We start from the raw sequence: 96,290 nt of genomic DNA on the forward strand, positions 1-96,290 counted from the left end.
GACACGAGCAAGAACAAGGCGTTCAAGCCCGCGATCCAGGGCGGCTTCGACTACGCCTTCGGCGAGACCGGCTGGTACATCGGCAACTGGAACTCCAGCGTCGACTGGCTGTCGGGCAACAGCATCGAAAGCGACCTTTACGGCGGCTACAAGTTCAAGGGCGCCGGCCTCGACTGGGATGTGGGCGTGCTCAGCTACGTCTACCCCGGCAACAGCAACGGCAACACCACCGAGCTGTATGGCGCCGGAACCTGGGGCCCCCTGACCCTCAAGTACTCGCACACCGTCTCCAATGACTACTTCGGAGCCGCGGGCTACAAGGCGGGCTCGGGCTTCAAGGGCCGCAACACCGGCTACCTGAACCTGGCCTACGCGCAGGAAATCGTTCCCAAGCTGACGCTCAAGGCCTCGGTCGGCTACACGCGCTTCGCCGGCGGCATCAAGGACTTCACCCTGGCGCAGACCGGCGTGGAAATCCCCAACTACGTCGACTACGGCCTCGGCGTCTCCTACGACTTCGGCAGCGGCGTGAGCCTGTACGGCGGCGTGCAGGGCGCCAACAAGAAGAGCTACTTCGGCGATATCAACAAGGCCCGCGCCATCGTCACGCTGACCAAGACCCTCTAGTCATGACCAGGCCCGGCCCCACGCCGGGTCATTCCGTTCCATCTGTAGGAGAAACATCATGAAGCTGGTCACAGCCATCATCAAACCGTTCAAGCTCGACGAAGTGCGCGAAGCGCTCTCGGCGATAGGGGTGCAGGGCATCACCGTGACGGAAGTCAAGGGCTTCGGTCGCCAGAAGGGCCACACCGAGCTGTACCGCGGCGCCGAGTACGTGGTCGACTTCCTGCCGAAGGTCAAGATCGAAGCGGCGGTGGCCGACGAGCTCGTGGAGCGCGTCATCGAAGCCGTGGAAGGCGCGGCCCGCACCGGCAAGATCGGCGACGGCAAGGTGTTCGTCTACGACCTGGAGCAGGTCGTTCGCATCCGTACCGGAGAAACGGGCCGGGACGCCCTCTGACAAGGCACGAAAGAAACACCCAAATGAAAAAACTGATCGTCTCTATCGCGCTCGGCTTGAGCGTGCTGCTTGCCGGCACTGCCGGTCTTGCCCAGACCACCGCGGCGCCCGCAGCTGAAGCATCTGCACCCGCTGCGGCAGCACCTGCCGCGGCGCCCGCCCCTGCCGCGCCCGCGGCGGCGGCACCCGCCGATGCCGCGGCCGCGGCACCGGCCGCAGCCGCAGCACCGGCAGCCGCCGCGCCCTCCTTCAACAAGGGCGACACCGCCTGGATGATGGTTTCCACGCTGCTCGTGATCATGATGACCGTCCCCGGCCTCGCGCTGTTCTACGGCGGCCTGGTCCGCAGCAAGAACATGCTGTCGCTGCTGATGCAGGTGATGGTCACCTTCTCGATGATCGTCGTGCTGTGGATGATCTACGGCTACAGCCTCGCGTTCACCGAGGGCAACGCCTTCGTCGGCGGCTTCGACCGGCTGTTCATGAAGGGCATCTTCGATCCGGCCACCGGCGTGTTCGCCCCGGGCGCGACCTTCAGCAAGGGGGTCTACATTCCCGAGCTGCTGTTCGCCGCCTTCCAGGCCACCTTCGCGGGCATCACCTGCTGCCTGATCGTCGGCGCCTTCGCCGAGCGCATCAAGTTCTCGGCCGTGCTGCTGTTCATGGCGCTGTGGTTCACCTTCAGCTATGCGCCGATCGCGCACATGGTCTGGTTCTGGATGGGCCCGGACGCCTACGCCAGCAAGGACGTGGTCGATGCGATGAATTCCAAGGCCGGTCTCATCTGGCAGTGGGGCGCGCTGGACTTCGCCGGCGGTACCGTGGTGCACATCAACGCCGCCGTCGCGGGCCTGGTCGGTGCCGTCCTGATCGGCAAGCGCATCGGCTATGGCAAGGAATCGTTCACGCCGCACTCGCTGACGCTCACCATGGTCGGCGCCTCGCTGCTGTGGGTCGGCTGGTTCGGCTTCAACGCCGGCTCCGCCCTCGAAGCAGGCACCAGCGCCGTGCTGGCCTTCATGAACACCTTCTCGGCCACTGCTGCCGCCGTGCTCGCATGGTGCATCGGTGAAGCGCTGATGCGCGGCAAGGCCTCGATGCTGGGCGCTGCGTCCGGCGCGGTTGCGGGCCTGGTGGCCATCACCCCGGCCGCCGGCAACGTCGGCCTGATGGGCGCGATCATCGTCGGCTTCATCGCCGGCTTCGCCTGCCTGTGGGGCGTGAACGGTCTCAAGAAGATGCTCGGCGCGGACGACTCGCTCGACGTGTTCGGCGTGCACGGTGTCGGCGGTATCGTCGGCGCGCTGCTGACCGGTGTGTTCAACACGCAATCGCTGGGTGGCCCCGGCCTGGTGGGCGACTGGGTCACGGCCGCCACGATCTCCAACGGGATCGGCGCACAGGTCTGGATCCAGCTCAAGGCCGTGGTGCTGACCATCGTGTGGTCGGGCGTGGTTTCCTTCCTTGCCTACAAGATCACCGACCTGACGATCGGCCTGCGCGTGAGCGAAGAAGAAGAGCGCGAAGGCCTCGACATCTCGTCCCACGGCGAGACCGCCTACAACCGTTGATTCCGGGCGGGCCGCCCCAGCGCGGCCCGCTTCGAAGAAGGAAGAATTTTCAAGCGAGAGTCTCCTCCTGGATGTTCGGCCCGCAGCGCTTCGCGCCAGCGGGCCATTTTTTTGGCCTAATGGGCCCATGTGGACGACTCTTGACGACAGCCTCTGCCAGCTCGGCGAATCGCCGTTCTGGCACCCCCAGGAACGCGCGCTCTACTGGCTGGACATTCCCGGCCGCCTGGTATTGCGCACCCGCGGCGAGATCGGTCAGGCCAGCGTCGAGCGCTGGCACATGCCGTCCGAGCCCGGCTGCATGGCGCCGGCCCGCAGCGGCGGCCTGGTGATCGCGCTGCGCGACGGCATCTACCGCGCCAATGCATGGGGCGGTGAACTCCGGCCCCTCGCGCGCGTCGCCCACGACACGCGCACCATGCGCTTCAACGACGGCAAGTGCGACCCCCTCGGCCGCTTCTGGGGCGGCACGCTCAACGAGGCCAAGGACCGGCCCAACGCGGCGCTTTATTGCCTCGACGCGCGCGGCGGCCAGACGCCGGTGCTCACGCAGATGGCCAATGAAGCCACCACCGCCAACGGCCTGGCCTTCGGGCCCGATGCCCGGACGGTTTACTGGGCCGATACCGCGGCGCACCAGGTGCGCACCTGGGACTGGGCCGCCAGGCCCAACGTCCTGTCGTCCCCTCGCACCTTTCACCAGTTCGACCCCAAGCCCGCGGGCTGGACGCCCGAGTCGCCTGTGCGCTACGAAGGCCGACCCGACGGCGCGACCATCGACGCCGGAGGCTACTACTGGGTGGCGATGTTCGAGGGCGGCCAGTTGCTGCGCTTCGCCCCCACGGGTGAGCAGGTGGCTGCGCTGCCGACGCCTGTCCAGTGTCCGACCATGCCCTGCTTCGGCGGCGACGACCTGCGCACGCTGTTCGTCACGAGTGCGCGGCGGGGCCGGCCGGACTCGGAACTCGAGCAGCGGCCGGCATCGGGCCATGTGTTGTCGGTGCGCGTGGAAACGCCGGGGCTCCCTGTTCATTTCTTCGAGGACTAGCGCCCGCGCGCGCCGCGTCGCCGGACGGGCCCGCCGCGAGCGGTACCATCGCGCGCATGGATTCCGCTCTCAGCCAGATCGTCGAGCGCATACGCGCCTGCGCATCCGCCACCAACGCCGGGTCGCTGCGCATTCGCGGCGGCGGCACCAAGGACTTCTATGGCGAGCCGCCGCGAGGCGAGCCGCTCTCCACCACCGGCCTCACCGGCATCACCAGCTACGAGCCGAGCGAGCTGGTCGTGACGGCGCGCGCCGGCACGCCGCTGGCCGAAATCGAGGCCGTGCTTGCGGCGCAAGGCCAATGCCTGCCTTTCGAGCCGCCGCGCTTCGGGGAGGCCGGCACGGTGGGCGGCATGGTCGCCGCCGGCCTCAGCGGACCGGCGCGGGCGAGCGTGGGCGCGGTGCGTGACTATGTGCTGGGCGCCATGCTGGTGAACGGCCGCGGCGAGGTGCTCAGCTTCGGCGGGCAGGTCATGAAGAACGTCGCGGGCTATGACGTGTCGCGCGTGCTGGCCGGCTCCCTGGGCACGCTGGGCCTCATCGCCGAAGTCAGTCTCAAGGTGCTGCCGCTGGCGCCCTCCGAAGCCACGCTCCGCTTCGAATGCGACCAGGCCGACGCGTTGCGCCTGCTCAACGGCTGGGGCGGCCAGCCGCTGCCGCTGAACGCGAGCCGCTGGGCGGCGGACGGCGCCGGCGGCGCTTTGTGGCTGCGTCTGCGCGGCGCGGTCGCCGCGGTTGCGTCGGCCTGCGCCCATCTCGGCGGCGAGCTGCAAGACGACGCGCGCGCCCGGGCCGAGTGGGAGGCCGCACGCGACTTCCAGCTTCCATGGTTCAGGGATCGAGGCGCGCGCGAGCTGTGGCGCGTGTCGGTGCCGCAGACGGCGCCGGTGCTGGCGCTCGAAGGCTCGCCGCTCGTCGAATGGCACGGCGGACAACGCTGGTACCTGACGCCCCCCGGGCAGGGCGAGCGCGTGCGGGCGGCGGCGCATGCGGCCGGCGGGCACGCCTCGCTCTTCATGCCCGCGGGCGAGGGCGCCGGCAAGATCGGCCGATTCGACGCCCTGAGCCCCCCACTGGAACGCATTCATCGCGCCTTGATGCGCGAGTTCGACCCCCACGCCGTTTTCGATCGCGGCCGTCTCTATCCCCTGAACTGACCCGCTGACAAGAACGCATGCAAACCGAACTCGCTCCCGAATTCCAGGGCACCGCGGACGGCCGCGAGGCCGAAGCGATCCTGCGCAAGTGTGTGCACTGCGGCTTCTGCACCGCCACCTGCCCGACCTACCAGCTGCTGGGTGACGAACTCGACGGTCCGCGCGGGCGCATCTACCTGATCAAGCAGGTGCTCGAGGGCAAGGCGCCGACCCGCAGCACGCAACTGCACCTCGACCGCTGCCTGACCTGCCGCAACTGCGAAAGCACCTGCCCGAGCGGCGTGCAGTACGGCCACCTGGTCGACATCGGCCGCAAGATCGTCGACGCCAAGGTACCGCGCCCGCCGCTGGAAAGCGCGCTGCGCTGGACGCTGAAGGAGGCGCTGCCGTCGCCGTTCTTCGGTCCGGCGATGAAGCTGGGCCAGGCGGTGCGCGGCCTGCTGCCGGCCAAGCTCAAGGCCAAGGTGCCGGCGCCGCAGGCCGCAGGCGCCTGGCCCACCCGAAAGCACGCCCGCAAGATGCTGATGCTGGCCGGTTGCGTGCAGCCATCCATGGCGCCCAACATCAACAGCGCGACGGCGCGCGTGCTCGACGCGGCGGGCATCGAGGCGGTGATCGCGCCCAGCGCGGGCTGCTGCGGCGCGGTCAGGTTCCACCTCAACGACCAGGAGGGTGGCAAGGCCCAGATGCGTGCCAACATCGATGCCTGGTGGCCTCAGGTCGAAGGCGGCGCGGTGGAGGCGATCGTGATGAACGCCTCGGGCTGTGGCGTCACCGTGCGCGAGTACGGCCACATCCTCAGGGAGGACGCGGCCTATGCCGCCAAGGCGCAGCGAATCAGCGCGCTGACGCGGGACCTGAGCGAGCTGCTGCCGGAGATCGTGCCGGCGCTGAAGGCACGCGTCACGGCGCCCGCGGGCGTGGTGGCCTACCACCCGCCTTGCACGCTGCAGCACGGCCAGAAGCTGCGCGGCGGTGTCGAGCAGAACCTGCGCGCGCTCGGCTTCGACGTGCAGGTCGCCGCCAACGAATCCCACCTTTGCTGCGGCTCGGCCGGCACCTATTCGGTTCTGCAGCCGGAGTTGGCCTACCCTTTGCGCGACCGCAAGCTGGGCCACCTGAACCAGCTGCGGCCGACGACGATCGTCTCGGCCAACATCGGTTGCATCACGCACCTGCAAAGCGGCAGCGAGTTGCCCGTGCGGCATTGGGTGGAACTGCTCGACGAGGCCCTCAAGGCGCAACCGGCGGCCTGATCGCGACCTGGACGCACAGGCAAAGGGGCTGCGGTCCGACCCTGCGCCGCGCCGCGGTGCGCCAGGCTTGCCGACTGTTCAATGCTGGAGACAGTCGATGCGCATCCCTTCCCAATCCTTTTTCCGTGCTGCCGCCGTGACCGTGTGCGCCGCCGCCATCCCGTGGATCGCGCAGGCCCAGGGCGCGATGCCGTCCATGAAGAGCCAGGGGGCCGGGCAGTACGTGTGCGGGGGCATCGGCGTGGACGAATCCACCGCCATGCGCGCGGCCATGAAGGAGCATGCGCTGTCGCTGCTCTTCGCCCGCGCCAATGGCGCGTACCTGGCCGATGTTGCCGTGACCGTGAAGGATGCCGGTGGGGCCACGGCGCTCTCGTTGCGCGCCAACGGCCCCGTGTGCCTGATCGACCTGCCCGCGGGGCGCTACACCGTCGAGGCCGGGACCGAGGGCATCACCAAGACGCAGCCCGTCACACTGGGTGGCGGGCCGAAGTCGGCTGACTTCAGGTTCTGACCGCGCGCGACCGGCGGTCTCAGGCTGCCAGCGCGGCTTCGATATCGCGGCTGATGGATTCGGGTGTGTCCATCGGTGCGTAGCGCTTGATCACCTGCCCGTCCTTGCCGACCAGGAACTTGGTGAAGTTCCACTTGATGGCCGTGCTGCCCAGGAAGCCTGGTGCTTCCTTGACGAGCCATTTGTAGAGCGGTGCCGCGCCCGGGCCGTTGACCTCGATCTTCTCCATCATCGGGAAAGTCACGCCGTAGTTCTGGACGCAGAAGGCGCCGATCTCTTCGTTGGTGCCGGGATCCTGGCTGGCGAACTGGTTCGACGGAAAGCCGAGCACCGCGAGTCCTTTGCCGGCGTATTTCTCGTACAGCGCTTCCAGTCCTTCGAACTGTGGCGTGAACCCGCACTTGCTTGCGGTGTTGACGATCAGCAGCACCTTGCCCTTGAACCTGGAAAGCGGCACCGACGCCCCGTCGATCTGCGTGGCTTCGAAGTCATAGACGCTGGTCATTGCAAGTCTTTCAGATTGGAGGAGTTTCCATCATCGCCCCCGCCCCCGCTTCGCGCAAACACCGAGCCCCGGACCCAGAGCTCGTGAACACCGCGGAACCGGCTCCGCCGGGCCGCCGGTGTTGCCCCCGGTGAGGGGGAAGGCGAAGCGACACGAAGTGCGCGCAGCCTGGGGGTGAGCCCAGATCAGTGGTGTTTATCGCTGCGCGCAATAGCCAGGAGGTGCTGGACCTCTTCCGGATACTTGCGCAGGTTGGCGATGTGCCAGCGCTTGATGAGCCACATGAAGCCGGCGACCACGACGCCGAAGGCGGTGATGGCGGAGTACGCCGACAGGCCCAGGCCGGTGCAGGCGCTGTAGAACGCGCCCAGGAACAGGATGCAGGCCTGCTCGTTGAAGTTCTGCACGGCGATCGACCGGCCGGCGCCCATCAGGTTGTGGCCGCGGTGCTGCAGCAACGCGTTCATCGGCACCACCAGGAAGCCGCCCAGGCCGCCCAGCAAAATCAGGAAGGGCACCGCCACCCAGATGTTGTTGATGAAGTTCATGCCGATCACCAGCACGCCCATGCCGATGCCCATCGGAATCACCCGGGTCGCCATGTCGAGCCGCATGCGCACCGACGCCACGATGGCGCCGACGGCCGTGCCGATGGCGACGACCCCGGTCAGCGACGAGGCCTGCGCCGTGTTGTAGCCGAGCGCCAGCGAGGCCCAGGCCAGCACGATGTACTTGAGGTTGCCGCCCGCTCCCCAGAAGAGGGTGGTCGTGGCCAGCGAGATCTGCCCGAGCTTGTCGCGCCAGAGGCGCGAATTGCAGTGCCAGAAATCAGGCAGCAAGGACCACATGTTGCGCAGGAACCCATGCCTCGCGTTGGCGCGCAGCGGACGCATCTCGACACCGGTGGAGGGAATGCGCGTGTTGAACCATGCGGCCAGGATGTAGACCAGGATCAGCGCCGAGATCGCGGCCGCGGGGGGCGTTCTGACGCCGGTGTCGATGAGGGGGAAGTCGAAGGCGAGGAGATGGCTCGACAGCGTGTGGCCGACCAGCTGGCCGCCGAGCACGATGCCCAGGATGATCGACGCGATCGTCAGGCCTTCGATCCAGCCGTTGGCCTTGACCAGCTGCGAAGCCGGCAGCAGTTCGGTCAGGATGCCGTACTTGGCGGGCGAGTAGGCCGCCGCCCCGAGCCCGACGATCGCGTACGCCAGCAGGGGATGCGAGCCGAACAGCATCATCAGGCAGCCGACCACCTTGATCGCGTTGCTGATGAACATCACCTTGCCCTTGGGCAGTGCGTCGGCGAATGCGCCGACCAGGGGCGCCAGCGCCACGTAGAAGATGGTGAAGATCGGCACCAGGGCCGCGCGCTGCCATTCCGGTGCACCGCTGGTTCTCATCAGTTCCACTGCCGCCACGAAGAGCGCGTTGTCGGCCAGCGACGAAAAGAACTGGGCCGACATGATCGTGTAGAAACCGCGCTTCATCGATGGGCTGGCTTGCCAGGGAGTGGGACTGCTGGCGATAGTGGAAGAATGGCCTCCCCGGAAGGCGGCTGCGCGGTTATAGCATGGGGTTGGAATGTCAAAATGACTCGCATGCGCTACTAGACGGTGCGCTTTTGTGTGAGTGTTTTCCGCTTTTGATCAGGTTTCTGCCGTGCCGCGTCCCATCCTCGCCACCATCCATGCCGCCGCGCTGCGCCACAACCTCGACCGCGCGCGCCGCGCGGCGGTCGACTCGCGCGTCTGGGCGGTGGTCAAGGCCAATGCCTACGGACATGGCATCGAGCGCGTGTTCGACGCCTTCCGCGCCGCCGACGGCTTCGCGCTGCTCGACCTGGCCGAAGCCGAACGGGTTCGCGCGCTGGGCTGGCGCGGGCCGGTGCTGCTGCTCGAAGGCGTCTTCGACGCCCGCGACCTGGAACTGTGCTCGCGGCTCGGCCTGTGGCACACGGTGCATTGCGACGCCCAGATCGACATGCTGGCCGCCCACAAGACGCAGGTGCCGCATCGCGTCTTCCTCAAGCTGAATTCGGGCATGAACCGTCTGGGCTTCACGCCGGAGCGCTTTCGCTCCGCCTGGACGCGCCTGAACGCGCTGCCGCAGGTCGACGAGATTTCGCTGATGACGCACTTCAGCGACGCCGACGGCGCCCGCGGCATCGCGCACCAGCTCGAGGTCTTCGAGCGGGCCGCCGAAGGCCTTCCGGGCGAACGCTCCATCGCCAACAGCGCGGCCACGCTGCGCCATGCGAACGCCACGCGGGCCGACTGGGTGCGGCCCGGCATCATGCTTTACGGCAGCGCCCCGGACTTTCCCGAACATGACGCGGCGCATTGGCAGCTGCAGCCGGCCATGACGCTGGCGACGCGGCTGATCGGCGTTCAGACAATCAAGGCGGGCGACACCATCGGCTACGGCTCGAGCTTCACCGCCGACGCGCCGCTGCGCATCGGGGTGGCCGCGGTGGGCTATGCCGACGGCTACCCGCGCCATTGCACGACCGGCACGCCGGTGCTGGTGAATGGCGTGCGCACGCGCATGGTGGGCCGCGTCAGCATGGACATGATCACCGTCGACCTCACGCCGGTACCCGACGCCATCAACGGTAGCGAGGTGACGCTCTGGGGGCGTGCATCGGGCGGCGCGTTGCTGTCGATCGACGAGGTGGCGTGCTCGGGCGGCACCGTCGGCTACGAGCTGATGTGCGCGGTGGCGCCGCGCGTGCCGGTCGTGGTCGACTGAAGGGCCGCGGTCTTGAGGGTCCTCTCTGACTGGCGCTCGGTGCGCCTGTGGGAAACGCAGGTCGAGCGCGACCTTCACCGCAATCACAGCCTGCGCACGCACGGGCTGACGATCGGCACCTTCATGCTGCTGCTGATGTGGGCGGCGTCCTATGCTCAGATGCGCCTGGGCGTGCATTCGTTGGCGGTTCGCTATTTCTTCACGCTGGGCGCGAGCTACGTCGGCTATCTGCTGGTGTTGCGCTGGTGGGCGGCGCGGCTGGTGACGCAGGACACCCGTCTCAATCCCGAGCTGCCGGACCTGGCGGCGGGCGGCTGTCCCAGCACGCCGCTCGGCCTCGATGCGGGCGGTGGCGACCACGGTGCCGGCAGTATCGCGCGCGGAGCGCTCGACCTTGCCGCGGGAGCCGATGAAGGCGCGGTCGTCGCGGTGCCAGTGGTCGCGATCTTCCTGATCGGCGTGGCGATCGTATTCGGCGCCGGGGCGCTGGTGCTGCTCTATTTCGGCTGGGACGCGCTGCTCGCGGTGGCGATCGAGCTTGCGTTCTCGTACGTTTCGGCACGCGCCGCCGTGCGTGTCGCGCGCGCAGGGTGGCTGGCCGCCGCCGTGCGGCTGACCTGGAAGCCGCTGCTCGGCGCGTTGTTCTGCGCGGTGCTGCTGGGCATGGCGCTGGACCATTTCATGCCGCAGGTGGATTCGCTGCCCCAGGCGCTGCGCGTGATGCTCAAGCGCTGAAGGCCTTCAGTAGAGCCCGAGCTGCCGGGTCCGCAGCCGCGCCAGCCCCAGCAGCGCATCGGTGAAGGGCGTGGCCACTCCAGCCAGCTGGCCCAGCTCGCGCACCGCGGTCGTGAGCGCGTCGAGTTCGACCGGACGGCCTGCCTCGACGTCCTGCAGCATGGACGTCTTGAAGGCGCCCAGCTTGCGCGTGACGGCGTGGCGATCCTCGGGGCTGTCGGCGATCGGGATGCCGATGCGCGCGCCGATCTCCTTGGCCTCCAGCATGATGGTCGACACCAGCCCGCGCACCAGGTCGTCCGCCAGGATCTTGTCGGTGGTGCAGCCGGTCAGCGCGCTGATGGGGTTGACCGTCATGTTGCCCCACAGCTTGTACCAGACGTCCTTCTGGATCTGCGGCGACAGGCGCGCCTCGATGCCGGCACGCACCAGCAGCTCGAACAGCGCCTGGGCGCGCGGCGTGGCCTCGCCCGAGGGCTCGCCGATGATGAGGCCGTTGCCGAAGTGGTGGCGCACCACGCCGGGCGCGTCCAGCGAGCAGCTCGCGTGCACCACGCCGCCGATCACGTGCCGCGCCGGGATCGCCTCGGCGATCTTTCCGCCCGGGTCGACCGCCTGGAGCTGCGCCCCCGCCAGGGCGCCGCCGAAGCCGCCCTGGAGAAACCACCACGGGACACCGTTCATGGCGGTGAGCACGATGGTGTCGGGGCCGAGCAGGGGTGCGATCTGCTGCGCCACGGCGGGCAGCGAGGGTGCCTTCACGGCCACCACGATCAGCGCCTGCACCCCCAGGTCCTTCGGGTCGGCGCTGGCATTGACGCGCACCGTCGTGCGCGATTCGCTCTGGGTGTTCACGACCGAGAGGCCGCCGCGCCGCAATGCCTCCAGCGTGGCGCCGCGCGCGACGACGTCGAGCTTGCAACCCGCCTGCGCGAGCCGCACGCCGAGCCAGCCGCCGATCGCGCCGGCCCCGTAAATGCAGACTTTCATCCTTCAGTTCCTGTAGCTGTCGTCGATCTTGTCGACCTGGCGGACCAAGGCGTCGAACACGTCGCGGCCGGCGCCGTGGTCCGGGTTGAATTGGAGGGCGTCGCGCGTGCAGCGGCGCGCAACTTCTTCGGGCACCGGAATGGCGGGGCCCATGGAGAGCGTGGCCATCTGGATCTCGCAGGCGCGCTGCAGCGTCCAGAGAACGGCGAAGGCCTGCGGCAGCGTCCAGCCCCAGGCCAGCAGGCCGTGGTTGCGCAGGATCACGGCCTGCCGGTCGCCGATGCTCTTGAGCAGGCGCGGCCCTTCGTCGGCATGGATGGTGATGCCCTCGAAGTCGTGGTAGGCGACCATGTCGTGGAGCTGCGCGGTGTAGAAGTTGGTCTGTTGCAGGCCGCCCTGCAGGCAGGCCACGGCCACGCCCGCGGTGGTGTGGGTGTGCATCACGCAATGCGCGCCGGGCAGGCTGTCGTGAAGGGCCGCGTGCACCGTGAAGCCGGCGGGGTTCACCGGCCATGTCGACCCGTCGAGCACCTTGCCCTGCAGGTCGATCTTCACCAGGTTGCTCGCCGTGACCTCGCTGTAGTGCAGACCGAAAGGGTTGATCAGGAACTGCTTCTCGCCACCGGTCACGCTGTCGGGCAGGCGCACCGTGATGTGGTTATAGATCATCTCGGTCCAGCCGAGCATCGCGAAGACGCGATAGCACGCGGCGAGTTGCAGGCGTGCCGCGCGCTCGTCGGGGTGGATGGCGGGATGGACTCGCGAGGAATCCGATGCGGCGACCAGGGTGTTCATGGTGGGGATGCCTCCTGACAGGGATGCTTCAAGATTCGTCGCGCCGCCGCGGGCGGCGCGGATGGGTTCATCAATAGGTGCCGCCGGCCGCCACGGCCTTCGCGCCGTCCTTGAAGCGCGCGGCCAGCGCGCTGGTGGTTCGCACCAGCAGGTTGGTGTCCAGGCCGACGGCGACGAACAGGGCGCCCAGTTCAAGGTACTTGCGGGCGAGCGCCTCGTCCGGGGTCAGGATGCCGGCGGCCTTGCCGGCGCGCTGGATGCGCGCGATCGCGTCCTCGATGGCGGCCTGCACCTCGGGGTGGCCGGAGTTGCCGAGGTGGCCGAAGGATGCCGACAGGTCGGCCGGGCCGATGAAGACGCCGTCGACGCCGTCGACTGCCGCGATCGCGTCGAGGTTGGCCAGCGCCTCGCGCGACTCGGCCTGCACCAGCAGGCAGACCCGGTCGTTGGCTTCCCTGGCATAGGCCGTATAGCGGCCCCAACGCGAGGCGCGGGCGCCGCCCATGCCGCGAATGCCGTGCGGCGGATAGCGCATGGCGCGGACGATGGCCTGCGCCTGCTCGGCCGTGTCGACCATCGRCACCAGGATGGTCTGCACGCCGAGGTCGAGGTACTGCTTGATCAGCGCCGTGCCCGCGTCGCCATGGCCGAGCGGCACGCGCGCGATCGCGTTGGCGCCCGGGTAGGCGGCGATCGCCTGCGCCTGCTGCAGCACGCTCTGCAGGCCGTTCGGCGAATGCTCGCCGTCGATCAGCAGCCAGTCGAAGCCGGCGCCGGCGCAGATCTCCGCGCTGTAGGCGTCGGCCAGGCCGAGCCACAGGCCGATCTGGGCACGCTTTTCGGCCAGGGCCTGCTTGAAGGGGTTGAGGGGGGTCTGCATGAGAGGTCCTTTAGACGAAGCGGAAGGAGATCGAACCGAGCGGCCCGTAGTCGGCATGGAAGGTATCACCGGGCAGCGCGGTCGTCGGCCGCGTGAAGGAACCGCCCAGCACGATCTCGCCCGCCTCCAGGCATTCGTCCCAGGGCGCGAGCTTGTTGGCGAGCCAGGCGACGCCGGTGGCGGGATGGTTGAGCACGGCGGCGGCAACGCCCGATTCCTCGATGACGCCGTTCTTGTAGAGCAGGGCGCTGACCCAGCGCAGATCGATCGCGTCGGGCTTCACCGGACGCCCGCCGGTCACGATCCCGGCATTGGCCGCGTTGTCGGCAATGGTGTCGAAGACCTTGCGCATCGCCTTGGTGTGGCGGTCGAACTGCTCGATGCGCGCGTCGATGATCTCGATCGCGGGCACCACGTAGTCGGTGGCGGCCAGGACATCGAAGATTGTCACGTGGGGCCCCTGCAGGCGCTTGCCGAGCACGAAGGCCAGCTCGACCTCGACGCGCGGCGCGATGAAGCGCTTGAAGGGAATGTCGCCGCCCTGCTCGAAGAACATGTCGTCCAGCAGGGTGCCGTAGTCGGGCTCGGTGATCTGGCTGGCCTGCTGCATGGCGCGCGAGGTGAGGCCGATCTTGTGGCCCTTCACCACGCGGCCTTCGGCGAGCTTGGCCTTGACCCACGCGCGCGAGATCGCGTAGCCGTCCTCGACCGTCATCTCGGGAAAGCGCTTGGAGAAATGTTCCAGCTGCACGCGCGATTTCTCGCTCTCGTGCAGGTCGGCGGCAAGCTGCTGGATGATATTTTTGTCGAGCATGGCTATAAGTTGAAGAGCGGATGCAGGTTGCCGTGCTTGCCGTCGTAGACCTGGCCCGCGGCCTCGTCGATCTGCAGCGTGATGCCGATGGGGCGTCGGGCAAGAAGCGGCTCGAAATGGCGCCTCGCGGTCTCGACCAGCGCGTCGCCGACTCGTTTCTTGACGGCGTCGGCGCGCCCCGCGGCCATGCGGACGTTGAGGTAGACGAAGGCGTAGTCGGCCTTGCCGTCCGCCACCGCGTAGTGCGCCGCGGGATAGGCCAGCACGCGCGTGCCTCCGATCGGATACACCGGCTTGCCCGCGTCGTCGCGCTGCGCGAGCATGGTGTCGGCCAGCGAGCGGCACAGCGCCGACATGTCGGTCTCCGGCTCGATGTTGGGCGTGTAGAGAATCACCAGATGCGGCATGCGCAGGCTCCTTGCTTCATCCGACCGACATCGTGGCGGCCGTGCAGGTCACCGCGAAGATCGGAATGGCTTTCATGTGGAAGATCTCGCCCTTGCCGCGCGCGGCCGCGGCCACGGTGATGAAGGTGCGGATTTCGAAGCCGCCCTGGCCGGCTTCGCGGTAGATGGCTTCGTCGTTGTAGGTGGCCGTCGACAGCAGCGCCTCGCGATCGTTGGCGCACCAGCGCTGCATGAAGTCGCGATCCCAGGCTTCGTTGACCTTGCCGGAATCCGGTGTTGCCGGCCAGTGCGATATGCCGCCGGTGCCGATGATCGCGATGCGCTCGGGCGCCTTGTCGCAGGCGCGGCGCAGCGCCTCGCCGAAGGCCCAGGCGCGATGAAGGGGGGTGAGCGGCGGGCCCTGGCAATTGATGTTGACCGGAATGATCTTCGTGTCGAACGCGGGCGTGAGGAAGTGCAGCGGCACGATGATCCCGTGGTCGAACTTCCATTCCTCGGCGTAGGCCACGTCGACGGTCTGCATCACCTCGCGGATCAGGCGCAGCGAGAGCGCGGCGTCGCCGGGGATCTTCGTCTTCTCGATGCCGAGCCACTTCGGGTCCTCGATGGGACCCTCGTAGCTGTCGGCCATGCCGATCGCGTAGGCTGGCATGTTGTTCATGAAGAAGTTGGCGAAGTGCTCGGCGGCGACCACGATCACGGCGTCGGGCCTGGCAGCGCGCAGGGCCTCGCCGAGGCGATGGAACTGCGCGTGGAATTCGTCCTTGACGGCGGGGTCGGCCAGATGCGCGCGGCCGGTGATGCCGGGCGCGTGACTGCACACGCCCGCGAACACGAGGCTCATGAGGATGCCCCTTCCTTCCCACCCCCGACCCTGGCGGAAACACCGAGGAACCGGCTCCGCCGGGCCGCCGGTGTTGCCCCCTGCAAGGGGGAAGGCGAAGCGACACGAAGTGCGCAAAGCCTGGGGGTGAGCTCGTGAACACCGAGGAACCGGCTCCGCCAGGCCGCCGGTGTTGCCCCCTGCAACGGGGAGGGCGAAGCGACACGAAGTGCGCAAAACCTGGGTGTGTGCCTCATATTCCGGCGACTCTTTCTTGCTGGCTTGTGGTCATCGCATAGATGCCCGCGCGCACGGGCCCGTACCTGCGAACGCCCTCGCGCATGGCGGCGATGTAGTCGGCCCACGGCATGCCCAGGAGCGGCGCGAAATGCATCAGCAACTGGCCGTTGCAGCCCAGCACATAGAGCTTGCCGATGTCGCCGGTGTCGATGGCCTCGCGCTCCTCGGCCGTCAGCTCGTAGCCGTCGAGCAGCGCGGCGCGCGCGGCGCCGCCTTCGGCATAGTGCTTCTGCACCTGCGGCTCGCGGTTGAGCGCGAACAGGAATTTCTGCATGGCGTAGAGGCTCATCGGCGGCCTCCTCAGACACCCCAATGGGGGATGTGATGAGAGCCCAGCGACACGGCCACATTCTTGGGTTCGCAGAAGACCTCGTAGCTCCAGGTGCCGCCCTCGCGGCCGGTGCCGGAGGCCTTGGTGCCGCCGAAGGGCTGGCGCAGGTCCCGGACGTTCTGGCTGTTGACGAAGCACATGCCGGCCTCCACCGCGGCGGCGACGCGGTGCGCGCGGCCGACGTTCTCGGTCCACACGTAGCTCGAAAGGCCGTACGGGATGTCGTTGGCGATCCGGATCGCATCGGCCTCGTCCTTGAAGGGGATGAGGCAGGCGACCGGGCCGAAGATCTCGTCCTGCGCGATCTTCATGCGGTTGTCGACGTCGGCGAAAACCGTGGGCGCGACGAAGTTGCCCTTCTTCACGCGCTCCGGCAGCTTCGGCGCCTCGAGGCCGCCGCACAGGAGCGTCGCGCCTTCCCTGGGCCCGAGCTCGATGTAGCTGCGCACCTTGGCGAGATGCGCCTGCGAGATCATCGGGCCGACGATGGTCTTTTCGTCCAGCGGGTCGCCCACCGTGATGCGCCTGGCGCGCTCCACGAATCTGGCAACGAAATCGGCATAGATCGACTGCTGGACCAGGATGCGCGAGCCGGCGGTGCAGCGCTCGCCGTTGTTGCTGAAGATCATGAAGACGGCCGCGTCGAGGGCGCGATTGAGGTCGGCGTCGTCGAAGATCACGAAGGGGCTCTTGCCGCCGAGTTCCATGCTGAACTTCTTCAGCCCGGCGCTCTTGACGATGCGGTTGCCCGTGGCTGTGGAGCCCGTGAACGAGATGGCGCGCACGTCGGGGTGCGCCACCAGCGGCTCGCCCGCGTCCTTGCCGTAGCCGTGCACGAGGTTCAGCACGCCCGGGGGGATGCCGGCTTCGAGCGCGAGTTCGCCCAGCCGCGCGGCCGACAGCGGCGAGAGCTCGCTCATCTTGAGCACCGCCGTGTTCCCGAAGGCGAGGCAGGGCGCGACCTTCCACGTCGCCGTCATGAAGGGCACGTTCCACGGCGAGATCAGCGCGCACACGCCCACCGGATGGAAGAGCGTGTAGTTGAGGTGCGTCTCGGTGGGGTAGGTGTGGCCGTCGACGCGCGTGCACATCTCGGCGAAGTAGTGGAAGTTGTCGGCCGCACGCGGCACGAGCTGCTTGCCGGTCTGCGCGATGACCTGGCCGCAGTCGTCGGTTTCGGTTCGGGCGATTTCCGGCACATGGGCCGCGATGAGATCCCCGAGCTTGCGCATCAACCTGGCGCGCTGCGGCGCGGGCATGGCGGCCCACTTGGGAAAGGCTTCCTTGGCGGCGGCGACGGCAGCGTTGACTTCCGCCTCGCCGCCGGCGGCGACCTCGGCCAGCACCTCCTGCGTGGCCGGGTTGACGGTCTGGAAATAATCGCGGCCGGCCACCGGCTTGCCGTTGATCAGATGGTCGACTCTCATGGTTGTCCTTGAATGGTGTTGACGAGCGCCCCGATGCGCTCGATCTCCGTGACGACCACGTCGCCGGGCTGGCAGTCGACGACGCCGTCGGGCGTGCCCGTGAGGATCAGGTCGCCGGGCGACAGCGTCATGAAGCTGGAGAAATACTCGATCAGGAAGGGCGCATCGAAGATCATGTCCCTCGTGTTGCCCGACTGCGTGAGCTTGCCGTTGACGGTGGTTCGCAGGTCGAGCGCCATCGGGTCGGCAACGTCCTTCGCGTCGACGAGCCACGGGCCGATGGGCGTGCACGTGTCGCGGTTCTTCACGCGCAGGTTGGGGCGGTACCAGTTCTCCAGGTAGTCGCGGATGGCGTAGTCGTTGGCCACGGTGTAGCCGCCGATGAAGTCGTAGGCGTCGTCGCGCCGGACCTTCTTCGCCTGCCTGCCGACCACGAGGACGAGTTCGCATTCGTAGTGCATGAAGCGCACCCCGGCCGGACGGTTCGTGATCTGCCGGTGGCCGGTGAGCGTGCTCTCGCCCTTGACGAAGACCAGCGGCTCCTCGGGCGCCTTGAAGGCCAGTTCCTTCGCATGGTCGGCGTAGTTGAGGCCGAGGGCAAGGATCGTGCGCGGCCGCGGCGTGGGCGCGAAAGGCGGCAGCCAGGAGACGGCGTCGAAGGCGATGAGGCGGCCGTCGGCCAGCTGCAGTCGGCCGTCGCGCTCGGTGGCGTCGTGCGCGGCGCCTTCGAAGAGGATGCGTGCGTGCTTCAAGATTCTTCTCCCACCAGCGTGTTCACCAGCATCTCGAACCCGTCGGCGCTGATCTCGATGCGGTCGCCGGCTTTCGCAAGCGGGCGGCCGGCGCCGCAGCCCAGCATCAGCACGTCGCCGTGTCCGAGCGTCATGAAGGTGCCGACGTCGGCGAGCAACTGCGAGGCGCTGCGCACCAGCTGCGAGAAGTCGAGCGACTGGCGCAGTTGGCCATTGATGTGGACCTGCAGCTTGAACGCCGCCGGATCGCCCACTTCCTGCGCGTCGCTCATCGCCGCGCCGATGCCGAGAAAGCCGTCGAGACACTTGAACTTGACGGGCGGTCGGAAGAAGCTGGCGTGGGGAATCGAGAGGTCGTTCATCAGCACGAAGCCTTCGACGTCGTTCTCGGCGCCGATCACCATCGCGATGGTGGCGCCGACCTCGATCTCGGGCACGAGCCGCGGTACCACGATGTCGCTGCCGTGCGGGCTCCAGGTATTGGCGGTCTTGATATAGAGCACCGGCGCGACGGGCGGCGCGTTGTAGGGCGGCTTGTGCATCTGCGGCGCGAGCGCCTCGAACTCGTCGCGGAAATTCAGAAGCACGCCGTAGACGGTTCCGGCTGGCAGGAAGCTCATGTTTGTTCCAGTGCGATCAGTTCGTCGAGCAGCGAATAGAGCTGGGCGAGCTTGGCCTTGCCGAGCGCCTCCTCCATCCACTCATAGTGCTTCTCGATCGTGGAGGACAGCCGCTTCACGAGCTTGCGGCCTTGCGGGGTGGCTTCGACGACCGTGCTGCGATGGTCGTCGGGATCGCGGCTGCGCTGGATCAGCCCGTCGCGCTCCATGCGCGAGAGCACGCCGGTCAGGCTCGGCCCCAGGATGAAGGCCTCACGGGCAACACGTCCGGTCTCGACCGCGCCGTGTTCGCCGAGCACGCGCAACACGCGCCATTGCTGGTCGGACAAGGCATGCTCGCGCAGGCTGGGCCGGGTGTGCGCCATGACGGATTCCCGCGCCTGCAGCAGCAGTCGAGGCAGATTGCGATGGGTGAATGTCGTGCTCATGCGTGCGGATTGGCGCTGGGATGGACTATTTATTTAATATATTAAATGAACGCCTTGCACCCCTTCCCCGGGATAACCCTTGCATGGGCATGGGGTGCGTCGCGCGGCGTCCCCGCGCAAGCCCGCTGGCGCGGCTGCCTACACTCGAGCCATGGCCAAGGAAAAAACACTCTTCGTTTGCAGCGAATGCGGCGGCACCAGTCCCAAGTGGCTCGGCAAATGCCCGAGTTGCGGTGCCTGGAATACGCTGATCGAGCAGGTCGCGGCGCCGGCGGGCGGCGGCAACAACCGCTTCGACTCGAAATTCGCGGCGCTGGCGGGGTCGGCCGAGCTCGCCACGCTGTCGGAGATCGAGGCGACGGACATCGCGCGCACGCCGACCGGTCTCGACGAGCTCGACCGCGTGCTGGGCGGCGGCATCGTGGACGGCGGTGTCACCCTGATCGGGGGCGACCCCGGCATCGGCAAATCGACGCTGCTGCTGCAGGCGGTCGACGCCCTGCAGCGCGCCGGCCGGAATGCGATCTACGTGACCGGCGAGGAGAGCGGCGCCCAGGTAGCGCTGCGCTCGCGGCGGCTGGGGCTCGACCACTCGCAGGTGCAGGTGCTGGCCGAGATCCAGCTCGAGAAGATCCTGGCGACGCTGGATGCCACCCGGCCGGCCATCGCGGTGATCGACTCGATCCAGACGGTTTATTCCGACCAGCTCACGTCCGCGCCCGGCTCGGTGGCGCAGGTGCGCGAATGCGCGGCGCACCTCACCCGATTCGCCAAGGCGAGCGGCACGGCCATCGTGCTGGTCGGGCATGTCACGAAGGAGGGTGCCCTGGCCGGACCGCGCGTGCTGGAGCACATGGTCGATACGGTGCTGTATTTCGAAGGCGACACGCATTCGAGCTTCCGCCTGGTGCGCGCCATCAAGAATCGCTTCGGCGCCGTCAACGAGATCGGCGTGTTCGCGATGACCGAGCGCGGCCTCAAGGGCGTCGCCAACCCGAGCGCCATCTTCCTCAGCCAGCATGCGGAGCCGGTGCCCGGCAGCGTGGTGCTGGTCACGCTGGAGGGCACGCGGCCGATGCTGGTGGAGATCCAGGCGCTGGTCGACAACGGGGGGCCAAGCCCACGGCGCCTGTCCGTCGGCCTGGACCGCGATCGTCTCGCCATGCTGCTCGCGGTGCTGCACCGGCACGCCGGCGTGGCCTGCATGGACCAGGACGTGTTCGTGAATGCCGTGGGCGGGGTGCGGATCAGCGAGCCCGCCGCCGACCTGGCCGTGATGCTCGCCATCACCTCCAGCCTGCGCGGCAAGCCCCTGCCCAAGGGTTTCATCGCCTTCGGCGAAGTCGGCCTGGCCGGCGAGGTGCGGCCCGCGCCGCGCGGCCAGGAGCGCCTGCGCGAAGCCGCCAAGCTGGGCTTCAGCGTGGCGATCGTCCCGAAGGCCAACGCGCCTCGCAAGGGCACGAAGGAAATCGAAGGCCTGACGATCCACCCGGTGGAGCGTATCGAGGAGGCGCTGGACATCGTGCGGCAGCTCTCGCAGTGACGGCCGTTCTGACGCGGCGACAATCCACGCCATGAATTACGGAAAATTTCTGGTTCCGCTCGCCGGCCTCGTCATGCTCGGCGTGGCTTACCGCTCCTACGGCTGGGCTGGCGTCGCGCTCGTCGGGGGCGCCATCGTCATGTTCCTGCTGATGCATTTCAACCGTGCGCTGCAGGTGCTCAAGCGCGCCGCCGACCGGCCGATCGGCACCGTCGCGAGCGCCGTGATGCTCAACGCCAAGCTCAAGCCCAAGGCAACCCTCCTGCATGTAGTCGCGTTGACGCGCGCGCTGGGCGAGCTGCGTTCGCCGAAGGAGCAGCAGCCCGAGCTCTACCGCTGGACCGACGGCGGCGGTTCCTGGGTCGATGCCACATTCGTGAACGGCAAGCTGACCGAATGGACGCTGGTGCGGCCGGACGCGTCCTCGGAGCAGGAGCCGGCAGTGGCCGACGCGCCGAGCGCCGACGCCGTCAGGCCCGGTTCAGCCGACGCGCTGCGGCCACCGGTCTAGAACGGCGCCGACGCGTCGGCCAGCGCTTCGGCCGCGTCTGGTGTGGTCGCAGGCGCCGCACTGGCGAGCGCGGTGCCCAGCTGCATCTCGCCGCCCAGCGCTTCGAGCAGCTCGGGAACCAGCTGGCCGAGCTCGCCGGTCGCGATCGCGGCATCGGCATCGAAGTTGTCTTCCTTGCCCGAGGCCGGCGCGTCGTCGAGCGTGCCTTCCAGGAACACGATCTTGCGGATCTGCATGCCCTCGGTCAGCTCGAAGGACACCCGGTCGTCCCAGGTCATGGCCAGGCGGGTCGGGCGCTTGCCGTCGGCGATATGCTGGCGCACCTCCTCGATGTCGAGCGGATGCTTGGCGTAGCGCACCACGGCCTTCGATTCGTCCGTGGCCTTGAGTTCGCATTCGCGGTCGATCGTGAAGCCCGCCGGCGGCTCCTGGCTCGACAGCCAGCCCGACATGGCGACGGCCGGCTCGATCTGCGTGTTGATCTGGGCCACGGCGAAACCATCGAGCGCCTTCACGAGGCTGGTGACCACTTCGTCGGCGCGCGCCACGTTGCTTGCATTGACGACGAGCCGGCGCGCCGCCTGGTCGATCCAGACGGCGATGCGCGCATGGCGCGTGAAGGCCAGCGGCAGGAGTTCGTGCGTCACATCTTCCTTGAGCTCCTTCTTTTCCTTCTTGCCGGGCTTGCGGCCGGTCGCGGCCTCGATCTGCGCGGCGCGCTCCTCGACCTTGCGCCGCACCACGGAGGCCGGCAGGGTCTTGGTTTCCACCATGAATTCGAGCAGCCATTGGCCGGTGATCGATTCGACCAGCGGGCCGTGCTCCTGGCCGCGAGGTTCCACCCAGCCGGCTGCCTTTTCCTGCGAGGGCGAGCAGGGGACGAAACGCAGCTTGTCGAGGCCTTGCTCGACCTGGTCCAGCGACTGCGACCACGAAGCTTCGATGCGATAGACGATGACGTTCTTGAATACGGACACTGAAACCCTTTTCTGGCTGGTTGGCAAAGCCGTGCATTGTCGGTGGGCCGCCGGCGGTCGCCGCCGTAAAATCGAAAGCTTTTGCGACATACCCCTCCCCAAGGACAAAGAACATGAGCGCGCTGCCCCCCGCATTGGACGACCGTGACGGCAAGATCTGGATGGACGGTGAACTCGTGGACTGGCGCGACGCCAAGATCCACGTGCTGAGCCACACGCTGCATTACGGTTGCGGCGTCTTCGAGGGCGTGCGCGCCTACAACACGGCCAACGGCACCGCGATCTTCCGCCTGGCCGACCACACCGAGCGACTCTTCAACAGCGCCAAGATCCTGCGCATGAAGATCCCGTTCTCGCCCGAGCAGCTCAACGAGGCACAGAAGCAGGTCGTGCGCGAGAACAAGCTCGAAAGCTGCTACCTGCGCCCGCTGGTGTGGATCGGCTCCGAGAAGTTGGGCGTGAGCCCCAAGGGCAACAGGATTCATGCCATGGTGGCCGCATGGGCCTGGGGCGCCTACCTCGGCGACGAAGGCATGAAGCGCGGTATCCGCGTGAAGACCTCCAGCTACACGCGCCACCATGTCAACATCACGATGACGCAGGCCAAGGCCGTGAGCAACTACAGCAATTCGATCCTGGCCAACATGGAGGCGCTGGACGACGGCTATGACGAGGCCCTGCTGCTCGATGCGAGCGGTTTCGTCTCCGAGGGCGCGGGCGAGAATGTGTTTGTCGTGAAGGGTGGCGTTGTCTACACGCCCGACCTCTCCGCAGGTGCCCTCAACGGCATCACGCGCAACACCATCCTGCACATCTGCAAGGATCTCGGCATCGAGCTGGTTCAGAAGCGCATCACGCGCGACGAGATCTACATCGCCGACGAAGCCTTCTTCACCGGCACCGCGGCCGAGGTCACGCCCATCCGCGAACTCGACCGCGTGGAGATCGGCATCGGATCGCGCGGGCCCGTCACCGAGAAGATCCAGAGCGCCTTCTTCGACATCGTGAATGGCCGCAATCCCAAGTACGCCCACTGGCTCACGAAGGTCTGATCGCCATGTCCACCAACTCCGTGATCGAACTGCTCGCGACCGACCTCAACCATCAAGGCGGTGTGTTCTGCCCGAATCCCAAGGCCGACATGAAGCTGTGGAGCTCGCACCCGAAGGTCTATCTCGACGTGGCGCGCCTCGGCGAAGCCAAGTGCCCGTATTGCGGCACCGTGTATCGGCTCAAGGCCGGCGAAGCTGTCGGGCACAGCCATTGACTCTCCCTGCCGCTGGCCGGCATTCGCGGCCATTGCCGGAGTGATCGTGCGGGTGATGCACTTCGTCACCGGAGGCTTTTCCGGTGCCACGCAGGTGGCCGTCGACCTGTGCCGTGCCGCGCGGCGCACCCAGGACATCGAAGTGCTGCTCGTCCTGCGCCGCAAGCCGAGCACCGATCCCGCGCGAGTCCAAGGCCTGCGCGACGAGGGCCTGGATGTGCGCGTGGTGCCGGGCTGGTCGCATGCGGCGACGATCTGGATGCTGAGTGCCCTGGCGCGGGAATGGCGGCCGGACATCCTGGTGGCCCACGGTTTCAGCGAGCACTTGTGGGGGCGCTATGCCGGCCTGCTGGCGGGCGTGCCGCATCTGGTGCATGTCGAACACAACTCCCGCGAGCGCTACACCCGCTGGCGGCTCGCGCAGGCGCTCTGGCTGGCCCGGCGCACGGCGGCCACTGTCGGCGTGTCGCTCGGCGTTCGAGACCATCTGCTTGCGCTCGGCTTCCCGGCGGAGACCTGCATCGCCATTCCCAATGGCATCGATCTCGCGCGCTTTCCGGCCGTTCCCCCGCACGCGTGGCATGAGCGCGAAAACGCCATCGTGATGACCTCGCGCTTCGGCCGCCAGAAGGACCATGCGACGCTGGTGCGCGCCGTCGCGCTGCTGCGTGAGCGCGGGCTGGTGCCGCAGCTCTCGCTGGCGGGCGGCGGTAAGCAGCGCCTGAGAAAGTCGATCGGCGCGCTGGCGCGTCAACTCGGACTGGCGGAACAGGTGCATTTCCTGGGTCAGGTTCCGGACATCCCCGGGCTGCTGGCGCGGCAGCGGATCTTCGTGCTGTCCACACACTACGAAGGAATGCCGCTGGCGCTGCTGGAGGCCATGGCCGCCGGCTGCGCGTGCATCGGCAGCGATGTGATCGGCGTGCGCGAGGTGCTCTCGCACGGTCGCACCGGCCTGCTGGTGCCCGAAGGCGATGAGCATGCCTTGGCCGCCGCGATCGCCGATCTGATGGAACATCCCGAACGGGCCGAAGCGCTGGGGCGAGCGGCTCGGCAACAGGCGGAGCGCGAGTTCGACCTTTCCCACATGCACGGGCACTACGAAGCCTTGTTTCGCGCGATTGAGGCAAGCCGGCCAGCCGTGCCGGCATAACTCGCGGCAACGTAACATATTGGTCAGCCAGCCGACCTTGTGCTGGCGATACCATCGTCGTTTTGCGCTACGGCGTCTGGCCCTCAATGAATTCTCACGTTCTATCCAAGAATATTCTGGACTTGCCGCGCGTGAGCACCTTGGCTGCGTTTCTCCTTCCTGCGGTCGCACTGGTGCTTCAATCCGGCTATTCGTATGGCGCAGCGCTGCTGTTCATCGCCGCGCTGGTCTCGGTGTACAAGTGGCCGCGCGTGCCGCACGACAACGGCACCTGGCTGCTGGTGGCTTCAATGCTCGCAATGAGCGTCCTGTGGGTCGCATTGGCCGACCCGCAGGAGAGTTCAGGCAGGTGGGATCGGCCTGTCAAGTTCCTCGTGGCCGCCGCATGCCTGCTCTACCTCACGGCCTATCCGCCGCGGCCGCGGGCCATCTACTGGGGCCTCGTCGTGGGCTGCATCGGCGCGGGCGCCGTCGCGATGTGGCAGATCCATGTGGAAGGCGCACCCCGGGCGTCCGGCTTCCCCACCAAGCACACCAATGCCATCCAGTGGGGGAACCTGGCGCTTCTGATGTCCGTGATGATGCTGTTGCAGGCGATCTGCCTTCGCAAGCGTTTCCGCTGGCCGGGCAAGCTGCTCGCCATCGTGGCGGTTCTCAGCGCGCTGAATGCCTCGGTTCTCTCGCAGTCGCGCGGCGGGTGGCTGGCGCTGCTCGTCTCGATGCCGCTGGGCCTGCTGCTGATGTACGGGATCAAGCGCCAGGCGCTCGCGAAGACCGTATTCGGGTTGGCCGCGCTGTTGGCGCTGGTGGGTGCGTTGAACTACAAGATCGTCGCGGAGCGCCTGCACCTCATGGAGGCGGAAGTCCAGGTCTATGACGCGAAGCACGATGCCGAGAGCTCGGTGGGGCAGCGCTTCGAGCACTGGCGCTTTGGGTGGGACATGGTGAGGGAGCGTCCGCTCCTGGGCTGGGGCATGGGAGAGTACATGGCCCAGAAGGCCGCCCGCGTCGCGGCTGGCAAGTATCAGCCTTCCATCCTCGAATACAAGTACGTCCACAACGAAGTGCTGGATGTCCTCGTGAAGAGCGGCGTGGTGGGGCTGATGGCGCTGCTCGCCTTCTACTTCGTCCCGATCTGGCTGTTCTGGCCCACCCGCGCACGCATTGCCGCGTATGCGGACGCGCAGGTTCGTGCGCAATTGCTGGCGCTGCGCCTGTCGGGGCTTGCCGTGCCCGTGCTCTACATCGGCTTCGGCCTGACGCAGGTTTTCTTTGCGCACAACAGCGGGATCATGTTCTATCTGTTCATGATCACGATCCTCTGGGCCGCGCTGCGCGGCGTGGAAAGCGAAAACGATCGCAACGCACTGCCTGGCGTTCTCCCCGGCACCACGGCGAGTCCGTGACCGAGCCAATCGATGGGGCAGGCCTGAGCGACGCACCGTGGCTCAGCGTCCTGATCCCGGTCTACAACGTCGCCGATTTCTTGCAGGAGTGCATCGATTCCGTGATGCAGCAGATCGATGAAGGCGTGGAGGTCCTCGCCCTGGATGACTGCTCCACCGATGATTCGCTGGCGCGACTGCACACGCTGGCGGCGCGCTCGAATGGCCGGTTGCGCGTCCTGCGGCACGCAAGAAACGGTGGCCTCAGTGCGGCCCGCAACACGCTGATCGATGAGGCCTCCGGCACCTATCTGTGGTTCCTGGACTCCGACGACAAGCTGCTCCCCGATGCGATACCTGCACTGCGGCGGATCGTCCGTGGCCATGCGCCTGATCTCGTGCTCTGCGATTTCCGCGCTTGGCGCGAACACACGCGGCTCAAGCATCGGCTGCGCGGCGAACTGCACCGCCGGACCTTCGACGGCCCGGCCGGCAGGCTTGTGCGGGATCGGTGCGCGATCGTCGCCGGCATGCTGCGAACGGGCGAGCTCCACGCTTGGTCGAAGATCGGCCTGCGGGCCTTGTGGGCGAACGACCTGCGCTTTCCACCAGGGCAGTACTTCGAGGATATGGCCACGATGCCGCTGCTCGCGCTGCGGGCGCGGAGTTTCTATTACGCCCCGTATCCCTGGGTTGCCTACCGCCAGCGCGGCGGCAGCATACTGGCCACGATGAGCGAGCAGAAATGCCTCGACCAGTCGCGCGCGCTCGGCGGGCTGGCGCAGGCATTGCGCGCGTCCGGGGAGGGTTGCCGGGAGGATGCGAGCGTGCGCCTGGCCATGGCGCACCAGGGCGCGCGCAACCTGATCGGCGCCATGCGATTTCTGCGTACGCGGGGCAATGCCGATTCAGCCGCTCTCGCCGAGCGGCTGCGGCAGGACTTCCGGGAACTGTCCCCGCTCTCGCCGTGGCAACTCGAGCGGGCCTATCTGTTGCGCGGCTGGTGGCTGCGGTACTTGCGCTTCCACCGCGCCTTCCGGCCGTGGCGGTAATGAAGGACTCGCGCTGGCGCGGCTTCAGGCACCGTGGTGAATTGCAACTCGCCCGCTGGTTGCGTGCCTTCTACGCATTGCGGCGCCGGCAACTGGAGACCGCGCCGGCGCATGAGTTCGTCCCGTACGTCTTCGGCGACGCCGGCCGCAATCCGACAGCCATTCCGCCCGTCATCTGGAGCTACTGGAGCGGCACCACGCCACCGTTGGTGGTGCGGCGCTGCATTGCGCGCTGGCGTGCGCTGCACCCGGACTTCAGCATCCGGGTGCTCGACGACAGCACGCTGCACGCGTACATCCCTGAACTGCCCGCCGGCCTCGCGCTTCAATCACCCCAGAGGCGCGCGGATTGGATCCGCCTCGAACTGCTGCTGCGGTACGGGGGCATATGGCTCGATGCCAGCAGCATCCTCACGCGGCCGCTCGACTGGGTGATAGCGCTCCAGGAGGAGGCGCAGAGCGACTTCATCGGCTACTACCTTTCGCTCTACACAACGGATGCCTCGCGGCCGGTGGTGGAAAACTGGTTCCTGGCCGCACCGCCTGGCAGCCCCTTCATTGCTGACTTGCAGCGCGAGTTCACGAACGAGGTCATCACCCGCAGCGGCGAAGACTACGTGGCACAACTGGAGGCGCTGGGCCTCTTTGCGAAGTTGCGCCAGAACATCGACATGCCCGCCTACCTCGTGATGCATCTCGCCCTGCAACGCCTTCTGCTGAGTGGCGGGCGCTACCGGCTGCATCTGGGTCGGGCGGAGGATGGCCCGTACTACTTCCACGTGCTTGGAGCCTGGCGCCGGACACCCCTGAAGATCCGGCTGTTGTTCTCACTCGTGTGCGGTGCGGTGCCACCATTGATCAAGCTGCGCAGCCCGGACCGAAAGCGCCTCGACGACTATCTGTCGCGCCGCCTCTACCTGCCCGGCAGCATCGCCGGGCGCTATCTTGACCCCGAGGGGAACCCTTGAACATGTCGCGCCGGGACCGCGCTCCGCTGGCCCTGGCGTCGCGACGGCGTCAGCCTACCGGCAGGGTGATGACAAAGCGAGCGCCGCCTCCCGGACGATCCTCGCAGCGCACGCTGCCTCCGTGGCGCTCGCTGATCGATTTGACGAGTGCCAAGCCCAGGCCGACGCCGCCGTTGCGTTCGCTGGCGCCGGGCAGTCGATAGAAGGGCTCGAAGATGCGCTCGCGCAGCGCCGCCGGAACGCCGGGGCCCCGGTCGCTGACCCGGATTTCGGCCTTGCCGGGGCGCGCTCCGAGTTCGAGCGTGATCTCGCCTGCCCCGTAGCGCCGCGCATTCTCCAGCAGGTTGCGGATAGCGCGTCGCAACAGGCGCGGCACGCCGCGCACGGTCAGCGCGGTGCTGTCGCTGTATTCCGCCAGCTCCAGGTCGGCTTCGACGCGCGCGCATTCCTCGGCCGCCAGCCCGGTGAGGTCCACCGCCTCGATGGTGCCCATGTCGGCTTCCTTCGCGTCGAGCCGGCTGGCCAGCAGGATCTCGTCGATCAATTGGTCGAGTTCGCCGATGTTGCGTGCAATCTCCTCGCGTGCGCCGGGGCTCGGATGGTCGCCCATCAGCTCCAGTCTCATGCGGATGCGGGTGAGCGGCGAGCGCAGTTCGTGCGAGGCATTGGCCAGCAGCGACTTGTGCGAGCGAACGAGTTCCTCGATGCGGCCTGCGGCGGCGTTGAAGCGCTTGGACAGGTCGGCGACCTCGTCCTGTCCTTCTGCGGCCACGCGCACCGACAGGTCGCCCTCGCCCCAGCGTTGCACGCCGCGCTGCAGCACCTCGAGCCGCTGGGTCAGCTTGCGCACGATGGGGTAGACGCCCAGCGCGACAGCGACACCGACCAGCGCCACCATCCAGCCCAGCCCGAAAGGCGTGCGCCAGGGTTGCAGCACGGTGCCCGGCGGGCGTTCGCGCGGCGCCACGCGCAGCGTGAGGGCGCGCCCGTCGCTCAGCGTCACATCGAACTCGAGCCCTTGCCCGGGGATGCGCAGGGCGGTGCCCTTGCCGACCGGGTGGTCCTGGTCGTCGAGTACCACGACCTCGCGCGGCACGGGAGCCAGGCGTTCGCGCTCGTTCTCGGCCGCGACGCGCACGATCCAGTTCGCGGTCAGCGTGAGGATGAACACGCCGCCGACCACCGCCAGCCAGATGCGGACGTAGAGGTGCCGGCGATAGAGCTTGAGGAGCATCAGTCTTGCTGCTTGGCGAAGACGTAGCCCACACCGCGCACGGTCAGGATGCGCTTCGGATTCTTGGCGTCGACCTCGATGCCGGCGCGAATGCGGCCCATGTGGACGTCGATCGAGCGGTCGAAGGCTTCCAGCTCGCGGCCGCGCACGGCTTCCATGATCTGGTCGCGGGTCAGCACCCGGCCGGCGCGCTCGGCCATCGTGACCAGCAGGTCGAACTGGTAGGAGGTGAGGTCCGCGACCTCGCCGCCGACGGTGACCGTGCGTGCGTTTCGATCGATTTCGAGCGAGCCGAAGCGCATCACGGTCGTGGCCGTCGCTTCGCCCTGCGTTTCGCCGCGACGTCGCAGCACCGCACGAATGCGGGCCAGCAGTTCACGTGGCTCGAAGGGTTTGGGCAGGTAGTCGTCGGCGCCGATCTCCAGGCCGATGATGCGGTCCATCGGGTCGCCCTTGGCGGTCAGCATCAACACGGACACCTTGGAAAGGCCGTTGGGCAGCGCGCGGATGCGCCTGCAGACGTCCAGCCCGTCGGTGTCGGGCAGCATCAGGTCGAGGATGACCAGATCCGGCGCGCGCTGCTGCAGCTGTTCGATGCCGCTGGCGCCGTCGGCTGCGTGGGTGAAGCCGAAACCCGACTGCGTCAGGTATTCGCCGACCATCTGCGCCAGTCGGGTGTCGTCTTCGATCATCAGGAGTTGGGGGGTGCTCATCTCGATCCTCGACCAGCGATGCTGGCTTTCAAATGCGTAGCGTGTTCCGGCGCCGACAAGCAGGCTTGAACGGTCCGTAAAGTTGGCGTAAACCTCGCAGCCGCTGGTATCCGTCAGGCCGGCTCGAAGAGCATGGGCGCCAGGGTGGCGCCGGCACGCTCCACCGTCATCCTCTCCCCCATCACGATGCGCAGCGCGGCGCCGTCCAGGTCCGGATGCTCCTGGGTGGCGCGTACCAGGATTTCGCCCGCCAGCGCCCGCAACTGATCGACCGAGGCCCGCATCCGTGCCCTGAACGCCTCGTCGTCGAGCCGGTCGTTCAGGCTGCGATTGAGTTCCGCAAACCAGGGCAGAGCCGCCTGGTCGAGCATCACCGCCGGATTGCGCTTGTCGCTCACGCCCGACCAGGCCCGCAGGAATTCCTGCACGGCCACGTTGAGCCGCTGGCAGTGCTGGAGTTCCTCGCGCAGGCTGCCCAGCAGCCCCAGGTCGGTGAGCCGGTGCTGGAAGAAGATCTGCGAGAGCACGCCCCAGTAGTAGGTGTAGTCCCAGATCACCTTCACAGGCAGCACTTGCGGATCGCCGAAGAGCGCATATTGGTCGGTGTAGAGGGCCAGTGTGCTCTCGTAGAACGAGTGGTAGATCTGGTCGTAGAGCTGCGCGCGGGCCTCCAGCGCGTGCCCGGCGCGATCGTGCGCGATGAGGTCCGTGATGTAGGTGTTGCTCATCGCGATGAAATCGCTGCCCGGCGAATAGAACGGGTCCAGAAAGAGCCCCGCTTCGCCGGTCAGGGCCCAGCGATGGCCCGAGAACACCTGCTTGCAGCCGTACGAGAAATTGCGGAAGAAGGCGAAGTCCTGCAGCAGATGGCGCTTGCCGTCGAGTTCGTCGTACAGGCGCGGCTGCCAGGTCCGGAACCACGCCATGGCCTTGTCGAAGCTGTCCATGGTGTCGAGCGGATGCAGGCGCGGGTCGGCCACGATGCCGACCGAATGCGAACCCGATGCCAGCGGGATCAGCCAGACCCAGTAGCCCGCCCCGACCAGGTGATTGGTCGACAGCCAGCGCGCCTGCGGCTCGCAGCGTGCGCGCCACTCGGCGTTGTCGCTCCAGTCGTCGATCGTGATCCGGTCGCCGATGCGGAACCACACGGCGTTGCAGTCGTGCGCATTGGGTTGCGCCAGGCCGAGCTTGCGCTTGAGCATGCTGGCGCGTCCGCAGGCGTCGATCAGCCAGCGGGCGTGGATGACGCGCGTCTCGCCGTCCTGCGTCCACTCGAGACGGTGCGGGCGGTGCGCGTCCTCGGCCAGGTCGATGCGGCGCACCAGCGCGTTGTCGACGAAACGCACGCCGCTGCGCGCGGCCTCCTCGGCCAGGTAGTTCTCGAAGATGCCCCGGTCGATCTGGTAGCTCGGGACCGAGAGGTAGCGGCTCGCGCCGATCTCGGTCACCTGGTCGATGTCGCGCCGGCCTTCGCTGAAGAAGAAGCGGAAGCCGAACTTGCGCAGCTGGGCGCCTTGCATGTGGGGCTTGAGCCCCAGCACCGTGTCGAAATAGTGCGCGCCGATCTCGACGGAGGATTCGCCGACCTTGTGCGTCGCATGCGGCACCGGGTGCGCGCGGCGCTCCAGCACCACGACGTCGATCTCGGGAAGGCGCCGCTTGAGCTGCAGCGCGAGCGTGAGCCCCGCGAGTCCTCCACCCATGATCACGACGTCGTGCTGGCGGAGGATTTCGTTCATGGGGCTCAGCCTTGCGGTTCGAGGCGCAACTGCAGGGACAACTTGCCAGACAGGGGCAGGTTCACGGACTCGGTCTTGCCGCGCGCCAAGGCTTCGAACAGCGGCAGCGCGTCGGCCATTGCGTTGCCGCTGAGCGCATGCGCGGCTGCGGTCTGCGCGGCGTGCGGCGGCATCGGGCCGCTCGCGAGCGCCCATTCGAAGGAGGCCACGGTCCGCTCGGTGGGCGTCGGAGAGACCACGAAGGCGACAGCAAGCAGCTCCCGGCTCGTGGTGACCGAGGAGAGGGCGCCCACCGCCGGCATGTCGTAACCCGTCAGCAGCACCGCGCAGTCGTCGGCGGCGCATTGCGCCGCAGCTTCAAGGAGGCCGGCCGCGAAGCTGCTGTCATAGGCGGACAGTGAATTGCTCGGCGCCATGCAGCCGGTGCCGATCGTCCAGTAGCCCACCGCGGCGTTGTGGACCGAGTTGTGAAACTTGATCGGCGACAGCAGCTTGGGGTCGTTGGCGAGCGTCGTGCACATGTAGTCGTTGATCCCGAGGTCGCCATGCGCCGAGACGAACACGCAGGGCAGGTCCGCTGCGTTGCGGCCCGACGCGGCGATGGCGGCGCCCGCCACTTCGAGCGCCAGGGCCACCGTGTCGGGCGCGCGCCGCCGCTCGGCCGGTGCGAGCAACTGCGGCGACGGGCGCTTGGCCGGGGGATCGACGGGCGCGGCTTCGCCGCGGAACACGGCGCGCGCTGTTTCCCAACCGGGCAGGGTGGGCGCCCAGAAGGCCGGACCCTCGATGTAGAGCCTGGGCGTAGCGTTGTGCGCGCTCATGCGGCGGCTCCCTTGCCGAAGATGAGCGAGCAGTTGTTGCCCCCGAAGCCGAAGGAGTTGCTCAGCACGTGGCGCACGTTGCCGCGCGCGGGCTCGAGCCTGATCTGCGGGCCGCAGTCGGCATCGACCGTGGTTGTATTGACGTTGCCGGGCATCAGGCCCGTCTCGATCGCCAGCAGGCTAATCACGGCTTCGACGATGCCCGCCGCGCCCAGCGTATGGCCGGTGAAGCCCTTGGTCGAACTGGCATGCGTCGACGGGGGGAAGCGCCGGGCCACCATGGCGCCTTCGACTTCGTCGTTCTTCGTGCTGGCGGTTCCGTGCATGTTGATGTAGTCGATGGCGTCTGCCGCCAGGCCGGCACGTGCCAGCGCTTCGTCCAACGCCCTTTCGGCGCCCCGGCCTTCCGGATGCGGCGTGGACATGTGGTGGGCGTCGCTTGCCTCGCCATAGCCCAGCAGTTCGAGGGGGCCGCGGCCGCGCTCCACCAGCGCGAAGCCAGCGGCCTCGCCGAGACTGATGCCGTTGCGGTCGGCGTCGAAGGGGCGGCAGGGCTGCGGTGACACCAGCTCGAGCGAATTGAACCCGAACAGCACGCTTCCGCAGAGCGTATCCACCCCGCCGACCACGGCCGCGTCGACCAGGCCGAGGCGGATCAGGCGCTCCGCCGAGGCGAACACCTTGGCGCTTGACGAACAGGCGGTGGAGATCGTTTCCGCAGGGCCTTCGAGGCCCAGGGCTTCCTGCACGAACATCGCGAGCGAATGCGGCGTATGGACTTTCGGCCGCCGCTGGCTGGCGGGGAAGCTGCCATCGTCCGCGAGCTCGGTATAGGCCGCTTCGGTTTCGCCGATGCTGGAGGTCGAGGTCCCGAGGATCAGGGCGATGCGCGTCGGCCCGTGCCGTTCGCGCGCCGCCGCCACGGCCTCCATGAAGCCGTCGGCCTGCAGGCCAAGCCAGGCCAGCCGGTTGTTGCGGCAGTCCCAGTCGGCAAGCGGCTGCGGCAACCGAAGATCTTCGAGGCCGTCGACACGGCCGATCCAGGTCGGTAGCGGCGTCGGGCCGAAATCGTTGGCGCGCAGGCCGCTTCGCGAGTTCTCGAGCGCTGCGAGGAGTGAGGCATTGCCCACACCGACGGCCGAAGTCGCGGTGAAGGCGCTGATCTTTAGGGGTTGAATGCGGTTGAGCACGGCTGTCACAAATGTGGCGAATTGCGGCAAGAGTACCAGTTCATTACTCCGGCGCGCTATCGGCGGGTATGCCTCGCCGGAGCGGGCCTCAAGGCAGGGTGCTCAGATGCGCCTGGGCGGCGGTGGCGAGGCCCTTGTCGAAGGTGACAAGCGGCGCCCGCAACTCGGCCGCCAGCCAAAGGTAGGCGGCGCGGTCGGACGAGAGCCCGTAGCGTACCGCCAACTCGTACTGCGCCATCAGGTCGACCGGGTGCAATTCGATCTCGTACGCCGCGTAGTCGGCCAAGGCGAGTGCCAGCGATTCCGCGGGCCAGTCCTTGGCGCGCTTGTGCAGCGCGACGGTGACGATCTCATGGTCCAGCAGATAGGGTGCGTGCAAGGTGCGGCCGATGAGTCGAGCCAGCGCGGCATCGCGCGCCGGCTCGTCGAAGAGGACGGCGCCGAGCGCAGTGCCGTCCACCACCATCGGGGGGCGATGCGCGTACCCGGGTGGCGGCTCGGCGGTGAATGGGATGAGAACGCTGCGCTTCATTCGGCATCCCCTTCCGCGCGAAGAATGTCGAGCGCGCCGGGGCCGGAATCGATGGAATCGGGAAACCTGGCGCGGTGTTCGGTGGCGATCTGCTCGATCATCTTGGTGCCGCGCCGAACGGCCGTCCGGCCGTTCACGCCGGTGGCGACCCCGGCAAAGCCCGGCCGGGCCAGCCAGGCTGGCGGGGGAAGCGACTCGGCGGCCGCGCCCTCTGTCTCATTGCGCACGGCATGCTCGATGATGGCCATCAACTCGCCCTGCAGTGAGCGATGGTTTCGAGCGGCGCGCAGTCGCACCCGCTCCGCCAAATCCTCCGGCACGTCCTTGATGGACCAGTTCGCCATGACACCTCCACAATGGTTCTATTATGGCACCATTTTGCCAGGGATTCGACTATTCGGGTGTTCGTCCGTTCTTGGCGGCGAGCCGCGACGCGAACGCAACCAGGAACAGCACAGGTATGCCCAGCGCCGCGGTAGCGATGAAGAAGGTGCCATAGTCATAGGCGTCGACGAACAGGCCCGAATAACCCGCGATGAACTTCGGCAGCAGGAGCATCAGCGAACTGAACAGAGCATATTGCGTGGCGGAGTAGCTGATGTTCGTCAGGCTCGACAGATAAGCGATGAAGGCCGCCGAGGCGATGCCGCCGGCCAGATTGTCGGCCGACACCACGAAGATCAGCCCCCGGAGGTCGTGGCCGCGCGTTGCGAGCCAGGCGAAGAGCAGGTTGCTCGCCGCGCTCAGGACGGCGCCCAGCATCAGCACGCGCATCACGCCAAAGCGCATCGACAGCACGCCGCCGACAAAGGCGCCGACCAGGGTCATGACCACGCCATAGATCTTGCTGACGGTCGCGACCTCGTCCTTGGTGAAGCCCATGTCGACGTAGAAGGGGTTGGCCATGATGCCCATGACGACGTCGCTGATGCGATAGATCGCGATCAGCGACAGGATCAGCACGGCCTGCCATTTGTAGCGGCGGATGAAGTCGGCGAAGGGCTCGATCAACACGCTCTGCAGCCATTCGGCCGTACTCTTCGGCCTGGGCAGGGTGGCGCGCGCCGGCTCGGCCGACAGGAGCACGGTGAGCACGCCGACTGCCATGGACGCCGCCATCACCAGGTAGGCGGCCTTCCAGGCGCCGTTCTGGTAGCCGGTGGCGCCGGCGATCTCGGCCCAGGTCGCGATCCACAGGACGCCGGCGCCGGCCCAGATCATCGCCAGGCGGTAGCCGGTCTGGTAGGCGGCGGCCAGCGCCGCCTGTTTGCGCGTGGCCGCCGATTCGATGCGAAAGGCGTCCAGCGCGATGTCCTGCGTGGCCGAGCCGAAGGCCGTGGCGAGCGCGAAGCCGATGAGCGGCCGCAGGCCGTCGCGTGGGTCGCTGAAGGCCATGCCCGCCAGGCCGGCGATCACCATCAGCTGGGCGAGCAGCAGCCAGCCGCGGCGGCGCCCGAGCAGCGTGGTCAGCGGCGGAATCGGCAATCGGTCCACCAGCGGCGCCCAGGCCCATTTGAAGCCGTACGCGAGTCCGACCCAGCTCAGGTAGCCGATGGTGGTGCGGTCGATCCCCGCTTCGCGCAAACGGAAGCTGAGCGTGCCCAGCACGAGCAGCAGCGGCAGGCCCGCAGAGAAGCCCAGCGCCAGCATGCGCAGCGTCGCGGGTTCGAGATAGACCTTCAGCGCGTCGCGCCAGGGCAGGGAAGGGGGGGCTTCGGCAGCCGGTGGTGCGGACATGAACTAGAGCGTTGAGGGCTTCCTATTATTCACGCAAGCCCTGCGGCCGAGCCGGGCGCCGGCTGGCCGAGTGAATTCCCGGCGCCTTGCGGCGCCACCCGCCCCGGGATGACTTGGCACGCTGCTTGCATCTGATCTTGTACACAAGACAGGATGCTTGAAGATGGTGCATGGAAGTGGACAGCTCGGCAAGGCGGCCCCGCAGGCCTGGATCGCACGGCTCGCCGCGCCGATGCGTGGCGGCGCGAGCGCTGCGCCGGGCCCCTTGGCCGGCCTGAGCTTTGCCGTCAAGGACAACATCGATGCCGCCGGCCTTGCGACCACCGCCGCCTGTCCCGCCTTCTCGCACATGGCCGCCCGCAATGCCCGTGTGGTGCAGCGCTTGCTCGATGCCGGTGCGGTCTTGCTCGGCAAGACCAATCTCGACCAGTTCGCCTGCGGCCTGAACGGCACGCGCTCGCCCTATGGCGCCGTGCCCAACAGCTTCGATTCCCGCTATGTGTCGGGGGGGTCGAGCGCCGGATCGGCCTACGTGGTCGCGACCGGCGAGGCCGACTTTGCGCTGGGCACCGACACCGCCGGCTCCGGGCGCGTGCCGGCGGGGCTCAACAACATCGTGGGCATCAAGCCCACGCGCGGGCTGATCAGCGCCAGCGGCGTGGTGCCGGCGGCGCAGAGCGTCGATTGCGTCTCCATCTTCGCGCGGACCGTCGGCCTGGCCGCGCGTGTGCTGCAAGCGGCGATGGGCTTCGACGCCGAGGACCCCTATGCCCGCAAGCTGACGCTGGCGACGACGCCCTGGGCCAGGGGCTTTCGATTCGGCGTGCCGTCCCCGCTGCGCTTCTTCGGTGACGAGGCCGCGGCCGCGGCCTTCGAAACGGCCATCGGGCAGATGCAGGCCTTGGGCGGTATCCCGGTCGCCGTGGACTATGCGCCGCTCGCGGAGACCGCCGCCTTGCTCTACGACAGTGCGCTGGTCGCGGAGCGCTACGCGGCGGTGCGTGGCTTCTTCGATGCCCACGAAGAGGAGGTCATCGAGCCGGTGCGCAGCATCCTGGCGCAGGGGCGCCGATACAGCGCGGCCGATTTCGTCGATGCCCGCACGAAGCTGCACGCGCTCGGCCAGCGCGCCGCGACGATCTGGCGCGACATCGACCTGCTGCTGGTGCCCACCGCACCCACCCACTACACGATCGAGGCCATGCAGGCCGATCCGGTGGCGCTCAACCGCAACCTCGGCGAATTCACGAACTTCGTGAACCTGCTCGATTACGCGGCGATCGCCGTGCCCGCCAGTCTGCGAGCCGACGGCCTGCCCTTCGGCATCACGCTGATCGGGCCGTGCGGCAGCGACTTCCAGCTCGCCGAACTCGGCCAGCGCTTCCATCACGCCACCGGCCTGACGTTGGGCGCGACCGGCGAGGCGATGCCGCCCGCCGAAGCGCTGCCGGTCATCTCGCAGCCGGCGACGGTCAAGGTAGCGGTCGTCGGCGCCCATCTCTCGGGCATGCCCTTGAACACGCAACTGGTGGAGCGCGGTGCACGGCTGCTGAGCGCGGCAGCAACCGCGCCCGAGTACCGCCTGTACGCACTGCCGGGCACTGTGCCGCCAAAGCCCGGACTGCTGCGCGTGGCGCCGGGCGAGGGGGCGGCGATCGCGGTCGAGGTGTGGGAAATGCCGCTCGTGCACTACGGCAGCTTCGTCGCGCTCATCGCGGCCCCGTTGGGCATCGGCAGTCTCGTGCTGGCCGACGGCAGCAGTGTGCAGGGCTTCATCTGCGAGGCGCTCGCCGTGGCCGGCGCCGAAGACATCACGCACCACGGCGGATGGCGCGCCTACATCGCGTCGCGCCCCGCGGCCCAGGGCTGAGGCGCGCCCCCCACCCATTCAACACCCTCCGGAGAACCCCATGGCCATCGACGACACACCGCTTTCTCCCGCCACGCGACGTTCGCGAAGGCAGGTGCTCCAGGCCGGCGCGGCCGGGCTCGCCGTGCTCGCGTCGCCGGGGCTCGTGCGCGCGCAGACGGCCGCCAAGATCCGCATCGGCTACTGGCCGGTCGCCGCCGGCCTGCCTTTCTTCGCCGCGGTGGATCGGGGCTACTTCAAGGAAGCCGGGCTGGATGTGGAGGCGCTCAAGTTCGCAGGCGCGCAGCAGGTCATGGAGGCCATGCTCTCCGGGCGCTGCGACGGCAGCGCCAACGGTACCGGCTCGGCCAACCTCGCCATTGGCGAGATCGCGCAGCCGGGCCTCTTCAAGATCTTCTGCACCAATCCGAGCAACGCCAGGTTCGTGCTCGACGAGTTCATCGTCGCCAAGGACAGCCCCGTCAGGACAATGGCCGACCTCAAGGGCAAGAAGGTCGCCTCAGGCCCCGGCATCCAGAACGTGACGCTGTGCAAGACCATGCTGGAGCGCGCGGGCGCCACCGGCGCGCAGGTGTCCGAGTTGCCGATCGGCCAGCACGTCGCGTCGCTGGTGGCCGGGCAGGTCGATGCCTGCTACACGCTGGAACCCACCGGCACCGTCGGGCGCATGAACGGCACCACGCGCGTGGTCGAGGCCGGCGTGGTCGCCAGGTACATCCTCGGCGATCCGATGGCCCCCTGGCACGGCGGCGCGGCAAGCCTGACGAGCGAGATGCTCAAGAAGCACCCGGACGAATCCAGGAAGTTCATTGCCGCCTACGCGCGCGGCGTCGAACTGGTTCGCAGCAAGCCAGATGACGCGAGACAGCACATGAAGGGCTACACGGCCATCGAGGGCCCGCTCACTGCCGAGGTCCCGCTGGCGTCGTACATGCTCTACAACGAGTTCAAGCCGAGCGACGTCGCCTATTTCCAGAAGTTCTACGACCTGTTCACCGACAAGGGCATCTTCGAGAAGAAGGTGCCGGTGGACGGCCTGCTCTACAGGGCTTGACCATGGCCGACACGAGCTCGACATCCGCAGCCGCCGCGCCCTGGGCGCCGGCCTCCGCCGCCGCGATCCCGGCCGCCCCGAGGCGGCCGTCGTGGGCCAAGTTCCTGCCCGTCGTCGGACCCCTTGCGCTCTTCATCGTCTGGGACCTCGTGGTGCGCCTCGGCTTCATCAAGCCGATCCTGTTGCCCACGCCGGCCGACACCATCGCCGCGCTCGTCACGGGTCTGGCGGGCGGCCCGCTGTTGCGAGACTTCGCGGTCACGGTGTGGCGCACGCTGGAAGCCTTCGTCATCGCTGCCGCCATCGGCGTGCCGCTGGGCGTCCTGCTGGGCAGCAACGAGAAGGCGTACCGCAGCGTCGAGTTCCTGATCGACTTTTTCCGCTCGACGCCGTCCTCCGCGCTGATCCCCCTCTTCCTGCTGATCTTCGGCGTCTCGGACGTCAACAAGGTCGCCATTGCCGCCTTCGGCGCCCTGCTCATCGTCGTCTTCAACAGCGCCTACGGCGTGATCAACGCGCGTAAGCAGCGGGTGATGGCGGCGCGCGTGATGGGCGCCTCGCGTTGGCAGATCTTCAAGGACGTGCTCGTGTGGGAGAGCCTGCAGCCTTCCTTCGTCGGCCTTCGCTCGGCGGTCTCCATGGCGCTGGTCATCGTGATCGTGGCGGAGATGTTCATCGGCTCCGACAGCGGCCTGGGACATCGCATCATCGATGCGCAGCAGGTGCTCAACGTCAAGAGCATGTACGCCGCCATCATCGCCGCCGGTGCGCTGGGCTATGCGCTCAACATCCTCTTTCTCGTGGCCGAGCGCCGCATCGTGCATTGGAGCGGAAGATGAGAGCCACGGAAACCGTCATCGGCGGGCCGGTCTACGCCGACGTGCCCAAGCCCGCCTTCAAGCCCGGCCCCGCCGGAACGCACATCACGATCCGCGGGCTGACCAAGTACTTCGCGGGCTGGCCGCTGTACGAGAACTTCGATCTCGACATCCCCAAGCACAAGATCGTCTCGGTGTTCGGCCCCAACGGCTGCGGGAAGTCGACGCTCATCAACATGATCGCGGGACTGATCCCGATCGATTCCGGCGAGATCCTCTTCGACGGCAAGTCCCTCAAGGACACCAGGATCGGCTACGTGTTCCAGAATTACCGCGAGGCGATGTTCCCGTGGATGCGCACCATCGACAACATCGCCTACCCGCTCAAGCTCGAGGGACGCTCCAAGGCGGAGGTCGACCGCCGTATGGAAGAGCTCGTCGCTTCCTTCGACGTCAAGTTCGATCTCAGGCGCTATCCCTACGAGCTCTCGGGCGGCCAGCAGCAGACGGCGTCGATCATGCGGGCGCTGGCGCCGAACCCCGAGGTGCTGTTTCTCGACGAGCCTTTCTCGGCGCTCGACTTCGAGATGACGCTCTTCATCCGCGAGAAGCTGCAGGAGGTGTTCATGCGGACCGGCACCACCATGCTGCTGGTGTCGCATGACCTCGAGGAGGCGGTGTACCTGGCCGACCGGGTCCTGCTGCTGACCAAGCGCCCGACCCGCGTGGCCGAGATCCTCGACTATGGCGACGCGCGCCCGCGCACGCTCGACACCCTGAGCACGCCCGGCTTCGTCGGCATGAAGAAGCTGAGCCTGGAGATCTTCCAGCGCGAAGTGCGCCGCTGAAAGGGCCGCCGCCATGACACCCGTCCAGATCGAGAACTATGTCGACGCCGCCTCGGCCGCGCTGGCGCTGCGCCTGGGGCCCGACCATCGTCCCGGCGTGCTGCGCTTCTTCGCCCTGGCGGCGGAGTTCGCGGCCGTGTTGGAGGCCGTGCCGCTCGACGTGCGCAATGAACCCGCGGTGAGCTTCGCGCCCGTAGCGCCGGCGGAGAAGTCCGAATGACGCCCGATGTGTTGCTCCAGCAGGACGCCGCCGCCATGGCGGACGCGGTGCGCAACCAGGCGGTGAGCGCATTGACGCTCGTTCAGGCCAGCCTCGACCGCATCGACGCGACGGATGGCCGCATCAACGCCTTCACCCACGTGATCCGCCAGCGCGCGCTGCGGCGCGCGGCCCAGGTCGACGCCTCACTGGCATCCGACAAGGGCGCGCGCACGCGGGAGTTGCCGCTGCTCGGCGTGCCCTTCGCCGTCAAGAACCTGTTCGACATCGCGGGTGTGCAGACCCTCGCGGGTTCGAAGATCGAGCGCGACAGCACGCCGGCGCGCAGCGACGCGGCGCTGGTCCATCGCCTCGAGGGCGCGGGCGCGGTGCTCGTCGGCGCGCTCAACATGGACGAGTACGCCTACGGCTTCACGACCGAGAACAGCCACGTGGGCGCGACGCACAACCCGCACGACCTCTCGCGCATCGCGGGAGGATCGTCGGGCGGCTCCGGCGCCGCCGTGGCTGCGGGACAGGTGCCGCTCACTCTGGGCTCCGACACCAACGGGTCGATCCGCGTCCCGGCCTCCCTGTGCGGGGTCTTCGGCCTCAAGCCCACATTCGGCCGCCTGCCGCGCACCGGCAGCTACCCCTTCGTATCGAGCCTCGATCACCTGGGCCCCTTCGCGCGCTCGGTGCGCGATCTCGCGCTGGCCTACGATGCGATGCAGGGTCCCGAGGGCATGGGCCCGCATGATCCCGGCTGTGCGCAGCGCGCGGTCGAGCCCACGCTGCCCACGCTCTCGCACGGCCTGCAGGGGCTTCGCATCGGCGTGCTCGGCGGCTGGTTCCGTGAACGCGTGCAGCCCGAAGCGCTCAACGCCGTCGACACGGTGGCGCAGGCGCTGGGTGCGACCCAGACCTTCGAACTGCCGATGGTCGAGGCGGGGCGCGCCGCGGCCTTCCTCATCACCAATTCGGAAGGCGGCGCGCTGCATCTGCCCGACTTGCGCACCCGCGCGCACGATTTCGAGCCGCTCTCGCGCGACCGCTTCCTGGCCGGCACGCTGCTGCCCGCCGCGTGGATCGCGCGCGCGCAGCGCGTGCGCCGGCTGTACGCCGAGCAGGTGGCGCGGCTCTTCGATCGCTTCGACATCCTGCTGGCCGCGGCCACGCCCTGCGCGGCGACACCCATCGGCGCCGAATGGTTCGAACTCAACGGCGAGCGCCTGCCGGTGCGGCCCAACATGGGCCTGCTGACCCAGCCGATTTCCTGCATCGGCCTGCCGGTGTGTGCCGTGCCGATCTGGGGCGCGCATGCCTGCCTGCCGATCGGCGTGCAGGTCATCGCCGCGCCATGGCGCGAAGACCTGGTGCTGCGCGTCGCCGCGGCGCTGGAAACCGCCGGCGTGGCGCAGGCGCCGGTCGCCAGGCTTTGACGAAAGAAGAACCGATGACGCCCGCGATCAACATTCCCGAAGTGCTTGCCGAAGTGACGGCCGCGTGCGCGCGTTATGAAGACGCGCTCGTCCACAACAAGGTCGAGGTGCTCGACGAGTTGTTCTGGGACAGCCCGCACACCCTGCGCTACGGCGCGACCGAGAACCTCTACGGTTACGAGGAGATCCGGGCCTTCCGCGCCGCCCGGCCTTCGCAGGGCCTGGCGCGCGAGGTCCTGCAAAGCGTCATCACCACCTATGGCCGGGACTTCGCTACCGCCAATATCGAATTCCGGCGCGAGGCAAGCACAAGGACGGGGCGCCAGAGCCAGACATGGATGCGCACCGCACAAGGCTGGCGCGTCGTTGCGGCGCACGTCAGCCTGCTGGGCTGAATTCAGCCATGGTCGCCTTGGTACGGTTTATGCACACCACCTTGTATTCAAGAAGGTACCCGCGTTTTTCTCTTTCATCACCTTTCGGAGCATCCGCATGAGCCAGATCAATCGTCGCGATTCCCTCAAGTCTCTCGCAGCCCTCGGCGCCGCCGGCACTCTGGGAGGATGGAGCGCTCTCGCCCGCGCGCAGACGCCCCTGACCGTCGGCGTCATCTATGTCGGTCCGCGTGACGACTACGGCTACAACCAGGCGCATGCGCAGGCGGCGGCCGAACTCAAGAAGCTGGCCGGCATCAAGGTGGTGGAGGAAGAGAACGTGCCCGAGACCGCGGCCGTGCAGAAGACGATGACCGGGATGATCGCGCAGGACGGCGCCAAGCTGCTGTTCCCGACCTCCTTCGGCTACTTCGATCCGCACATCCTGGCCGTGGCGCCGAAATACCCGGACGTGCGCTTCTCTCACTGCGGCGGCCTCTGGACCGAGGGCAAGCACCCGAAGAACGTCGGCAGCTTCTTCGGCTACATCGACGAGTGCCAGTACCTCAATGGCGTCATCGCCGGCCACATGACGAAGAGCAAGAAGATCGCCTTTGTCGCGGCCAAGCCGATTCCGCAGGTGCTGCGCAACATCAACGCCTTCACCATGGGTGCGCGATCGGTCGACCCCAGCATCACCTGCAGCGTGATCTTCACCGGAGACTGGTCGATGGCGGTGAAGGAAGCCGAGGCCACCAACAGCCTGGCCGACCAGGGCTGCGATGTCTTCACCATGCACGTGGACGGACCCAAGGTGATCGTGGAGACCGCCGCCAAGCGCGGAAAGATGGTGTGCGGCTACCACGCCAGCCAGGCGAAGCTGGCGCCCAACGCCTACCTCACCGGGGCCGAATGGAACTGGCTCACGGCCTACAAGACGGTGGTCGACGCCGCCCGGACCGGCAAGCCGCATCCCAACTTCCTGCGCGGCGGCCTGAAGGAGGGCTACGTCAAGATGTCCACCTATGGCCCGATGGTGAGCGACGCGGCGAAGAAGAAAGCCGACGACATCAAGGGCAAGATGATTGCTGGCACTTTCGACATCTTCCAGGGCGGCCTGAAGGACAACAAGGGCGCGGTCGTCATTCCGCCGGGCAAGGCCCTGAAGCAGACCGACCTGGAGCTGGAGAAGATGAACTACCTCGTCGAAGGCGTGGTCGGCTCCATCGGCTGACCCGTTGCGTCCAGCGAGCCGACGATGCCCAACGCATTGAAAGAGGTCGCGCTGCCAGCGTTCGCCATCGTGGCGGCGTTGCTGCTGTTCGGCGTGTTCRTCTGGTTCGCGGGCGTGAGTCCGGTCGACGTGTGGGTCATCCTCTTCAAGGGGGCCTTCGGCGACTGGTTCTCGTGGCAGAACACCCTGCAGCGCGCCGCACCCCTGATGCTCACCGCGCTGTGCGTCGCGATTCCCGCGCGCGCGGGCCTGGTCATCATCGGTGGCGAGGGCGCGCTGGTGCTGGGCGGGCTGGCCTGTGCCGCGCTCCCCTATGCGCTGCCGCTGCCCGCCAACGTGGTGGGCACCGTGATGCTGTGCATCGCAGGCGCAATCGCGGGTGCCGCGTGGATTGCGCTCGCGGGCTGGCTGCGCCAGTACCGGGGCATCAACGAGACGATCAGCAGCCTGCTGCTCGCCTACATCGCGATCGGCCTGTTCAAGCACCTGGTCGAAGGCGCGCTGCGCGATCCCGCCAGCCTCAACAAGCCGGCGACGCGTTCGCTGGCCGAGGGCCTGGCGATCGGCGGCATCGGCGGCTCGGATGTGCACTGGGGCCTGGTGATCGGCATCGTCGCCTGCGTGGTCTCGGGGCTGTGGCTGCGGCTGACGGCGTCCGGCTTCGCGGTCCGCGTGGTCGGCGGCAATCCGCGTACGGCCCAGCTGGTCGGGCTGCCTGCGAACCGGCTCATCCTCGCGGCCTGCGGTCTCGGCGGCGCCTGCGCCGGGGTCGCGGGCGCGGTGGAAGTGGCGGCGGTGCACACCAATGCCAACGCGTCGTTGATCGCCGGCTATGGCTACGCCGGCATCCTGGTGTCCTTCATCGCGCGTCACAACCCGGTGGCGATCGTCCCGGTGGCGATCCTGTTTGGCGGCTTCGGTGCCGCGGGCAGCCTGTTGCAGCGGCGGCTCGGCCTGCCCGATGCGTCGGTGCTGGTGCTGCAAGGGCTGGCCTTCGTCCTGATCCTTGCCAGCGAGGGCTTGCGCATGGTCGACTGGAAGACGTTGGTGAAGAACCGCGCGCCGCGCAGCGCTGCCGATGCGGTGGTGGTCAAGGAGGCGGCGCTATGACGGCCGACCAATGGATCGCCCTGGTGGCCGGCATCGTGGGCGGTGCGCTGCGTGTCGGCGCTCCCTTTCTCTTCGTGAGTCTCGGCGAGTGCCTCACGGAGAAATCCGGGCGCATCAATCTGGGCCTCGAGGGTGTGCTGGTGCTGTCGGCGATGGCGTCGTTCGGCGGCGCATGGCTCACCGGCTCGCCCTGGCTCGGCGTGCTGATTGGCGCGGCGGCGGGTGCGGCGCTAGCGCTCCTGCACGGACTCCTGTGTTCGCTCGATCGCGTCAACGACGTCGCGACCGGCATCGCGCTGATGCTGTTCGGCACGGGCCTGGCCTTCTATCTCGGCAAGCCCCTGATCCAGCCGCAGGCGCCGCAGTTGCCGGCCATCGCGCTGGGCAACTGGAGCGACAACCCGGTGATCCGATCGGCGCTGCAGGTCAATTCGCTGGTGCCCGTCGGCGTGGCGTTGGCCGTGCTGCTCTGGTGGGGCCTGGCGCGCACGCGGGCCGGCCTGCTGGTGCGCATGGCGGGCGACTCGGCCAATGCCACGCGGGCGCTCGGCTACTCGGTCTCGGGCCTGCGCATCGCGGCCACCACGGCCGGCGGCTTCATCGCGGGACTGGGCGGCGCGTCGCTGACGCTTTTCTATCCGGGGAGCTGGAACGAGGGCATCTCCAGCGGGCAGGGCCTGATTGCGGTCGCGCTGGTCATCTTCGCGCGCTGGAGTCCGCTGCGCTGCGTCGGCGCGGCGCTGCTCTTCGGCGGCGCCGGGGCGATCGGTCCGGCGCTGCAATCGATCGGCGTGGGCTGGGGCTATCACCTCTTCAATACGGTGCCCTACGTGCTCACCCTGGTCATTCTCGTGCTGACCTGCAAGCCGGGCAGCGTGGCCGTCGGAAGCCCCGGCGAGCTGTCGTCCACACGTTGAACATGGGAGTCGATTGAATGAGTGGTCTGGGTGGGTTGAACAAGTCGGAGCACGGCGTGGTCGTCGGGCTGGTGCAGCTGCAGCTGCCGGTCGTCAGGACGGCGGCCGATCTGGCGGCGCAGACGCGGCGGATCTGCGAGCTGGTCGCCAAGGCGCGGCGCAACCAGGGCACGATGGACCTGGTGGTCTTCCCGGAGTACGCGCTGCACGGCCTGTCGATGGACACCTCGCCCGAGATCATGTGCTCGCTCGACGGCCCGGAAGTTGGCGCCTTCCGCCAGGCCTGCATCGACAACCTGATCTGGGGCTGCTTCTCCATCATGGAAGCCAACCCCGGCGGCAACCCTTACAACAGCGGCCTGATCATCGACGACAAGGGCGCGATCCGGCTCTACTACCGCAAGATGCATCCCTGGGTTCCGGTCGAGCCCTGGGAGCCCGGCAACCTCGGCATCCCGGTATGCGACGGCCCCAACGGCAGCAGGCTCGCCCTCATCATCTGCCACGACGGCATGCTGCCGGAGATGGCGCGCGAAGCCGCGTACAAGGGCGCGGAGATCATCATTCGCACGGCCGGCTACACCGCGCCGATCCGCCATGCATGGCGCATCACCAACCAGGCCAATGCCTTCTGCAACCTCGCCCTTACCGCGAGCGTGTGCATGTGCGGCAGCGACGGCAGCTTCGATTCGATGGGCGAAGGCATGTTCTGCAACTTCGACGGCACCGTGCTGGTGGAAGGCGGCGCGCGGCCGGACGAGATCATCACGGCCGAACTGCGGCCCGACCTGGTGCGCGAGGCCCGCACCGGCTGGGGCGTGGAGAACAACATCTACCAGCTCTACCATCGCGGCTACGTGGCGGTGAAGGGCGGCGCCCAGGATTGCCCCTACACCTACATGAAGGACATGGCGGCCGGCCGCTACAGCCTGCCGTGGAGCGCCGAGGTCAAGGTGACCGACGGCACCGGCTTCGGCTTCGCGGCGCCCGAGCGCGCCTACAAGGGCCCCGAGAACCATCCGCTGGTTTCCGCATGATCACCTCGATGCAGCCCCCATGCTTCGTCGCCGCCGAGCCCTACGCCTGGCCCTACAACGGCGCGCTGCGGCCGGACAACACCGCGCTGATCGTGATCGACATGCAGACCGACTTCTGCGGCAAGGGCGGGTACGTCGACGTGATGGGCTACGACCTCTCCCTCGTGCAGGCGCCGATCGAGCCGATCGCGCGCGTGCTGGCGCGCTTGCGCCCGCTGGGATTTCCCATCATCCATACGCGCGAAGGCCATCGCCCCGACCTGGCCGACCTGCCCGCCAATAAGCGCTGGCGCTCGCGCCAGATCGGCGCCAATGGCGTGGGTATCGGCGACGACGGCCCGTGCGGGCGCATCCTGGTGCGCGGCGAGCCCGGCTGGGAAATCATCCCCGCTTTGGCGCCGCTGCGCGGCGAGGTGGTGATCGACAAGCCCGGCAAGGGCTCCTTCTATGCGACCGACCTCGATCTCGTGCTGCGCACGCGCGGCATCGTGAACCTGATCCTCGCCGGCATCACTACCGACGTGTGCGTGCACACGACCATGCGCGATGCCAACGATCGAGGCTTCGAATGTCTGCTGCTGTCGGATTGCACGGCCGCGACCGACCACGGCAACCATCTTGCCGCGCTGAAGATGATCACCATGCAGGGCGGCGTGTTCGGCGCCCATGCGCATTCCGGCGCGCTGCTCGACGCGCTGCCGGCGATGTGAACATGAAGGCCGTCCCATGATCGCACCCGTCCAGCCCCTGGCCCACGCCACCGGCGCGCTGGCGCTCGACACCTACGAGCTCACCAAGCGCTTCGGCAGCTTCACCGCGATGGATCGCGTGACCATGCGCGTCGAGCCCGGCACGGTGCATGCGCTGCTGGGCGAGAACGGCGCGGGCAAGAGCACGCTCGTGAAATGCGTGGCGGGCTTCCAGCGCGCGGAGGAAGGCAGCATCCTCATCGACGGGCGCGAGCAGGACATCGCGAATCCCGTGGTCGCGCGCGCGCTGGGCATCGGCATGGTCTATCAGCATTTCACGCTGGCCCCGGGCATGACGGTGGCCGAGAACCTGCTGCTGGCCGGCGGCAAGACGCCGGCTTTGATCGACTGGAAGTCCAAGCGCGCGGAGCTGAAGGAATTCCTCGCGACCACGCCATTCAGCCTGGACCTCGACGTGCGCCCTTCCGAACTGGCCGCCGGCGAGAAGCAGAAGCTCGAATTGCTCAAGCAGCTTTACCTGAAGCCGCGCCTGCTGATCCTCGACGAGCCGACTTCGGTGCTGACGCCGCAGGAGGCCGATGAAGTGCTGGGCCATGTGCGCGAGTTCGCGCGCAGCGGCATGTGCACGGTGCTCATCATCACGCACAAGTTTCGCGAGGTGATGGCGTACGCCGACAGCGTCACCGTGCTGCGGCGCGGGAAGGCCGTGCACCACTGCGAGGTGTCGGGGACGAATCCCGCGCGCCTGGCCGCGGCCATGATGGGCGAGGGCGAAGCGCCGCCGCCCGAAGGCGACACCCAGGCGCCGGTCGGTCGCGCGTTGCATGCGATGCAGGAGACGGCGGCGGATGCGCGCGTAGCCTTGCAGGTCGAGGGCCTGCAGGCGCAGGGCGACCGCGGAACGCTGGCGGTGCACGACCTCAGCCTTCTCGTGCGCGCGGGCGAGATCCTCGGCGTCGCGGGCGTCTCGGGCAATGGCCAGCGCGAGCTGGTCGAGGCGCTGGTCGGCCAGCGTCCACGGCTGGCGGGCCGGGTCACGGTGATGGGCGAGCCCTATGCCGCACGGCGCGAGGAGAACCGGCGCCTGAAGGTGCGCAGCCTGCCGGAGGAGCCCTTGCGCAACGCCTGCGTGGGCGAACTCAGCGTGGCCGAGAACATGGCGCTGCGGGACTTCGATCAACCGCCGCTCGCGTGGCGCGCGCTCGGTGCGGGTCTGCTCAACTTTCCGCTTTGGCGCAGCAGGGCGCGGGAATGGATTGCCGAGTACGGCGTCAAGACGCAGGGCGAGGGCGCGCCGATTCGCAGCCTCTCCGGCGGCAACGTGCAGCGGGCGGTGCTGGCGCGTGAACTGGCCGGGGACATCAACGTCCTGATTGCCGCGAACCCCGTGTTCGGGCTGGACTTCGCGGCGGTCGCCGAGATCCACGGCCGGATCGTGCAGGTGCGCGCGCGCGGCGGCGCGGTGCTGCTGATCAGCGAAGACCTCGACGAACTGCTGGAGATGGCCGACCGGATCGTCGTGATGAGCGAGGGGCGGATCGTGTTCGAGACGGCGGCCGCGACCGCGGAGCGCCACGTGCTGGGTGCGCACATGGGCGGCGGCGATCATCATTCGGCCACGCCGCACTGACGAAGGAACACTATGCGCCTGGAGGCCCATCCTTTTCCCTACGAGTTCGACCCCCGGACCACGGCGCTGGTCCTGATCGACATGCAGCGGGACTTCATCGAACCCGGCGGCTTCGGCGAGAGCCTGGGCAATGATGTCTCGCTCCTCGAAGCCATTGTTCCGGCGACGAAGAAGACCCTCGAAGCCTGGAGGCGGGCAGGCGGCCTCGTGGTCCATACCCGGGAGGCCCACAAGCCTGACCTCTCGGACTGTCCGCCGGCCAAGCGCAATCGCGGCAACCCGACATTGCGCATCGGTGACGAGGGCCCGATGGGCCGCATCCTCGTGATGGGCGAGCCGGGCAACCAGATCATCGAGGCGCTCGCGCCGGTCGAAGGAGAGATCGTGATCGACAAGCCCGGCAAGGGCGCGTTCTATGCCACCGGGCTTCACGACATGCTGCGGGCGCGCGGCATCACGCATCTGCTCTTCGGCGGCGTGACCACCGAGGTCTGCGTGCAGACCAGCATGCGCGAGGCCAATGACAGGGGCTACGACTGCCTGCTGCTGGAAGACTGCACCGAAAGCTATTTCCCCGCGTTCAAGGCGGCCGCCGTCGACATGATCCGCGCGCAGGGCGCCATCGTCGGCTGGACCGCGCCGAGCGCCGCCTTGCTGGCCGCTCTCGGCACGCACTAACATCGTCCACGTGTCGACCGTCCGAACTCCCCCCGATTCCTCCCAGCATCTGGCTGGCGACCCCGCGTTCCGCACCCGCGCCGACCAGGTCTATGCGCAGCTCAAGCGCGACGTCGCCGAGTTCCGCCTCGTGCCGGGCGATCGCTTCACCGAGAACGAAATCAGCGAGCGCCTCGGCGTTTCGCGCACGCCCGTGCGCCAGGCGCTCTTCCGGCTGCAGCAGGAGGGCTTCGTCGAGGTGCTGTTTCGAAGCGGCTGGCGTGTGCTGCCCTTCGACTTTGAGCAGTTCGAGCAGCTCTACGACCTGCGCATGGTGCTGGAGACCACCGCCGTGCATCGGCTCTGCGAAACCGACCATCGCGTCGACCGCGGCCTTCTCGATACGCTGGCGAGCATCTGGCTCGTGCCGGCGGCGCAGCGAAGCTCGGACAACGCGCAGGTCGCGCAATGGGACGAGGCCTTCCATTGCTCGCTGGTCGCCGCCGCCGGCAACGCGGAGATGGCGCGCGTGCACCGCGACGTCACCGACCGCATCCGCATCATTCGCCGCCTGGACTTCACCAAGCAGCCGCGCATCGATGCGACCTACGACGAGCACGCCAAGATCCTGAAGGCCATCCGCGCGAACCGCGGCGACCAGGCGGCGATGCTGCTGCGCGCGCACATCGAGACGAGCCAGTCCGAGGTGCGCAAGATCACCTTGCACGAGGTGCACATGGCGCGGCACGCGGGCCGCGCGCGGCAGCAGCGCCCGACCTGAACTTCAGTCCGCGGTGATCTTGCCGCGCTGCACCACGCCCGCCCAGCGCTTGGCATCCTTGTCGATCAACTGGCCGAACTCGGCGGGCGTGGAAGATGCGGGCACCATGCCCTGCGCCTCGAAGGCCGTCGCGACCTCGGGCTTCTTCAGCACTGCGGCGATCTCCTTGTTGAGCCGCTCCACCACGGCCGGGGGCGTGCCCTTCGGCGCCAGCACGCCGTACCACATGTCCGTATTGCCGACGCTGAAGCCGGACTCGGCCAGCGTGGGCACCGTCGGCAGTTGGGCCAGGCGCTTGTCGCTGCCGGTCGCGATGGCCTTGAGCTTGCCGGCACGGATCTGCTGCAGCGCCACGTGCACCGGCAGGAACATGTAGTCGATGCGCCCGCCCAGCAGGTCCGTCACCGCGCCGGCCGTGCCCTTGTAGGGCACATGCAGCATCTCGGCGCCGGTGCTCTGCAGGAGCAGGGCCATCGCCAGGTGATGCGGCGTGCCGAGCCCGGGCGTCGCGTAGGTGAGCTTGCCCGGCGCGGCCTTCGCGGCGGCGATCATCTGCGCCACCGAGGTGGTCTTCTGCACGTTTGGATTGGTCACCAGCAGCAGCGTGCCCCAGGAGGTCAGCGACACCGGCGTGAAATCCGACACCGGGTCGTAGCTGAGCGACTTGTAGAGGCTCTTGTTCATTACCAGCGTGTTGACCTGCACCATCAGCGTGTAGCCATCTGGCTTGGCCCGGGCGACCTTCTCGCTGCCGATGTTGCCGCTGGCGCCGACCACGTTCTCCACGATCACCGGCTGGCCCAGTACCGCGGGCAGCCGGACGGAAAGCTGCCGCGCGATCAGGTCGATGCCGGTGCCCGGCGAGTAGGGAACGACCAGCGTGATCGGCTGGTCGGGCCAGGCGTGGGCGGCCGCGGCGCCGGCGACCATGAGCAGGGTCGCGAGAATTTTCGTCAAGGAACGCATGCTGTCTCCGTCGGGTTCAAAGGTAGGAAGGACGCGCCTTCAGTGCGGCGGGGTCGAAGCCCGCGATGCGCTTGTAGTTGTCCGAGATCGCCTGCAGTTCCGCCTGCGTGACGCTGTCTTCCAGGCGCTCGAAGCGCTTGCCGCCGGTTCGCTCGTAGACCTCGCGCAGGATCGTATCGGGTGGATTGCTGCGGTTGGTGAGCACCACGTTCGTCGTCGCCTTCACGCGCACGGCGTCGTAGGTCTCCAGCGCCTCGTTGCCCACGCCCGACTTGTGCAGCGCGCCCGCCAGGAAGCGGGCGTCGATGATGGCCTGGCCGGCGCCGTTGGAGCCGCGCGGCACCATCGGATGCGCAGCGTCGCCCAGCAGCGTGAGCCGGCCGTGCGTCCATTTCGGCAGCGGGTCCTGGTCCACCATCGGATATTCGAGGATGGCATCGGAGGAGCGGATCAGCGCCGGCACGTCGAGCCAGCCGAAATGCCAGTTCTCGAAGGAGGGCATGAAATCCTCGATGCGGCCGGGGCGGCTCCAATCCTGGATGGCGGGCTGGGGCGAGTGGATCTCGGCGACCCAGTTGATGAGCTGGTTGCCTTGGGCATCGACGTTGTTGCGGATCGGGTAGATCACCATCTTGCCCTGGTCCAGCCAGCCGGCGCGCACCATGCTCGCGCCCGACAGGAAGGGCTTGTGTTTCGCGGTGCCGCGCCACATGTTCACGCCCGAGTAGCGCGGTGCGCCCTCGTTCGGATAGAACTGCTTGCGCAGCACCGAATGGATGCCGTCGCAACCCACGGCCACCGACGCGCGGGCGCTCGGCAAGGCCGAGCCGTCCGGTGCGGTGAAGCGCGCCGTGACGCCATCCTCGTCCTGTTCGACGCCCTTGCATCGGTGGCCGCAGACCACGCTGTCGGCGCCCAGGCGCTCCAGCGTCGCGGCCAGCAGCACGGCGTGCAGGTCGCCGCGATGGATCGAATACTGGGGCCAGTCGTAGCCCGCGGCGGTGCCGGCGGCTTCGCGAAACGCCAGCTGGCCGTGGGAATTGAAGAACACCGACTCCTGGGTACGCACGCCCACCGCGTCGAGGGCGGGCTGCAGCCCGAGTTCGCTCAGCTCGCGCGCCGCGTGCGGCAGGATGTTGATGCCCACGCCGAGGGGCTTGAACTCGGGCACCGCTTCGTAGACGCGGCATGCGATGCCGGCCTGGTGCAGGCTCAGTGCCAGGGTCAGTCCGCCGATGCCGGCGCCCAGCACGATGACTTCGGTTTGCTTGCTCATGTCTCCCATTTGCTTTCCATCTCGGGTTTCGGTCAGGGGCTGGATTAGATCGGGACTTCGGTCATCCTGGAAGTTTAGATGTCGTATGGATTTATCATTAATCCGTATGAATCTCTCCGTGCGCCAGATGCGCGCCTTTCTCCACGTGGCGCGCATCGGCAACTTCACGCGCGCCGCCGAACAGGCCCACATGACGCAAGCAGGCCTGAGCACGCTGGTGCGCGAGATGGAGCGCCAGCTCGGATGCCGCCTCTTCGATCGCACCACCCGCATGGTCGAACTCACGGCGGCCGGCCGCCGCCTGCTGCCCGTGGTCGAGCGCGTGGTGACGGATCTCGACGACATCACGGCGCGCCTGGGCAGCGAGGGCGACGAGGCGCGCCAGACCCTGCGCATCGCCGCGACGCCGCTGGTTTCGTCGCATCTGTTGCCGCAAGTCTTCCACCAGTTCCGCGACAGTCATCCGAAGGTCAGCCTGAAACTCTTCGACGCCGACCTGCGCGACGTGGAGGCGATGGTGGTGAGCGGCGAGGCGGATCTTGGCCTGGGATTCTTCTTCAAGGCCGCGCCGGGGCTTCAACGCGTGCCGGTGGGGCGCTTTCATCTCATGCGGGTCGCCCCGGTCGAGAGCGGGGAGACGGCGCCAGCCGGCGGCACGGTGCCATGGTCGGCGCTGCGATCCGCGGAACTCATCGGGTTGCCGCCGAGCAATCCGATCCAGAGGGTCATCGACGTGCATCTGGGCGCCATCGACCGGGCGGATGCGCAACGCCCCGCCTTCAATTTCTTCGGCACGCTGATCTCGATGGTCGAGGCCGGCTTCGGCACCGCCGTGATGCCCACCTTCGCGCTCGCGGCCTGCCGGCGCCATCGCGTGCGCACCGACGTGCTGCAAAAGCCCAAGGTCGGGCTCGACTTCTATCGGATCACCAAGCGCGGCATGCACGAGACGGAAGCCATGCAGGCCTTCGGCGAGACCCTGGTCAGGGCGCTGCCGGCGCTGTCAGGCTGAGCCTGCTCAGAGCGTGAAGTCGTAATCGACCGTGATGGGCGCGTGATCGCTGAACTTGAGGGTCTTGAAGATCGTTTCGCTGCGGGCGAGCTGGGCGGTCTTGGGCGTGGCGAGGTGGTAGTCCAGGCGCCAGCCCACGTTCTTGGCATAGGCCTGGCCGCGGTTGCTCCACCAGGTATAGGCCTCGTCGGTGGTGTCGGGCTTGAGCAGGCGGTAGACATCCACCAGGCCGGCGCCTTCCGCGCCATGGTCGAGGAGGTTGGTCATCCACGCGCGCTCCTCGGGCAGGAAGCCGCTGTTCTTCTGGTTGCTGCGCCAGTTCTTCAGATCGATCTCCTTGTGGGCGATGTTGATGTCGCCGCACAGCACGAACTCGCGCTCGCGCTTGAGAGCGACCAGATGCGGGAAGAAGCCCTTGAGGAAGCGGAACTTCGCCGCCTGGCGCTCTTCGCCCGACGAGCCGCTCGGGAAGTAGCAGCTGATGATCGAGAGCTTGCGCCCGGGCGTGTCGAATCGGAGTTCAAGATAGCGGCCTTCGGCATCGAACTCCCGGTCGCCCCAGCCCACCACGACTTCGCTGGGTGCATGCTTCGTGTAGATGGCAGTTCCCGCGTAGCCCTTTTTCTCCGCAAAATGGAAGTGGCCCTTCAGGCCCGCCATCTCTTCGAACCGGCCTTCGATGTCGCTCGCCTGGACGCGGATCTCCTGCATGCAAATACAATCCGGCGCCAGTTCCGCCGCCCAATCGGCGACGCCCTTGGTGGCGGCCGAGCGCAGGCCATTGAGGTTGAGGCTGGTCAGTTTGAACACGAGGAATCCCTGATGGCTGAGGTTGCTAAGGTTGGAGAAGACGGCGCGCTGGCGCAGGACTTTGTTGAGTTCGCACTGGCGTCGGGGGTGCTGCGCTTCGGCGAGTTCAAGACCAAGGCCGGGCGCATGAGCCCGTACTTCTTCAACGCCGGTCTGTTCGACGACGGTGCCAAGCTCGCGCGGCTCGCCGAATTCTATGCAGACCGGCTGATGGCGAGCGGACTGGAGTTCGACATGATCTTCGGTCCCGCCTACAAGGGCATTCCGCTCGGCGCCACGGTGGCCGCGGAACTGGCCCGGCGCGGGCGCAACGTCCCCTTCGCCTACAACCGCAAGGAAGCCAAGGACCATGGGGAAGGCGGCACACTGGTCGGTGCGCCACTCAAGGGGCGTGTGCTGATCGTCGACGACGTGATGTCGGCGGGCACCGCGGTGCGCGAATCCATCGCGGCCATTCGCAAGGCCGGCGCCACGCCGCATGCCGTGGTCATCGCGCTGGACCGGCAGGAAAAGGCGACGCAGGACGGTGTGGACGTGGACCACAGTGCCGTGCAATATGTGCGCAACCAGCTCGGCCTGCAGGTGGTGGCGATTGCCACCCTCGACGACTTGCTACAGTACCTCTCGAGACGCGCCGACGACGAACTGGGCGCGCACCGCCAGGCCGTCCTGGCGTACAGGGCGCGCTACGGCGCGGGTTGATGGTTCACTTGACGTGAAGGACTGACGTTGCCGCGCACCCGAGCTCCCATCGCATCCCTCGCATTTCTGCTGGTGGCCGCAACGGTCCACGCGCAGCCGGCGCCTGCGCCGAGCACCAGCATCTACACCTGCACCGACGCACGCGGCCGCATCATCACGGCCGACCGGCCGATCGCCGATTGCGCCGACCGCGAACAGCGTGAACTCGGCCCGAGCGGCACCTTGCGGCGCAAGATCGAGCCTTCCTATACGCCGCGCGAGCAGGCCGAGCGCGAGGAGCGCCAGCGCCAGGCGCAGCTGACGGCTTCGCGCCTGCTCGAAGAGCGGCGCCGAGAACGCGCCTTGCTGATTCGCTATCCCAATGTCGCCGCGCACAACCGCGAGCGTGCCGAAGCGCTGGTCCAGATCGATGCGGTGATCCAGGCGGCGAAGAAGCGCCTCGGCGAGTTGGGCGACGAGCGCAGGCGGATCGACGACGAACTCGAGTTCTACGCCAAGGATCCGAGCAAGGCGCCTGACGCCGTGCGCCGCAAGCTGGAGGACAACGAAAAGAGCGTCGCGGTGCAGAACCGCTTCATCGCCGACCAGGAGGAGGAGAAGAAGCGCGTCAACGAGCGCTTCGACGAAGAGCGCGCGCGCCTCGCGCCGCTCTGGGCCGGGGCCGCGGCGCCGACGACACGCTGAGCCGCCCTGCGCCGATCCGGCGATCAGCCCAGCCGCGCCTTCAGCAGCGCATTCACCTGCGTCGGATTGGCCTTGCCCTGGCTGGCCTTCATGACCTGGCCCACCAGCGCGTTGAAGGCCTTGTCCTTGCCCGCGCGGTATTCGTCGATGTTCTTCTGATTGGCGGCCAGCACGTCATCGACGATCTTCTCGAGCGCGCCGGTGTCGCTCATCTGCTTCAGGCCCTTGGCCTCGATGATCGCCGCGACGTCCTGGCCTTCGCCGGTCCATAGCGCGTCGACGACCTGCCGGGCGGCGTTGTTCGAAATGGTGCCGTCGCTGATGCTCCGGATCAGCTGCGCCAGCTGCGCGGCCGTGACCGGGGCTTCGGCGATGCCGATGTCCTGCTGGTTCAGCCGGCGGGCGATCTCGCCGGTGATCCAGTTGCTCGCGAGCTTGGCATTGGCGCCGGCGGCCACCGCGCTCTGGAAGTAATGAGCCAGGGCGGGACTTTGCGTGAGCTGGGCGGCATCGTATTCCGACAGGCCATGGTCGCGCACGTAGCGCTCGGCCATCGCGCGCGGGAGTTCGGGCATCTCGGCGCGCACGCGCTCGATCCATTCCTGCGCGATCGCCAGCGGCGGCAGGTCCGGGTCGGGGAAGTAGCGATAGTCGGCCGCGTCTTCCTTGGTGCGCATGGCGCGCGTCTCGCCCGTGTCGGGGTCGAACAGCACCGTGGCTTGCTGGATCTGGCGGCCTTCCTCGATCTCCTCGATCTGCCAGCGGATCTCGTAGTCGATCGCCTGCTGCATGAACTTGAAGCTGTTGAGGTTCTTGATCTCGCGCCGCGTGCCCAGCGGCGCGCCGGGCTTGCGCACCGAGACGTTGGCGTCGCAGCGGAAGCTGCCCTCCTGCATGTTGCCGTCGCAGATGCCGATCCAGGTGACGATCTTGTGCAGCTCGCGCGCATAGGCCACGGCCTCGGCGGTGGAGCGCATGTCGGGCTCGGTCACGATCTCCAGCAGCGGCGTGCCGGCGCGGTTGAGGTCGATGCCCGACTGGCCGATGAAGTCCTCGTGCAGCGACTTTCCGGCGTCCTCCTCGAGGTGGGCACGCACCAGGCGGACGGTCTTCTTCTCGTCGCCAAGGAAGAAGCTGACGGAGCCGCCCTGCACGACCGGGATCTCGAACTGGCTGATCTGGTAGCCCTTGGGCAGGTCGGGATAGAAGTAGTTCTTGCGCGCGAACACGCTGCGCGGCGCGATGTGCGAGCCGAGCGCGAGCCCGAGGCGGATGGCCCGTTCGACCGCGCCTTTGTTCATCACGGGCAGCGTGCCGGGCAGCGCCAGGTCGACCGGGCAAGCCTGCGTATTGGGCTCGGCGCCGAAAGCGGTGGAGGCGCGGCTGAAGATCTTCGAGGCCGTGGAAAGCTGGGCATGCGTCTCGAAGCCGATGATGACTTCATAGCCCTGGACCAGCGGCCCGGTCGGCCGTCCTTGCTGCAGTTGTTCGGTGTTGCTCATCTGGCTCATCTCGATGCCCCTCAATAGCCCGCGGGCACGCGCTGGTGCCAGTCGGTCGACTGCTGCAGGCGGTGCGCCGCGTTGAGCAGCCGGGCTTCGCCGTAGTAGTTGCCGATCAACTGCAGTCCCACAGGCATTTCATCCTCGCCAAAGCCGACTGGCAGGCTCATGCCGGGCAGGCCGGCGAGCGAAGCCGGGAGCGTGAAGATGTCGGCCAGGTAGTCGGCCACCGGGTCATCGCCATGCTCGCCGAGCTTCCAGGCCACCGTCGGCGAGGCGGGTCCGGCGATCAGATCGCACTGCCGGAAAGCCTGCTGGAAGTCGTCGGCGATCATGCGACGGACCTTCTGCGCCTGCAGATAGTAGGCGTCGTAGTAGCCGTGGGAGAGCACGTAGGTGCCGATCATGATGCGGCGCTTGACCTCGTCGCCGAAACCTTCTTCGCGCGTCCTGGCGTACATGTCGGCCAGATCGCGGTATTTTGCGGCGCGATGGCCGAACTTGACGCCATCGAAGCGGCTCAGGTTGCTCGAGGCCTCGGCAGCCGCGATGATGTAATAGACGGGAATGGACAGCTGGGTGCGCGGCAGCGTGATTTCGACACGCCGGGCGCCCAGCTTCTCGTATTCGGCGAGCGCGGCGTCGATCGCGGCGTGAACCCCTGGCGCCACGCCGTCACCCAGGAATTCCTTCGGCACGCCGATGCGCAGGCCTTCGAGCGAGTCGCCCAGGCGACTCGAATAGTCTTCCGCCGGCTTGTCCAGCGAGGTCGAGTCGCGGGCCGTATCGGGGCCGCACATGGCCGACAGCAGCAAGGCGCAATCCTCGGCCGAACGTGCCATGGGGCCCGCCTGATCGAGGCTGGAGGCGAAGGCGACCATGCCGTAGCGCGAGGCGCGGCCGTAGGTGGGCTTGATGCCGGTCACGCCGCAGAAGGAGGCGGGCTGGCGGATCGAGCCGCCGGTGTCGGTGCCGGTCGCTGCCGGCGCGAGGCGGGCAGCCACCACCGCGGCACTGCCACCCGAGGACCCGCCGGGAACGCGCGTCGTGTTCCAGGGATTGCGCACGGACACGGGCTTGTCGAACCCGAGCGCGGGCACGGCGACGTTCTCGTTGGCCGAACCCATCGCGAATTCGTCACAGCTGAGCTTGCCGAGCGTCACCGCGCCGGCGTCGGCGAGCCGGCGCACGACGGTGGCGTCGAAGGGCGAGCGGTAGCCCGCCAGGATGCGCGAGCCCGCCGTCGTGGGCAAATCGGCGGTGACGAAGATGTCCTTGTGGGCGATCGGCACGCCCGCCAGCGCCGGCGCGGTGCCGGCGGCGATCCGTGCATCGGCCGCACGGGCCTGGGCCAATGTCAGGTCCTCGTCCATCGCGACGAAGGTGGCCAGGTCCTGGTGCTGCCTGATTCGGGCCAGATGATGCCGCGCGGCCTCGACCGCCGACACCTTGCGCTCGCGCAGGGCCGCGGCCAGAGCGCTCACGCCCATTTCATGCAGTTCGCGTCCGGCGCTCATTCGATCACCTTCGGGACGAGGAACAGGCCGTTTTCGACCGCTGGCGCGCTGCGCTGGTTGGCTTCGCGGTCGTTCTTTTCGCTGACCACGTCCTCGGCGAGGCGCAGCGTGATGTCTTCGATGGTGGCCACCGGATGGGCGAGCGGCTCGACGCCGGCGGTATCGACCGCACGCATCTGCTCGACCAGTTCGAAGAAGCCATTGATCTGGCCGAGCATTCGCTCGCTCTCATCGGGTGCCAGCTGGAGCCTGGCGAGCGAGGCGATGCGCGCAATATCGGAGGAAGTGAGGGACATCGAAGAAAACGAAAGACTGATCGGGGGGGTATAACCAGCAGGGCCGTACCCCGTAAAGGTACGTCTGAGCGCTGTAACGACGGGGGATTCAGGTATTATCCCGCCTTTGCCGCAACCCCCGCGAACGCGCCGGCATTTGCCGCAAAAACGTTTCAAACCACCCCCGTCAAACGACCCAAATAGAGGGCGACGGCCTGCCGACGCGCACGCCGTGCCCCAGAGGAATTCCACAATGTTTGGAGCTTTCCGTCGGTACTTTTCTACCGACCTCGCGATTGACCTCGGCACGGCCAATACGCTGATCTTTGCTCGCAACAAGGGCATCGTCCTGGACGAGCCCTCGGTCGTCGCCATTCGCCACGAAGGCGGCCCGCACGGCAAGAAAGTGATCCAGGCCGTCGGCCGCGAAGCCAAGGCCATGCTCGGCAAGGTACCCGGCAACATCGAAGCCATCCGTCCCATGAAGGACGGGGTGATCGCCGATTTCGTGATCACCGAGCAGATGATCAAGCAGTTCATCAAGATGGTGCACCCGCGCTCGCTGCTCACGCCGAGCCCGCGCATCATCATCTGCGTACCCTGCGGCTCGACCCAGGTCGAGCGCCGTGCCATCAAGGACGCGGCCGAGGCCGCAGGCGCCACTTCGGTGTACCTGATCGAGGAGCCCATGGCGGCGGCGATCGGGGCCGGCCTGCCTGTGTCCGAAGCCAGTGGCTCCATGGTCGTCGACATCGGCGGCGGCACCACCGAGGTCGGGGTGATTTCGCTCGGCGGCATGGTCTACAAGGGCAGCGTGCGCGTTGGCGGCGACCGCTTCGACGAGGCCATCATCAACTATATTCGCCGCAACTACGGCATGCTGATCGGCGAGCCCACCGCCGAAGTGATCAAGAAGACCATCGGCTCTGCCTTTCCTGGTTCCGAAGTCAAGGAAATGGAAGTCAAGGGTCGCAATCTCAGCGAAGGCGTCCCGCGCAGCTTCACGATCAGCAGCAACGAAGTGCTGGAAGCGCTGACCGATCCGCTCAACAACATCGTTTCGGCCGTCAAGAATGCCCTGGAGCAGACGCCGCCCGAACTCGGGGCGGACATTGCCGAGCGCGGCATGATGCTGACCGGCGGGGGCGCGCTCCTGCGCGACCTCGACCGCCTGCTGGCCGAGGAAACGGGCTTGCCGGTGCTTGTGGCGGAAGACCCGCTGACCTGTGTGGTGCGAGGCTGCGGCATTGCGCTCGAGCGCATGGATCGGCTCGGAAGCATCTTCACGAGCGAATAATGCTGGCGATGCGCAAACGGCCGGCCCGTGCTGCTTGCACAGGGCCGGCTTTTTCAATTTAAGGCAGTCCTCCTTCCATGCCGCTCGGTACGCTCGATCGCACCGCGCCACCCTTGTTCAACCAGGGGCCCTCGGCGCTCAGCAAGCTGATCTTCTTCAGCACGCTGGCGCTGTTCCTGATGGTGGCCGATGCGCGTTTCAACATCCTGCGGCCGGTGCGGGCGGGCATCGGTGCGGTGTTGTATCCCGTTCAGTGGATTGCGCTCAAGCCGGTGCGGCTGGTCGTGGGCGGTGGACGCTATCTCGAGGATCTGCAGACGGCGCAAGCCAACGAGGACGCCGCCCGCAAGGCGCTCGCCCTGCAATCCGAGCGCGCGGGCCAGGCCGATACCCTCGCGCAGGAAAACGCCCGGCTGCGCTCGATCCTGGAACTGCGACAGACGACGCCGACGCCGGGCCGGGCGGCCGAGGTGCTCTATGACGCCGCCGACCCTTACACCCGCAAGGTGGTGATCGACCAGGGGCTCATGCAGGGCATCGCAGCCGGTTCGCCGGTGATCGACGAGAACGGCGTGGTTGGCCAAGTCACCCAGGTCCAGCCCTTCACCAGCGAGATCACGCTGGTGATCGACCGGGATCTTGCGATTCCCGTGCAGAACACGCGCACCGGCGCGCGCAGCGTGGCGTTCGGCGACGCCAGTGCGCACGGTGCCGGGCTCGAACTGCGCTTCATGGCTGCGAACGCGGATGTGCAGGAGGGCGATCTGCTCACTACCAGCGGGGTCGACGGCGTGTATCCGGCGGGCCTGCCCGTGGCCAAGGTCGATCACATCGAACGCCGGGCCGACTCCGCCTTCGCGCGCATTCATTGCGAACCCCTGGCCCACGTCACCGCCGCGCGTTACGTACTGGTACTGGCGCCGACTGGCGCGCAGGCGCCGCCGAAGCCCGCGCCGTCGACGCCGGAAGCTGCCGCCGCGAAGAAGAAGGCCGACAGGGCCGCCGCCAAGGGCGACAAGGCCGTGGACCGGAAGGCGGACAAGGCTGCGGAAAAAGCTGCAGACAAGGCTGCGGCCAAGAAGGAAGGCAAGCCGAGATGATCATGCGCCCAGGCCAGCAGCAGCTCCTGTTGCCCGTCAGCCCCTTGTTCATGTGGTCGAGCCTCATCGTGGCGCTGCTGCTCAACATGGTCCCGGTCGGGCGCGCGGCCTGGACGCCCGACCTGCTGGCGCTGGTGATTGTGTTCTGGAGCGTGCATCAGCCCGCGCGCATCGGCATCGGCGCGGCCTTCGTCTTCGGCCTGCTGATGGACGTGCATCAGGCCGCGATGCTGGGCCAGCACGCGCTCTCCTACACCACGCTTGGCTTCTTCGCGGTCATGATTCACCGTCGCCTGCTCTGGTTTCCGGTGTTCTCGCAGGCGCTGCAGGTGCTGCCCCTGTTCGCGTTGTCGCATCTGATCGAACTGGCGATCCGGATGATCGGCGGCGGCATTGCGCCGGGCTGGACGATCCTGATTTCGCCCCTCATCGAGGCCGCGCTGTGGCCCTTTGTCAGCGTCCTGTTGCTGGCCCCGCAGCGCCGAACGCCGGAACCGGATGCCAATCGGCCGCTCTGACAGGCGGTGCCACGCCGTCCCGACGGTTGTCTCCCGCATCCACGCCATCTAAGCTGCATTTCCCATGACCGAAATCCGCAACGTTGCTGCCGACCTCCTGCGCTTCAAGCGCCGCGTGTTCGTCATCGGCCTCGCGGTGCTCACCGCGTTCGGGCTGCTGTGCGCCCGGCTGGGCTACCTGCAGATCATCCGGCACGAGGACCTGGCGGAGCAGGCGGAAAGCAACCGCACCGCCATCGTTCCGGTGGTACCCAATCGTGGGCTGATCCTGGACCGCAATGGCATCGTGCTCGCATCCAACTACTCGGCCTACACGCTCGAGATCACACCATCGAAGGTCGCCGATATCGACGAGACCATCGACAGCCTGAGCGAAGTGGTCGAGGTCTCGACGCGGGATCGCCGGCGCTTCAAGCGCCTGCGCGAGGACTCTCGCAGCTTCGATTCCGTTCCGATCCGCACGCGCCTGAGCGACGAGGAGGTCGCCCGTTTCGCCGCGCAGCGCTATCGCTTTCCTGGCGTGGAGATCAAGGCGCGGCTCTTCCGCAACTACCCCAACGGCGAGACCGCCAGTCATGTGCTGGGCTACATCGGCCGCATCAACCAGACCGAGAAGGGGGCGATGGAGGACTGGGAAGACGAGGACCAGGCCAACTACAAGGGAACGGAATACATCGGCAAGCTCGGCGTCGAGCAGAGCTACGAAAAGACGCTGCATGGCCAGACCGGCGTCGAGCAGATGGAGACATCGGCGGGCGGACGCGCCGTGCGCCGCCTCGCGGGCCATCCGGCGACCCCGGGCAACACCGTCATGCTCTCGATCGACATCAAGCTGCAGAAGCTGGTGGAGGACATGTACGGCGACCGGCGCGGCGCGCTGGTGGCGATCGACCCCAAGACCGGCGAGATCCTGGCCTTCGTGAGCAAGCCGACGTTCGATCCGAACCTGTTCGTCGAGGGCATCGACAGCGAAAGCTGGAAGGAACTCAGCGAGTCGATCGACAAGCCGCTGCTCAACCGCGCGCTGCGCGGCACCTATCCGCCCGGCTCGACCTACAAGCCGTTCATGGCCCTGGCCGCACTGCAGACGGGCAAGCGCGGGCCCAGCGTGGTGGTCAACGACCCGGGTTACTACAACTTCGGCGGCCATCGCTTCGGCAGTCCGGAAGGCAATATCGGCGGTGTCGACATGCGGCGGGCGATCCAGCTGTCGAGCAATATCTATTTCTACTCGCTGGCCAACGACATGGGTGTGGACTTGATCCACGATTCCATGAAGCCGCTGGGTTTCGGCCAGATCACCGGCATCGATATCGGCGGCGAGTTGCGCGGCGTGCTGCCCAGCACCGAGTGGAAACGCAATGCCTACAAGCGGCCCGAGCAGAAGAAGTGGTATGCGGGTGAAACGATTTCGCTCGGCATCGGGCAGGGCTACAACAGCTTCACCATGCTGCAGCTCGCGCAGGCCACATCGATCGTTGCGGACGGCGGCATCAAGCACAAGCCCCATCTTGTGCTCGCAACGCGGGACACGGTGACCGGGCAGGTGAAGCCGGTCGAGCAGCCGCCCGCGGAGGACCTCCACTATCCGCCAGCCAATGTCGCCGTGGTTCGCGATGGACTGGTGGCCGTGGTCACCGCCGGTACCGCGCGCGCCGTCTTCAGCGGCGCCGGCTACCAGGCGGCCGGCAAGACCGGAACCGCACAGGCCGTCACGCAGGCGCAGAACACCAAATACAACGCGCGCGCCCTCGAGGAGCACCAGCGCGACCACGCGCTCTTCATGGCCTTCGCGCCGGCCAACGATCCGAAGATCGCGCTGGCCCTGGTCGTGGAGAACGCCGGCTGGGGTGCCGGGGCGGCCGCGCCCATCGCACGACGCGTGTTTGACTACTGGCTGATGAACCAGTATCCGAATGAGGCCGATCTGGCGGCCATCCAGGCCGGCAAGGCCACGGCGCCGATCGGCAAGCCCCGTGTCGCGAGCGAGGTGGCGTGGCCGCCGGCTGGCCCTGGCACGCCGGCCACCGCGCCCTGACGCGCAGAGAAGCCCAAGAAAAGAAGCCAAAAAAAGAAAAGGCGCCGACCAGCGGCGCCTTTTTCAAGAAAGGGCATCTCGTGCGGATGCCTCAATGAGCTTATGGTTCTGCTTCTGCGAAAGATGTCTCCTCGGTCCCCCGCGCTTCGGGCAGGCCCGTTTGCGAGTGGCGAGACTTTATTCGGCGCACCGTCCCAGTGCATTGGGGATTACCCCGCTGCTGTCTCATTTGCTTGCGATCATTTGTGTCAAGAAGTGACAAGAGGTTGCGGGTCTTGCGCTTCGCTTCTCAAGCGCCGATATCGAAGGTCACGCCTTGCGCCAGGGGGAGGGCGGTGGAGTAGTTGATGGTATTGGTGGCGCGGCGCATATAGGCCTTCCACGCGTCCGAACCCGCTTCGCGCCCGCCGCCGGTTTCCTTCTCGCCGCCGAAGGCGCCGCCGATCTCCGCGCCGCTCGGTCCGATGTTGACGTTGGCGATGCCGCAGTCCGAGCCCGCGCTCGAAAGGAAGCGCTCGGCCTCGCGCACGTTCAGCGTGAAGATGGAAGACGACAGCCCGGCTCCCACCGCGTTGTGCCACGCGATGGCTTCGTCCAGCGACTGGTAGCGCATCACGTAGAGGATCGGCGCGAAGGTTTCCCGCAGCACAGGACCGGCGTGGGTGCCGAGTTCCACCAGCGCCGGGCGGACATAGCAGGCCGCGTGGCCCTCGATGCCGCTCACGCGGCCGCCGCCGTGTATCTTGGCGCCCGCATCCCGGCTTTCCTGCAACGCCTTCTGCATGGCATCGAGGGCTGCGCCGTCGATCAGCGGCCCCACCAGGGTGCCAGCCGCGCGCGGATCGCCCACCTGTACGCTTTCATAGACGTTGACCAGGCGCGGCACCAATGTTTCGTACACGCTCTCATGCACGAACAGGCGGCGCAGCGTCGTGCAGCGCTGGCCGGCCGTGCCCATCGCCGAGAAGGCGATGGCTCGCAGCGTCAGATCGAGGTCGGCTGAGGGCGTGACGATGGCCGCGTTGTTGCCGCCCAGCTCCAGGATGGCACGCGCGAAACGCGCGGCCAGCCGCGGCGCGATCTGGCGGCCCATGGCCGTCGAGCCGGTGGCCGAGAGCACGGCCACGCGATGATCGTCCACCAGGACTTCGCCGACGTCCCGTGCGCCGATCAGGAGTTCCAGCAGTCCCTCCGGTGCGTCGCCGAAGCGCGCCAGCGCGCGCCGGGCGATGGCATGGGTGGCTATCGCGGTGAGCGGGGTCTTCTCGGACGGCTTCCAGACCACCGCGTTGCCGCAGACCAGCGCCAGCGTCGCGTTCCAGGACCAGACCGCCACGGGGAAGTTGAAGGCCGAGATGACGCCGCACACGCCCAGCGGGTGCCAAGTTTCCATCATGCGGTGCTCGGCGCGCTCGGTGGCCAGCGTCAGGCCGTAGAGCTGGCGCGACAGGCCCACGGCGAAGTCGCAGATGTCGATCATTTCCTGCACTTCGCCCGCGCCTTCGGAGGGAATCTTGCCGGCTTCCAGCGTGACCAGACGGCCGAGGTCCGCCTTGGCGGCGCGCAGCTCTTCGCCGAGCAGGCGAACCAGTTCGCCGCGGCGCGGGGCTGGCACGCTGCGCCAGGCCTGGAAGGCTGCATGCGCCCGCCCGATGGCTCGTCCGGCCTCGGTCGGTGTGGTTTGAGCGATTGTGGCAATCGGCTCGCCGGTGATCGGAGAGCGCACGGGCAGGTCGCCGCCGGTGTAGGCGGCGCGGGGCACGCCCAGCCGCTGCAGGATGTGGTCGACTTCGGTGGCAACGGAAGAGGCAATGTTGGCTTCGGGCATGGAGATTCGCAATGAAGGGGACAGACGCCAATATCCGCCAGGCAGCGCCGGTTGCATAGCAAAAAATCGGAACGACTTGATGCGCTGGAGGAATGAACCAAAGGCTGGATTTCATTGGCGGCGCCGAGCCCTACTCGGCGCCAGGGTTGAAGGGTCCTGTATGGTCGGGTCAGATCATTCCCCGACTGCATGACCATGTTCCGCAAGACCTTCCTGCCGCCCGTGGGCGACCTGCTGGCCTTCGAGGCTGCCGCGCGCCATGCCAGCGTCTCGCGCGCTGCCGACGAGTTACACCTGACGCAAAGCGCCGTCTCCCGCCAGATCCGGCAGCTTGAGCGGCAATTGGGCGTGGCCCTGTTCCATCGCGTACGCCAGCGCGTGGTCCTGACCGATGCCGGACGGGTCTATTCGGCCGATGTCCGGGCGGCGCTGCAGCAGTTCTCCGGTGCGACGCAGAAGGTGATGGCCTTCTCCGGCGGCGGCGGACTGCTGAACCTCGCCGTGCTGCCCACGCTGGGCACGCGCTGGCTGATTCCGCGCCTGGGCGATTTCGCGCTGCGGCACCCGGAGGTCACGGTCAACCTCGCCGCCCGCTCCGAGCCCTTCGATTTCGCCCATGAGCCGTTCGACGCCGCGATCCATTTCGGGGCGCCTCATTGGGCGGGCGCGGCCTGCGAGTACCTGATGCATGAAGAGGTCGTGCCGGTCTGCAGCCTGGCCTACCGGCACCGGCACGGCATACAGCAAGTGCAGGATCTCGCCTCGGTCGTGCTGCTGCAGCAGAGCACCCGTCCGACCCAGTGGACCGAATGGTTGGAGCAGGTCGGCGGCAGCACGGCACACGCGTTGCGCGGGCCGCGCTTCGAGCAGTTCGCCATGATTGCGCAGGCGGCGGTGTCCGGCCTGGGAGCGGCGCTGCTGCCGCGCTTCCTGGTCGAGGCGGAGATCGCCTCCGGCGCCCTGGTAGTGTTGTTCCCCCAGGTGCTGACCAACGCGGGCGCCTATTACCTGGTCTATCCGGAGTCGCGCGCACAGACGCCGTTGCTGCTGGCCTTCCGCGACTGGATCGTGGGGCAGGCCCGGTCGGTGGCGCTCAGCCCGCCGCAGGCGCACCCGGCGCCGCGATCCGTTGCGCCGACGGCGAACTCGCCAGGCTCTGCGCAGGGCGGCGCAGTGTCGCGTCGAAAGGGTTGATCCTCGGGCCGATGGCAGCGGCTTCTCGCTTGAGCAATTCGACCACCGTCGGCAGGCGATCGGCGTTGAGCCGGTCGGCGATGGTGCCTACGCTCAAGGCGGCCACGGCCCGTCCCTCGCGGTCGCAGATGGGAACAGCGACGCCGGCCATGCCTTCCAGCAGGCCAGTGCTGCGTCCGGCATAACCCACCTGCCGAACGTGCTCGATTTCCGTCCTCAGGTAGACCTCGTCGTAAACGCCGTACTCGCGCACCCGTGACAGGTTGAAGCGGATGATCTCCTCGCGCTCGGCCTGCGGCAGGAACGCGAGGATGGCCAGCGCGCCCTGACCCACACCCAGGGCGATGCGGCCGCCCACGTCGCCGGTGAAGGAGCGGATGGGAAAGGGCCCTTCGCTGCGGTCCAGGCACACCGCATCGAAGCCGCTGCGCGCCAGCAGAAAGATGCTGTCGCCCAGGCTCGCGCACAGGCGCAACAACACGGGCCGGCACAGCGTTCGCAGATCGCCGGGGTTGCCGGCGTTGGCCGCCAGCGCGAAGAAGTCGATGCCCAGGCGGTACAGCTTGCTGCGCGCGTCCTGCTCGACCATGCCTTCGGCGACCAGCGACTGCAGCAATCGGTGCGTGGTGGCCTGTGTCAGGCCCACGGAGCGTGCGATCTGGGTCACGCGGCCGCCCTCCGCCTGCACCGCGGCGAGCGCCCGGATCACGGCGAAGACGCGCGGCACGCCGCCAGTGGCCGTCGAGGGGGTATCCATGCTTCGTCCTGTGGAATATCGACAGTCTAGTTTAGGTCACAAATTTCAGTCAATGGAATAAATTAGAGAAACATTCTGTTTAGTGAAATACCCTATGCGTGTTGGCGCGTTCATTGCAATAGAGTGAACTGATTCTGAAAAGAAGTTCAGATACTCTGCTCAGCCCCACCCTGGTGCGGTGAACGCTTCGCCCTTGAACGAGAAGAAAAGGCCCTTCATGTCATTTCTCAAGCTCACCGACCTGACCAAGTACTACGGCAGCACCTGTGCGGTGTCGGCCATGAGCCTCACGGTCGAGAAGGGTGAATTCGTTTCCCTGCTGGGGCCTTCGGGCTGCGGCAAGACCACCACCTTGCAGATGGTCGCGGGCTTCGAAGCCGTCAGCAGCGGCAAGATCGAACTCGACGGACGCGACATCACCCAGGCCAAGGCCAACACGCGCGGATTGGGCATCGTGTTCCAGAGCTATGCGCTGTTTCCGCACATGACGGTGACCGACAACGTCAGCTTCGGGCTGGAAATGCGCAAGATGCCGAAGGCCGAGCGCCGGGAGCGTGTGCGGCAGGCGCTGGCCCTGGTCCATCTGGAGGCGCATGCGGGCCGCTACCCGCGCGAACTCTCCGGCGGCCAGCGCCAGCGCGTGGCCCTGGCGCGCGCGCTGGTGATCGAACCTCCGGTGCTGCTGCTGGATGAGCCGCTCTCCAACCTCGACGCCAAGCTGCGCGAGGAGATGCAGTTCGAGCTGCGGCAGATCCAGCGCAAGGTGGGCACCACGACCGTGATGGTCACGCACGACCAGAGCGAGGCCATGTCCATCAGCGACCGCGTGGTGGTGATGGAAGGCGGTCGCGCCACGCAGATCGACCACCCCCATCAAGTCTACGAACACCCCCGCACCCGTTTCATCTCGACCTTCGTGGGCAAGGCCAACCTCCTGGCCGGTTGCGTCGCGAGCGGCGGCGGGCGCCGCTGTGTCGACCTTGGGTCGCTCTCGGTCGAGGTCGACGATGCCGGCTTCGGCGCCGGCGCCCAGGTGCTGCTGAGCGTTCGGCCCGAGAAGCTTCAACTGGTGGCGCCGGGCGCGGGGCGCCTCGACGGCAGCATTCGCGAGCGCTTCTTCCTCGGCAGCCAGTGGCTCTACGCCATGAGCACGCCGGTGGGCGATCTGATGGTGCTGACGCCCAACGATGGCCGGCTCGCGCTGGAAGAAGGCCAGGTCGCGGGCATCGCCTGGCCCGACCACTGCACGCGTCTGCTGTCGGCCGAGGAGGTCGCGCATCCCGAGCAGGTGGTGGCGTGAAGAAGTCCACGCCCTGGTGGCTGTCCGGCCCCGCCTTGCTGCTGTTCGCCTCGCTGCTGCTGGTGCCGCTGGCGTTGACGGCCGTGCTTTCCTTCAACGTGTACGACCCGGTCACCGGGCCCAAGGCTGGCGAGTTCACCCTGGCGCACTACGCGGCAGTGTTCACCGACGCCTACTACGGCGGCATCTTCTGGCGCACCTTCTGGATCTCGGGCCTGGTCGCGTTGATCTGCGTGGTGGTGGGCGCGCCCGAGGCCTACGTGCTCAGCCGCATGCGCAATCCCTGGCGCTCGATCCTGCTGCTGGTCGTGCTGGCGCCGCTCCTGGTGTCGGTGGTGGTGCGCGCCTTCGGCTGGAGCATGCTGCTCGGGCCCGAGGGCCTGGTCAACGGGACGCTCGGGCTGGTGGGCCTGGGCCCGGTGAAGATTCTCTACACCGAGACCGCGGTGGTGATCGCGCTGGTGCACGTGATGCTGCCCTTCATGGTGATCCCGGTCTGGACTTCCCTGCAGAAGCTGGACCCGGGCGTCGAGAATGCCGCGCTGTCGCTCAAGGCCTCGCCTTTCACCACGCTGCGGCGGATCGTGCTGCCGCAGGTCATGCCGGGCATCCTCTCGGGCAGCCTGATCGTGTTCGGCCTGTCGGCCAGTTCATTCGCCATCCCCGGCCTGCTGGGCGGGCGCCGCCTGAAGATGGTGGCGACCGTGGTCTACGACGAGTACCTGCACGAACTCAACTGGCCGCTGGGCGCGGCGATTGCCCTGACGCTGCTGGTCGCCAACCTGGTCGTCATGCTCAGCTACAACCGCCTCATCGAAGGCCGCTACAAGAGGTCGCTGGGATGAGCAGGAACGGCCCCATCGCCCTGGCGTTCAACGCCCTGGTCATCGCCTTCATGCTGGCACCCCTCGTGGTGGTCTGCGTGGTGGCGTTCACGCCCGAGAACACGCTGACCCTGCCCACCACGAGCTTTTCGCTGCGCTGGTTCCGGGCGGTGTTCGCGCACCCCGACTTCATGCAGTCCTTCTGGAACAGCCTGTGGCTGGCACTGGCCTCGGCGACGATCGCCACGCTGCTGGCGGTGCCGGCGGGCATGGCGATCACGCGCCATGACTTTGCCGGGCGCGACTTTCTCAATGGGCTCTTTCTCTCGCCGCTGATCATTCCGCACCTGGTCCTGGGCGTTGCGCTGCTGCGCCTGTTCGCGCTGGTCGGCGGCACCGGCAGCTTCAGCTGGCTGGTGATGTCGCATGCGCTGATCGTCACGCCCTACACGCTGCGCCTGGTGGTGGCCGCGCTGGTCGGCTTCGACCGCGGCGCGGAGCAGGCCGCGCTGTCGCTCGGCGCCAGCCAGGCCACGGTGTTTCGCCGCATCACGCTGCCGATGATCCTGCCGGGCGTGACCGGCGGCTGGATGCTGGCATTCATCAACAGCTTCGACGAGGTGACCATGTCGATCTTCGTGACCGCTCCGAGCACGGTGACGCTGCCGGTGCGCATGTACATGTACGCGACCGAATCCATCGATCCGCTGATGGCCGCGGTATCGGCCCTGATGGTGGGTGTGACGGCCTTCGCCATGGTGCTGCTCGACCGCGTCTACGGCCTGGACCGCGTGCTGGTGGGGCGCCGATGAGCACCGTGACTGCGCGACCGCTGCTGCATCGCGTGGCCGAAGCCGGCCGCGAGGCCGTGGCCTTCACGCTCGATGGGCAGCCGGCCCGGGCGCTGGCCGGCGACACGGTGCTGACCGCGGTGCTCACCCAGTGCGGCCGCTTGCGCCGCAACGAGTTCAGCGGCGCCCCGCGCGCCGGCTTCTGCATGATGGGCGCCTGCCAGGACTGCTGGATCCAGGCTGCCGACGGCGAGCGGTTGCGCGCCTGCTCGACCTTCATCGAGCCGGGCATGGCACTGCTCACCGGCGGGGAGTCCGCATGACCTTGTCCACTCTGCGGCCCGTGATCGTGGGTGCAGGTCCCGCCGGCGTGCGAGCCGCCCAGGCGCTTGTCGCGCACGGGCTGCGGCCGGTGCTGATCGACGAAGCCGGGCGCGGCGGCGGCCAGATCTACCGCCGGCCGCCGGCGAACTTCCGGCGTTCCGCCAGGACGCTCTACGGATTTGACGCCCCTCGTGCCACTGCCGTGCACGACGCGTTGGAGGCGATGCGCGAGCACATCGACTACCGACCGAACAGCCTGGTGTGGAATGCCCAGGGCGGCCTGCTCGACGTGCTGCACGGTCCGACAAGCACGACGCGCAGCGTGCCCTACAGCCAGCTGGTCGTGGCCACGGGCGCCACCGACCGCGTGCTGCCTGTGCCGGGCTGGACCCTGCCCGGCGTCTACACCCTGGGCGGCGCGCAGGTGGCGCTCAAGTTCCAGGGCTGCGCGATCGGCAGACGAGTGGTGTTCATGGGCACCGGCCCGCTCCTGTACCTCGTGGCCTATCAGTACGCTCGCGCCGGCGTCGCGGTGGCCGCGGTGCTCGATACGGCGCGCTTCGCCGACCAGCTGGCAGCGGTGCCGGCAATGCTCGCGCAGCCGGCGGTGTTCCTCAAGGGCGTGTTCTACGTCGCCTGGTTGCGCGCCCACGGCGTGGCGCTGCACAGCGGCGTGCGGGCGCTGCGCGTGCTCGGCGATGGGGCGCGAGTGCAGGGCGTCGCGTGGCAGGACGCAGCCGGGGAGCAGGCGCTCGAGTGCGATGCCGCTGGATTCGGCCATGCCTTGCGTTCCGAGACGCAGCTCGCCGATCTGCTGGGTTGCCGCTTCGCGTTCGCGCCTCTCCACCGCGCTCATCTGCCGGAGCGCGACGCCGCCGGCCGTTCCAGCGTCGCCGGGGTTTACCTGGCGGGCGACGGCGCCGGCATCATGGGCGCCGACGCGGCCGAGTGGGCGGGCGAACGCGCCGCGCTGGCCCTGCTGGCGGACCATGGGGTGGCCGTGGATGCCGCCCGGGCCGACGCCCTGGAGCACAAGTTGCGCAAGCTGACCGCCTTTCGACGCGGCCTCGAACGCGCCTTTCCCTTTCCGGCGGACTGGGCCGCGCGGGCGGCGGACGATCTGATCGTGTGCCGCTGCGAGAACATCACGGCCGGCGAGTTGCGCCAGACGATCCGCGAGAGCGGCGCCGACGAGATGAACCGGCTCAAGGCCTTGTCCCGTGTCGGCATGGGCCGTTGCCAGGGCCGCATGTGCGGCGTCGCGGCCGCCGAGATCCTCGCGCATGCCACCGGCCAGCCGATCGCGCAGGTGGGCCGGCTGCGCGGGCAGGCGCCGATCAAGCCGATCCCGATCCATCTGGCGAGCGTCCCCGCAGAAGGGGCGAGCGCATGAAGCAAGCGCTGAAATGCGACGTCGCCATTGTCGGCGGCGGCATCGTGGGCGCCTCCGCGGCGCTGGCCCTGCGGCGGATGGGCCTGCAGGTCGTGCTGCTGGAGCGCGACCTTTGCGGCTCGCGTGCCAGCGGCGTGAACTATGGGGGTGTGCGGCGCCAGGGCCGGCCGATCAGCCAACTGCCGCTGGCGCAGCGCGCGCACCGCATCTGGGGCCGCCTGGCCGAGCTGATCGGCACCAATGGGGAGTACCTTCGCTCCGGCCACTTCAAGATCGCCCGCAGCGAGGTCGACCTGGCCGCGCTGGAACGCTACCGCGACCTCAGCCGCGACTTCGACCTGGGCATCGAACTGCTCTCGGGCCAGCGGCTGCGCGAGCGTTGTCCCTGGCTGGGCGACAGGGCCGTCGGCGGATCGCTGTGCGTGGAAGATGGTCAGGCCAATCCCCGGCTGGTATCGCCGGCCTTCGCCATGGCGGCGCGGCGCGCGGGAGCGCAGATCTTCGAGCGCACGGTGCTGGACGAGGTGATGCACGACGGCCGATGTTTCCGGCTGCGATCGGGCAACACCCTGGAGGTGGCCGCGCCCGTTCTGCTCAACTGCGCCGGCGCCTGGGCCGGCGCCATTGCGAGTCAGTTCGCGGAGGCGGTGCCCCTGCAATCCGGGCATCCCGCGATGGCGGTCACCGAGCCGCTGCCGCATTTCATGGACTGGAGCCTGGGCGTGGAGGGCGGTGGCATCTACTGCCGCCAGGTCGCCCGCGGCAACCTGGTGCTGGGCGGCGGCGCGGGGGTGGCGCTGGACGCCGATCGCGCGCGTTCCGCGCGCGATGCGATCGCCGGCCTGGCGGCACAGGCGATCGAGCTGCTGCCCGGATTGCGGCACGCCAGCTTCATCCGCACCTGGAGCGGCACCGAAGGCTACCTGCCCGACCGCCAGCCGGTGCTCGGTCCGAGTCGCACGACGCCGGGCCTGATCCACGGTTTCGGTTTTGCCGGCGCCGGCTTCCAAGTCGGGCCGGCCGCGGGCGAGGTGCTGGCGGAACTCGCCCGCGACGGCCGCAGCAGCACGCCCATCGACGCCTTCGCGATCGAGCGCTTCCAGTCCGCCGATGCCGTCCTCGCGGCCGCCCATTGAGGGCGCGGTTCTTCCCACTCGTCCACACCCCACCGTTTACCCCACTCGCAAAGGAGCACACCATGTCCCGTTCCCTTCAGCCCCATCCCCTTCGCCATGCACTTCTCGCCGTGGCCGCCGCTGCGGCGCTGGTGGGCGGCGGTGCCGCCAGCGCCGAGACCAAGACGCTCTACATCGGCATGAACGGCGGCACCATGGAGAAGGCCTACACCCAATACGTCTTCCCCGCCTTCGAGAAGGCCAACGACGTGAAGGTGGTGGTGGTGCCCGGCACCTCCTCCGACATCCTGGCCAAGGCACAGGCCAACCGGGAGAGGCCGCAGATGCACGTGATGTTCCTGGACGACGGCATCATGGTTCGCGCCATCGGCATGGGCCTGTGCGAGAAGCAGCGACCCAGCGCCGCGCTCAACGAGATCTACCCCGCCGCGCGCTTCAAGGGTGACATGGCCAGCGGCGTCAGCCTCGGCATGACCGGGCTTGCCTACAACAAGAAGATGTTTGCGGAAAAGGGCTGGGCCGCGCCTACTTCGTGGATGGACCTGGCCGACCCCAAGTTCAAGGGCAAGGTGGTGTTCCAGTCGATGCCGGCCTCGTCCTTCGGGCTGCACGGATTCCTGATGTTCAACCGCATCCAGGGCGGCAACGACAAGAACGTGGAGCCGGGCTTCAAGGCCTGGCCGACCACCATCGGCCCGAATGTGCTGGAGTACATCCCCAGTTCGGCCAAGATCTCGGAGATGGTGCAGACCGGCGAGGCCGCGCTGTTCCCGCTCACGCCCACTGCCGTGGCCGCGCTCAAGACCAAGGGCATCCCCGTGGAATACGCCCAGCCCAAGGAAGGCTCGGTGGTGCTGATGGTGGGGCAGTGCGTGATTGCCAACAACAGCGAGCCCGAGCTGTCGCAGAAGCTGGCCGAATTCCTGCTGACCCCGCTGGCGCAGGCCAACGTGCTTCAGTTCGGGAGCCAGATCCCGACCAACCCCAAGGCGCCGGCGACGGGCGAGGGTGCCGAGCAGGTCGCGAACATCAACAAGTGGATGAAGAACGCGGTGACGATCGACTGGGACAGCGTCAACGCGAACCGGCCGGCATGGAACGCGCGCTGGAACAAGACCATCGAGCGCTAAGAGGGCACCTGCGAAGCCCGGCCGGCTTCGCGAATCCAGGCGGCCGCCTTCTCCGCCATCATCAGTGTGGGGCTGTTGGTATTGCCGCTGGTGATGGTGGGCATGGCTCCGGCGTCGACCACGCGCAGGCCGGCAACGCCGCGCACGCGCAGCCTTGAATCGAGCACGGCCATCGGGTCGCCGTCGGCGCCCATCTTCGTTGTGCCCACGGGATGGAAGATGGTGGTCGCGATGTCGCCGGCCAGGCGCGCGAGTTCCTCGTCGCTCTGATACTGCACGCCCGGCTTCCACTCCTCGGGCCTGTACTTCGCCAGCGCCGGCTGCCCCGCGATGCGGCGCGTGACGCGCAGCGAATCGGCCGCCACGAGGCGGTCCTCGCCGGTGCTCAGGTAGTTGGGCGCGATCGCGGGCGCATCCTCGAAACGGTGGCTCCTGATGCGCACCGTCCCGCGGCTGGTCGGGTTCAGGTTGCACACGCTCGCGGTGAAGGCCGGGAAGCTGTGCAGCGGCTCGCCGAAGGCGTCCAGCGACAGCGGTTGCACGTGATATTCAAGGTTCGGCCATTCGTGCGCAGCCGAGCTGCGCGTGAAGGCGCCGAGCTGCGACGGCGCCATGCTCATCGGACCGCTGCGCTTGAACAGGTACTCCATGCCGATCTTGGCCTTGCCGTAGAGCGTCGAAGCCAGCACGTTGAGCGTGGGCGCGTCCTGGATCTTGTAGACCGCGCGGATCTGAAGATGATCCTGGAGGTTGGCGCCGACGCCCGGCGCATCCAGTGCCACATCGATGCCGTGCTGGCGCAACAGCTCGCCCGGACCGATGCCCGAGAGCTGCAGGATTTGCGGCGAGCCGATGCTGCCCGCGCACAGGATCACCTCGCGCGAGGCGTGGGCCATGACCATCTCGTGGCCATCCCACACCTGGGTGCCCGTGCAGCGCCTGCTGCCGTCGGCCAGGGGCTCCAGCAGCAGGCGCGAGACCTGCGCGCCGGTCCACAGCTCGAAATTGGGCCGCCCGTAGCAGGTCGGGCGCAGGAAGGCCTTGGCGGTGTTCCAGCGCCAGCCATTCTTCTGGTTGACCTGGAAATAGCCGACGCCCTCGTTGCTGCCGCGGTTGAAATCCGTCGAATGCGGGATGCCGGCCTCCTGCGCGGCCTGCGCGAAAGCGTCCAGGATGTCCCAGCGCAGGCGCTGCTTTTCCACCCGCCACTCGCCACCGGCGCCATGCAGATCGTCGGCGCCCAGGTAGTAGTCCTCGTGCTTCTTGAAGGCCGGCAGAACCTTGCTCCAGCGCCACTCGTCATCGCCGGTGAGGCGCGCCCACTGCTCGTAGTCGCGCGACTGTCCGCGCATGTAGATCATGCCGTTGATGCTGGAGGAGCCGCCCAGGGTCTTGCCGCGCGGATAGCGCAGCGTGCGGCCGTTCAGGCCCGCATCGGGCTCGGTGCTGTAGAGCCAGTCGGTGCGCGGATTTCCGATGCAGTAGAGGTAGCCCACCGGGATGTGGATCCAGTGGTAGTCGTCCTTGCGGCCGGCCTCGATCAGCAGCACGCGGCACTGCCGGTCGGCACTCAGGCGGTTGGCCATCAGCGCACCGGCGGTGCCGGCGCCGATGACGATGTAGTCGAAGGTGGTGTCGCTCATGTTCTCTTCTTGTCTCCGCTTGTTCTTGGAATCTCACGACAGGCACGCCGTCCCCCGCCGGGCCGCGCCTCGGGTCGGCGCTGCTGCTACTTCGCGGTCGGCATCACGAACTCCGCCCCCTTGCCGATGCTCTCCGGCCAGCGCTGCATGATTGACTTCTGCTTGGTATAGAAGCGCACACCCTCTTCACCATAGGCGTGCATGTCGCCAAAGAGGCTCTTCTTCCAGCCGCCGAAGCCGTGCCATGCCATCGGCACCGGGATCGGCACGTTGATGCCCACCATGCCCACCTGGATGCGGCGGCTGAACTCGCGCGCCACGTTGCCGTCGCGCGTGAAGCAGGAGACGCCGTTGCCGAACTCGTGGGCGTTGATGAGGTCCACCGCTTCCTTCAGATCGTGCACGCGCACGCAGGACAACACCGGCCCGAAGATCTCTTCCTTGTAGATGCGCATCTCCGGTGTGACGTTGTCGAACAGCGTGCCGCCCATCCAGAAGCCGCCCTCGCAGCCTTCTCCGGCCTGGGTGTTGTCGAAGCCGCGGCCGTCGACCACCAACTTTGCGCCTTCCTTCTCGCCCTGCGCGATGTAGCCCGTGATGCGCTCATGCGCGGCGCGCGTCACGATCGGGCCCATCTCGGCCTCCAGGTCGGTGCCGTTGCGGATCTTGAGGGTCTTCGCCCGGGCGGCGAGCAGGGGAAGCACCTTGTCCGCCGCATCGCCCACCAGCACCGCGACGCTGATGGCCATGCAGCGCTCGCCGGCCGAGCCGTAGCCCGAGCCGATCAGCGCATCGACCGTCTGATCGATATCGGCGTCGGGCATCACCACCATGTGGTTTTTCGCCCCGCCGAGCGCCTGCACGCGCTTGCCGTGGCGCGCGCCGGTCTCGTAGATGTAGTTGGCGATGGGCGTGGAGCCGACGAAGCTGATCGCCTTGACGTCGGGATGCTCCAGGAGCGCATCGACCGACCCCTTGTCGCCCTGAACGACATTGAAGACGCCGTCGGGCAGGCCCGCTTCCTTCAGTAGCTCGGCCATGCGCAGCGACGGGCTCGGATCGGTCGGGCTGGGCTTGAGCACGAAACAGTTGCCCGCGGCGATGGCGACCGGGAACATCCACATCGGCACCATCACCGGGAAGTTGAAGGGCGTGATGCCCGCCACCACGCCCAGCGGCTGGCGCAGGGTCCAGTTGTCGATGCCGGTGGACACCTGGTCAGTGAAGTCGCCCTTGAGCAGTTGCGGAATTCCGCACGCGAACTCGACGATGTCGATGCCGCGGCTGACTTCGCCCTGCGCGTCGGTGAAGACCTTGCCGTGCTCGGCGGTGATGAGGTGGGCCAGTTCGTCCTTGTGGCGGTTGAGCAGCTCCAGGAACTTGAACATCACGCGCGCGCGCCGGATGGGCGGGGTGTCCGACCAGGCGGGGAATGCGGCCTGCGCGGCGGCCACCGCCGCATCGACATCGGCGCGGTTGGCGAGCGCGACGCTGCCGGTGGCGACGCCGGTCGCGGGGTTGAAGACGTCTTGCGTGCGCGTGGATCGCGGGGCGGCTACGCGCCCGCCGATGTAGTGATGGATGGGGGTCTTGGTCATCTGCATGGAGTTCTCCTGGAGTCGCGGGCGTCGGCTGATCGCGGGAAAGGCGCGCAAAGGCGCACGCAAGAGGATTCGGCCTCAGCCGTCGATTGTGGCAAAGGCCCGGGCATTGCGCGACGGCCTACGCCCGGCCGCGCCGATCCGGCGGCCCTTTGTCAACGTCGGCGGTTACGATGTTGAGTCCCCAGCTGCCAGACCCTGCCTTCACCTCTCCATGCCCACCGCTCCGCCGCCGCCCGCCGACGCGCAAGACGCAGACAACGCGCTGCCGCGCGTCGAGCGGCGCGAGAAGGAGGGGCGCGACTGGGCGATCGCCAGCGGCCGATGGACCGCGCTGGGGATGTCGCAGCGCAGTTCATGGTCTGCCTTGTCCCGGAGTCTCGAAGGCGTTCCGGCGCGGGACGACCGGGCCTGGGACCTGCGTCCCATCGATCAGCTCGACCACATCGGCGCCCAACTGCTGTGGAACCACTGGCACCAAGCCTGGCCTGCGCGGCTCGAAATGGATTCTCAGCACAAGGCCGTGCTGGACCAGGTCGCGCTGTACACGTGCCGTGCCCCGTCGGAACCGGCCCCGACCTTGACCGACCGCCTCAAGGCCTTCGCGCACAACGGGCCACGCATCGCGTTCGCGGCGCGCGATTTTCTCGGCCTGATCGGCCAGCTCACGCTCGACATCGGCAAATTGATGCGCGCCCCGCACCGTGCCCCGTGGCGCGACTTCTCCGGCCAGGTCTACCAGTTCGGCACCACCGCGCTGCCCATCACCGCGCTGGTAGGTCTCCTGATCGGCGTGGTGCTGGCCTACCTTACTTCGCAGCAACTGCGGCAGTACGGCGCCGAGACCTTCATCGTCAACATCCTCGGCCTGTCGCTGATCCGGGAACTCGGTCCGGTGCTCGCGGCGGTGCTGATCGCGGGGCGGTCCGGTTCGGCCATCACCGCCCAGATCGGCGTGATGCGCGTCACGGAAGAGCTCGACGCCATGCGCGTGATGGGCATCTCGCACGGCTTCAGGCTGGTCATGCCCCGCGTCCTGGCGCTGGCCATCGCAATGCCCCTGATCAGCATGTGGACCTCGATGGCCGCGCTCGTCGGCGGCATGATCGCGGCGGATCTCGCGCTCGACATCTCGCCCGCCTATTTCATGTCGGCGCTCCCGCGCGCGGTGCCGATGTCGAATCTCTGGCTGGCCATGTCCAAGTCGGCCGTGTTCGGCATTCTGATCGCGCTGATCGGCTGCTATTTCGGCATGAAGGTCAAGCCCAACACCGAAAGCCTGGGCCGCGGCACGACGTCTTCTGTCGTGACCTCGATCACGATCGTGATCCTGGTGGATGCGCTGTTCGCCGTTCTGTTCAAGGGCGTGGGGTTCCGCTCATGACCGACGTGCCCGTCAACGACGCAGCGGATGTGGTCGAGATCCGCAAGCTCTGGACGGTGTTCGAGTCACCGGATGGCGATCAGGTGGTGCATCGCGACCTCGACCTGACGATACGGCGCGGCGAGGTGCTGTCGCTCGTGGGTGGGTCGGGCACGGGCAAGACCGTGCTGCTGCGCCAGATCCTCGGCCTGGAAAGTCCCACGAAGGGCGAGGTCACGGTACTCGGCCGGCCACCGGGCCACCTGAGCGCGAGGGCTGCCGCCCATGTGGGCATGCTGTTTCAGCACGGCGCGCTGTTTTCGGCTTTCAATGTGCTCGACAACATCGCGTTTCCGCTGCGCGAGCTCAAGCTGCTGCCTGAGGACCTGATACGCGACGCCGCCCTGGTCAAGCTGCAGATGGTCGGGCTCGAGCCGCAACAAGCCACCAAGAGTCCGTCGGATCTGTCGGGGGGCATGATCAAGCGCGTGGCGCTGGCGCGCGCGCTGATCATGGATCCGCCCCTGCTCTTGCTCGACGAGCCCACCGCCGGGCTGGACCCCGAAGGCGCGGACGGCTTCTGCGATCTTCTGCGCGGCCTGCACCGCGAGCTCGGACTGACGGTGGTGATGGTGACGCACGATCTCGACACGCTGTTCGACCTGAGTACCCGGATCGCGGTGCTGGCCGATCAGAAGGTGATCGTCGCCGGCGCTGCGCGCGAAGTCATCGCTTATCCGCATCCGTTCATCCAGGAGTTCTTTCTCCGCGGCCGCGGCCGGCGCGCCATGGAAGCCCTCCATGAACACACTGAAAGGTAGCCGCCATGGAAAACAAGGCCCATGCCATCGCCGCCGGCGCCTTCGTGCTCGGCCTGGTCGCCGCGCTCATCGCGCTGGTCGTCTGGCTGACTCGCGACAACACGGTACGCAACGTCTACGAACTCTCGACGCGCGACGCGGTGAGCGGGCTGCAGCCTCAGGCGATGGTGCGCTACCGCGGCATCGCCGTCGGCAAGGTCGTCTTGATCGACTTCGATCCGAAGGTCAAGGGCAACGTGCGCGTGCGCATCACGGTCGATGAACGCGTGCCGCTGACGACTTCGACCTTCGCGACGCTGAGCTACCAGGGCGTGACCGGTCTGGCCTTCATCGCGCTCGACGACAAGGGCGAGTCGCAGGTGTCGCTGGTTCCTGACAACGACAACCCTCCGCGCATTCCCCTCAAGCCCTCGCTGCTGGCGCAGTTGCAGGATCGCGGCGAGGTCATCCTCAATCGCGTCGAGGAGGTGACGAAGCGCGCCAACATGCTGCTGGGCGACGACAACCAGAAGCGCTTCGCCAACGCGCTGGAGAGCATCGCGCAGGCCTCCGAAAGTGCCAACCAGCTTGCGCGCTCACTGGACCAGACGGTGAAGACCGGAATCAATCCGGCACTCGCCTCGGTTCCGCCGCTCATGGAGCGAACGAAGGACACGATGGCCTCGCTCAAGACCGCCGCGGGCGATATCTCGCGCGTGGCGAACAACTTCAACACGACCGTGGGGCGGCTCAATGCCAAGGACGGCCCGATCGATCGCCTGAGTGACGGGACCAAGGCGCTGTCGCAGGCGGTCGAATCCGTCAACAGCGCCACCTTGCCGCGCGTCAATCGTGTCGCCGACGACGCCTCGCGTGCAATGCATCGGCTCGGGCGCGCGGCCGACAACATCAGCGACAACCCGCAATCGCTGCTCTTTGGCACCGGTGGCGTGGTCGCCGGACCCGGCGAGCCGGGCTTTTCCGCGTCAGCCGGGGCGCCGGCGCGTCCATGATGGTGGTCACGATGAAGACACTCGACAACATCGCTGCCGGCGCGAGGCAGTCGCGCTTTCCGGTCCTTGCGGGCCTCGCTGTCATCTTGATGCTGGCGAGCTGCGGCGCCTTGCCCGACAAGCCCGGCCGCATCACGCTCTACGATTTCGGACCGGGGCCCATGGTCGCGCAGGCGCCGGCGAACGCGCCCCCGCTGCCACCTCTTTCGCTGGCCGAGGTGGCCGCCAATTCGAGGCTGGAGGGCACGCAGCTGCTCTACCGGCTGGGCTACGCCGACGCCAATGAACTGCGCCCCTATGGCCAGTCACGCTGGAGCCAGGCGCCCGCGCAGATGCTGCGTCAACGCTTGCGCGAGGCACTGATCGCGCGCCGCGTCGTGATGGGCCCGGAAGAGAGCGCGACCATGGCGCGCGGCACGGAGGGTAGGCCCGACACGCTGCGAGTTTCTCTTGAAGAGTTCACCCACTACTTCCAGTCCCCGGGCACGAGCTTCGGCCTGGTGCGAATGAGCGCGACGCTCATTCGCAGTGGCCCCGGCGGCGACCGTGTGCTCGCCCAGCGCAGCTTCACCGCCCAGCGGCCGGCGGCGACCAGTGATGCGGCCGGCGGCGTCGATGCATTGGTGGCGGCGAGCGACGCGGTGGTGGCGGAGCTGGTCGCATGGGTCGACCAGCCCCGCTGATGTGCCGCATTGGTCTTATCTCCGACACGCACGGGCTGCTGAGGCCCGAGGCCTTGGCTTTCCTGCAGGGCTGCGATCACATCGTGCACGGTGGCGACATCGGCCAAGCGGGGATTCTCGAAGCACTGGCGGCCATCGCGCCACTGACGGCCGTACGCGGCAACAACGACACCGCGGCGTGGGCGGACGCGGTTCGGGACGTGGAAATGATCGAACTCGGCGGCCTGCGCCTCTATGCGATCCATGACCTTGCAAAGCTCGACATCGATCCCGTGGCCGAAGGCGTCAGGGTCGTGGTGTCCGGCCATTCGCATCGGCCCATGGCCCAGGAGCGCGACGGCATCCTCTATGTCAATCCTGGCAGCGCCGGTCCGCGGCGATTCAAGTTGCCGATCTCGGCGGCCGAATTGCGGCTCGATGGCGGGACCGTTACGCCGCGCATCGTCGAACTGGTGTCGCCCTAGAGCGAGCCCGGCGCGCGGCCAAGGACGGGAAACAGCGTGCCGAGGCCATCGGCCATGACTTCGACGGCGAGCGCCGCGAGGATCAATCCCATCAGGCGCGTCATCACGTTGATGCCGGTCTTGCCCAGGACGCGCGCGATCGGCTCGGCCAGCGAAAAGGTGACGCCAGTCGCCAGGCCGATCGCCATGCCGTAGCCCACCAGAATCGCCAGCTCCCAGAGATGCTGGGCCTTCTCGGCGTAGATCACCACCGTCGACATGGTGGCAGGGCCTGTCAGGAGCGGAATGGTCAAGGGCACGACCGCGATCGAGGCACCCAGCGACGCCTTGACTTCCGTGGCGCGGATTTCGTCCTTGTTGGCCTTGGACTCCACCGGCTGCGCGTTCAGCATGTTGAGCGAGCTGATCAGCAGCAGGGTACCCCCGCCGACCTGGAAGCTCGCGATCGAGATGCCGAAGAAGGACAGGAGCTGAAGTCCGAGCAGCGCGCTGACCGCAATGACCATGAAGGCGCTGAAGGCGGAAACCCAGGCCGTGCGCTTGCGCTGGCGCTCCGTGTAGCCCTGCGTGTAGTGGATGAAGAAAGGCACGATCGCCAATGGATTCACGATGGCCAGCAGCGTGATCAGCGGCTTGATCAGATCCATGGCAGGGGTTGCCATCAGCGCCCGCCCGTCACGTCGAGGAAGGTTCCGGTGACGTAGCTCGCCTGCGCCGACAGCAGCCATACGATGCCCGCGGCGCATTCCTGCGCGGTGCCCACACGCTTCATCGGCACGGTGGATGCGAGCTGGAAGGCGCGATCGGGCAGGCCGCCGGAGGCGTGGATCTCGGTATCGATGAGGCCCGGGCGCACTGCGTTGACACGGATGCCTTCCTCGGCGACTTCCTTGGCCAGGCCGATGGTGAAGCTGTCGATGGCGCCCTTGCTCGCCGCGTAATCGACATACTGCCCCGGCGAGCCGAGCCGAGCCGCGGCGCTGGAGAGGTTGACGATGGCGCCGCCGCCGCCGCCATGCTTCGTGCTCATGCGCCGCACGGCCTCGCGGGCGCAGACGAAACTTCCGATGACGTTGATGCGCAGCATGCGCTCCAGGCGCGCCACGCTCATCGCGTCGACCCTCGATTGCGCGTCGACGACACCCGCGTTGTTGACCAGCGCGGTGAGGCGGCCGAGCTTGGCGTCGACTTTCGCGAACATGGCCAGCACCTGCGCTTCGTCGCCCACGTCGGCCTGCACACTGATCGCGATGCCGCCGCCGGCGCGGATGGCGCGCACGACTTCGTCGGCGGCCAGCGAGTTGCTCGCGTAGTTGACCGCGACGGCATAGCCCTGCTGCGCGGCCAGCAAGGCGGTGGCGGCACCGATGCCGCGGCTGCCGCCGGTAATCAAGAGCACCTGTTCCAAATCCCACCTCCTGCACAGAAGCCGTGCCTCAGTTAAAACATGTCCGGACGGATTACATCATCGTGGAGGCATTCTTGAGCCGCAGCATTGACTACTACTTCACGCCGCAGAGCCCGTGGACCTATCTCGGGCATGCGCGCTTCACCGCCATTGCGAAGAAGGCAGATGCCAAGGTGCGCGTGCGGCCGATCGATTTCGGCGCCGTGTTTCCGGTTTCGGGTGGCTTGCCGCTCGGCAAGCGGGCACCGCAGCGTCAGGCCTACCGACTGGTCGATCTCGCGCGCTGCGCCAGGTATCTCGGCATCCCGCTCAATCCCAAGCCGAAGTTCTTCCCTGTGGTGGGAAGCGACGCGGCGAACCTCATCATCGCGGTGGACCTGAACGATGGAACGGATGCCGCCATGAAGCTCTGCGGCGCCCTGTTCAAGGCCGTCTGGGTGCAGGAGCGCAACATTGCCGACCCGAAGGTGCTGGGCGCGCTGCTCGTCGAATGCGAGCTTTCCGGCAAGCGCCTGGATCAATCGCAGAGCCAGGCCGTGCAGGAGTTGTATGAGGATTACACGCAGCAGGCCATCGACGCCGATGTCTTCGGCGCACCGAGCTACGTCATCGACGGTGAAATATTCTGGGGGCAGGATCGCCTGGATTTCGTCGAGCGCGCATTGAATCAACCACCAACCCCTCCAGGAGCATGACCATGGGTCAATTCATCGATCTCACCGCCAAGGATGGCTTCACTTTCCCGGCCTACGTGGCCGAGCCCGCGGGCAAGCCTCGAGGCGCCGTCGTCGTGGTGCAAGAGATCTTCGGCGTCAATTCGCACATTCGCTCGGTGGCCGACGGCTACGCGGCCGCGGGCTATCTGGCCGTGGCGCCCGCGACCTTCCAGCGCGTGAAGCCGGGTGTCGAACTCGGCTATGCCGAGGAGGACATGAAGGCAGGTTCTGCTCTCAAGGCGGCCGTCGAGGCCCTGCCGGCACCGGGCGTGCTGCAAGACCTCCAGGCGGCCGTGGCGTACGCCGCAAGGGCCGGCAAGGTCGGGATGGTGGGCTATTGCTGGGGCGGCCTGCTGACCTGGCGCGCCTCGGCCGGCGTTTCGGGCATCTCCGCCGCGGCGCCCTATTACGGGGGCGGAATGACGAGGCCTGAAGAGAGCGCCATCGAGCCGAAGGTGCCTGTGCTCGCCCACTTCGGGAGGAACGACCACTGGATTCCAATGGACACCGTCGAGGCCTTCAGGAAGGCGCATCCCGAGGTCGAGGTTCACGTGTACGAATCGGGCCACGGCTTCAACTGCGATCAGCGCGGCTCGTACAACGCCGAAGCCGCGAAGCTGGCGAAGGAACGCACGCTCGATTTCTTCGCGAAGCACATCGGTTGATCGGCCCGTTCGACCCGCGGCCTCAGGCTGCTGCCGCCTGAGGCTGCCGTTTGGCTGGCTTGGCCGGTGGCGAAGAATCGGGGGCGGTGGCGAGGATGCGGGTTTCGAGAAAGTCGAGCAGCGCGCGCAGCGCGGCGCTGTTGTGACGCCGTTGCGAATAGGCCGCGTAGAGCCATAGGTCGCGCGGCATGTATTCCTTCAGGACCGGGACGAGTGCACCTCGTTCGATGTGCGATTGCGCCATCATGGCCGGCACGCACACCGCTCCGAGGCCGGCGAGCGCCGCGCCGACCAGCGGCGCTGCATCGTTGGCGTCCATCCGGCTGTGGACTGGCACGCTGTAGGGCAGCCCGTCGACCTCGAAGGGAAGATGAGGCGCCCCGCCCGCGAGCGAGTAGGTGAGCACGTCATGTCGGCGCATGTCGTCGGGCTTCTTGGGCAAACCGCGCTTCGCCCAGTAGCCAGGGGTCGCGCACAGCGCCAGGTCCATCTGGCGCAAGCGTCGGACGATCAGGTTCTCATCTCGGATGCGGCCCAGCCGCAAGGCGATATCCACGCCTTCCTCGACAAGATCGATCACCCGGTTGCTCAGGTGCAAACTCACGTGCACGTCGGGGTAGGCGGCGATGAATTCGCCGAGGATCCCTGGGAAGGTGCTCTGGGCCAAGCCATGCGGGGCCGTCACGCGCAGCCGTCCGCGCGGATGGCCGGCGTGTTCCTGCAGTTCGCTCTGCGTGAGCTCGACCATCTCCATCAGCGGCTTGCTGCGCTCGAGCAGCAGATGACCGGCATCGGTGAGGCTGACCGAGCGCGTCGAGCGGTTGAGCAAGCGCACGCCGAAGCGGGTTTCGAGTTGGGCGACGTATTTGCTGACGCTCGCTTTCGACACACCGAGCACGGTGGCCGCGCGGGAAAAGCTGCCGCGCGCGGCAACCTCACGAAAGGCTTTCAGTAGGTCCAGGCCGTCCATCGGGCTTCCATTGTTTCAAATTTATGAACACGGTGATTCGATTTCCTAGGGTTTTTACCTACTTTTTTGAGGCAAACTTCAGCCCACAGAAATGCCCGCAAAGCCCCCGGGTGAAAGGGCGCCGAGCGAGGTGGCCGTCCCCGAGGGGGCGGTAACTCACCGACGACCGGTTCGAATCATCCACGCCAATTGAAGGAAACAGAAAATGAAGACCTCGAAGATCATCGCAGCCGCCGCTCTCACGATTCTCGCTGCCGTCGGCGCGCAAGCCGAAACCTACCAGGGCGTCCAGCAACCGGTGTCGGCCAACAGCCGAGCCCAAGTGAACGCGCAAGCTGAAGTCGCCGCACGCAGCGCCGATCCGTACGCCGAAGGCTCCAGCTCGGGTGCTGCTCCGGTCATGGCCAGCACCGTTGACCGCGCGAGCGTGAATGCGCAAGCAGTGGCTACCGCCCATGAGGCGAACCAGAATCTGGACCGCAAGGCCTTCGTGAACAGCGTGGTCCCGGCTCAATACAAGTTCGACCCGCAGACGAAGCAAGCCGGTCTCTGATCCGCGCGTTGCAAATGCAGGCCGGGCCGCGCGCAAGCGCAGCCCGGCTTTTTCATTTCGGCTGATGCCGCCCCATTGTTTCAATCGAGGAAACGCGGTGTCTCTTTTCTCGGTGTTTTCCCGATAGCGATTGATCGGAAACTTCTCGTCACAGGCCAGCCATACAGCAAGCCTGGTTGAAGCCAGATCCGAACATCCACAGGACCCAAGAAATGAAGACCTCGCAAATCGTCGCTGCCACCGCTCTTTCTTTCCTCGCCGCAATCAGCGCCCAGGCCGAATCCTATGACGGCGTGCAACAACCGGTGTCGTCAGTGAGCCGTGCCACGGTGGAAGCCGAAGCCGTTCGCGCAGCCTCGGCTCCGAACCAGAACGTGACCCGTGGTTCGCGTGGCGCCGACCCCTTCAACTCGATGGCTGATCCCGCTGCCGTGCAAGCGCAAGCCGTGGCGACCGCGAATGCACCGGATCAAAACGTATCCGCCGGCTCGCGCGTCAACAGCCGTGTGATCTCGACAATGCCCGGCCGTGAAGTGCGCGTTCAGGCTCGGCAAGGTTCGACCACGGCCAAGTAATCATCAGGCCTGCCTCCAGGGCACCGAGCCGGACGACGCGATGCGTCGGCCGGCTTTTTTCGTTTGGCGTCCGCTCTCTACGTGTTCGACAGCAACCGGGCGGCGTCCAGCGCGAAGTAAGTGAGCACCCCATCGGCGCCCGCCCGCTTGAATGCCAGCAGACTTTCGAGCATGACCGCATCGTGATCGAGCCAGCCGTTCTGGGCGGCTGCCTTGAGCATCGCGTATTCGCCGCTGACCTGGTAGGCGAAGGTCGGCACATGGAACTCGTCCTTGACCCTGCGCACGATGTCGAGGTAGGGCATGCCCGGCTTCACCATCACCATGTCCGCGCCTTCGGCGATGTCGATGGCCACTTCCCGCAGGGCCTCGTCGCTGTTGCCCGGGTCCATCTGGTAGACCTTCTTGTTGCTCTTGCCGAGGTTGCCGGCCGAGCCCACTGCATCGCGGAAGGGGCCATAGAAGGCGCTCGCATACTTGGCGCTGTAGGCCATGATCCGGGTGTGGACGTCGCCTCGCGACTCCAGCGCCTGCCGGATCGCGCCGATCCGGCCGTCCATCATGTCGCTGGGCGCCACGATGTCCACGCCCGACAGCGACTGCGCAAGCGCCTGCTTGACCAGCACCTCGACGGTCGGATCGTTGAGGATGTACCCGGAATCATCGAGCAATCCGTCCTGTCCATGGCTGGTGTATGGGTCCAGTGCGACGTCGGTCATGACGCCCAGTTCGGGAAAGCGCGACTTGAGCGCCGCGACCACCCGGGGTATCAGGCCTTCGGGGTTGAAGGCCTCGTCGCCGGCCGGGGTCTTGAGCTTGGCATCGATCACCGGAAATAACGCCATCACCGGAATTTCGAGCGCAACGCACTGCTCGGCGACCGGCAGCAGAAGGTCCAAGCTCAGCCGCTCCACGCCCGGCATCGAAGCAACGGCATCGCGACGCTTCTCGCCTTCCTGGACAAAGACGGGATAGATCAGGTCGTTTGCCGAGAGCGTGTGCTCACGCACGAGATTACGCGTGAACGCGTCCCGGCGGAGTCGACGGGGCCGACCGGCGGGAAATGGGGCGAAGAGAGTCATGCGGAAAATTGTGCCCGAACTGTCGTGGCCTTCGTTCGGCACCGGCTGCCGCGATGATTCGTTCCAATTCATGACCAGTGAATGAGCTGGTGTTCATGCCGTGCGACAGTCAGCCAAAAAAAGCGGTCATTCGCTTGATAGGTTGTTTTGCGTTTGTTAAATTCTGTCCCGGGCGGCTTGCCGCCCCCCGCTTTTCCTCCCTGAGCGGGTGCCTTGATGTGTGACAGCAAAAGGGCTTCCCAGCCCGACGTTTTAGACGTCGGGCTTTTTTTTGCCCTGACGGGGCTCCGATGTCGACGGGATCGTGGGTGACACGCACGACTAAACTGCCTCCATGCCCTGGATCAAGTCACTCCATATCGTGTTCGTTGCGAGCTGGTTCGCCGGGCTTTTCTATCTGCCGCGCATCTTTGTCAACTTGGCAATGGTTGCACCCGCCTCCATCGCCGAGCGAGAGCGCCTGCTTCTGATGGCGCGCAAGCTGTTCCGGTTCACGACCCTGTTGGCCGTTCCGGCGCTCGGTTTCGGCTTGTGGCTCTGGCTCGGGTATGGCATCGGGCGGGGGCCTGGTAACGGCTGGATGCATGCCAAGCTGGCCCTCGTACTGGTCACGATCGGCTACCACCACGGCTGTGGAGTGTTGCTGCGCCGATTCGTGGCGGGCGAAAGCGGGCGAAGCCATCGCTGGTATCGATGGTTCAACGAAGTGCCTGTCCTCTTGCTGCTCTGTATCGTGGTGCTGGTCGTCGTCAAGCCGTTCTGAGCGTCGTGGCCACACAGCACAAGTCCGCGGCCTTGCCCCTTGCGCTCGCCTACGCCGCGCTGATCGTCTACGCAAGCCTCTATCCGTTCTCCGACTGGCGCGATCAAGGCATCGCGCCGTGGGCCTACCTGGCTGCGCCATGGCCGAAGTACTGGACCGCCTTCGATCTCGGCATCAACGTCGCCGGCTACATGCCGTTCGGCTTTCTTTCCGCCATCGCCGTGCTGCGGACACGGCCCGCCGCCGGTGGAGTGCGGGCCGTGCTTCGCGCCACGGTGGCGGGTATCGCGATTTCCTTTGCCATGGAAACGCTGCAGAGCTACCTGCCGGCGCGCATCCCCTCGAACGTCGATCTCGGCTTGAACAGCACTGGCGCGTTGGCGGGCGCGGTGCTTGCGGCTGCGATGGAGCGTCTTGGCGGTGTCGCGCATTGGAGCCGTACGCGATCCAACTGGTTCGTCGAAGACTCGCGCGGGGGGCTCGTCTTGCTGGCGCTATGGCCGCCGGCCCTGCTGTTTCCGGCGGCCCTGACCTTTGGCTTGGGGCAGGTGTTCGAGCGGCTGGAAGCGGCGGTCGCCGAGTGGCTCGTCGATACCCCTTTTCTCGACTGGATGCCGGTGCGCCAGTTCGAACTCGAGCCGTTGGTGCCGGGGGTGGAACTGCTCTGCGTCATGCTGGGCGCTCTGGTTCCGTGCCTGTTGGCCTTCATGGTGACGCGATCGATCCCCAGACGAGCCGTTCTGCTGCCGCTGACGCTGTTGACGGGCGTGGCCGTCACCGCATTGTCCGCCGCACTGAGCTATGGACCCGAACATGCCTGGGCCTGGCTGAGCGTGCCCGTGCAGGTCGGCATCGCGGTGGCACTCTTCCTGGGAGTCCTGCTGATGCCGGCGTCACGCAGGTTCTGTGCCGCCTTGCTGCTCGTCGCGCTCATGGTGCACCTGAGCCTGTTGAACCAGGCGCCTGAGAGCGCCTATTTCGCTCAGACGCTGGCAACCTGGGAGCAGGGGCGCTTCATCCGCTTCCACGGCCTCGCTCAGTGGCTCGGGTGGCTCTGGCCCTTCGCGACGCTGGGCTATGTACTGGTCGCGCTGACCCGTCGGGCTCCGTCAACCTGACCCTGATTCCGTGCTGCGCATCGGGGGCCGTCGCTCAATAGAATGGCTCGATGTCCAGTCCCAGCACCCCAGCGAGCCGTGGCTACTACGGCCGCCACATTTTCTTCTGTCTGAACGAGCGCAAGAATGGCGAGGATTCGTGCGCCAGGCACGACGCCCAGCGTGGGTTCGATCACTGCAAGTCGCGAGTCAAGGAGGCGGGCTTGTCCGGGCCTGGGAAGGTGCGTGTCAACAAGGCCGGGTGTCTCGATCGCTGCGCAGGCGGTCCTGTCGCCGTGGTCTATCCCGAGGCGGTCTGGTATACGTTCGTGGACAAGGCCGACATCGACGAAATCGTCGACTCGCATCTGAAGAACGGGATAGTTGTCGAGCGGCTCCTGTTGCCTCCCGACGTGGGACGCTGAGGGGCCACGGTCGATGAACGCGCACACAGAAAAGATCCAAGTGAGCGGCGCCGCCGGCGTCATCGAAGTCCTCCGCGACGCAGCGGCCCAAGGGGCTCCAGCGCTGGGCGTGGCGATCATCGCCCATCCCCATCCTCTGTTCGGAGGCACGATGGACAACAAGGTCGTGCAGACCTTGGCGCGCGCCTTTGTCTCTTGCGGGTGGACCGCGGTGCGTTTCAATTTCCGTGGCGTTGGCGCAAGCGAAGGCGTGTACGACGAAGGGGCTGGCGAGCGCGAGGACATGCTGCAAGTCATCCAGCAGCTTGCGCCCGAAGGACCCTTGGCTATCGCAGGCTTCTCTTTCGGCGCATTCGTGGCGAGCTGCGCCGCAGAGAAGCTCTGGCCTGCACGAGACATCAGGCACCTGGTTCTCATCGGCACAGCCGCCTCGCGCTTCTCCGTCGCGACCTTGCCTGCCGAGGCGCATGAGCGCATGCTGGTCGTCCACGGGGAGAAGGACGACACCGTCCCGCTCGCTGCGGTCATGGATTGGGCTCGGCCGCAGTCACTTCCTGTCACAGTCGTTCCCGGGGGCGGCCATTTCTTTCACGGACAATTGCCGCTCCTCAAGAGCCTTGTCGTTCGCCACCTGCGCGCGGGCTAGCTTTCGTTTTCTCATCTCCATGAATCGTTTTCTCGAGGCGCTGCGCGTGCTTGCAGTGGCCGCTGCCGCGTCTTTCTGCATGGTCGTGAAGGCGCAGGTGCCCGCGCCGCCTGAAGTCGCAGTGAGAAGCTACCTGCTGCTCGACATCACGGCCAATCAGATCCTGGCGCAGAAGGACATCGATAGCCCCGTCGAGCCGGCTTCCCTCACCAAGCTGATGTCCGCTTATCTGGTTTTCGATGCGCTCAAGGCGAAGAAGATCGATCTGCAGCAGACGCTTCCGGTCAGTGTCCGGGCCTGGAAGGTGCCGGGCTCCCGGATGTTCATTGATCCCAAGATGCAGGTGCCGGTCGAGGACCTGGTCAAGGGCTTGATCGTCCAGTCGGGCAACGACGCAACCATCGCATTGGCCGAGGGTGTCGGCGGGACTGTCGAGCATTTCGTGGAACTCATGAACGAGCAGGCCAAGGCGCTCGGCATGAAGAACACGACCTACAAGAACCCGGAAGGACTCACCGAGCCGGGACACACGACGACCGCACGAGATCTCAGCATCTTGGCAACGCGCCTGATGCGCGATTTTCCCGAGTACCTGCACTACTACGCGATCAAGAAGTACCGCTACCCCGGCACGCCATCGACAAACGACACCAATCGGAACCTGCTGTTGTTCCGCGACCCCACCGTTGACGGCCTCAAGACGGGCCATACCGATGCGGCGGGGTATTGCATGATCGTGACTGCCAAGCGCGACTTCCCGAACCTCGCGAGCGGGCGGCGCCTGCTTTCGATCGTTCTGGGGGCTTCGAGCGAGAACGTGCGCGCCAACGAATCGCAGAAGCTTCTGAATTGGGGCTACACCGCCTATGACGCGGTCCGGTTGTTCGATGCCAACCAACCGGTGGCGACGCCACCGGTCTGGAAGGGCAAGGAAAACACCATCAAGCTCGGCCGCCCCGACGCCGTCGTGGTGGCTGTCCCGGCTGGTTCTGCAGGCAAGATCAAGACGCAGGTCGCGCGACCTGATCCGTTGGTTGCGCCTTTTGCCAAGAACCAGTCGATCGGCTCGCTCAAGATCACCCTGGATGATCAGCCTGTGGCCGAGGTGCCATTGGTCGCTCTCGAAGGGGTGGAGCAGGCGGGAGTATTGGGTCGCGCATGGGACGCGGTCCGCCTTTGGATCAAGTGAGCTCGGGGCTCGGACGATTCCGACGGTCGATAAATTGCGGCGCTGCGGGCGCGCTGCTATACTCGTGGGCTTTTCGGAAAAATCCGAAGGGTTTCACGTTTTCGTCATTTCCCGGCTCCCTCATGTCATGTCACGTCGTGAAGAGGAATCTGGCCGGAGTGTTTTGGGACTTATTCATTCATGCCAACCATCAATCAACTGGTGCGTCAGGGTCGCGAGGTCGAAAAGATCAAGTCGAAGAGCCCTGCCATGCAGAACTCGCCGCAGCGACGCGGCGTCTGCACCCGGGTCTACACCACGACCCCGAAAAAGCCGAATTCGGCCCTGCGTAAGGTCGCCAAGGTGCGGCTGACCAATGGCTTCGAAGTCATTTCCTATATCGGCGGTGAAGGCCACAACCTGCAGGAACACAGCGTTGTGCTGGTTCGCGGCGGTCGTGTGAAGGACTTGCCCGGTGTGCGTTACCACATCGTGCGTGGTTCGCTGGACTTGCAAGGCGTGAAAGACCGCAAGCAGTCGCGTTCCAAGTACGGCGCAAAGCGGCCCAAGAAGGCTTAAGGCTTTCTGTATTTCAGCGGTGTTCGGCGTGCCTTGGCAGGCGCATCGAGCGAAGTGACCCGATATTGGGTCGAGTAAGTGAGGGTCCTGGTCGGCTCTCGCGGTACCGGAAGCGGTGCCAACTGAAGCAAAGAGGTTAGAAAAATGCCACGTCGTCGCGAAGTCCCCAAACGTGAAATCCTGCCGGATCCCAAGTACGGCAATGTCGAGCTGTCGAAGTTCATGAACGTGATCATGGAAGGCGGCAAAAAGGCGATCGCCGAGCGCATCATCTATGGCGCGCTCGACCAGATCGAGAAGAAGAATCCGGGCAAGGATCCGGTCGAAGCTTTCACCATGGCGATCAATAACGTCAAGCCCATGGTTGAAGTGAAGTCGCGCCGCGTTGGCGGTGCGAACTACCAGGTGCCCGTCGAGGTGCGCCCGGTGCGCCGCTTGGCCCTGTCGATGCGCTGGATCAAGGAAGCGGCGCGCAAGCGCGGTGAGAAGTCGATGGCCCTGCGCTTGGCCAATGAGCTCATGGAAGCCACGGAAGGCCGTGGCGGCGCCATGAAGAAGCGCGATGAAGTGCACCGCATGGCGGAAGCCAACAAGGCCTTCAGTCACTTCCGCTTCTAAGAACACAGCCCCCTAGTCAGACAGGCTGGAAGCCCGACCCACCGATATGGTGGGCGGGCTTTCATCCGTTAACGGAGTAATTTTCATGTCTCGCAAGACCCCCATCGAGCGCTACCGCAATATCGGTATTTCCGCGCACATCGACGCCGGCAAGACCACCACGACCGAGCGAATCCTGTTCTACACCGGCGTGAACCACAAGATCGGTGAAGTGCACGATGGCGCCGCCACCATGGACTGGATGGAGCAAGAACAGGAGCGCGGCATCACGATTACGTCTGCTGCCACCACGTGCTTCTGGAAGGGCATGGGCGGTAACTTCGACGAACACCGCATCAACATCATCGACACCCCCGGTCACGTGGACTTCACCATCGAAGTCGAGCGCTCGATGCGCGTGCTTGACGGTGCGGTGATGGTGTATGACGCCGTGGGCGGCGTGCAGCCCCAGTCCGAAACCGTCTGGCGTCAGGCCAACAAGTACAAGGTGCCCCGGCTCGCGTTCGTCAACAAGATGGACCGCACTGGTGCCGACTTCCTGCGTGTGCGCCAGATGATGGTGGACCGCCTGAAGGCCAATCCCGTCGTGATCCAGATCCCGATCGGTGCCGAAGAGCGCTTCCAGGGTGTCGTCGACCTGGTCAAGATGAAGTCGATCATCTGGGATGAAGACAAGGGTGTGACCTTCAAGTACGGCGAGATCCCGGCCGACCTGGCTGCGGTTTGCGCGGAGTACCACGAGAAGCTGGTCGAGGCCGCTGCCGAGTCGAGCGAAGAGCTCATGAACAAATACCTTGAGGGCGAAACGCTTACCGAAGCCGAAATCAAGGCCGGCATTCGTCAGCGCACGATCGCCGGCGAGATTCAGCCGATGCTGTGCGGCTCCGCGTTCAAGAACAAGGGTGTGCAGGCGATGCTTGACGCTGTCGTCGAGTACATGCCGGCACCGACCGACATTCCGCCTGTGACTGGCACCGACGAAGACGAGGCACCCGTCACCCGCAAGGCAGACGACGGTGAGAAGTTCTCCGCATTGGCGTTCAAGCTCATGACTGACCCGTTCGTCGGCCAGCTCACTTTCGTGCGCGTCTACTCGGGCGTGTTGAGCAAGGGCGACAGCGTCTACAACCCGGTGCGCGGCAAGAAAGAGCGCATCGGCCGTATCGTCCAGATGCACGCGAACAATCGCGAAGAAGTCAGCGAAATCCGTGCAGGCGACATCGCTGCCTGCGTGGGTCTGAAGGAAGTGACGACGGGCGAAACGCTTTGCGATCCGACCGCCATCGTGACGCTCGAACGCATGGTTTTCCCCGAGTCCGTGATCTCGCAGGCCGTGGAGCCGAAGACCAAGGCTGACCAGGAAAAGATGGGCATCGCGCTGCAGCGCCTGGCCCAGGAAGATCCATCGTTCCGCGTCAAGACCGACGAGGAGTCGGGTCAGACCATCATCGCCGGCATGGGCGAGTTGCACCTCGAAATCATCGTCGACCGCATGAAGCGCGAGTTCGGCGTGGAAGCCAACGTCGGCAAGCCGCAGGTTGCCTACCGTGAAACGATCCGCAAGACGGTCGAAGACGCCGAGGGCAAGTTCGTTCGCCAGTCGGGCGGCAAGGGCCAGTACGGCCACGTCGTGCTGAAGATCGAACCGCAGGAGGCCGGCAAGGGCTTCGAGTTCGTCGATGCGATCAAGGGTGGCGTGGTTCCTCGTGAATACATCCCCGCAGTTGAAAAGGGCGTGATCGAAGCGTTGGGTCAAGGCGTGCTCGCTGGTTACCCGGTGGTCGATGTCAAGGTCACGCTGCACTTCGGTTCGTACCACGACGTGGACTCGAACGAAATGGCTTTCAAGATGGCTGCGATCTTCGGTTTCAAGGAAGGTTGCCGCAAGGCGAGTCCGGTCATCCTCGAGCCAATGATGGCCGTGGAAGTCGAAACCCCTGAGGACTATGCCGGTAATGTGATGGGCGATCTGTCTTCACGTCGCGGCATGGTGCAAGGCATGGACGACATGATGGGTGGCGGCAAGGCCATCAAGGCTGAAGTCCCGCTGTCCGAAATGTTCGGCTACTCGACAACGCTACGTTCGATGTCGCAAGGCCGCGCCACGTACACGATGGAGTTCAAGCACTACGCCGAAGCTCCGCGGAATGTGGCTGAGGCGATCGTCGCTTCTCGCGCCAAGTAAGAACCGAAATCCACCGCGATTTGTCTGCGACCGTGTGCCCCTCGTTGCCCGTGGCGGGGGAGATAGCAACATGGTGCAGACGTTAAACCACACACGGGCACTGCTCTTTCAAGGATAGAAAATGGCAAAAGGAAAATTCACCCGTACCAAGCCGCACGTGAACGTGGGGACGATTGGTCACGTGGACCATGGCAAGACGACGCTGACGGCGGCGATTGCGACGGTGCTGTCGACGAAGTTCGGCGGCGAAGCCAAGGCTTACGAC

101 protein-coding genes are annotated in these 96,290 nt (G+C 67.0%); 65 read left to right on the forward strand and 36 right to left on the reverse strand.

The features are described from left to right. The 7 genes from AC1DNF_RS19670 to AC1DNF_RS19700 all read left to right on the forward strand — a co-directional run. On the forward strand, window positions 1–627 hold a 627-nt coding region (locus AC1DNF_RS19670; protein ID WP_478150294.1), incomplete at its 5' end, for a TorF family putative porin. 58 nt (window positions 628–685) lie between these two features. Beyond that, the gene (gene glnK, locus AC1DNF_RS19675; RefSeq protein ID WP_093385440.1) at window positions 686–1,024 is read left to right on the forward strand and encodes a P-II family nitrogen regulator; all 339 of its coding nucleotides are present in this window, start codon (window positions 686–688) and stop codon (window positions 1,022–1,024) included. 23 nt (window positions 1,025–1,047) lie between these two features. Next, window positions 1,048–2,595 carry an ammonium transporter gene (locus AC1DNF_RS19680; protein WP_478150295.1) on the forward strand — a complete coding sequence of 516 codons (1,548 nt, stop codon included), beginning with the start codon at window positions 1,048–1,050 and terminating at the stop codon, window positions 2,593–2,595. 127 nt (window positions 2,596–2,722) lie between these two features. Next, window positions 2,723–3,643 (forward strand): SMP-30/gluconolactonase/LRE family protein, encoded by a 921-nt coding sequence (locus AC1DNF_RS19685; RefSeq protein WP_478150296.1) that lies wholly within the window; start codon window positions 2,723–2,725, stop codon window positions 3,641–3,643. A 56-nt stretch (window positions 3,644–3,699) separates the two neighbouring features. After that, the gene (glcE, locus tag AC1DNF_RS19690) at window positions 3,700–4,800 is read left to right on the forward strand and encodes a glycolate oxidase subunit GlcE (protein ID WP_478150297.1); all 1,101 of its coding nucleotides are present in this window, start codon (window positions 3,700–3,702) and stop codon (window positions 4,798–4,800) included. Window positions 4,801–4,817: 17 nt separating this feature from the next. After that, complete coding sequence (gene glcF, locus AC1DNF_RS19695) at window positions 4,818–6,056, forward strand: glycolate oxidase subunit GlcF (RefSeq protein WP_478150298.1); 1,239 nt, start codon at window positions 4,818–4,820, stop codon at window positions 6,054–6,056. 97 nt (window positions 6,057–6,153) lie between these two features. After that, window positions 6,154–6,570 (forward strand): carboxypeptidase regulatory-like domain-containing protein, encoded by a 417-nt coding sequence (locus tag AC1DNF_RS19700; RefSeq protein WP_478150299.1) that lies wholly within the window; start codon window positions 6,154–6,156, stop codon window positions 6,568–6,570. A 19-nt stretch (window positions 6,571–6,589) separates the two neighbouring features. On the opposite strand, the gene AC1DNF_RS19705 is transcribed toward AC1DNF_RS19700, so the two are convergent. Further along, window positions 6,590–7,075 (reverse strand): glutathione peroxidase, encoded by a 486-nt coding sequence (locus AC1DNF_RS19705; protein ID WP_478150300.1) that lies wholly within the window; start codon window positions 7,073–7,075, stop codon window positions 6,590–6,592. A 185-nt stretch (window positions 7,076–7,260) separates the two neighbouring features. Continuing rightward, window positions 7,261–8,565, reverse strand: coding sequence for a lysophospholipid transporter LplT (gene lplT / locus AC1DNF_RS19710; RefSeq protein WP_478150301.1), 1,305 nt, complete (start codon window positions 8,563–8,565; stop codon window positions 7,261–7,263). A 172-nt stretch (window positions 8,566–8,737) separates the two neighbouring features. On the opposite strand from lplT, the gene alr reads away from it, so the two are divergent. Further along, window positions 8,738–9,826 (forward strand): alanine racemase, encoded by a 1,089-nt coding sequence (gene alr / locus AC1DNF_RS19715; RefSeq protein ID WP_478150302.1) that lies wholly within the window; start codon window positions 8,738–8,740, stop codon window positions 9,824–9,826. 12 nt (window positions 9,827–9,838) lie between these two features. Continuing rightward, on the forward strand, window positions 9,839–10,561 hold the full coding sequence (locus tag AC1DNF_RS19720) for a hypothetical protein (RefSeq protein WP_478150303.1): 723 nt from the start codon (window positions 9,839–9,841) through the stop codon (window positions 10,559–10,561). A 6-nt stretch (window positions 10,562–10,567) separates the two neighbouring features. Here the strand turns inward: AC1DNF_RS19720 and AC1DNF_RS19725 are convergent, their stop codons facing one another. The 11 genes from AC1DNF_RS19725 to hpaR form a co-directional block, all read right to left on the reverse strand. After that, a complete protein-coding gene (locus tag AC1DNF_RS19725; protein WP_478150304.1) occupies window positions 10,568–11,551 on the reverse strand; it encodes a 2-dehydropantoate 2-reductase in 984 nt (327 codons plus the stop codon). 3 nt (window positions 11,552–11,554) lie between these two features. After that, a complete protein-coding gene (locus AC1DNF_RS19730) occupies window positions 11,555–12,346 on the reverse strand; it encodes a class II aldolase/adducin family protein (RefSeq protein WP_478150305.1) in 792 nt (263 codons plus the stop codon). Between the two features lie 70 nt (window positions 12,347–12,416). Continuing rightward, window positions 12,417–13,226, reverse strand: a complete 810-nt coding sequence (locus tag AC1DNF_RS19735; protein WP_478150306.1) for an aldolase/citrate lyase family protein — start codon at window positions 13,224–13,226, stop codon at window positions 12,417–12,419. A 10-nt stretch (window positions 13,227–13,236) separates the two neighbouring features. Beyond that, window positions 13,237–14,040, reverse strand: a complete 804-nt coding sequence (hpaH, locus tag AC1DNF_RS19740) for a 2-oxo-hept-4-ene-1,7-dioate hydratase (RefSeq protein WP_478150307.1) — start codon at window positions 14,038–14,040, stop codon at window positions 13,237–13,239. Between the two features lie 2 nt (window positions 14,041–14,042). Then, window positions 14,043–14,447 (reverse strand): 5-carboxymethyl-2-hydroxymuconate isomerase, encoded by a 405-nt coding sequence (locus AC1DNF_RS19745; RefSeq protein WP_478150308.1) that lies wholly within the window; start codon window positions 14,445–14,447, stop codon window positions 14,043–14,045. A 16-nt stretch (window positions 14,448–14,463) separates the two neighbouring features. Further along, window positions 14,464–15,291 (reverse strand): DODA-type extradiol aromatic ring-opening family dioxygenase, encoded by an 828-nt coding sequence (locus AC1DNF_RS19750; protein WP_478150309.1) that lies wholly within the window; start codon window positions 15,289–15,291, stop codon window positions 14,464–14,466. A 232-nt stretch (window positions 15,292–15,523) separates the two neighbouring features. Further along, window positions 15,524–15,859, reverse strand: coding sequence for an aromatic ring-opening dioxygenase subunit LigA (locus AC1DNF_RS19755; protein ID WP_478150310.1), 336 nt, complete (start codon window positions 15,857–15,859; stop codon window positions 15,524–15,526). A gap of 11 nt (window positions 15,860–15,870) precedes the next feature. Then, complete coding sequence (hpaE, locus tag AC1DNF_RS19760; RefSeq protein WP_478150311.1) at window positions 15,871–17,328, reverse strand: 5-carboxymethyl-2-hydroxymuconate semialdehyde dehydrogenase; 1,458 nt, start codon at window positions 17,326–17,328, stop codon at window positions 15,871–15,873. Further along, window positions 17,325–18,080: a fumarylacetoacetate hydrolase family protein gene (locus AC1DNF_RS19765; RefSeq protein ID WP_478150312.1), complete on the reverse strand. Its 756-nt coding sequence runs from the start codon at window positions 18,078–18,080 to the stop codon at window positions 17,325–17,327. Before AC1DNF_RS19765 ends, hpaE begins: the two co-directional genes overlap by 4 nt. Then, a complete protein-coding gene (locus tag AC1DNF_RS19770) occupies window positions 18,077–18,700 on the reverse strand; it encodes a fumarylacetoacetate hydrolase family protein (protein ID WP_478150313.1) in 624 nt (207 codons plus the stop codon). The genes AC1DNF_RS19765 and AC1DNF_RS19770 overlap by 4 nt, the downstream gene beginning before the upstream one ends. Further along, entirely contained in the window at window positions 18,697–19,128 is a 432-nt protein-coding gene (gene hpaR, locus AC1DNF_RS19775) for a homoprotocatechuate degradation operon regulator HpaR (protein ID WP_478150314.1), read from the reverse strand. Before hpaR ends, AC1DNF_RS19770 begins: the two co-directional genes overlap by 4 nt. A 151-nt stretch (window positions 19,129–19,279) precedes the next feature. Between hpaR and radA the strand changes: the two genes are divergently transcribed. Together radA and AC1DNF_RS19785 are read left to right on the forward strand one after the other, a co-directional pair. Beyond that, on the forward strand, window positions 19,280–20,671 hold the full coding sequence (gene radA, locus AC1DNF_RS19780; RefSeq protein ID WP_478150315.1) for a DNA repair protein RadA: 1,392 nt from the start codon (window positions 19,280–19,282) through the stop codon (window positions 20,669–20,671). Between the two features lie 22 nt (window positions 20,672–20,693). Further along, the gene (locus AC1DNF_RS19785) at window positions 20,694–21,182 is read left to right on the forward strand and encodes a glycerate kinase (RefSeq protein WP_478150384.1); all 489 of its coding nucleotides are present in this window, start codon (window positions 20,694–20,696) and stop codon (window positions 21,180–21,182) included. Here AC1DNF_RS19785 and AC1DNF_RS19790 read toward each other — a convergent pair. Beyond that, complete coding sequence (locus tag AC1DNF_RS19790; RefSeq protein WP_478150316.1) at window positions 21,179–22,159, reverse strand: recombination-associated protein RdgC; 981 nt, start codon at window positions 22,157–22,159, stop codon at window positions 21,179–21,181. The genes AC1DNF_RS19785 and AC1DNF_RS19790 overlap by 4 nt on opposite strands. 113 nt (window positions 22,160–22,272) lie before the next feature. On the opposite strand from AC1DNF_RS19790, the gene AC1DNF_RS19795 reads away from it, so the two are divergent. From AC1DNF_RS19795 to AC1DNF_RS19820, 6 genes are all read left to right on the forward strand, one after another. Next, a complete protein-coding gene (locus AC1DNF_RS19795; RefSeq protein ID WP_478150317.1) occupies window positions 22,273–23,211 on the forward strand; it encodes a branched-chain amino acid transaminase in 939 nt (312 codons plus the stop codon). Window positions 23,212–23,216: 5 nt separating this feature from the next. After that, window positions 23,217–23,426, forward strand: coding sequence for a zinc-finger domain-containing protein (locus AC1DNF_RS19800; protein WP_478150318.1), 210 nt, complete (start codon window positions 23,217–23,219; stop codon window positions 23,424–23,426). A gap of 46 nt (window positions 23,427–23,472) precedes the next feature. After that, window positions 23,473–24,579, forward strand: coding sequence for a glycosyltransferase (locus tag AC1DNF_RS19805; RefSeq protein WP_478150319.1), 1,107 nt, complete (start codon window positions 23,473–23,475; stop codon window positions 24,577–24,579). A 131-nt stretch (window positions 24,580–24,710) separates the two neighbouring features. After that, window positions 24,711–25,985, forward strand: a complete 1,275-nt coding sequence (locus AC1DNF_RS19810; RefSeq protein ID WP_478150320.1) for an O-antigen ligase family protein — start codon at window positions 24,711–24,713, stop codon at window positions 25,983–25,985. After that, entirely contained in the window at window positions 25,982–27,016 is a 1,035-nt protein-coding gene (locus AC1DNF_RS19815) for a glycosyltransferase family 2 protein (protein WP_478150321.1), read from the forward strand. Before AC1DNF_RS19810 ends, AC1DNF_RS19815 begins: the two co-directional genes overlap by 4 nt. Further along, the gene (locus AC1DNF_RS19820) at window positions 27,016–27,984 is read left to right on the forward strand and encodes a glycosyltransferase family 32 protein (protein ID WP_478150322.1); all 969 of its coding nucleotides are present in this window, start codon (window positions 27,016–27,018) and stop codon (window positions 27,982–27,984) included. The genes AC1DNF_RS19815 and AC1DNF_RS19820 overlap by 1 nt, the downstream gene beginning before the upstream one ends. Window positions 27,985–28,033: 49 nt before the next feature. Here the strand turns inward: AC1DNF_RS19820 and AC1DNF_RS19825 are convergent, their stop codons facing one another. From AC1DNF_RS19825 to AC1DNF_RS19860, 8 genes are all read right to left on the reverse strand, one after another. Further along, a complete protein-coding gene (locus tag AC1DNF_RS19825; protein WP_478150323.1) occupies window positions 28,034–29,218 on the reverse strand; it encodes an ATP-binding protein in 1,185 nt (394 codons plus the stop codon). Then, complete coding sequence (locus AC1DNF_RS19830) at window positions 29,218–29,931, reverse strand: response regulator (protein WP_478150324.1); 714 nt, start codon at window positions 29,929–29,931, stop codon at window positions 29,218–29,220. The genes AC1DNF_RS19825 and AC1DNF_RS19830 overlap by 1 nt, the downstream gene beginning before the upstream one ends. A 113-nt stretch (window positions 29,932–30,044) precedes the next feature. Next, window positions 30,045–31,673, reverse strand: coding sequence for an NAD(P)/FAD-dependent oxidoreductase (locus tag AC1DNF_RS19835; RefSeq protein ID WP_478150325.1), 1,629 nt, complete (start codon window positions 31,671–31,673; stop codon window positions 30,045–30,047). A 5-nt stretch (window positions 31,674–31,678) separates the two neighbouring features. Continuing rightward, window positions 31,679–32,494, reverse strand: coding sequence for a beta-ketoacyl synthase chain length factor (locus AC1DNF_RS19840; RefSeq protein ID WP_478150326.1), 816 nt, complete (start codon window positions 32,492–32,494; stop codon window positions 31,679–31,681). Beyond that, entirely contained in the window at window positions 32,491–33,684 is a 1,194-nt protein-coding gene (locus AC1DNF_RS19845; RefSeq protein WP_478150327.1) for a beta-ketoacyl-[acyl-carrier-protein] synthase family protein, read from the reverse strand. The genes AC1DNF_RS19840 and AC1DNF_RS19845 overlap by 4 nt, the downstream gene beginning before the upstream one ends. Window positions 33,685–33,772: 88 nt before the next feature. Beyond that, entirely contained in the window at window positions 33,773–34,216 is a 444-nt protein-coding gene (locus tag AC1DNF_RS19850; protein WP_478150328.1) for a type II toxin-antitoxin system VapC family toxin, read from the reverse strand. Continuing rightward, window positions 34,213–34,560, reverse strand: coding sequence for a FitA-like ribbon-helix-helix domain-containing protein (locus AC1DNF_RS19855; protein ID WP_478150329.1), 348 nt, complete (start codon window positions 34,558–34,560; stop codon window positions 34,213–34,215). The genes AC1DNF_RS19850 and AC1DNF_RS19855 overlap by 4 nt, the downstream gene beginning before the upstream one ends. Window positions 34,561–34,609: 49 nt before the next feature. Then, the gene (locus AC1DNF_RS19860; protein ID WP_478150330.1) at window positions 34,610–35,953 is read right to left on the reverse strand and encodes an AmpG family muropeptide MFS transporter; all 1,344 of its coding nucleotides are present in this window, start codon (window positions 35,951–35,953) and stop codon (window positions 34,610–34,612) included. Window positions 35,954–36,116: 163 nt separating this feature from the next. Between AC1DNF_RS19860 and atzF the strand changes: the two genes are divergently transcribed. The 15 genes from atzF to AC1DNF_RS19935 all read left to right on the forward strand — a co-directional run bounded on the left by atzF (window position 36,117) and on the right by AC1DNF_RS19935 (window position 50,634). Continuing rightward, complete coding sequence (gene atzF / locus AC1DNF_RS19865; protein ID WP_478150331.1) at window positions 36,117–37,823, forward strand: allophanate hydrolase; 1,707 nt, start codon at window positions 36,117–36,119, stop codon at window positions 37,821–37,823. Between the two features lie 40 nt (window positions 37,824–37,863). Next, window positions 37,864–38,877, forward strand: coding sequence for an ABC transporter substrate-binding protein (locus AC1DNF_RS19870; protein WP_478150332.1), 1,014 nt, complete (start codon window positions 37,864–37,866; stop codon window positions 38,875–38,877). Between the two features lie 2 nt (window positions 38,878–38,879). After that, window positions 38,880–39,716: an ABC transporter permease gene (locus tag AC1DNF_RS19875; protein ID WP_478150333.1), complete on the forward strand. Its 837-nt coding sequence runs from the start codon at window positions 38,880–38,882 to the stop codon at window positions 39,714–39,716. Continuing rightward, window positions 39,713–40,543, forward strand: a complete 831-nt coding sequence (locus AC1DNF_RS19880; protein WP_478150334.1) for an ABC transporter ATP-binding protein — start codon at window positions 39,713–39,715, stop codon at window positions 40,541–40,543. The genes AC1DNF_RS19875 and AC1DNF_RS19880 overlap by 4 nt, the downstream gene beginning before the upstream one ends. Window positions 40,544–40,556: 13 nt before the next feature. Next, window positions 40,557–40,763 carry an AtzG-like protein gene (locus AC1DNF_RS19885; protein WP_478150335.1) on the forward strand — a complete coding sequence of 69 codons (207 nt, stop codon included), beginning with the start codon at window positions 40,557–40,559 and terminating at the stop codon, window positions 40,761–40,763. Beyond that, window positions 40,760–42,184 (forward strand): AtzE family amidohydrolase, encoded by a 1,425-nt coding sequence (locus AC1DNF_RS19890; RefSeq protein WP_478150336.1) that lies wholly within the window; start codon window positions 40,760–40,762, stop codon window positions 42,182–42,184. Before AC1DNF_RS19885 ends, AC1DNF_RS19890 begins: the two co-directional genes overlap by 4 nt. 14 nt (window positions 42,185–42,198) lie before the next feature. After that, window positions 42,199–42,579: an oxalurate catabolism protein HpxZ gene (gene hpxZ / locus AC1DNF_RS19895; protein ID WP_478150337.1), complete on the forward strand. Its 381-nt coding sequence runs from the start codon at window positions 42,199–42,201 to the stop codon at window positions 42,577–42,579. 97 nt (window positions 42,580–42,676) lie between these two features. Continuing rightward, window positions 42,677–43,792 carry a BMP family ABC transporter substrate-binding protein gene (locus AC1DNF_RS19900; RefSeq protein ID WP_478150338.1) on the forward strand — a complete coding sequence of 372 codons (1,116 nt, stop codon included), beginning with the start codon at window positions 42,677–42,679 and terminating at the stop codon, window positions 43,790–43,792. Between the two features lie 24 nt (window positions 43,793–43,816). After that, the gene (locus AC1DNF_RS19905) at window positions 43,817–44,902 is read left to right on the forward strand and encodes an ABC transporter permease (RefSeq protein WP_478150339.1); all 1,086 of its coding nucleotides are present in this window, start codon (window positions 43,817–43,819) and stop codon (window positions 44,900–44,902) included. Continuing rightward, a complete protein-coding gene (locus tag AC1DNF_RS19910; protein ID WP_478150340.1) occupies window positions 44,899–45,819 on the forward strand; it encodes an ABC transporter permease in 921 nt (306 codons plus the stop codon). Before AC1DNF_RS19905 ends, AC1DNF_RS19910 begins: the two co-directional genes overlap by 4 nt. Window positions 45,820–45,836: 17 nt before the next feature. Further along, window positions 45,837–46,856, forward strand: a complete 1,020-nt coding sequence (locus tag AC1DNF_RS19915; protein WP_478150341.1) for a formamidase — start codon at window positions 45,837–45,839, stop codon at window positions 46,854–46,856. Next, window positions 46,853–47,566 (forward strand): biuret amidohydrolase, encoded by a 714-nt coding sequence (biuH, locus tag AC1DNF_RS19920; RefSeq protein WP_478150342.1) that lies wholly within the window; start codon window positions 46,853–46,855, stop codon window positions 47,564–47,566. Before AC1DNF_RS19915 ends, biuH begins: the two co-directional genes overlap by 4 nt. A 16-nt stretch (window positions 47,567–47,582) precedes the next feature. Continuing rightward, window positions 47,583–49,196, forward strand: a complete 1,614-nt coding sequence (locus AC1DNF_RS19925; protein WP_478150343.1) for an ABC transporter ATP-binding protein — start codon at window positions 47,583–47,585, stop codon at window positions 49,194–49,196. A 12-nt stretch (window positions 49,197–49,208) separates the two neighbouring features. After that, window positions 49,209–49,874 (forward strand): cysteine hydrolase family protein, encoded by a 666-nt coding sequence (locus AC1DNF_RS19930; protein WP_478150344.1) that lies wholly within the window; start codon window positions 49,209–49,211, stop codon window positions 49,872–49,874. Between the two features lie 10 nt (window positions 49,875–49,884). Next, window positions 49,885–50,634 carry a GntR family transcriptional regulator gene (locus AC1DNF_RS19935; protein ID WP_478150345.1) on the forward strand — a complete coding sequence of 250 codons (750 nt, stop codon included), beginning with the start codon at window positions 49,885–49,887 and terminating at the stop codon, window positions 50,632–50,634. A gap of 3 nt (window positions 50,635–50,637) precedes the next feature. Here AC1DNF_RS19935 and AC1DNF_RS19940 read toward each other — a convergent pair whose 3' ends face one another. Together AC1DNF_RS19940 and AC1DNF_RS19945 are read right to left on the reverse strand one after the other, a co-directional pair. Continuing rightward, entirely contained in the window at window positions 50,638–51,600 is a 963-nt protein-coding gene (locus AC1DNF_RS19940) for a tripartite tricarboxylate transporter substrate binding protein (RefSeq protein WP_478150346.1), read from the reverse strand. A gap of 16 nt (window positions 51,601–51,616) precedes the next feature. Then, window positions 51,617–52,876, reverse strand: a complete 1,260-nt coding sequence (locus AC1DNF_RS19945; RefSeq protein WP_478150347.1) for a flavin-dependent oxidoreductase — start codon at window positions 52,874–52,876, stop codon at window positions 51,617–51,619. Window positions 52,877–52,982: 106 nt separating this feature from the next. Between AC1DNF_RS19945 and AC1DNF_RS19950 the strand changes: the two genes are divergently transcribed. Then, window positions 52,983–53,888 (forward strand): LysR family transcriptional regulator, encoded by a 906-nt coding sequence (locus AC1DNF_RS19950; protein ID WP_478150348.1) that lies wholly within the window; start codon window positions 52,983–52,985, stop codon window positions 53,886–53,888. Between the two features lie 6 nt (window positions 53,889–53,894). Here the strand turns inward: AC1DNF_RS19950 and AC1DNF_RS19955 are convergent, their stop codons facing one another. Next, the gene (locus AC1DNF_RS19955) at window positions 53,895–54,698 is read right to left on the reverse strand and encodes an exodeoxyribonuclease III (protein WP_478150349.1); all 804 of its coding nucleotides are present in this window, start codon (window positions 54,696–54,698) and stop codon (window positions 53,895–53,897) included. Window positions 54,699–54,710: 12 nt separating this feature from the next. On the opposite strand from AC1DNF_RS19955, the gene pyrE reads away from it, so the two are divergent. Together pyrE and AC1DNF_RS19965 are read left to right on the forward strand one after the other, a co-directional pair. Further along, a complete protein-coding gene (gene pyrE / locus AC1DNF_RS19960; protein ID WP_478150350.1) occupies window positions 54,711–55,400 on the forward strand; it encodes an orotate phosphoribosyltransferase in 690 nt (229 codons plus the stop codon). Between the two features lie 27 nt (window positions 55,401–55,427). Then, window positions 55,428–56,084 carry a DUF4124 domain-containing protein gene (locus AC1DNF_RS19965; RefSeq protein ID WP_478150351.1) on the forward strand — a complete coding sequence of 219 codons (657 nt, stop codon included), beginning with the start codon at window positions 55,428–55,430 and terminating at the stop codon, window positions 56,082–56,084. Between the two features lie 23 nt (window positions 56,085–56,107). Here AC1DNF_RS19965 and gatB read toward each other — a convergent pair whose 3' ends face one another. The 3 genes from gatB to gatC are packed head-to-tail and all read right to left on the reverse strand — an operon-like array spanning window position 56,108 to window position 59,399. Next, on the reverse strand, window positions 56,108–57,595 hold the full coding sequence (gatB, locus tag AC1DNF_RS19970; RefSeq protein ID WP_478150352.1) for an Asp-tRNA(Asn)/Glu-tRNA(Gln) amidotransferase subunit GatB: 1,488 nt from the start codon (window positions 57,593–57,595) through the stop codon (window positions 56,108–56,110). An 11-nt stretch (window positions 57,596–57,606) separates the two neighbouring features. Beyond that, window positions 57,607–59,103 carry an Asp-tRNA(Asn)/Glu-tRNA(Gln) amidotransferase subunit GatA gene (gene gatA, locus AC1DNF_RS19975; RefSeq protein WP_478150353.1) on the reverse strand — a complete coding sequence of 499 codons (1,497 nt, stop codon included), beginning with the start codon at window positions 59,101–59,103 and terminating at the stop codon, window positions 57,607–57,609. Further along, window positions 59,100–59,399 (reverse strand): Asp-tRNA(Asn)/Glu-tRNA(Gln) amidotransferase subunit GatC, encoded by a 300-nt coding sequence (gatC, locus tag AC1DNF_RS19980; RefSeq protein WP_478150354.1) that lies wholly within the window; start codon window positions 59,397–59,399, stop codon window positions 59,100–59,102. Before gatC ends, gatA begins: the two co-directional genes overlap by 4 nt. 232 nt (window positions 59,400–59,631) lie before the next feature. Between gatC and AC1DNF_RS19985 the strand changes: the two genes are divergently transcribed. From AC1DNF_RS19985 to mrdA, 4 genes are all read left to right on the forward strand, one after another. Further along, the gene (locus tag AC1DNF_RS19985; protein WP_162565416.1) at window positions 59,632–60,675 is read left to right on the forward strand and encodes a rod shape-determining protein; all 1,044 of its coding nucleotides are present in this window, start codon (window positions 59,632–59,634) and stop codon (window positions 60,673–60,675) included. Between the two features lie 77 nt (window positions 60,676–60,752). Then, the gene (mreC, locus tag AC1DNF_RS19990) at window positions 60,753–61,775 is read left to right on the forward strand and encodes a rod shape-determining protein MreC (RefSeq protein ID WP_478150355.1); all 1,023 of its coding nucleotides are present in this window, start codon (window positions 60,753–60,755) and stop codon (window positions 61,773–61,775) included. Beyond that, a complete protein-coding gene (mreD, locus tag AC1DNF_RS19995) occupies window positions 61,772–62,293 on the forward strand; it encodes a rod shape-determining protein MreD (protein ID WP_478150356.1) in 522 nt (173 codons plus the stop codon). Before mreC ends, mreD begins: the two co-directional genes overlap by 4 nt. A gap of 64 nt (window positions 62,294–62,357) precedes the next feature. Continuing rightward, a complete protein-coding gene (mrdA, locus tag AC1DNF_RS20000) occupies window positions 62,358–64,331 on the forward strand; it encodes a penicillin-binding protein 2 (RefSeq protein ID WP_478150357.1) in 1,974 nt (657 codons plus the stop codon). A gap of 289 nt (window positions 64,332–64,620) precedes the next feature. Here mrdA and amaB read toward each other — a convergent pair whose 3' ends face one another. Beyond that, window positions 64,621–66,159, reverse strand: a complete 1,539-nt coding sequence (gene amaB, locus AC1DNF_RS20005; RefSeq protein WP_478150358.1) for an L-piperidine-6-carboxylate dehydrogenase — start codon at window positions 66,157–66,159, stop codon at window positions 64,621–64,623. Between the two features lie 195 nt (window positions 66,160–66,354). Here amaB and AC1DNF_RS20010 point away from each other — a divergent pair, with 195 nt between their 5' ends. After that, window positions 66,355–67,353, forward strand: coding sequence for a LysR family transcriptional regulator (locus AC1DNF_RS20010; RefSeq protein WP_478150359.1), 999 nt, complete (start codon window positions 66,355–66,357; stop codon window positions 67,351–67,353). On the opposite strand, the gene AC1DNF_RS20015 is transcribed toward AC1DNF_RS20010, so the two are convergent. Beyond that, entirely contained in the window at window positions 67,253–68,110 is an 858-nt protein-coding gene (locus AC1DNF_RS20015; protein ID WP_478150360.1) for an IclR family transcriptional regulator, read from the reverse strand. The genes AC1DNF_RS20010 and AC1DNF_RS20015 overlap by 101 nt on opposite strands. Window positions 68,111–68,327: 217 nt before the next feature. Here AC1DNF_RS20015 and AC1DNF_RS20020 point away from each other — a divergent pair, with 217 nt between their 5' ends. From AC1DNF_RS20020 to AC1DNF_RS20050, 7 genes are all read left to right on the forward strand, one after another. Continuing rightward, the gene (locus AC1DNF_RS20020; RefSeq protein ID WP_478150361.1) at window positions 68,328–69,410 is read left to right on the forward strand and encodes an ABC transporter ATP-binding protein; all 1,083 of its coding nucleotides are present in this window, start codon (window positions 68,328–68,330) and stop codon (window positions 69,408–69,410) included. After that, window positions 69,353–70,255, forward strand: a complete 903-nt coding sequence (locus AC1DNF_RS20025) for an ABC transporter permease (RefSeq protein WP_478150385.1) — start codon at window positions 69,353–69,355, stop codon at window positions 70,253–70,255. The genes AC1DNF_RS20020 and AC1DNF_RS20025 overlap by 58 nt, the downstream gene beginning before the upstream one ends. Next, window positions 70,252–71,046 carry an ABC transporter permease gene (locus AC1DNF_RS20030; protein ID WP_478150362.1) on the forward strand — a complete coding sequence of 265 codons (795 nt, stop codon included), beginning with the start codon at window positions 70,252–70,254 and terminating at the stop codon, window positions 71,044–71,046. The genes AC1DNF_RS20025 and AC1DNF_RS20030 overlap by 4 nt, the downstream gene beginning before the upstream one ends. Next, the gene (locus AC1DNF_RS20035) at window positions 71,043–71,348 is read left to right on the forward strand and encodes a (2Fe-2S)-binding protein (RefSeq protein ID WP_478150363.1); all 306 of its coding nucleotides are present in this window, start codon (window positions 71,043–71,045) and stop codon (window positions 71,346–71,348) included. The genes AC1DNF_RS20030 and AC1DNF_RS20035 overlap by 4 nt, the downstream gene beginning before the upstream one ends. Then, window positions 71,345–72,742 (forward strand): FAD/NAD(P)-dependent oxidoreductase, encoded by a 1,398-nt coding sequence (locus AC1DNF_RS20040; RefSeq protein WP_478150364.1) that lies wholly within the window; start codon window positions 71,345–71,347, stop codon window positions 72,740–72,742. Before AC1DNF_RS20035 ends, AC1DNF_RS20040 begins: the two co-directional genes overlap by 4 nt. Beyond that, entirely contained in the window at window positions 72,739–73,878 is a 1,140-nt protein-coding gene (locus tag AC1DNF_RS20045; RefSeq protein WP_478150365.1) for an NAD(P)/FAD-dependent oxidoreductase, read from the forward strand. Before AC1DNF_RS20040 ends, AC1DNF_RS20045 begins: the two co-directional genes overlap by 4 nt. Window positions 73,879–73,940: 62 nt before the next feature. Further along, complete coding sequence (locus AC1DNF_RS20050; protein ID WP_478150366.1) at window positions 73,941–75,008, forward strand: ABC transporter substrate-binding protein; 1,068 nt, start codon at window positions 73,941–73,943, stop codon at window positions 75,006–75,008. Here the strand turns inward: AC1DNF_RS20050 and AC1DNF_RS20055 are convergent. Beyond that, the gene (locus AC1DNF_RS20055) at window positions 75,005–76,651 is read right to left on the reverse strand and encodes a GMC family oxidoreductase (RefSeq protein WP_478150367.1); all 1,647 of its coding nucleotides are present in this window, start codon (window positions 76,649–76,651) and stop codon (window positions 75,005–75,007) included. The two genes, AC1DNF_RS20050 and AC1DNF_RS20055, sit on opposite strands and share 4 nt — an antisense overlap. A gap of 86 nt (window positions 76,652–76,737) precedes the next feature. Then, window positions 76,738–78,249, reverse strand: a complete 1,512-nt coding sequence (locus AC1DNF_RS20060; RefSeq protein ID WP_478150386.1) for a CoA-acylating methylmalonate-semialdehyde dehydrogenase — start codon at window positions 78,247–78,249, stop codon at window positions 76,738–76,740. Window positions 78,250–78,466: 217 nt separating this feature from the next. Here AC1DNF_RS20060 and AC1DNF_RS20065 point away from each other — a divergent pair, with 217 nt between their 5' ends. From AC1DNF_RS20065 to AC1DNF_RS20085, 5 genes are read left to right on the forward strand one after another with little or no spacing between them, the layout of a single operon-like run. Beyond that, entirely contained in the window at window positions 78,467–79,636 is a 1,170-nt protein-coding gene (locus AC1DNF_RS20065; RefSeq protein WP_478150368.1) for an MlaE family ABC transporter permease, read from the forward strand. After that, window positions 79,633–80,436 (forward strand): ABC transporter ATP-binding protein, encoded by an 804-nt coding sequence (locus tag AC1DNF_RS20070; protein ID WP_478150369.1) that lies wholly within the window; start codon window positions 79,633–79,635, stop codon window positions 80,434–80,436. The genes AC1DNF_RS20065 and AC1DNF_RS20070 overlap by 4 nt, the downstream gene beginning before the upstream one ends. A gap of 5 nt (window positions 80,437–80,441) precedes the next feature. Then, the gene (locus AC1DNF_RS20075; protein ID WP_478150370.1) at window positions 80,442–81,428 is read left to right on the forward strand and encodes an MlaD family protein; all 987 of its coding nucleotides are present in this window, start codon (window positions 80,442–80,444) and stop codon (window positions 81,426–81,428) included. Window positions 81,429–81,439: 11 nt separating this feature from the next. Next, window positions 81,440–82,111 (forward strand): ABC-type transport auxiliary lipoprotein family protein, encoded by a 672-nt coding sequence (locus tag AC1DNF_RS20080; RefSeq protein WP_478150371.1) that lies wholly within the window; start codon window positions 81,440–81,442, stop codon window positions 82,109–82,111. Then, a complete protein-coding gene (locus tag AC1DNF_RS20085) occupies window positions 82,111–82,575 on the forward strand; it encodes a metallophosphoesterase family protein (protein ID WP_478150387.1) in 465 nt (154 codons plus the stop codon). Before AC1DNF_RS20080 ends, AC1DNF_RS20085 begins: the two co-directional genes overlap by 1 nt. Here the strand turns inward: AC1DNF_RS20085 and AC1DNF_RS20090 are convergent. Continuing rightward, entirely contained in the window at window positions 82,572–83,222 is a 651-nt protein-coding gene (locus AC1DNF_RS20090; RefSeq protein WP_478150372.1) for a MarC family protein, read from the reverse strand. The two genes, AC1DNF_RS20085 and AC1DNF_RS20090, sit on opposite strands and share 4 nt — an antisense overlap. Window positions 83,223–83,236: 14 nt before the next feature. Continuing rightward, on the reverse strand, window positions 83,237–83,983 hold the full coding sequence (locus AC1DNF_RS20095; RefSeq protein WP_478150373.1) for an SDR family oxidoreductase: 747 nt from the start codon (window positions 83,981–83,983) through the stop codon (window positions 83,237–83,239). A 74-nt stretch (window positions 83,984–84,057) separates the two neighbouring features. Between AC1DNF_RS20095 and AC1DNF_RS20100 the strand changes: the two genes are divergently transcribed. Both AC1DNF_RS20100 and AC1DNF_RS20105 read left to right on the forward strand, forming a co-directional pair. Further along, window positions 84,058–84,678, forward strand: coding sequence for a DsbA family protein (locus tag AC1DNF_RS20100; protein WP_478150374.1), 621 nt, complete (start codon window positions 84,058–84,060; stop codon window positions 84,676–84,678). 2 nt (window positions 84,679–84,680) lie between these two features. Continuing rightward, window positions 84,681–85,364 (forward strand): dienelactone hydrolase family protein, encoded by a 684-nt coding sequence (locus AC1DNF_RS20105; protein ID WP_478150375.1) that lies wholly within the window; start codon window positions 84,681–84,683, stop codon window positions 85,362–85,364. A gap of 22 nt (window positions 85,365–85,386) precedes the next feature. Here the strand turns inward: AC1DNF_RS20105 and AC1DNF_RS20110 are convergent, their stop codons facing one another. Continuing rightward, entirely contained in the window at window positions 85,387–86,334 is a 948-nt protein-coding gene (locus AC1DNF_RS20110) for a LysR family transcriptional regulator (protein ID WP_478150376.1), read from the reverse strand. Window positions 86,335–86,539: 205 nt separating this feature from the next. Between AC1DNF_RS20110 and AC1DNF_RS20115 the strand changes: the two genes are divergently transcribed. Then, complete coding sequence (locus AC1DNF_RS20115; protein ID WP_478150377.1) at window positions 86,540–86,887, forward strand: alpha/beta hydrolase; 348 nt, start codon at window positions 86,540–86,542, stop codon at window positions 86,885–86,887. A 212-nt stretch (window positions 86,888–87,099) separates the two neighbouring features. After that, window positions 87,100–87,462 (forward strand): DUF4148 domain-containing protein, encoded by a 363-nt coding sequence (locus AC1DNF_RS20120; RefSeq protein ID WP_478150378.1) that lies wholly within the window; start codon window positions 87,100–87,102, stop codon window positions 87,460–87,462. A gap of 77 nt (window positions 87,463–87,539) precedes the next feature. On the opposite strand, the gene hemB is transcribed toward AC1DNF_RS20120, so the two are convergent. Continuing rightward, the gene (gene hemB, locus AC1DNF_RS20125) at window positions 87,540–88,544 is read right to left on the reverse strand and encodes a porphobilinogen synthase (protein WP_478150379.1); all 1,005 of its coding nucleotides are present in this window, start codon (window positions 88,542–88,544) and stop codon (window positions 87,540–87,542) included. A gap of 334 nt (window positions 88,545–88,878) precedes the next feature. Here hemB and AC1DNF_RS20130 point away from each other — a divergent pair, with 334 nt between their 5' ends. The 9 genes from AC1DNF_RS20130 to AC1DNF_RS20170 form a co-directional block, all read left to right on the forward strand. Next, window positions 88,879–89,307, forward strand: a complete 429-nt coding sequence (locus AC1DNF_RS20130; protein WP_478150380.1) for a CopD family protein — start codon at window positions 88,879–88,881, stop codon at window positions 89,305–89,307. 5 nt (window positions 89,308–89,312) lie between these two features. After that, window positions 89,313–90,425 carry a VanZ family protein gene (locus AC1DNF_RS20135; protein ID WP_478150381.1) on the forward strand — a complete coding sequence of 371 codons (1,113 nt, stop codon included), beginning with the start codon at window positions 89,313–89,315 and terminating at the stop codon, window positions 90,423–90,425. Between the two features lie 50 nt (window positions 90,426–90,475). Beyond that, window positions 90,476–90,829 (forward strand): (2Fe-2S) ferredoxin domain-containing protein, encoded by a 354-nt coding sequence (locus tag AC1DNF_RS20140; RefSeq protein ID WP_478150382.1) that lies wholly within the window; start codon window positions 90,476–90,478, stop codon window positions 90,827–90,829. Between the two features lie 13 nt (window positions 90,830–90,842). Then, on the forward strand, window positions 90,843–91,475 hold the full coding sequence (locus AC1DNF_RS20145; RefSeq protein ID WP_478150388.1) for an alpha/beta hydrolase: 633 nt from the start codon (window positions 90,843–90,845) through the stop codon (window positions 91,473–91,475). Window positions 91,476–91,494: 19 nt separating this feature from the next. Next, window positions 91,495–92,664: a D-alanyl-D-alanine carboxypeptidase family protein gene (locus tag AC1DNF_RS20150; protein WP_478150389.1), complete on the forward strand. Its 1,170-nt coding sequence runs from the start codon at window positions 91,495–91,497 to the stop codon at window positions 92,662–92,664. Between the two features lie 180 nt (window positions 92,665–92,844). Further along, the gene (rpsL, locus tag AC1DNF_RS20155; RefSeq protein ID WP_028249584.1) at window positions 92,845–93,222 is read left to right on the forward strand and encodes a 30S ribosomal protein S12; all 378 of its coding nucleotides are present in this window, start codon (window positions 92,845–92,847) and stop codon (window positions 93,220–93,222) included. A gap of 144 nt (window positions 93,223–93,366) precedes the next feature. Beyond that, the gene (rpsG, locus tag AC1DNF_RS20160) at window positions 93,367–93,840 is read left to right on the forward strand and encodes a 30S ribosomal protein S7 (RefSeq protein WP_093104188.1); all 474 of its coding nucleotides are present in this window, start codon (window positions 93,367–93,369) and stop codon (window positions 93,838–93,840) included. Between the two features lie 85 nt (window positions 93,841–93,925). Next, the gene (fusA, locus tag AC1DNF_RS20165; protein WP_478150383.1) at window positions 93,926–96,025 is read left to right on the forward strand and encodes an elongation factor G; all 2,100 of its coding nucleotides are present in this window, start codon (window positions 93,926–93,928) and stop codon (window positions 96,023–96,025) included. A gap of 121 nt (window positions 96,026–96,146) precedes the next feature. Then, the coding region (locus tag AC1DNF_RS20170; RefSeq protein WP_478150390.1) for a GTP-binding protein at window positions 96,147–96,290 on the forward strand (144 nt) is incomplete at its 3' end.

The sequence above is a fragment of the Variovorax sp. 01T432 genome (assembly GCF_056398605.1).

What these genes read in the sequence shown, in the direction of transcription:
- glnK (WP_093385440.1), top strand. Translation starts at nt 686, where the DNA reads ATGAAGCTGGTCACAGCCATCATCAAACCGTTCAAGCTCGACGAAGTG.
- AC1DNF_RS19680 (WP_478150295.1), top strand. Translation starts at nt 1,048, where the DNA reads ATGAAAAAACTGATCGTCTCTATCGCGCTCGGCTTGAGCGTGCTGCTT.
- AC1DNF_RS19685 (WP_478150296.1), top strand. Translation starts at nt 2,723, where the DNA reads ATGTGGACGACTCTTGACGACAGCCTCTGCCAGCTCGGCGAATCGCCG.
- glcE (WP_478150297.1), top strand. Translation starts at nt 3,700, where the DNA reads ATGGATTCCGCTCTCAGCCAGATCGTCGAGCGCATACGCGCCTGCGCA.
- glcF (WP_478150298.1), top strand. Translation starts at nt 4,818, where the DNA reads ATGCAAACCGAACTCGCTCCCGAATTCCAGGGCACCGCGGACGGCCGC.
- AC1DNF_RS19700 (WP_478150299.1), top strand. Translation starts at nt 6,154, where the DNA reads ATGCGCATCCCTTCCCAATCCTTTTTCCGTGCTGCCGCCGTGACCGTG.
- AC1DNF_RS19705 (WP_478150300.1), bottom strand. Translation starts at nt 7,075, where the DNA reads ATGACCAGCGTCTATGACTTCGAAGCCACGCAGATCGACGGGGCGTCG.
- lplT (WP_478150301.1), bottom strand. Translation starts at nt 8,565, where the DNA reads ATGAAGCGCGGTTTCTACACGATCATGTCGGCCCAGTTCTTTTCGTCG.
- AC1DNF_RS19725 (WP_478150304.1), bottom strand. Translation starts at nt 11,551, where the DNA reads ATGAAAGTCTGCATTTACGGGGCCGGCGCGATCGGCGGCTGGCTCGGC.
- AC1DNF_RS19730 (WP_478150305.1), bottom strand. Translation starts at nt 12,346, where the DNA reads ATGAACACCCTGGTCGCCGCATCGGATTCCTCGCGAGTCCATCCCGCC.
- hpaH (WP_478150307.1), bottom strand. Translation starts at nt 14,040, where the DNA reads ATGCTCGACAAAAATATCATCCAGCAGCTTGCCGCCGACCTGCACGAG.
- AC1DNF_RS19745 (WP_478150308.1), bottom strand. Translation starts at nt 14,447, where the DNA reads ATGCCGCATCTGGTGATTCTCTACACGCCCAACATCGAGCCGGAGACC.
- AC1DNF_RS19750 (WP_478150309.1), bottom strand. Translation starts at nt 15,291, where the DNA reads ATGAGCCTCGTGTTCGCGGGCGTGTGCAGTCACGCGCCCGGCATCACC.
- AC1DNF_RS19755 (WP_478150310.1), bottom strand. Translation starts at nt 15,859, where the DNA reads ATGAGCCTCTACGCCATGCAGAAATTCCTGTTCGCGCTCAACCGCGAG.
- hpaE (WP_478150311.1), bottom strand. Translation starts at nt 17,328, where the DNA reads ATGAGAGTCGACCATCTGATCAACGGCAAGCCGGTGGCCGGCCGCGAT.
- AC1DNF_RS19770 (WP_478150313.1), bottom strand. Translation starts at nt 18,700, where the DNA reads ATGAGCTTCCTGCCAGCCGGAACCGTCTACGGCGTGCTTCTGAATTTC.
- hpaR (WP_478150314.1), bottom strand. Translation starts at nt 19,128, where the DNA reads ATGAGCACGACATTCACCCATCGCAATCTGCCTCGACTGCTGCTGCAG.
- radA (WP_478150315.1), top strand. Translation starts at nt 19,280, where the DNA reads ATGGCCAAGGAAAAAACACTCTTCGTTTGCAGCGAATGCGGCGGCACC.
- AC1DNF_RS19795 (WP_478150317.1), top strand. Translation starts at nt 22,273, where the DNA reads ATGAGCGCGCTGCCCCCCGCATTGGACGACCGTGACGGCAAGATCTGG.
- AC1DNF_RS19800 (WP_478150318.1), top strand. Translation starts at nt 23,217, where the DNA reads ATGTCCACCAACTCCGTGATCGAACTGCTCGCGACCGACCTCAACCAT.
- AC1DNF_RS19820 (WP_478150322.1), top strand. Translation starts at nt 27,016, where the DNA reads ATGAAGGACTCGCGCTGGCGCGGCTTCAGGCACCGTGGTGAATTGCAA.
- AC1DNF_RS19825 (WP_478150323.1), bottom strand. Translation starts at nt 29,218, where the DNA reads ATGCTCCTCAAGCTCTATCGCCGGCACCTCTACGTCCGCATCTGGCTG.
- AC1DNF_RS19830 (WP_478150324.1), bottom strand. Translation starts at nt 29,931, where the DNA reads ATGAGCACCCCCCAACTCCTGATGATCGAAGACGACACCCGACTGGCG.
- AC1DNF_RS19835 (WP_478150325.1), bottom strand. Translation starts at nt 31,673, where the DNA reads ATGAACGAAATCCTCCGCCAGCACGACGTCGTGATCATGGGTGGAGGA.
- AC1DNF_RS19840 (WP_478150326.1), bottom strand. Translation starts at nt 32,494, where the DNA reads ATGAGCGCGCACAACGCTACGCCCAGGCTCTACATCGAGGGTCCGGCC.
- AC1DNF_RS19850 (WP_478150328.1), bottom strand. Translation starts at nt 34,216, where the DNA reads ATGAAGCGCAGCGTTCTCATCCCATTCACCGCCGAGCCGCCACCCGGG.
- AC1DNF_RS19855 (WP_478150329.1), bottom strand. Translation starts at nt 34,560, where the DNA reads ATGGCGAACTGGTCCATCAAGGACGTGCCGGAGGATTTGGCGGAGCGG.
- AC1DNF_RS19860 (WP_478150330.1), bottom strand. Translation starts at nt 35,953, where the DNA reads ATGTCCGCACCACCGGCTGCCGAAGCCCCCCCTTCCCTGCCCTGGCGC.
- atzF (WP_478150331.1), top strand. Translation starts at nt 36,117, where the DNA reads ATGGTGCATGGAAGTGGACAGCTCGGCAAGGCGGCCCCGCAGGCCTGG.
- AC1DNF_RS19870 (WP_478150332.1), top strand. Translation starts at nt 37,864, where the DNA reads ATGGCCATCGACGACACACCGCTTTCTCCCGCCACGCGACGTTCGCGA.
- AC1DNF_RS19875 (WP_478150333.1), top strand. Translation starts at nt 38,880, where the DNA reads ATGGCCGACACGAGCTCGACATCCGCAGCCGCCGCGCCCTGGGCGCCG.
- AC1DNF_RS19880 (WP_478150334.1), top strand. Translation starts at nt 39,713, where the DNA reads ATGAGAGCCACGGAAACCGTCATCGGCGGGCCGGTCTACGCCGACGTG.
- AC1DNF_RS19885 (WP_478150335.1), top strand. Translation starts at nt 40,557, where the DNA reads ATGACACCCGTCCAGATCGAGAACTATGTCGACGCCGCCTCGGCCGCG.
- AC1DNF_RS19890 (WP_478150336.1), top strand. Translation starts at nt 40,760, where the DNA reads ATGACGCCCGATGTGTTGCTCCAGCAGGACGCCGCCGCCATGGCGGAC.
- hpxZ (WP_478150337.1), top strand. Translation starts at nt 42,199, where the DNA reads ATGACGCCCGCGATCAACATTCCCGAAGTGCTTGCCGAAGTGACGGCC.
- AC1DNF_RS19900 (WP_478150338.1), top strand. Translation starts at nt 42,677, where the DNA reads ATGAGCCAGATCAATCGTCGCGATTCCCTCAAGTCTCTCGCAGCCCTC.
- AC1DNF_RS19910 (WP_478150340.1), top strand. Translation starts at nt 44,899, where the DNA reads ATGACGGCCGACCAATGGATCGCCCTGGTGGCCGGCATCGTGGGCGGT.
- AC1DNF_RS19915 (WP_478150341.1), top strand. Translation starts at nt 45,837, where the DNA reads ATGAGTGGTCTGGGTGGGTTGAACAAGTCGGAGCACGGCGTGGTCGTC.
- biuH (WP_478150342.1), top strand. Translation starts at nt 46,853, where the DNA reads ATGATCACCTCGATGCAGCCCCCATGCTTCGTCGCCGCCGAGCCCTAC.
- AC1DNF_RS19925 (WP_478150343.1), top strand. Translation starts at nt 47,583, where the DNA reads ATGATCGCACCCGTCCAGCCCCTGGCCCACGCCACCGGCGCGCTGGCG.
- AC1DNF_RS19930 (WP_478150344.1), top strand. Translation starts at nt 49,209, where the DNA reads ATGCGCCTGGAGGCCCATCCTTTTCCCTACGAGTTCGACCCCCGGACC.
- AC1DNF_RS19940 (WP_478150346.1), bottom strand. Translation starts at nt 51,600, where the DNA reads ATGCGTTCCTTGACGAAAATTCTCGCGACCCTGCTCATGGTCGCCGGC.
- AC1DNF_RS19945 (WP_478150347.1), bottom strand. Translation starts at nt 52,876, where the DNA reads ATGAGCAAGCAAACCGAAGTCATCGTGCTGGGCGCCGGCATCGGCGGA.
- AC1DNF_RS19950 (WP_478150348.1), top strand. Translation starts at nt 52,983, where the DNA reads ATGAATCTCTCCGTGCGCCAGATGCGCGCCTTTCTCCACGTGGCGCGC.
- pyrE (WP_478150350.1), top strand. Translation starts at nt 54,711, where the DNA reads ATGGCTGAGGTTGCTAAGGTTGGAGAAGACGGCGCGCTGGCGCAGGAC.
- gatB (WP_478150352.1), bottom strand. Translation starts at nt 57,595, where the DNA reads ATGAGCCAGATGAGCAACACCGAACAACTGCAGCAAGGACGGCCGACC.
- gatA (WP_478150353.1), bottom strand. Translation starts at nt 59,103, where the DNA reads ATGAGCGCCGGACGCGAACTGCATGAAATGGGCGTGAGCGCTCTGGCC.
- gatC (WP_478150354.1), bottom strand. Translation starts at nt 59,399, where the DNA reads ATGTCCCTCACTTCCTCCGATATTGCGCGCATCGCCTCGCTCGCCAGG.
- AC1DNF_RS19985 (WP_162565416.1), top strand. Translation starts at nt 59,632, where the DNA reads ATGTTTGGAGCTTTCCGTCGGTACTTTTCTACCGACCTCGCGATTGAC.
- mreC (WP_478150355.1), top strand. Translation starts at nt 60,753, where the DNA reads ATGCCGCTCGGTACGCTCGATCGCACCGCGCCACCCTTGTTCAACCAG.
- mreD (WP_478150356.1), top strand. Translation starts at nt 61,772, where the DNA reads ATGATCATGCGCCCAGGCCAGCAGCAGCTCCTGTTGCCCGTCAGCCCC.
- mrdA (WP_478150357.1), top strand. Translation starts at nt 62,358, where the DNA reads ATGACCGAAATCCGCAACGTTGCTGCCGACCTCCTGCGCTTCAAGCGC.
- amaB (WP_478150358.1), bottom strand. Translation starts at nt 66,159, where the DNA reads ATGCCCGAAGCCAACATTGCCTCTTCCGTTGCCACCGAAGTCGACCAC.
- AC1DNF_RS20010 (WP_478150359.1), top strand. Translation starts at nt 66,355, where the DNA reads ATGTTCCGCAAGACCTTCCTGCCGCCCGTGGGCGACCTGCTGGCCTTC.
- AC1DNF_RS20015 (WP_478150360.1), bottom strand. Translation starts at nt 68,110, where the DNA reads ATGGATACCCCCTCGACGGCCACTGGCGGCGTGCCGCGCGTCTTCGCC.
- AC1DNF_RS20020 (WP_478150361.1), top strand. Translation starts at nt 68,328, where the DNA reads ATGTCATTTCTCAAGCTCACCGACCTGACCAAGTACTACGGCAGCACC.
- AC1DNF_RS20030 (WP_478150362.1), top strand. Translation starts at nt 70,252, where the DNA reads ATGAGCAGGAACGGCCCCATCGCCCTGGCGTTCAACGCCCTGGTCATC.
- AC1DNF_RS20035 (WP_478150363.1), top strand. Translation starts at nt 71,043, where the DNA reads ATGAGCACCGTGACTGCGCGACCGCTGCTGCATCGCGTGGCCGAAGCC.
- AC1DNF_RS20040 (WP_478150364.1), top strand. Translation starts at nt 71,345, where the DNA reads ATGACCTTGTCCACTCTGCGGCCCGTGATCGTGGGTGCAGGTCCCGCC.
- AC1DNF_RS20045 (WP_478150365.1), top strand. Translation starts at nt 72,739, where the DNA reads ATGAAGCAAGCGCTGAAATGCGACGTCGCCATTGTCGGCGGCGGCATC.
- AC1DNF_RS20050 (WP_478150366.1), top strand. Translation starts at nt 73,941, where the DNA reads ATGTCCCGTTCCCTTCAGCCCCATCCCCTTCGCCATGCACTTCTCGCC.
- AC1DNF_RS20055 (WP_478150367.1), bottom strand. Translation starts at nt 76,651, where the DNA reads ATGAGCGACACCACCTTCGACTACATCGTCATCGGCGCCGGCACCGCC.
- AC1DNF_RS20060 (WP_478150386.1), bottom strand. Translation starts at nt 78,249, where the DNA reads ATGACCAAGACCCCCATCCATCACTACATCGGCGGGCGCGTAGCCGCC.
- AC1DNF_RS20065 (WP_478150368.1), top strand. Translation starts at nt 78,467, where the DNA reads ATGCCCACCGCTCCGCCGCCGCCCGCCGACGCGCAAGACGCAGACAAC.
- AC1DNF_RS20070 (WP_478150369.1), top strand. Translation starts at nt 79,633, where the DNA reads ATGACCGACGTGCCCGTCAACGACGCAGCGGATGTGGTCGAGATCCGC.
- AC1DNF_RS20075 (WP_478150370.1), top strand. Translation starts at nt 80,442, where the DNA reads ATGGAAAACAAGGCCCATGCCATCGCCGCCGGCGCCTTCGTGCTCGGC.
- AC1DNF_RS20080 (WP_478150371.1), top strand. Translation starts at nt 81,440, where the DNA reads ATGAAGACACTCGACAACATCGCTGCCGGCGCGAGGCAGTCGCGCTTT.
- AC1DNF_RS20085 (WP_478150387.1), top strand. Translation starts at nt 82,111, where the DNA reads ATGTGCCGCATTGGTCTTATCTCCGACACGCACGGGCTGCTGAGGCCC.
- AC1DNF_RS20090 (WP_478150372.1), bottom strand. Translation starts at nt 83,222, where the DNA reads ATGGATCTGATCAAGCCGCTGATCACGCTGCTGGCCATCGTGAATCCA.
- AC1DNF_RS20105 (WP_478150375.1), top strand. Translation starts at nt 84,681, where the DNA reads ATGGGTCAATTCATCGATCTCACCGCCAAGGATGGCTTCACTTTCCCG.
- AC1DNF_RS20110 (WP_478150376.1), bottom strand. Translation starts at nt 86,334, where the DNA reads ATGGACGGCCTGGACCTACTGAAAGCCTTTCGTGAGGTTGCCGCGCGC.
- AC1DNF_RS20115 (WP_478150377.1), top strand. Translation starts at nt 86,540, where the DNA reads ATGAAGACCTCGAAGATCATCGCAGCCGCCGCTCTCACGATTCTCGCT.
- AC1DNF_RS20120 (WP_478150378.1), top strand. Translation starts at nt 87,100, where the DNA reads ATGAAGACCTCGCAAATCGTCGCTGCCACCGCTCTTTCTTTCCTCGCC.
- hemB (WP_478150379.1), bottom strand. Translation starts at nt 88,544, where the DNA reads ATGACTCTCTTCGCCCCATTTCCCGCCGGTCGGCCCCGTCGACTCCGC.
- AC1DNF_RS20130 (WP_478150380.1), top strand. Translation starts at nt 88,879, where the DNA reads ATGCCCTGGATCAAGTCACTCCATATCGTGTTCGTTGCGAGCTGGTTC.
- AC1DNF_RS20140 (WP_478150382.1), top strand. Translation starts at nt 90,476, where the DNA reads ATGTCCAGTCCCAGCACCCCAGCGAGCCGTGGCTACTACGGCCGCCAC.
- AC1DNF_RS20145 (WP_478150388.1), top strand. Translation starts at nt 90,843, where the DNA reads ATGAACGCGCACACAGAAAAGATCCAAGTGAGCGGCGCCGCCGGCGTC.
- AC1DNF_RS20150 (WP_478150389.1), top strand. Translation starts at nt 91,495, where the DNA reads ATGAATCGTTTTCTCGAGGCGCTGCGCGTGCTTGCAGTGGCCGCTGCC.
- rpsL (WP_028249584.1), top strand. Translation starts at nt 92,845, where the DNA reads ATGCCAACCATCAATCAACTGGTGCGTCAGGGTCGCGAGGTCGAAAAG.
- rpsG (WP_093104188.1), top strand. Translation starts at nt 93,367, where the DNA reads ATGCCACGTCGTCGCGAAGTCCCCAAACGTGAAATCCTGCCGGATCCC.
- fusA (WP_478150383.1), top strand. Translation starts at nt 93,926, where the DNA reads ATGTCTCGCAAGACCCCCATCGAGCGCTACCGCAATATCGGTATTTCC.